The 115,343-nt window shown below is 38.9% G+C and carries 109 protein-coding genes, 2 tRNA genes, 10 pseudogenes, 1 riboswitch and 1 other annotated feature (1 of these 123 running past the window's edge); of the genes and pseudogenes, 30 read left to right on the top strand and 91 right to left on the bottom strand.

Annotation, left to right across the window (positions count from 1 at the left end):
- On the bottom strand, window positions 1–545 hold the 5' portion of the coding sequence (locus LFLEISCH_RS02035; RefSeq protein WP_007472565.1) for an NAD(P)/FAD-dependent oxidoreductase. 550 nt of this gene lie to the left of the window's left edge; the window shows 545 of its 1,095 coding nt (coding positions 1–545); the start codon lies at window positions 543–545; the stop codon falls past the left edge of the window.
- Window positions 542–1,234, bottom strand: coding sequence for a uracil-DNA glycosylase (locus LFLEISCH_RS02030; protein WP_174269986.1), 693 nt, complete (start codon window positions 1,232–1,234; stop codon window positions 542–544). Before LFLEISCH_RS02030 ends, LFLEISCH_RS02035 begins: the two co-directional genes overlap by 4 nt.
- Before the next feature lie 154 nt (window positions 1,235–1,388).
- On the opposite strand from LFLEISCH_RS02030, the pseudogene LFLEISCH_RS02025 reads away from it, so the two are divergent.
- The 7 genes and pseudogenes from LFLEISCH_RS02025 (at window position 1,389) to LFLEISCH_RS02000 (ending at window position 8,112) form a co-directional block, all read left to right on the top strand.
- Window positions 1,389–2,538: pseudogene (locus LFLEISCH_RS02025) on the top strand (GGDEF domain-containing protein).
- Between the two features lie 4 nt (window positions 2,539–2,542).
- Window positions 2,543–3,676 (top strand): GGDEF domain-containing protein, encoded by a 1,134-nt coding sequence (locus LFLEISCH_RS02020; RefSeq protein WP_007472561.1) that lies wholly within the window; start codon window positions 2,543–2,545, stop codon window positions 3,674–3,676.
- Between the two features lies 1 nt (window position 3,677).
- Window positions 3,678–3,980, top strand: a complete 303-nt coding sequence (locus LFLEISCH_RS15740) for a hypothetical protein (protein ID WP_007472560.1) — start codon at window positions 3,678–3,680, stop codon at window positions 3,978–3,980.
- 19 nt (window positions 3,981–3,999) lie between these two features.
- Window positions 4,000–4,665, top strand: a complete 666-nt coding sequence (locus tag LFLEISCH_RS02015) for a hypothetical protein (RefSeq protein ID WP_007472559.1) — start codon at window positions 4,000–4,002, stop codon at window positions 4,663–4,665.
- Between the two features lie 5 nt (window positions 4,666–4,670).
- Window positions 4,671–5,360, top strand: coding sequence for an EAL domain-containing protein (locus LFLEISCH_RS02010; RefSeq protein WP_007472558.1), 690 nt, complete (start codon window positions 4,671–4,673; stop codon window positions 5,358–5,360).
- 101 nt (window positions 5,361–5,461) lie between these two features.
- Window positions 5,462–7,092 (top strand): annotated as a pseudogene (locus LFLEISCH_RS02005) (NAD-dependent malic enzyme).
- Between the two features lie 6 nt (window positions 7,093–7,098).
- Window positions 7,099–8,112 (top strand): serine hydrolase domain-containing protein, encoded by a 1,014-nt coding sequence (locus LFLEISCH_RS02000; RefSeq protein ID WP_007472555.1) that lies wholly within the window; start codon window positions 7,099–7,101, stop codon window positions 8,110–8,112.
- Window positions 8,113–8,347: 235 nt separating this feature from the next.
- On the opposite strand, the gene LFLEISCH_RS01995 is transcribed toward LFLEISCH_RS02000, so the two are convergent.
- The 30 genes and pseudogenes from LFLEISCH_RS01995 to LFLEISCH_RS14495 form a co-directional block, all read right to left on the bottom strand.
- Window positions 8,348–9,655: a BaiN/RdsA family NAD(P)/FAD-dependent oxidoreductase gene (locus LFLEISCH_RS01995; protein ID WP_258404563.1), complete on the bottom strand. Its 1,308-nt coding sequence runs from the start codon at window positions 9,653–9,655 to the stop codon at window positions 8,348–8,350.
- A gap of 34 nt (window positions 9,656–9,689) precedes the next feature.
- The gene (locus LFLEISCH_RS01990) at window positions 9,690–10,373 is read right to left on the bottom strand and encodes a zinc metallopeptidase (protein WP_007472553.1); all 684 of its coding nucleotides are present in this window, start codon (window positions 10,371–10,373) and stop codon (window positions 9,690–9,692) included.
- Window positions 10,374–10,478: 105 nt separating this feature from the next.
- A complete protein-coding gene (gene lhaT / locus LFLEISCH_RS01985; RefSeq protein ID WP_174269985.1) occupies window positions 10,479–11,108 on the bottom strand; it encodes a lipoprotein heptaprenylglyceryl N-acetyltransferase LhaT in 630 nt (209 codons plus the stop codon).
- 56 nt (window positions 11,109–11,164) lie between these two features.
- Window positions 11,165–11,701, bottom strand: coding sequence for a ReoY family proteolytic degradation factor (locus tag LFLEISCH_RS01980; protein WP_007472550.1), 537 nt, complete (start codon window positions 11,699–11,701; stop codon window positions 11,165–11,167).
- A 27-nt stretch (window positions 11,702–11,728) separates the two neighbouring features.
- Window positions 11,729–12,985, bottom strand: a complete 1,257-nt coding sequence (locus LFLEISCH_RS01975) for a tetratricopeptide repeat protein (protein WP_007472548.1) — start codon at window positions 12,983–12,985, stop codon at window positions 11,729–11,731.
- Between the two features lie 366 nt (window positions 12,986–13,351).
- Window positions 13,352–14,623: a 3-phosphoshikimate 1-carboxyvinyltransferase gene (gene aroA, locus LFLEISCH_RS01970; RefSeq protein WP_007472546.1), complete on the bottom strand. Its 1,272-nt coding sequence runs from the start codon at window positions 14,621–14,623 to the stop codon at window positions 13,352–13,354.
- A 10-nt stretch (window positions 14,624–14,633) separates the two neighbouring features.
- Window positions 14,634–15,737, bottom strand: coding sequence for a prephenate dehydrogenase (locus tag LFLEISCH_RS01965; RefSeq protein ID WP_007472544.1), 1,104 nt, complete (start codon window positions 15,735–15,737; stop codon window positions 14,634–14,636).
- 12 nt (window positions 15,738–15,749) lie between these two features.
- The gene (hisC, locus tag LFLEISCH_RS01960) at window positions 15,750–16,835 is read right to left on the bottom strand and encodes a histidinol-phosphate transaminase (RefSeq protein WP_007472542.1); all 1,086 of its coding nucleotides are present in this window, start codon (window positions 16,833–16,835) and stop codon (window positions 15,750–15,752) included.
- Complete coding sequence (gene aroH / locus LFLEISCH_RS01955; RefSeq protein WP_007472540.1) at window positions 16,835–17,209, bottom strand: chorismate mutase; 375 nt, start codon at window positions 17,207–17,209, stop codon at window positions 16,835–16,837. Before aroH ends, hisC begins: the two co-directional genes overlap by 1 nt.
- 5 nt (window positions 17,210–17,214) lie before the next feature.
- On the bottom strand, window positions 17,215–18,300 hold the full coding sequence (gene aroB / locus LFLEISCH_RS01950) for a 3-dehydroquinate synthase (RefSeq protein ID WP_007472538.1): 1,086 nt from the start codon (window positions 18,298–18,300) through the stop codon (window positions 17,215–17,217).
- Window positions 18,301–19,467: a chorismate synthase gene (aroC, locus tag LFLEISCH_RS01945; protein ID WP_007472536.1), complete on the bottom strand. Its 1,167-nt coding sequence runs from the start codon at window positions 19,465–19,467 to the stop codon at window positions 18,301–18,303. It abuts the gene before it with no gap.
- 129 nt (window positions 19,468–19,596) lie between these two features.
- Entirely contained in the window at window positions 19,597–20,040 is a 444-nt protein-coding gene (gene ndk / locus LFLEISCH_RS01940) for a nucleoside-diphosphate kinase (RefSeq protein ID WP_007472533.1), read from the bottom strand.
- A gap of 12 nt (window positions 20,041–20,052) precedes the next feature.
- A pseudogene (gene hepT, locus LFLEISCH_RS01935) lies at window positions 20,053–21,022 on the bottom strand (heptaprenyl diphosphate synthase component II).
- On the bottom strand, window positions 21,012–21,734 hold the full coding sequence (locus LFLEISCH_RS01930) for a demethylmenaquinone methyltransferase (RefSeq protein ID WP_007472531.1): 723 nt from the start codon (window positions 21,732–21,734) through the stop codon (window positions 21,012–21,014). Before LFLEISCH_RS01930 ends, hepT begins: the two are co-directional and overlap by 11 nt.
- 19 nt (window positions 21,735–21,753) lie before the next feature.
- A complete protein-coding gene (locus LFLEISCH_RS01925) occupies window positions 21,754–22,521 on the bottom strand; it encodes a heptaprenyl diphosphate synthase component 1 (RefSeq protein WP_007472529.1) in 768 nt (255 codons plus the stop codon).
- 76 nt (window positions 22,522–22,597) lie between these two features.
- Window positions 22,598–23,167 (bottom strand): GTP cyclohydrolase I FolE, encoded by a 570-nt coding sequence (gene folE / locus LFLEISCH_RS01920; protein ID WP_007472527.1) that lies wholly within the window; start codon window positions 23,165–23,167, stop codon window positions 22,598–22,600.
- Between the two features lie 148 nt (window positions 23,168–23,315).
- Window positions 23,316–23,388: transfer RNA gene (locus tag LFLEISCH_RS01915), tRNA-Asp, on the bottom strand.
- A gap of 2 nt (window positions 23,389–23,390) precedes the next feature.
- Window positions 23,391–23,462: transfer RNA gene (locus tag LFLEISCH_RS01910), tRNA-Glu, on the bottom strand.
- 135 nt (window positions 23,463–23,597) lie between these two features.
- On the bottom strand, window positions 23,598–25,127 hold the full coding sequence (locus LFLEISCH_RS14505; RefSeq protein WP_051057277.1) for a hypothetical protein: 1,530 nt from the start codon (window positions 25,125–25,127) through the stop codon (window positions 23,598–23,600).
- A gap of 41 nt (window positions 25,128–25,168) precedes the next feature.
- Window positions 25,169–26,092, bottom strand: coding sequence for a pectate lyase-like adhesive domain-containing protein (locus LFLEISCH_RS14500; protein WP_051057276.1), 924 nt, complete (start codon window positions 26,090–26,092; stop codon window positions 25,169–25,171).
- Between the two features lie 14 nt (window positions 26,093–26,106).
- On the bottom strand, window positions 26,107–26,559 hold the full coding sequence (locus LFLEISCH_RS15735; RefSeq protein WP_007472525.1) for a DUF3324 domain-containing protein: 453 nt from the start codon (window positions 26,557–26,559) through the stop codon (window positions 26,107–26,109).
- Window positions 26,540–27,124 (bottom strand): DUF916 domain-containing protein, encoded by a 585-nt coding sequence (locus LFLEISCH_RS15730; RefSeq protein WP_007472523.1) that lies wholly within the window; start codon window positions 27,122–27,124, stop codon window positions 26,540–26,542. Before LFLEISCH_RS15730 ends, LFLEISCH_RS15735 begins: the two co-directional genes overlap by 20 nt.
- Before the next feature lie 63 nt (window positions 27,125–27,187).
- Entirely contained in the window at window positions 27,188–27,886 is a 699-nt protein-coding gene (locus LFLEISCH_RS01895) for a WxL domain-containing protein (protein WP_007472521.1), read from the bottom strand.
- A 298-nt stretch (window positions 27,887–28,184) separates the two neighbouring features.
- Complete coding sequence (gene rpsA, locus LFLEISCH_RS01890) at window positions 28,185–29,333, bottom strand: 30S ribosomal protein S1 (protein WP_007472519.1); 1,149 nt, start codon at window positions 29,331–29,333, stop codon at window positions 28,185–28,187.
- Between the two features lie 284 nt (window positions 29,334–29,617).
- On the bottom strand, window positions 29,618–30,292 hold the full coding sequence (cmk, locus tag LFLEISCH_RS01885; protein WP_007472516.1) for a (d)CMP kinase: 675 nt from the start codon (window positions 30,290–30,292) through the stop codon (window positions 29,618–29,620).
- A 1-nt stretch (window position 30,293) separates the two neighbouring features.
- Window positions 30,294–31,271, bottom strand: a complete 978-nt coding sequence (locus tag LFLEISCH_RS01880) for an asparaginase (protein WP_007472514.1) — start codon at window positions 31,269–31,271, stop codon at window positions 30,294–30,296.
- A gap of 77 nt (window positions 31,272–31,348) precedes the next feature.
- Window positions 31,349–32,103, bottom strand: a pseudogene (locus tag LFLEISCH_RS16575) (LysM peptidoglycan-binding domain-containing protein).
- Between the two features lie 109 nt (window positions 32,104–32,212).
- A complete protein-coding gene (locus LFLEISCH_RS01870; RefSeq protein WP_007472512.1) occupies window positions 32,213–33,625 on the bottom strand; it encodes a RecQ family ATP-dependent DNA helicase in 1,413 nt (470 codons plus the stop codon).
- Window positions 33,622–34,314 (bottom strand): helix-turn-helix domain-containing protein, encoded by a 693-nt coding sequence (locus tag LFLEISCH_RS01865; protein WP_149022033.1) that lies wholly within the window; start codon window positions 34,312–34,314, stop codon window positions 33,622–33,624. The genes LFLEISCH_RS01870 and LFLEISCH_RS01865 overlap by 4 nt, the downstream gene beginning before the upstream one ends.
- Window positions 34,315–34,387: 73 nt before the next feature.
- A complete protein-coding gene (locus tag LFLEISCH_RS14495; RefSeq protein ID WP_007472507.1) occupies window positions 34,388–34,618 on the bottom strand; it encodes a YpbB family protein in 231 nt (76 codons plus the stop codon).
- 71 nt (window positions 34,619–34,689) lie between these two features.
- Between LFLEISCH_RS14495 and LFLEISCH_RS01860 the strand changes: the two genes are divergently transcribed.
- On the top strand, window positions 34,690–34,980 hold the full coding sequence (locus LFLEISCH_RS01860) for a ferredoxin (RefSeq protein WP_373852519.1): 291 nt from the start codon (window positions 34,690–34,692) through the stop codon (window positions 34,978–34,980).
- On the opposite strand, the gene LFLEISCH_RS01855 is transcribed toward LFLEISCH_RS01860, so the two are convergent.
- The 12 genes and pseudogenes from LFLEISCH_RS01855 to fur all read right to left on the bottom strand — a co-directional run bounded on the left by LFLEISCH_RS01855 (window position 34,981) and on the right by fur (window position 46,518).
- Window positions 34,981–35,595: an ECF transporter S component gene (locus LFLEISCH_RS01855; RefSeq protein WP_007472503.1), complete on the bottom strand. Its 615-nt coding sequence runs from the start codon at window positions 35,593–35,595 to the stop codon at window positions 34,981–34,983.
- A gap of 176 nt (window positions 35,596–35,771) precedes the next feature.
- Window positions 35,772–35,892: riboswitch (FMN riboswitch) on the bottom strand.
- 79 nt (window positions 35,893–35,971) lie between these two features.
- On the bottom strand, window positions 35,972–36,496 hold the full coding sequence (locus tag LFLEISCH_RS01850; RefSeq protein ID WP_007472500.1) for an acyl-CoA thioesterase: 525 nt from the start codon (window positions 36,494–36,496) through the stop codon (window positions 35,972–35,974).
- 5 nt (window positions 36,497–36,501) lie between these two features.
- Window positions 36,502–38,303 (bottom strand): annotated as a pseudogene (locus tag LFLEISCH_RS01845) (ATP-binding protein).
- 90 nt (window positions 38,304–38,393) lie between these two features.
- Complete coding sequence (locus LFLEISCH_RS01840) at window positions 38,394–39,110, bottom strand: response regulator transcription factor (protein WP_007472493.1); 717 nt, start codon at window positions 39,108–39,110, stop codon at window positions 38,394–38,396.
- Window positions 39,111–39,318: 208 nt separating this feature from the next.
- Window positions 39,319–40,044, bottom strand: a complete 726-nt coding sequence (locus LFLEISCH_RS01835; protein WP_007472491.1) for a pseudouridine synthase — start codon at window positions 40,042–40,044, stop codon at window positions 39,319–39,321.
- A pseudogene (gene scpB / locus LFLEISCH_RS01830) lies at window positions 40,045–40,628 on the bottom strand (SMC-Scp complex subunit ScpB). It lies immediately after the preceding gene.
- Window positions 40,621–41,367, bottom strand: a complete 747-nt coding sequence (locus tag LFLEISCH_RS01825; protein ID WP_007472486.1) for a segregation/condensation protein A — start codon at window positions 41,365–41,367, stop codon at window positions 40,621–40,623. The pseudogene scpB and the gene LFLEISCH_RS01825 overlap by 8 nt, the downstream one beginning before the upstream one ends.
- Window positions 41,368–41,380: 13 nt before the next feature.
- Window positions 41,381–42,691, bottom strand: a complete 1,311-nt coding sequence (gene lysA / locus LFLEISCH_RS01820) for a diaminopimelate decarboxylase (protein WP_007472484.1) — start codon at window positions 42,689–42,691, stop codon at window positions 41,381–41,383.
- 307 nt (window positions 42,692–42,998) lie between these two features.
- Window positions 42,999–43,817 carry a purine-nucleoside phosphorylase gene (locus tag LFLEISCH_RS01815; RefSeq protein WP_007472482.1) on the bottom strand — a complete coding sequence of 273 codons (819 nt, stop codon included), beginning with the start codon at window positions 43,815–43,817 and terminating at the stop codon, window positions 42,999–43,001.
- A 22-nt stretch (window positions 43,818–43,839) separates the two neighbouring features.
- Window positions 43,840–45,024, bottom strand: coding sequence for a phosphopentomutase (gene deoB, locus LFLEISCH_RS01810; RefSeq protein WP_007472480.1), 1,185 nt, complete (start codon window positions 45,022–45,024; stop codon window positions 43,840–43,842).
- Window positions 45,025–45,046: 22 nt separating this feature from the next.
- Window positions 45,047–45,940 carry a site-specific tyrosine recombinase XerD gene (xerD, locus tag LFLEISCH_RS01805; RefSeq protein WP_007472478.1) on the bottom strand — a complete coding sequence of 298 codons (894 nt, stop codon included), beginning with the start codon at window positions 45,938–45,940 and terminating at the stop codon, window positions 45,047–45,049.
- A gap of 128 nt (window positions 45,941–46,068) precedes the next feature.
- Window positions 46,069–46,518 carry a ferric iron uptake transcriptional regulator gene (gene fur, locus LFLEISCH_RS01800; RefSeq protein ID WP_007472476.1) on the bottom strand — a complete coding sequence of 150 codons (450 nt, stop codon included), beginning with the start codon at window positions 46,516–46,518 and terminating at the stop codon, window positions 46,069–46,071.
- Window positions 46,519–46,838: 320 nt separating this feature from the next.
- On the opposite strand from fur, the gene LFLEISCH_RS01795 reads away from it, so the two are divergent.
- Both LFLEISCH_RS01795 and LFLEISCH_RS01790 read left to right on the top strand, forming a co-directional pair.
- On the top strand, window positions 46,839–47,681 hold the full coding sequence (locus LFLEISCH_RS01795; protein ID WP_007472474.1) for an ABC transporter ATP-binding protein: 843 nt from the start codon (window positions 46,839–46,841) through the stop codon (window positions 47,679–47,681).
- Complete coding sequence (locus LFLEISCH_RS01790) at window positions 47,662–48,657, top strand: NAD(P)/FAD-dependent oxidoreductase (protein WP_007472472.1); 996 nt, start codon at window positions 47,662–47,664, stop codon at window positions 48,655–48,657. Before LFLEISCH_RS01795 ends, LFLEISCH_RS01790 begins: the two co-directional genes overlap by 20 nt.
- 30 nt (window positions 48,658–48,687) lie before the next feature.
- Here LFLEISCH_RS01790 and LFLEISCH_RS01785 read toward each other — a convergent pair whose 3' ends face one another.
- Window positions 48,688–49,245 (bottom strand): NUDIX hydrolase, encoded by a 558-nt coding sequence (locus tag LFLEISCH_RS01785; RefSeq protein ID WP_007472470.1) that lies wholly within the window; start codon window positions 49,243–49,245, stop codon window positions 48,688–48,690.
- A gap of 221 nt (window positions 49,246–49,466) precedes the next feature.
- On the opposite strand from LFLEISCH_RS01785, the gene LFLEISCH_RS01780 reads away from it, so the two are divergent.
- Both LFLEISCH_RS01780 and LFLEISCH_RS01775 read left to right on the top strand, forming a co-directional pair.
- Window positions 49,467–50,114, top strand: coding sequence for a 5-bromo-4-chloroindolyl phosphate hydrolysis family protein (locus LFLEISCH_RS01780; RefSeq protein ID WP_007472468.1), 648 nt, complete (start codon window positions 49,467–49,469; stop codon window positions 50,112–50,114).
- Window positions 50,107–51,300: a toxic anion resistance protein gene (locus tag LFLEISCH_RS01775; protein ID WP_007472466.1), complete on the top strand. Its 1,194-nt coding sequence runs from the start codon at window positions 50,107–50,109 to the stop codon at window positions 51,298–51,300. The genes LFLEISCH_RS01780 and LFLEISCH_RS01775 overlap by 8 nt, the downstream gene beginning before the upstream one ends.
- Window positions 51,301–51,324: 24 nt before the next feature.
- Here the strand turns inward: LFLEISCH_RS01775 and LFLEISCH_RS01770 are convergent, their stop codons facing one another.
- From LFLEISCH_RS01770 to rnz, 4 genes are all read right to left on the bottom strand, one after another.
- Window positions 51,325–51,831, bottom strand: coding sequence for a GNAT family N-acetyltransferase (locus LFLEISCH_RS01770; protein WP_007472464.1), 507 nt, complete (start codon window positions 51,829–51,831; stop codon window positions 51,325–51,327).
- An 11-nt stretch (window positions 51,832–51,842) separates the two neighbouring features.
- Window positions 51,843–52,913, bottom strand: a complete 1,071-nt coding sequence (gene dinB, locus LFLEISCH_RS01765; protein WP_007472462.1) for a DNA polymerase IV — start codon at window positions 52,911–52,913, stop codon at window positions 51,843–51,845.
- A 92-nt stretch (window positions 52,914–53,005) separates the two neighbouring features.
- Complete coding sequence (locus LFLEISCH_RS01760; RefSeq protein WP_007472460.1) at window positions 53,006–53,797, bottom strand: SDR family NAD(P)-dependent oxidoreductase; 792 nt, start codon at window positions 53,795–53,797, stop codon at window positions 53,006–53,008.
- Window positions 53,798–53,806: 9 nt separating this feature from the next.
- Window positions 53,807–54,721: a ribonuclease Z gene (gene rnz, locus LFLEISCH_RS01755; RefSeq protein ID WP_007472458.1), complete on the bottom strand. Its 915-nt coding sequence runs from the start codon at window positions 54,719–54,721 to the stop codon at window positions 53,807–53,809.
- A 236-nt stretch (window positions 54,722–54,957) separates the two neighbouring features.
- Here rnz and zwf point away from each other — a divergent pair, with 236 nt between their 5' ends.
- The 3 genes from zwf to LFLEISCH_RS15450 all read left to right on the top strand — a co-directional run bounded on the left by zwf (window position 54,958) and on the right by LFLEISCH_RS15450 (window position 57,151).
- The gene (gene zwf, locus LFLEISCH_RS01750; protein ID WP_007472456.1) at window positions 54,958–56,445 is read left to right on the top strand and encodes a glucose-6-phosphate dehydrogenase; all 1,488 of its coding nucleotides are present in this window, start codon (window positions 54,958–54,960) and stop codon (window positions 56,443–56,445) included.
- A gap of 118 nt (window positions 56,446–56,563) precedes the next feature.
- Window positions 56,564–56,995, top strand: coding sequence for a YueI family protein (locus tag LFLEISCH_RS01745; protein WP_007472454.1), 432 nt, complete (start codon window positions 56,564–56,566; stop codon window positions 56,993–56,995).
- Window positions 56,996–57,013: 18 nt separating this feature from the next.
- Entirely contained in the window at window positions 57,014–57,151 is a 138-nt protein-coding gene (locus LFLEISCH_RS15450) for a hypothetical protein (protein ID WP_099048774.1), read from the top strand.
- Here the strand turns inward: LFLEISCH_RS15450 and LFLEISCH_RS01740 are convergent.
- Window positions 57,128–57,595 carry a DUF6884 domain-containing protein gene (locus LFLEISCH_RS01740; RefSeq protein ID WP_007472452.1) on the bottom strand — a complete coding sequence of 156 codons (468 nt, stop codon included), beginning with the start codon at window positions 57,593–57,595 and terminating at the stop codon, window positions 57,128–57,130. The two genes, LFLEISCH_RS15450 and LFLEISCH_RS01740, sit on opposite strands and share 24 nt — an antisense overlap.
- A complete protein-coding gene (locus LFLEISCH_RS01735; protein ID WP_007472450.1) occupies window positions 57,592–58,113 on the bottom strand; it encodes a GNAT family N-acetyltransferase in 522 nt (173 codons plus the stop codon). Before LFLEISCH_RS01735 ends, LFLEISCH_RS01740 begins: the two co-directional genes overlap by 4 nt.
- A gap of 638 nt (window positions 58,114–58,751) precedes the next feature.
- Between LFLEISCH_RS01735 and ilvD the strand changes: the two genes are divergently transcribed.
- Genes ilvD through ilvA form a run of 9 tightly spaced genes read left to right on the top strand, consistent with a single transcriptional unit; the run spans window position 58,752 to window position 69,563 of the window.
- Complete coding sequence (gene ilvD, locus LFLEISCH_RS01730; protein ID WP_007472447.1) at window positions 58,752–60,443, top strand: dihydroxy-acid dehydratase; 1,692 nt, start codon at window positions 58,752–58,754, stop codon at window positions 60,441–60,443.
- Between the two features lie 9 nt (window positions 60,444–60,452).
- Window positions 60,453–62,165, top strand: a complete 1,713-nt coding sequence (ilvB, locus tag LFLEISCH_RS01725; RefSeq protein ID WP_174269984.1) for a biosynthetic-type acetolactate synthase large subunit — start codon at window positions 60,453–60,455, stop codon at window positions 62,163–62,165.
- A gap of 1 nt (window position 62,166) precedes the next feature.
- Window positions 62,167–62,655 carry an acetolactate synthase small subunit gene (gene ilvN / locus LFLEISCH_RS01720; RefSeq protein ID WP_007472444.1) on the top strand — a complete coding sequence of 163 codons (489 nt, stop codon included), beginning with the start codon at window positions 62,167–62,169 and terminating at the stop codon, window positions 62,653–62,655.
- 42 nt (window positions 62,656–62,697) lie between these two features.
- The gene (ilvC, locus tag LFLEISCH_RS01715; RefSeq protein ID WP_007472442.1) at window positions 62,698–63,705 is read left to right on the top strand and encodes a ketol-acid reductoisomerase; all 1,008 of its coding nucleotides are present in this window, start codon (window positions 62,698–62,700) and stop codon (window positions 63,703–63,705) included.
- Between the two features lie 30 nt (window positions 63,706–63,735).
- On the top strand, window positions 63,736–65,268 hold the full coding sequence (locus LFLEISCH_RS01710) for a 2-isopropylmalate synthase (protein WP_007472441.1): 1,533 nt from the start codon (window positions 63,736–63,738) through the stop codon (window positions 65,266–65,268).
- Window positions 65,269–66,330 carry a 3-isopropylmalate dehydrogenase gene (leuB, locus tag LFLEISCH_RS01705; protein ID WP_007472439.1) on the top strand — a complete coding sequence of 354 codons (1,062 nt, stop codon included), beginning with the start codon at window positions 65,269–65,271 and terminating at the stop codon, window positions 66,328–66,330.
- Window positions 66,323–67,720, top strand: a complete 1,398-nt coding sequence (gene leuC / locus LFLEISCH_RS01700; RefSeq protein WP_007472437.1) for a 3-isopropylmalate dehydratase large subunit — start codon at window positions 66,323–66,325, stop codon at window positions 67,718–67,720. The genes leuB and leuC overlap by 8 nt, the downstream gene beginning before the upstream one ends.
- The gene (leuD, locus tag LFLEISCH_RS01695; protein WP_007472435.1) at window positions 67,698–68,279 is read left to right on the top strand and encodes a 3-isopropylmalate dehydratase small subunit; all 582 of its coding nucleotides are present in this window, start codon (window positions 67,698–67,700) and stop codon (window positions 68,277–68,279) included. The genes leuC and leuD overlap by 23 nt, the downstream gene beginning before the upstream one ends.
- 15 nt (window positions 68,280–68,294) lie before the next feature.
- Window positions 68,295–69,563, top strand: a complete 1,269-nt coding sequence (gene ilvA, locus LFLEISCH_RS01690; protein WP_007472433.1) for a threonine ammonia-lyase IlvA — start codon at window positions 68,295–68,297, stop codon at window positions 69,561–69,563.
- Window positions 69,564–69,603: 40 nt separating this feature from the next.
- Here the strand turns inward: ilvA and LFLEISCH_RS15215 are convergent.
- The 26 genes and pseudogenes from LFLEISCH_RS15215 to mraZ all read right to left on the bottom strand — a co-directional run.
- Window positions 69,604–69,804: pseudogene (locus tag LFLEISCH_RS15215) on the bottom strand (putative mucin/carbohydrate-binding domain-containing protein); the annotation flags it as partial.
- A 253-nt stretch (window positions 69,805–70,057) separates the two neighbouring features.
- Window positions 70,058–72,937: an immunoglobulin-like domain-containing protein gene (locus tag LFLEISCH_RS01685; RefSeq protein WP_149022032.1), complete on the bottom strand. Its 2,880-nt coding sequence runs from the start codon at window positions 72,935–72,937 to the stop codon at window positions 70,058–70,060.
- Between the two features lie 768 nt (window positions 72,938–73,705).
- A complete protein-coding gene (locus tag LFLEISCH_RS01680; protein ID WP_007472428.1) occupies window positions 73,706–75,007 on the bottom strand; it encodes a pyrimidine-nucleoside phosphorylase in 1,302 nt (433 codons plus the stop codon).
- A 105-nt stretch (window positions 75,008–75,112) separates the two neighbouring features.
- On the bottom strand, window positions 75,113–76,114 hold the full coding sequence (gene rbsR, locus LFLEISCH_RS01675) for a ribose utilization transcriptional repressor RbsR (protein ID WP_007472427.1): 1,002 nt from the start codon (window positions 76,112–76,114) through the stop codon (window positions 75,113–75,115).
- 149 nt (window positions 76,115–76,263) lie between these two features.
- A complete protein-coding gene (gene deoC, locus LFLEISCH_RS01670; protein ID WP_007472425.1) occupies window positions 76,264–76,926 on the bottom strand; it encodes a deoxyribose-phosphate aldolase in 663 nt (220 codons plus the stop codon).
- A gap of 144 nt (window positions 76,927–77,070) precedes the next feature.
- Window positions 77,071–77,271 carry a cold-shock protein CspD gene (cspD, locus tag LFLEISCH_RS01665; protein ID WP_007472424.1) on the bottom strand — a complete coding sequence of 67 codons (201 nt, stop codon included), beginning with the start codon at window positions 77,269–77,271 and terminating at the stop codon, window positions 77,071–77,073.
- A 358-nt stretch (window positions 77,272–77,629) separates the two neighbouring features.
- The gene (locus LFLEISCH_RS01660) at window positions 77,630–78,328 is read right to left on the bottom strand and encodes a phosphatase PAP2 family protein (protein WP_007472422.1); all 699 of its coding nucleotides are present in this window, start codon (window positions 78,326–78,328) and stop codon (window positions 77,630–77,632) included.
- 11 nt (window positions 78,329–78,339) lie between these two features.
- Window positions 78,340–79,341, bottom strand: coding sequence for a diaminopimelate epimerase (dapF, locus tag LFLEISCH_RS01655; RefSeq protein ID WP_223196450.1), 1,002 nt, complete (start codon window positions 79,339–79,341; stop codon window positions 78,340–78,342).
- A 56-nt stretch (window positions 79,342–79,397) separates the two neighbouring features.
- Window positions 79,398–82,157 carry an isoleucine--tRNA ligase gene (gene ileS, locus LFLEISCH_RS01650; RefSeq protein ID WP_007472419.1) on the bottom strand — a complete coding sequence of 920 codons (2,760 nt, stop codon included), beginning with the start codon at window positions 82,155–82,157 and terminating at the stop codon, window positions 79,398–79,400.
- 123 nt (window positions 82,158–82,280) lie between these two features.
- Window positions 82,281–82,496, bottom strand: a binding site (T-box leader).
- Window positions 82,495–83,028, bottom strand: coding sequence for a DivIVA domain-containing protein (locus LFLEISCH_RS01645; RefSeq protein ID WP_007472418.1), 534 nt, complete (start codon window positions 83,026–83,028; stop codon window positions 82,495–82,497). It overlaps the preceding feature by 2 nt.
- Before the next feature lie 133 nt (window positions 83,029–83,161).
- Window positions 83,162–83,686 (bottom strand): transcription repressor NadR, encoded by a 525-nt coding sequence (locus tag LFLEISCH_RS01640; protein ID WP_007472415.1) that lies wholly within the window; start codon window positions 83,684–83,686, stop codon window positions 83,162–83,164.
- Between the two features lie 18 nt (window positions 83,687–83,704).
- Window positions 83,705–84,481: a YlmH family RNA-binding protein gene (locus tag LFLEISCH_RS01635; RefSeq protein WP_007472414.1), complete on the bottom strand. Its 777-nt coding sequence runs from the start codon at window positions 84,479–84,481 to the stop codon at window positions 83,705–83,707.
- An 89-nt stretch (window positions 84,482–84,570) separates the two neighbouring features.
- Window positions 84,571–84,861: a YggT family protein gene (locus LFLEISCH_RS01630; protein WP_007472411.1), complete on the bottom strand. Its 291-nt coding sequence runs from the start codon at window positions 84,859–84,861 to the stop codon at window positions 84,571–84,573.
- Window positions 84,862–84,885: 24 nt separating this feature from the next.
- Entirely contained in the window at window positions 84,886–85,347 is a 462-nt protein-coding gene (locus LFLEISCH_RS01625) for a cell division protein SepF (RefSeq protein ID WP_007472410.1), read from the bottom strand.
- 18 nt (window positions 85,348–85,365) lie between these two features.
- A complete protein-coding gene (locus LFLEISCH_RS01620) occupies window positions 85,366–86,037 on the bottom strand; it encodes a YggS family pyridoxal phosphate-dependent enzyme (RefSeq protein WP_007472408.1) in 672 nt (223 codons plus the stop codon).
- Between the two features lie 54 nt (window positions 86,038–86,091).
- The gene (gene ftsZ, locus LFLEISCH_RS01615; protein WP_007472405.1) at window positions 86,092–87,240 is read right to left on the bottom strand and encodes a cell division protein FtsZ; all 1,149 of its coding nucleotides are present in this window, start codon (window positions 87,238–87,240) and stop codon (window positions 86,092–86,094) included.
- Window positions 87,241–87,282: 42 nt separating this feature from the next.
- Window positions 87,283–88,566: pseudogene (ftsA, locus tag LFLEISCH_RS01610) on the bottom strand (cell division protein FtsA).
- Between the two features lie 214 nt (window positions 88,567–88,780).
- Window positions 88,781–89,576 (bottom strand): annotated as a pseudogene (locus tag LFLEISCH_RS14490) (cell division protein FtsQ/DivIB).
- Between the two features lie 34 nt (window positions 89,577–89,610).
- Window positions 89,611–90,702, bottom strand: coding sequence for an undecaprenyldiphospho-muramoylpentapeptide beta-N-acetylglucosaminyltransferase (murG, locus tag LFLEISCH_RS01595; RefSeq protein ID WP_007472394.1), 1,092 nt, complete (start codon window positions 90,700–90,702; stop codon window positions 89,611–89,613).
- Complete coding sequence (murD, locus tag LFLEISCH_RS01590; RefSeq protein WP_007472391.1) at window positions 90,699–92,066, bottom strand: UDP-N-acetylmuramoyl-L-alanine--D-glutamate ligase; 1,368 nt, start codon at window positions 92,064–92,066, stop codon at window positions 90,699–90,701. Before murD ends, murG begins: the two co-directional genes overlap by 4 nt.
- Window positions 92,067–92,173: 107 nt before the next feature.
- Window positions 92,174–93,145: a phospho-N-acetylmuramoyl-pentapeptide-transferase gene (mraY, locus tag LFLEISCH_RS01585; RefSeq protein ID WP_007472389.1), complete on the bottom strand. Its 972-nt coding sequence runs from the start codon at window positions 93,143–93,145 to the stop codon at window positions 92,174–92,176.
- Window positions 93,057–94,664: a UDP-N-acetylmuramoyl-L-alanyl-D-glutamate--2,6-diaminopimelate ligase gene (locus LFLEISCH_RS01580; protein WP_007472387.1), complete on the bottom strand. Its 1,608-nt coding sequence runs from the start codon at window positions 94,662–94,664 to the stop codon at window positions 93,057–93,059. Before LFLEISCH_RS01580 ends, mraY begins: the two co-directional genes overlap by 89 nt.
- Window positions 94,665–94,818: 154 nt before the next feature.
- Window positions 94,819–97,081, bottom strand: a pseudogene (locus LFLEISCH_RS01575) (penicillin-binding protein).
- Entirely contained in the window at window positions 97,078–97,440 is a 363-nt protein-coding gene (ftsL, locus tag LFLEISCH_RS01570) for a cell division protein FtsL (RefSeq protein ID WP_007472381.1), read from the bottom strand. The pseudogene LFLEISCH_RS01575 and the gene ftsL overlap by 4 nt, the downstream one beginning before the upstream one ends.
- Window positions 97,441–97,456: 16 nt before the next feature.
- The gene (gene rsmH / locus LFLEISCH_RS01565) at window positions 97,457–98,389 is read right to left on the bottom strand and encodes a 16S rRNA (cytosine(1402)-N(4))-methyltransferase RsmH (RefSeq protein WP_007472380.1); all 933 of its coding nucleotides are present in this window, start codon (window positions 98,387–98,389) and stop codon (window positions 97,457–97,459) included.
- 13 nt (window positions 98,390–98,402) lie between these two features.
- Window positions 98,403–98,834: a division/cell wall cluster transcriptional repressor MraZ gene (mraZ, locus tag LFLEISCH_RS01560; protein WP_007472378.1), complete on the bottom strand. Its 432-nt coding sequence runs from the start codon at window positions 98,832–98,834 to the stop codon at window positions 98,403–98,405.
- A 190-nt stretch (window positions 98,835–99,024) separates the two neighbouring features.
- On the opposite strand from mraZ, the gene LFLEISCH_RS01555 reads away from it, so the two are divergent.
- The gene (locus LFLEISCH_RS01555) at window positions 99,025–99,486 is read left to right on the top strand and encodes a hypothetical protein (protein WP_007472376.1); all 462 of its coding nucleotides are present in this window, start codon (window positions 99,025–99,027) and stop codon (window positions 99,484–99,486) included.
- On the opposite strand, the gene LFLEISCH_RS14895 is transcribed toward LFLEISCH_RS01555, so the two are convergent.
- From LFLEISCH_RS14895 to LFLEISCH_RS01540, 4 genes are all read right to left on the bottom strand, one after another.
- On the bottom strand, window positions 99,445–99,834 hold the full coding sequence (locus tag LFLEISCH_RS14895; protein WP_007472373.1) for a DUF3397 domain-containing protein: 390 nt from the start codon (window positions 99,832–99,834) through the stop codon (window positions 99,445–99,447). The two genes, LFLEISCH_RS01555 and LFLEISCH_RS14895, sit on opposite strands and share 42 nt — an antisense overlap.
- The gene (locus tag LFLEISCH_RS01550; protein WP_007472371.1) at window positions 99,827–100,705 is read right to left on the bottom strand and encodes a 2-dehydropantoate 2-reductase; all 879 of its coding nucleotides are present in this window, start codon (window positions 100,703–100,705) and stop codon (window positions 99,827–99,829) included. Before LFLEISCH_RS01550 ends, LFLEISCH_RS14895 begins: the two co-directional genes overlap by 8 nt.
- A gap of 137 nt (window positions 100,706–100,842) precedes the next feature.
- The gene (gene rpmF, locus LFLEISCH_RS01545; protein ID WP_007472369.1) at window positions 100,843–101,016 is read right to left on the bottom strand and encodes a 50S ribosomal protein L32; all 174 of its coding nucleotides are present in this window, start codon (window positions 101,014–101,016) and stop codon (window positions 100,843–100,845) included.
- A gap of 71 nt (window positions 101,017–101,087) precedes the next feature.
- Window positions 101,088–101,624 carry a YceD family protein gene (locus LFLEISCH_RS01540; RefSeq protein ID WP_007472366.1) on the bottom strand — a complete coding sequence of 179 codons (537 nt, stop codon included), beginning with the start codon at window positions 101,622–101,624 and terminating at the stop codon, window positions 101,088–101,090.
- A gap of 137 nt (window positions 101,625–101,761) precedes the next feature.
- On the opposite strand from LFLEISCH_RS01540, the gene LFLEISCH_RS01535 reads away from it, so the two are divergent.
- Window positions 101,762–102,922 carry a nucleotidyltransferase gene (locus LFLEISCH_RS01535; protein ID WP_007472364.1) on the top strand — a complete coding sequence of 387 codons (1,161 nt, stop codon included), beginning with the start codon at window positions 101,762–101,764 and terminating at the stop codon, window positions 102,920–102,922.
- Here the strand turns inward: LFLEISCH_RS01535 and LFLEISCH_RS01530 are convergent.
- The 9 genes from LFLEISCH_RS01530 to cyoE all read right to left on the bottom strand — a co-directional run bounded on the left by LFLEISCH_RS01530 (window position 102,896) and on the right by cyoE (window position 111,074).
- Entirely contained in the window at window positions 102,896–104,299 is a 1,404-nt protein-coding gene (locus LFLEISCH_RS01530) for a glycosyl hydrolase family 28-related protein (RefSeq protein ID WP_007472363.1), read from the bottom strand. The two genes, LFLEISCH_RS01535 and LFLEISCH_RS01530, sit on opposite strands and share 27 nt — an antisense overlap.
- Window positions 104,300–104,410: 111 nt before the next feature.
- A complete protein-coding gene (locus LFLEISCH_RS01525; RefSeq protein WP_007472361.1) occupies window positions 104,411–105,460 on the bottom strand; it encodes a SepM family pheromone-processing serine protease in 1,050 nt (349 codons plus the stop codon).
- 14 nt (window positions 105,461–105,474) lie between these two features.
- Window positions 105,475–105,960: a pantetheine-phosphate adenylyltransferase gene (gene coaD, locus LFLEISCH_RS01520; RefSeq protein WP_007472358.1), complete on the bottom strand. Its 486-nt coding sequence runs from the start codon at window positions 105,958–105,960 to the stop codon at window positions 105,475–105,477.
- A 5-nt stretch (window positions 105,961–105,965) separates the two neighbouring features.
- A complete protein-coding gene (rsmD, locus tag LFLEISCH_RS01515; RefSeq protein ID WP_077907936.1) occupies window positions 105,966–106,553 on the bottom strand; it encodes a 16S rRNA (guanine(966)-N(2))-methyltransferase RsmD in 588 nt (195 codons plus the stop codon).
- A gap of 33 nt (window positions 106,554–106,586) precedes the next feature.
- Window positions 106,587–106,868, bottom strand: a complete 282-nt coding sequence (locus LFLEISCH_RS01510) for a YlbG family protein (RefSeq protein ID WP_007472355.1) — start codon at window positions 106,866–106,868, stop codon at window positions 106,587–106,589.
- Window positions 106,869–106,896: 28 nt separating this feature from the next.
- On the bottom strand, window positions 106,897–107,340 hold the full coding sequence (locus LFLEISCH_RS01505) for a YlbF/YmcA family competence regulator (RefSeq protein ID WP_007472353.1): 444 nt from the start codon (window positions 107,338–107,340) through the stop codon (window positions 106,897–106,899).
- Window positions 107,341–107,418: 78 nt separating this feature from the next.
- Window positions 107,419–108,474: a CAP domain-containing protein gene (locus tag LFLEISCH_RS01500; RefSeq protein WP_007472351.1), complete on the bottom strand. Its 1,056-nt coding sequence runs from the start codon at window positions 108,472–108,474 to the stop codon at window positions 107,419–107,421.
- 96 nt (window positions 108,475–108,570) lie between these two features.
- On the bottom strand, window positions 108,571–110,028 hold the full coding sequence (locus tag LFLEISCH_RS01495) for a tetratricopeptide repeat protein (RefSeq protein ID WP_007472348.1): 1,458 nt from the start codon (window positions 110,026–110,028) through the stop codon (window positions 108,571–108,573).
- Between the two features lie 134 nt (window positions 110,029–110,162).
- On the bottom strand, window positions 110,163–111,074 hold the full coding sequence (gene cyoE, locus LFLEISCH_RS01490) for a heme o synthase (RefSeq protein WP_007472346.1): 912 nt from the start codon (window positions 111,072–111,074) through the stop codon (window positions 110,163–110,165).
- Window positions 111,075–111,371: 297 nt separating this feature from the next.
- Between cyoE and LFLEISCH_RS01485 the strand changes: the two genes are divergently transcribed.
- From LFLEISCH_RS01485 to LFLEISCH_RS01470, 4 genes are all read left to right on the top strand, one after another.
- Entirely contained in the window at window positions 111,372–112,337 is a 966-nt protein-coding gene (locus LFLEISCH_RS01485) for a COX15/CtaA family protein (RefSeq protein ID WP_007472343.1), read from the top strand.
- A gap of 37 nt (window positions 112,338–112,374) precedes the next feature.
- Window positions 112,375–113,217: a Cof-type HAD-IIB family hydrolase gene (locus tag LFLEISCH_RS01480; RefSeq protein WP_007472341.1), complete on the top strand. Its 843-nt coding sequence runs from the start codon at window positions 112,375–112,377 to the stop codon at window positions 113,215–113,217.
- A 58-nt stretch (window positions 113,218–113,275) separates the two neighbouring features.
- The gene (locus LFLEISCH_RS01475) at window positions 113,276–113,950 is read left to right on the top strand and encodes a potassium channel family protein (protein ID WP_169330645.1); all 675 of its coding nucleotides are present in this window, start codon (window positions 113,276–113,278) and stop codon (window positions 113,948–113,950) included.
- A gap of 88 nt (window positions 113,951–114,038) precedes the next feature.
- Entirely contained in the window at window positions 114,039–114,764 is a 726-nt protein-coding gene (locus tag LFLEISCH_RS01470; protein WP_007472337.1) for a glucosamine-6-phosphate deaminase, read from the top strand.
- Window positions 114,765–114,833: 69 nt separating this feature from the next.
- Here LFLEISCH_RS01470 and LFLEISCH_RS01465 read toward each other — a convergent pair.
- Window positions 114,834–115,343: MOSC domain-containing protein (locus tag LFLEISCH_RS01465; RefSeq protein ID WP_007472334.1), on the bottom strand; the 510-nt coding region annotated here is incomplete at its 5' end.

Raw genomic sequence — 115,343 nt, 5'->3', positions numbered from 1 at the left:
AGCGCCCCTTCCGCAGTTAGCTTCGCCGTTTCAAATATTTGCGTTATGCCGTTTTGTGCGGCCCCTTGAAGTAACGCATCACGAATTTGTCCGCCGCGAACTCGCCCGCCGCCACTAACAAAGACAGCGCCAAAACCAGGCTTAACAAGCGGAAATCGTTCTTTTACTTCTTCTTCATTTAAAAGTTTAATTTCTCCCATCGTAGGAGCCGTTTTTCGTCTTTCGATTGCTAAATCAAATAAACTTATTAAGGCTTCTTCCCGCGCCCTTAGTGCCAGTGTCCCAACTTGTTTATAGCCAGATTCTATCTTTACCCCCGCCAGTTCTTCGGAGAGTTCGGGATAAAAGGCCACACTATTTTTAGCGAGTTCATACCATACCTTGTTGCGCCGTTTTGAAAGCCACGGGCAAATAATACCTGCCGCGTGCTCTGTTGCTTGTCCACGCTCTTGATTATCAATAACAGTGACCTCATGTCCCCATTTGGCTAGATGATAAGTAGCACTAGCTCCTATAATCCCAGACCCTATAACCGCGATTTTCATTTTGTGACCTCCTTCAACCAGCCAGAAAGATGATCAAAATCCGCCTCAATCAAAGGCAACAACTTGCGATTATAAAAAATACTCGCCGGATGGAATGTTGCCATCATCCGAAACTTCCTTTCCGTCTTTTGAAAAGTATTTAGAGAAAGCGAAGAAAGTTCTAACGCTTCTTCATAAAGACGCATGCCATGCACATCAGAAACAGATATTTTCCCCCCTAGCACACGTCTTAAAGCAATGTTCCCCATTAGTAGTAAGATTTTAGGTTGTACATGCCGCAATTCGTCATCTAAAATCGGGGCATGCGCTAAAATTTCCTTTTGATTCGGCGGTCGGTTATAACGCTTCAATACTTTCTCTCCCGATCTCGCATCCATCTTCCACTCTTCCCTGTAAGGCCTACTACGCACCGCACTAGTCATATAAACATCTTCACGCGTCAATCCTGCGCGTTTTAAAGATTTCATCAATTCCGCCCCTGCTCTTCCGCTAAAAGGGATTAACTGATGAATCTCTGTTTCGCCAGGAGCCTCGCCAATTAGCATGACTTCCGGCTTTACTGGCCCACTTCCTTTGACAAATCCTTCAAGGTGGAATGTTTCACTCCGTTTTTTGACAAGCTCAACAAGTGAATCAGGCGTTTCATAGTAGGTGAGTTCTTGAGACATCATTTCGCCGTCCTTTCTCATATTGACAACAATATCGTAATTTGCAATAATTATGGTTACATATGTTCGAATCATATTTTTGTCATCAGAATGACATCGTGAATCGCCTTCTGAATTAACCGTATCTTTTTATTTTACTGAATTCCCGTATGAATTACAAAAAGGGAGCTTTTTTATGTGGAATATTATTCAATCGTTATGGTCCAGCTTGGCGCTTTTTTTATCTGCCCTATTTTTTCACGGTATGATTTTACGTTCGATTCGCGAAAATAAACCAAATTGGTTCATAAATAATCATCAACACCATATTATCCGTTATTTTATCGGCATGTATTATGGTGTTTTAGGTTTGTATTTTATTTGGCGCGGCCTGCCAGGAGAAGATTTCGGTATCTACACGGACATGCTCATTAATATCATCTTAATGTTAAATGTATTTTCAGGCACCGGACCTGCCACAATCGCTACTAGTATAATTATTATCGGGAAATTACTACTTGGTTATAATCCGCATATGCAACTCATCTATGTATTCTTTCTTCTTTCCTACCACTTCATTTGTATTCAGGTGAATACTTTAAAAATTTCTTTGGTTAGAAAATTTATATTGAGCAAATTAAGTATCACACCTTTTATGTTATACTATTTACACTTTAAAATGGCGATTCCTCTGCAAGTATATGCCATCCCAAAATGGCTATTTATTTTTACAATCTCTTTTATTTGTAGTTTGATATTATATTTAGCCGCTCGCTTTATTGACACAAGTAACAAACAAATTTTTGAACTACGCCAGTCGAGCATACTCGATCCGCTGACAAACCTTGCGAATTACCGGCATTTTGATACTTGTTTACGTGATGAGTATAAAGAAAGCACATTAAAACAGACACCTCTAAGCGTTATTATTTTTGATTATTGATTTTTTTTAAAAATTAATTAATGATACTTATGGCCATCAAACGGGTAATATTATTTTATCACATTTAAGTATCGCTCTAAAAAAAGTATTGTTTCATGAAAATGCACTCATCGCAAGAATTGGCGGCGAGGAATTTGCTGTTTTATTACCTGACACCTCACGTGACGGCGCAACATTTTATGCAGAACAGCTTAGAAAACAAATTGAAAAAACAGACTTTCCATTTAAAGATGAAGAAATTCGACTTACTGTCTCTGTCGGAGCTGCCACAATGGATCATCTCCATCATTTCGAATCAGGTGAAGCACTTTTGAAAGCAGCTGATGCGGCCCTTTATACAGCTAAAGAAAATGGTCGAAACCGCGTGTATACAGCCAATTTAATTGTGCCACTAAAGGAGTAATTGTATGTCCAACCAATTTGATGCGTATATTGATAGTATTTCAACCTTTTTAGCCATTCTTTTTATTCAAGGTATTGTATTTCGAAAATTACGAGAGGTAAAACCTAATTGGTTTTTAAATCACCGAACTGTCCTTCTTTTAAATATTCTCCTCGGAATTTATTATGGACTAATAGGCATTTACTTCATTTGGCGTGGGGAACTCGATTCTGCAACCGTCATTTATACGAATATGCGCATGAACATTTTACTTATTACAGCGATTTTTGGCGGAAGAGTACCTGTTTCCATCGCTTACTCCATCATGGTACTAGGACGGCTTTTACTAGGCGACTCTTCCCCTCACGATATAAAGTTTATTTTACTTCTAACAGGCTTCTTCCTCATTTGCTTTATTGTGACAAACTTTAAACTAAATCTGTTAAAAAAATACGTCATTGTTTTTTCGTGTGCGATTCCTGTTCTCGCCTACTATTATTTTACTGATTTTGGTAGCCGTACCATTTTAAGTTACGGAGAGGCGATTATTTATTACTTTCTTTTTATGGTAACAAGTGCGCTTTTATTTGCCGCCTCCAATTATATTGATAAGAGTAATAAAACCATGTTTCAGCTTCGCAATTCCGCGATGACTGATATGCTGACCAATTTGCCGAATATCCGTTATTTTTTAAACACCTTTGAGAAATATTTCTTGACCTCTTCTAAAAAAAGGCGCCCTCTTAGTTTAATCATCATTGATATTGATCATTTTAAACAAATTAATGATTTACATGGGCATCAGGCGGGTAATACTGTTTTGTCTCAGTTCAGCGCTATCTTAAAAAATCATTTTCTACCAAAACAGGCTCTTATTTCTCGTATTGGTGGCGAAGAATTTTCTATTTTACTTCCTAATATTACACTCTCTGAGAGCACACAAATTGCCGAAATTATTCGGAGTGAAATCGAACGCGCCGTGTTTCCCTATAATCCAAAAAGTGGAAATGTGACTATTTCGCTCGGCGTTTCATGCCATAATGATTTAAATGTTTTTTATAAGACTAAAGAAAACTTATTTGAAGCAGCTGATCAAGCACTTTATAGCGCGAAGCAAGGCGGGCGAAACCAAGTTCAAGCATCCAAAAAGGAGGCCTAACATGTATAAAAAGCTTATCCCTATTCTTGCTGTTTTGCTACTTGTAAGTTGCGGGCAAAGTTCAGGCGGCTTGCCAGCAAAGACAAATCCCAAAAGCCAAACCGTGGAAACACATGTAACTGAAAATTACCTCGCTCAAAACGGCTTAATTGCTGATTATAAAAATTCAAAAGAACCTCAATATTTGTCTGAAAGCATAGGTCTCTATATGAATTATTTAGTGCTAAATCATGATAGCGAAACCTTTCACACCCTTTATAAAGCGACAAAAGAAGAACTCGCTTTTAAAAAAAAATTTTATTAAGTGGAAATGGGGAGATAAAGTGACAACTAATGCCTTTATCGATGACATGCGCTTATATAGTGCACTTCGCTTGGCAAGTAAACAGTTTCATTTTCCCGATTATGACAAATTCGCAAGTCAAATCGCCTCTAATTGGAAAAAATATGGTGTAACGGACGGAGTACCTGTTGATTTTTTTGATTTCAAAACAAAAGAGAAGGCGAAAACTCTCCATTTAAGCTATTATAATAGTAGCGCCATGCGAGAGATTGGCTTTAGCGAAGCCGCCTATGAACCTTTAAAAAAGGTTCAAGCAACCCCTTTCTTTGATGAAATTTTTCAAGACGGGACCTATCAAACAACAGGAAATGAAGTCAATATGATTGACCAAATGCTTATCGCTATAGAGTATAAACGTGTGACACATAAAAAAGAACCCCATTTCGATGCTTTCTTACAAGGGGAGTGGGCAAAAAATAATCGCATCTATGCACGCTATAATCGGGATACGAAAACTGCTACAAACAATGTGGAATCCACAGCCGTTTATGCTCTGCTTGCTCTATATTACGAAGAAACCGGTCAAAAAAAGAACTATCAAAAAGCCATCGATAAGCTACAAATGATGGATACGTCAAATGCTTTGACCACTCATTTCTTTGACTATATGCATAAAGAGCTAGTCTTAATAAAAAAAGGAAGTTAGAATAGATGAATAAAAAACAAATTTTGAAGATGATTGAAACAAATGCTTTTCAAACGATTTACCAGCCTATTGTCAATATCCAAGAAAATCAAATTTATGGCTATGAATCCTTAACACGAATTTCAAGCGAACCTATCAGTGAATTTATTCAGTCCTGCGAAGAAAATCGTTTAACCTCTCAATTTGAGTTGCGCACAATAAAAAACGGGATGAATCATTTTAGTTGGCGTGAAAGTACTCGCCTTTTTCTAAATATTTCATATGGCACCTTTCTGAAATATTACGACGAAATTGAAGAGTGGCTTAAAGATAGTGGCAAAATTACATTTGAATTTTTAGAAACCTCTTATGTAGAAGAAAATCAGCGCTTTGACTTATATGCCAAAATGGCTGCTTTGACCCGACAATTTGACACACAATTTGCGATTGACGATTACGGCAGTGGCTATGCAGACATCGCACGCGTTCTAAGGCAGCCCACCGATTTTGTTAAAACAGATGCGCAGTTAATAAAAGATTTTAAACAGCATCAAGGGAAAAAATTAGTGCTAACCAACTTACACCGTTTTTTAGAAAAAAATCAAAAGAAAATGGTGGTAGAAGGCGTGGAAAATAAAGAACAATTAGAATTCCTTCAACATCTTGGCGTAACCTATGCCCAGGGGTTTTATTTTACGAAAGGAATGAAAAATTAGCGTTTGAAACAAGGGGAAATGACTTTTTGTCAGGAGAACCTTGTTTTTTCTTTAGAAGTCGAGGTAAAATAGAAAAAAGATTGAAAAGGAGCTACCCTATCGTGAAAAATAAGATTTTACAAAATCCGTATTTAAATAAAGGTACAGCCTTCACATATGCTGAACGCCAAAAATATGAACTAGATGGTCTTCTTCCATCAGAAGTTGAGTCTATCGACACTCAAATTTTAAGAGTCAAAGAAATCCTTGATAATATCCCCGAAGCGTTAGAAAAAAATTATTATTTAACCTCGATTTATCGTACAAATCGCACCCTCTATTTTGCTACCATCCAAAAATATCTTACAGAACTTCTGCCCATCATTTATACGCCCACAATTGGAGATGTGGTAATGAATGCGCATAAACATTTTGAACCATCTACCGATGCCGTTTACATTAACGCTTTTCGTCCAGAAACTATGAAACGAAAACTTCAAAATGCGTGTGAAAACCCTGAAAAAAATAAAAAATGCTCGTCATTACAGACGGTGAAGGTATTTTAGGAATTGGTGACTGGGGAGTAAACGGGATTCAAATCGCAATCGGAAAACTAGCGGTTTATACATTAGCAGCCGGTCTAGACCCTGAAACTTGTTTACCCATTGCCCTTGATTGCGGTACAAACAATAAAGAATTGCGAGAACATCCGCTTTATCTTGGCGAACGGAAAGAGCGCTTAACGGGCGTGGAATATGATGCGAGTATAGAATCCTTTATTCAATCCGCAAAAGAAGTTTTCCCAGAAGCAGTATTTCATTTTGAAGATTTTGGACGCGAAAACGCGAGTCGCATTTTAGAGACTTACCGTGACCAAGTTTGTAGTTTTAATGATGATATAGAAGGCACAGGCGCTATGGTAGTGGCTGCAGCACTTGCCACAACACGTGTATCTAAAATCCCACTTGATAAGCAGCGCATTATTATTTTCGGAGCTGGGACAGCAGGTATTGGGATTGCTAATCAAATTAGTCATGAAATGATGCATATCACTCAACAACCATTTGAAACTGCCAAACAAGCCTTTTATTTAGTAGATAAAAATGGCTTAATTACAAATGACATGACTGATTTAACGGACGGGCAACAAAAATACGCTCGAAATGAAGAGGACTTTACCCAACTAGATACCACCTCACTTTTAGAACTCGTTAAAGCCATTAAGCCTACTATGCTAATTGGAGCTAGTGGTGTAGCTGGCGCATTTACAGAAGATGTTGTTCGTGAAATGGCGAATAATACAATTCGTCCCGCCATTTTACCTCTTTCAAACCCAACAAAACTTGCGGAAGCTAAAGCAAGCGATTTAATTACATGGACAAAGGGGAAAGCTTTAATTGTTACTGGAAGCCCTACCTCTCCTGTCGAATATGAAGGACAAACCTATGAAATCGGGCAAGCAAACAATGCGCTTCTTTATCCGGGACTTGGACTTGGCACAGTCGTTTCGCGTGCACAAAAAATCACTAGTCAAATGTTACGCGAAGCCGCACACGCCGTTTCAAATCAAGTCAATCTAACACATAAAGGCGCCGCTCTGCTTCCACCCGTTTCGACACTACTTGAAACAAGCACACAGGTAGCTTATGCAGTTTGCCAAGCCGCCATCAAAGAAGGTGTTGCCAAAACGGAAAACATCACACAAGAGGATGTGCAAGCCGCCATTTGGACGCCTGTTTATAAAGAGGTGTAGACATATATGTTTCCAAAGACAAAAAAACAAATTGACGAGCTTGTCGGTAACGCAGTCGTTAAAGGAGCGAGCTACCAGTTTTTAACAAAAGACGCCACACAGTCCTACACTCTCGGTTTCAAACAAACAGAGCCTTTTACTGCCCCACTTCTTTCTTCTGAAAAAAACATATACGATATTGCGTCACTCACAAAAGTTGTAGCCACGACTACGCGCTTATTGCAACTTGTAGAAGAAGGAAAACTGGCCCTAGAAGATCCCGTTTCGAAATTTTTGCCGGATTACCATACGCCCGATTTAACACTACTCGACCTTGCAACGCACCGCTCTGGACTGCCCAAAAACATTCCAGGCTTTAAAATTGAAACGCCAGAAGATATTCAGGCCTATATCACTGCGGCGCGTCCAGTCGCCTTAAACCGAACCATTGTAGACTATTCCGATTTAAACTTCATCCTTCTCGGCCAAATTATCGAAGTAGCAGGACAAAAGCCGTTTAAATCCCAAATAACAGACGCCATCTTAAAGCCGCTTCAAATGGAAGACACCACTTTCTACCAAGCAGATAAAGCGCATTCCGTCCCCACGGAAGTAACTGAAAAACGCGGCGTCATTACGGGTGTCGTCCATGACCATAAAGCCTATATCACGGGTGAAAATATCGGTCATGCTGGCCTATTTTCAACCTTGGAGGATCTAAGCCGTTTCGCATCGGCCCTTTTATTCCAAGAAGGCGCCCCGATTTTAACGGCCGAGAGCCTCAAACTCATAGCGCAAAACTACACACCTCAATTAAATCGCGACCGAGGAATCGGCTATGACTTAAAACGAAACAACGACCATTACGCCCTTTATCACACAGGTTTTACAGGTACCTTCATGGTTCTTGACATCCCCCAACAAAAAGGGCTCATCGTACTTACCAATCGTATTCATCCAACACGAAACAATCCCGTATTTTTGGAAGAACGTGAAAAAATCGTCGATACTTTCTTAAAAGAACTAACCCCCACTCCATAGAGTGAGGGTTCAGACTGCTGACAAACGTCCATCTTCGTTGTTAGTGCCTCCGTTCCGGTGCTCACGTACCCGAGTACGCTCCGCTCCAGTACTCGGCACTGCCTAGAATCTCACCATTTATCAGCAGTCTGATTTTGGTGAGAATCGTTTTGTTTTGCGTAAACTTTAAGTTTTTCTACAAGCTGAACCCCCACTCCGTAGAGTGAGGGTTAGTTTTCAGTTCCTTTTAAAGTATTCACCCTTGTTGCCGCCTAAGGCTTGCAAAACGCGCCGCATGTTCACCCGCTGTATGCCCCGTAACAAGCGCACATGTAATATTATATCCGCCCGTATATCCGTTAATATCTAGTACCTCACCACAGAAAAACAAGCCGGGCATCAGCTTAGATTGCATTTCCTTAGGCATAATTTCTTTCGTTTTAACGCCACCACCCGTAACAAATGCTTTTTCAAAATCAAGCGTGCCATTCACAGTAAAAATAAAGCTTTTTAAAAGGGCAGCAAACGCCTCCCATTTTTTAGGACTCTCCTGCTTATAATGGTTTTCCGGATTGATTTCCGCTTTTTCTAATAAAAATAATAATAACTTTTCTTGGAGTAAAGGGGAAAGGGCATTTTTAATCGCCTTTTTCGGATTTTCCTCTAATAACTGAACCACATTTTTTTGGACTTCACTTGCCGAATCATCCGGAAATAAATCTAACTCCATCCAAACCAACTCCTGCTTCCTAAGCGCCTGATTCACAAACATACTACAACGGAGTGCCGCAGGACCAGAAATACCAAAATGGGTAAAAATCATATCCATCCGGTGCGTCACCACCACTTTATTTTTCTTTCCAAGAACCGAAAGTGATACGTCGCGCAGTGAAATCCCTTGAAGAATTCGTTTCGTAATAAAGGGTTCAAGAGAAGTTATCGGCACTTCCGTCGGATAAAGTTCTGTAATTGTATGCCCAGCATCCATGGCAAATTTATACCCATCCCCAGTAGAACCCGTACGCGGAACAGATTTCCCGCCTACCGCCACAATGACACTATATGCTTGTTTTATTTGACCATCCACAAGCTCAATTCCTCTTACCTGCCCATTTTCATATAACACACGTTTAACCGGCGTTTTCATATACACCGTAACACCCAATTTTTCCATCCGCGCTACCATCGCATCAGCCACCGACCTCGCACTGTTTGAAACCGGAAACATCCGACCATGATCTTCTTCTTTTAAAGCTACGCCCAGTTTTTCAAAGAACAAAATAATATCTTCATTATCAAATTGATGAAACGCGCTATACAAAAAACGGCCATTTCCTGGCACATGGCGTATGATTTCTTCTACAGGTAAACGATTCGTGACATTGCACCGACCGCCTCCAGATAAAATCAGTTTGCGCCCAAGCTTAGGCCCCTTTTCAACAAGCAATACCTTTTTATTTTTCTCTGCCGCCTGAATGGCCGCCATCAAACCAGATGGTCCCCCGCCAATAACAATAACATCAAAATCCATATTTTTTCCCTCATTTGTAAAATATTTTCTCAAAATAAAACCTGAGAACAACTCTCAGGTTTTATCATTAGTTACGATTCATATTGGTGAAAATTAACAGTAAGCGAAGTAACTCAAGTACCGCTACAGCCATTGCTGCCACGTAAGTCATAGCCGCTGCACTAAGCACTTTTTTCGCTTGGGGTTGTTCCGTTGACGCGAGGAAACCGCCGTCTTCAAGTTGAACGAGTGCCCGTTTACTTGCATCAAACTCAACAGGGAGTGTAATCACTTGGAATAGTACACCCACTGCCATTAAAACAATTCCGATAAGCATTAAACTTGGAATGGTAGCAAGCATTCCGATAATGAGGAATACCCAAGAAATGTTTGAACTGAACATCGTTACAGGAACAAGAGCAGAACGGAAACGCATAAAAGCATAATCCTCTTTATCTTGAATCGCATGCCCCACTTCATGTGCCGCAACTGCTGCGGCCGCAATGGAAGCTTCGTGATAGTTTGCTTCTGAAAGAAAGACGGCTTTTTTACTTGGATCATAATGATCGCTTAAAACGCCTTTTGTAGCGTGCACTGGAACATTAGATAGACCGTTTCGATCTAAAATCATTCTCGCCACCTCAGCACCTGTCTGTCCGCTTCTAACGCGTACTTTAGAATACTGGGCGTAGGTGCTTTTAACACGAAACTGTGCCCAAAGCGGAATTGCTGCTACGATTAAAAAATAGATAATATATGATCCGAATGACATTTAAATCAACTTCCTCCTAAAATTAGTTTCACTAACCTTGATTAGTTTTAATTATAAAGTATCTTTATACGCTTCTCAATAACTTTTCCTTACTATGAGAAAATTCTAATCTTGAAATAATTCCAATTTAAAGTGATTTTCTTTTAAAGATTTTTGATACACATAGGTAAGCACAAAAATAGTAAGCCAAAATGTCGCATAACCGATATAGGGTAAAAAGCGTTCTAGTCCCATATAAATAGGCATTTGTCCAAATAAGTAATCAATCACATCATTATGTAATACCCAAACAGCCGCAATCATAAAATGCCCTATCCGAAAGCGGTAAAACGGAGCGTACACCATGGCCTGGATAGCCATAAATCCGTGGCTAATCATCAACATGACACCTGTCCAAATAAGAGTTTGTGTATCAATCATTAGAAAAATATTCATGCCGACTGCCCATAAACCGTATTTCATCAAACTGACAAACGCAAGTGCCTCCATAAGTGGCCAGTGTTTTTTTGCCAAAAAAGCGGCAATGACAAAAAAGAAAAATAAAACAGCGGTTGGACTATCTGGAACAAAGAGCCAAAAAACTGGTTTTGTTATTTCAAGTTGCGGGATATACCAAATATAACCATAAATTGCCCCTAAAAAATTAATAATTAAAAGTAGCCGTAAAAATGTACGGTTTTGCAGCCATGCATACACATGATTTCCCCCATTCCTCCAAAAAACAAAACTGGGCATTTTTTTAAGTCATTGGGCGCTAAACGCTCGAACTTAAAACTTACCCAGCTTTTTATTTACTCATTCATTTCTTTTAAAAAAGCAGAAAGTTCTAGAAAACGTTTCTTATCCCCCGCATCAAGTGCGCGGTCAATTTCCTGCTTAATAGACTCTTCCGTAAAATCACTCAATGTTCGCTCTAAAAAGTCACTTGCAAGTTGTTGTTCTTCTTCCCCAATAACTAAGGCTCTATGCGGATTATCTTCACGCACAAGGGCATATTCAGGTGACAAAAGAGCATCACTAAAATGAAGGACAATATATAGTTCCTCATCCCAATTTAAGCGAATGTCATGAAACGCTTTTTCCGGATCACTTGTCGTAATCTTTCCTTTAAAAAAACGGAATGGTTCATGATCAACGCCTTGCGCAGAAAGAACAAGTCCGCGGCGACAACCTTCTAAATCATCAACAAAATGAACATATTGCATGATTTGATCGTGACCCGCAATATAGTTTAATACCCACATTGCCTCCCGCATTTTCATTTGATGTGTATTTAATAGCCAACGAATAAAATCTTTTTTCTCGTCTATAGAAATGGATGCCTTCATCACACTCACTCCTTCCGAATTTTTCATTTAAAAATCAAGTAAATTTCGAATTTCCGAATCCTCAGGTATAAATTCTAAATAACGCGTAAATACAGCATTCGCATTTTGAATATCTCCTTCTTCACGTAAAAACAAACCATATTCACGCAAGAAAGTCGGATTGTTTTCAAAATGAGGATAAGCTTTTTCAAAATTTTCTTTTGCTTTATTATATTGTTCTGTGCCACTGTATGCAACACTTAAGTCCCAAAAAATTTGCGAATCCGTCACCAGTTCATCTGGAAGTGCCTCTACTACTTCAAGCAAACCTTCAAAATCTTCTTTGGCTAAAAGGAGCTTGTTTAGTTCTAAAATCGCCATCACATATTCCTCATCAAGCACTATCGCTTGTCTATAAAACTCCTCAGCCTCCTCTAATTTCCCTAAACGGTCCGCCACTTTCCCGCCTTCAAAAAAGAGTTCTTTGTTAAACTCATCATATTTTAAACCTTCCTTAAGCGCCTCAAGCGCCTTTTCTGGTTCGCCATTTTCTTGGTAGCTTTTTGAAAGATACGGATATAAAGTCGTATAAGCCGGATCGTGCTCTTTTAAATGCGTAAAAGCATGAATCGCTTGTACGTATTCCTTCGCCTGAAACGCCGTCAGACCTAAGCCAAATAAAGTATCAACAGATTCATGTTCTTGCAGTGCTTTTTCATAAAAAGGTAACGCTTCTTCAAACGCGCCACTCGCACTATACGCTTCTGCGATTCGTTCGTAAATGGAAATGGTTCCTTGGGCAAGTTCCGAGACACCAGTATCTAAAACTGTTTGATAATACTGAACCGCTAAAAGAAATCTACCTTGCGATAAATAATACTCCCCTAAAGCAAAATCAATTATCGCTTCATTTGGCACTAATTTTTTAGCCTCAAGCAGTTTTTGCTCGGTTACTTCAAATAATCCTTGCATTTGATATAAATCTGCTAACACGAGTAAGCTCTCAACATAGGCCTCATCTTGTTTATTTACCGATTCTAAGTAATCTTGTGCTGTATCGATATCATCTTTTTCAAGAGCTACTTCGGCCGCCCGGACAAGAAGTGCACCTTCATCTTTATAATTTGCGAGCAGAAGTTCATATAAATCCTCCGCTTCGTCTAAAAAACCTAAACTAAATAACTGTTCCGCTAAAAAAAATTGTTCCTCATCTGATCCATTTTGAATCGCTAAATCAAAATACTTTTTAGCAGCAGCCATATCTTCGTGCTCTAATGCATGTAACATATTTTCTGCATTTTCCATGACGCACCCCCATGTCCTTTAAAATCGTGGATACTATTATATCAATAAATCCCTTAGTAAACTACCCTTTTGCTTAAAAAGACATTTTTAAAATAATAGAAAGCCCTCTTCCTTCTTCGTTTTGAACTAAATGAAAAGAAGCTAAATAGCTTCTTTTCAGCTTGTAGAAAAACTCAAAGTTTACATAAAACAAAACGCTTCACACCAAAATCAGACTGCTGACAAATGGTGAGATTCTAGGCAGGGCCGAGTACCGGAGCGGAGCGTACTCGAGTACGTGAGCACCGGAACGGAGGCCCGAGCGACGAAGATTGCCGTTTGAGAGCAGTCTGAAAGAAGCTAAATAGCTTCTTTTCATTAAATCTACTATATAAAAAGTCCTTCCAAATCCTCAAAAAATTGTGGATAGGAGATAGAAACAGCCTCTGCTTTTTGAAGATCAACTTCCCCGTCTTCCACTAAAAGCGCTGCAATTTGAAGCATCATACCAATACGATGATCGCCGTAACTTGTCACATTTGCACCGTGCAACTTGGTCTTTCCGCGGATAATTAAACCATCTGCTGTAGGCGTAATATCCGCGCCCATTTTTGTAAGTTCCGTTGCCACCGCATCAATTCGGTTCGTTTCTTTCACTTTAAGCTCTTCCGCATCACGGATAATCGTTTCACCTTCTGCTTGAGTAGCTAAAAGCGCAATAATAGGTAATTCGTCGATTAGACGCGGAATTAGTTCACCTGAAATTGTAGTGCCTTTTAGTTGGGAGGCGCGAACAGTGATTTCACCCGCTAGGCCATTTTCTTCTACTGAAATGTCTCCGCCCATCGCGCTTACAACATCAATAATTCCTGTCCGTGTAGGGTTTAATCCCACATTCTTTAAAACAATCTCGCTCTTTTTCGCAATCAAACCCGCTACAATGAAAAAAGCAGCAGAAGAAATATCACCCGGAACCGTTATCGATTGTCCCATAAGCGCCTGATTTCCAGAGACGCGAATCGCTAAACCGTCCACGTCAATATGTCCGCCAAAAGCGGTAATCATTTCTTCTGTATGGTCACGTGTTTTTTCTTTCTCATAAATAACCGTTTCACCTTCTGCCTGAAGGGCCGCAAAAATAATGGCACTTTTTACTTGCGCACTAGCCACTGGCATATGGTAGGTGATTCCGTGTAAGCTTTTTGTGGGCTTAATTTGAATCGGCGCAAATTCGCTTCCATTGTTTCCTGAAATTTGTGCGCCCATTTCTTGAAGTGGTAGCATAACTCTATTCATTGGTCGTTTTTGAATGGAGGCATCCCCAATAAGCGTTGTCGCAAACGGTGCAGAAGCAAGGATTCCCATCATGATGCGAATTGTTGTGCCTGAATTCCCAACATCAAGTGGCTTATTTGCTTGTTTTAATCCATCAAAACCGACACCTTGCACGATAATTTCATCAGGCGTTTCTTCAATTTGCACGCCTAAATCACGGAATGCTTGGATAGTGCTTAAACAGTCATCCGCTCTTAAAAAATGACGAATTCGTGTTTCGCCATTCGCCAGGGCGCCAAACATGATGCTTCGATGCGAAATCGATTTGTCTCCCGGTACTATTAAAGTTCCTACTAACTCTTTTTTTCCTGTCTGTAACTTCATTAGGTCCTCCTCACTCTTCTACATAGCAGGTGTATGCAGCCTTTAATTCAATACTTTTTTTAGCGCGCAAACGATCGGCTTCATTTTGAAATGTAATTTGTAAAATCCCGTTTATATCTTCACGTGTTTCTAAAATTTTCAAATTCGTTAAACTAATTTTTTCTTGTGCTAAAATAGCAGTCACTTCTGAAATCACACCCGGATAGTCTGGAACATCGACAAATAAATCGTAAAAGGCCGGAATAGCCCCTCTGTGAATTGGTAAAGAATCACGAAATTCCTTGGCTCTATCAAAAAAATCAAAAATCGCATCATCATCTGACTGGTCAATCAGTTGAATAGCTTCACTCATTCGGTCGCGCCAAGAGGTGAGTTGCTCTTTTAAAATGTCACGGTTACTAATGGAAATATCCGTCCACATCCTCGGATCACTTGAAGCAACCCTTGTAATATCACGAAAGCCTCCAGCCGCCAAACTAAACGCATCAGGATGTTGCGCCGTAAATCTTTCCGTTTCTTGGACTAGGGCTGCAGCCACAATATGTGGAAGGTGACTAAGCATACCTGTAATTTGGTCGTGTTCTCTAGGCGTTAAAATTAAAAACTTCGCATTTGTCCCGCTAAGCCATTCTTTTAACTCAGGCAGCCTTTTACTTGCGTCATCTGTACCTGCCGTTAATAAATAATAGGCATTTTCAAATAGCAAGCGCTTAGCAGCTGTTACGCCGCTTTTATGCGAGCCTGCCATTGGATGCCCGCCGATAAATGTAATGGATTTTTCCGCCAAACTTTCTGCTGCTCTCATAACGGTTTGCTTTGTACTTCCTGTATCCGTTATGATAACCTGTTTTTTTAAGTTTAATCCTGGTAAATGTTTGACAAGCTCTTCGGTTTCTTTCACTGGGCAGCAAAAAATAAGTAAATCTGCTTTTGGTGCATCAACCACGATACTTTCGCCAATTTCATCAATGATGCCAAGAGCGAGTCCTTTTTCAAGCGTACTGAGCGACACGTCGATTCCAATAATGTGCGCCTCTTTATGTTTCGCTTTAATAGAAAGCGCAATCGAACCGCCAATTAGCCCGAGGCCAACAATCACGACTGTTCCCTTCATATCGGTCGCCTCCTAATCCAAAAACTCTTTTAAAAGCGCAATCACTTGAGCAACATCTTCTTCTGTCCCAACCGTAATACGCACAGCTGTTTTAAAACCGAGAGCAGCCCCTGATCTTGTAATAAAGCCATTTTTCTCTAGAAAAGAAAAAATTTCCGCTGCATCTCTGCCAAGATCGAGCAGTACAAAATTGCCTTGCGACGGGTAGAGCTTAACATTTGGATAAGCTTCGCTAAAGCTTTTAAAAGCCGCAATACCTGCGTGATTTAATGCCCGACACTCCGCAACAAACGCTTGGTCTAATAGCGCTTCTTTCGCTAACATTTGACCAGCCGTCGTAGTATTAAACGGTGGTCTTACAATATTTAAATAATAAACAATTTCCTTAGAGCAAATTCCGTAGCCCACACGCGAACTAGCGAGCCCGTAAATTTTACTAAAAGTTCTTGTAATAATCAAATTAGGAAATTCACGAATCCATTTTTCATGTGCAAGAGGTTGCGGCTCCACATATTCAATATAGGCCTCATCTAAAACGACTAAACAATCCTCTGGAACTTTTTGAATAAAGGCGCGAATATCTTCAAGGGGTAGAAAATTACCGGTTGGATTATTAGGATTGCAAATCCATACAATGGCCGTTTTATCGTCAATCGCTTCAAGCATCTTCTCAAAATCATGATGCCCGTCAGGTTTTAACGCAATTTCTCTCACTTCTGCCCCTTCAATAAGTGCATTTTGTCGGTATTGTACAAACGTTGGTGTAGCCATTACTGTATTTGTTGTGGCATCTAACAAGACGCGTGTCAAAAGCTCAATTAATTCATCTACACCTGCTGTAAAAATTAGTTCCTCTTCCGAAATATCATAGAAATCTGCGACCGTTTTTCTTAAATCACTCGCATGACCATCTGGATAGATTTCAGTTTGAAAAGATAATTCACGCGCAAGTTTCTGTACTTTTTTTGAAGCACCAAGCGGATTTTCATTGGAAGAAAGTTTTGTAATTTTAGTTAAACCCAACTCTTCCATCACCGCTTCTTCCCTTTTTCCCGGCTTATAAGAATGAAGTCCTGCCAAAGACGTTTTCCATTTCATCATGAATCCTTCCTTTCAACAAGGTCTGGTCGCAGGCGAACCGCATCCTTTAAATAAATATGTTCAATCTCGGCAAGTGGTTTATCAATATTCGCTTGTACCATCATCCGAATACAGCGAACTGGTGCGCCTTTTACTGGAATTTCTTGCATTCCCATAACAGGCACAAGTTCAAAACCAGGCGTAACGCGAACAGCACGCGCCGGAAATGCCGCATTAATATCTTCAGTTACCGTAATAATGACCGAAATAAGAGCTTCCGCATCCGCAATTTGATTTTGTTTTAAAATTTCTTGAAAAAGCTCGCTCGTCGCCTCGTAAATTTCACTAGCCGTATTTTGTTCTATAGTCGTTGCACCGCGAATCGCTCTCACATTCATCATTCTCCTTTTTTCATTTGGTTAAAAGTTTGTAAAATCAGTGCCCGGTCACAAGGAACCAGTTTCATCTCACCAATTTGACTTAACAACACCATTTTAATTTCTTCAAATGTCGTTTTCTTGTCATGTAACATATTTTCAAAAATCGCCTCAAATGGCACATCGCTAGGAAGCGCCGTTTCGTATCCTAAACCATCCAACCACGAAATCAATTCATCTAGGTCAAATGCCAAATTTTGCGTCGCCTCACTCATCAAAATAGCGTATAACATCCCATAAATAATAGCTTCGCCGTGAAGAAAACGCGAAAATTGACCGTACGCTTCAAGCGCGTGCCCAAACGTATGTCCGAAATTTAAATACGCCCGCACACCTTGTTCCGTCTCATCTTGCGCCACAATGCCCGCCTTCACCAAAATCCCTTTTTCTAAAAAAGGTGTTAAATCTTTGGAATAAAAGTCATCTGCCGTTTTAAAAGTAGCCATAAGCTCATCTAATAACGCCTGGTCACTGATTAAAGCATGTTTAATGAGCTCCGCAAATCCAGAGCGCATTTCACGTACTGGAAGGGTCTTAAGAAGCGAGGTATCATAAATAACTGCCTCAGGTTGATAAAATTGACCCACTAAATTTTTCCCTAGCGGATGATTAATCGCCACTTTCCCACCAACCGCGCTATCATGAGCTAAAACCGTAGTTGGAATTTGATAAAACGGAATCCCGCGCATATACGTTGAGGCCACAAATCCACCTAAATCGCCAATCACACCGCCGCCAAAAGCCAGTAAAACCGACTTCCGGTCAAGCCCCGTTTCAATAATTTTCGTCATCACATCTTCATAAACTTGAAATGTTTTCGCTTCCTCACCATTTGGCGTTACATAATAAGTCACCTGATCTAAGTCTTGCAGTAGCGTATCAAGCTTTCCTTTATGAAGCGAAAAAACATGCTTATCCGTCAAAACAAAAACTTTTGAAAATCCTTTTAGCTCGTTTAAAAACTCATCACGGAAAATGTGTAACATGTCATGGCCAATTCTCACACTGTACGTCTTACTAGCCGTTTGAACTGTAATCGTAGACATTTAAAAATCCCTCGTTAGTTCGCGATGCTCTTCTACATGTTTCTTTAAAACATCAAAACGATCGCTATCAAATTTATCAAGCACAGCACAAGCCACTTCCCATGCCACAACATTTTCAGCCACAACACTGGCCGCTGGAACAGCAGAACTGTCTGAACGCTCAACGCTAGCCGTGAAAGGCTCTTTCGTATCAATATCCACACTTTGAAGTGGTTTATATAAAGTTGGAATAGGCTTCATCACACCACGTACGACAATTGGCATCCCATTTGTCATTCCGCCTTCAAAGCCACCCAAATTATTGCTTGTACGTGTATAGCCGGAATCTTTGGACCAGACAATTTCATCCATCACTTCGCTACCGTATTTTCTGGCTGCTTCGAAACCGACACCAAATTCTGCTCCTTTAAAAGCATTAATACTAACGATTGCACGTGCAATTTTGGCATCTAATTTTTTATCCCACTGTACGTAGCTACCTAAACCAGCTGGAACACCGCCGACAACAACTTCAACAATTCCGCCGATTGTGTCTCCTTTTTTCTTTGTATCGTCGATTTTATCCATCATCGCCTGTTCTATTTCTTTATCAAGTGTTCGGACAGGGGATTCATTCGCAATGTCAGCAATTTCTGAAACCGTGTAATCACGCGTTAAATTAGCCCGCACACCGCCAATTTCTAACACATGCGCTGCCACTATAATTCCCAGTTCTCGTAAAAGTTGTTTCGCGACAGCCCCCGCTGCTACTCGAACTGTAGTTTCTCTTGCGCTTGAACGCTCTAATACATTACGCATGTCGCGGTGACCATATTTCATGCCCCCCACTAAATCCGCATGTCCAGGGCGAGGTCTCGAAACTTTTCGTGACGCTTCATGTTTCTCATCCACGGGATCGATACTCATAACAGTTTCCCAGTGTTTCCAATCTTTATTTTCCACAAAAATTGCAACAGGTGCCCCAAGCGTTTTCCCGTGGCGAATCCCAGCTGTAATTTGCGCACGGTCTTTTTCAATTTTCATCCGAGCACCTCGACCATGCCCACCTTGTCTTCTTTTTAATTCAACATTAATATCTTCAGATAAAAGCGGCATCCCCGCAGGAAGCCCCTCAATAATTGTCGTTAAACCAGGTCCATGTGATTCTCCAGCCGTTAAGTATCTCATTCGTCATTCTCCTTTACCTTCGATATTTTAGCGCTTTAAAGTGTATGTGTTAAATAATAGCATAACATCCACTAGAAAACAACCGATTATTTTGAAAAAACTGCCTCTATAAGTAAGAGACAGTCTCATTTAAAGCCAAGAATCCGTAGCTTTTTCATAATCAAGCAATTCTTCTTTTTTAAAAAAGAGCCCGATTTCTCGTTCGGCAGATGCCGCGCTATCTGATCCGTGGATAATATTCCGATTGGTGTGCAGGCCGAAATCAAAACGAATCGTCCCAGGAAGAGCTTCGAGGGGGTTTGTTTTGCCCATCATTTGGCGTGCCGTAGTAATTGCTTCATCGCCTTCTAAAACCATAGCAAAAACAGGGCCGGAAGTAATAAAATGAATTAAATCAGGGAAAAAAGGTTTGCCGTCATGTTCCGCATAATGCGTTTTAGCCAAAGAGTCAGAAATCTGCATGAGCTTAGCTGCTTTAATACGCAAGCCTTTTTGCTCAAAACGGGAGATGAGCTGACCAATTAAGCCGCGCTGTACGCCGTCCGGCTTTACCATTACAAAAGTTTTTTCCATATCACATTCCTCCTAATATTCACGTTTATCAAGCATTTTGACAATTTGTTTTAAAGGCTTAATTTCTTTTGATGAAGGAAAAGTATCTAGAATCGCCATTGCTTTTTTTAAATATGCTGTTGCCACTTGTTCAGATTCTTCTATAGCACCGCTCGCTTTAATTGCATCAACTAAATGTGTAATCTCCTCATCCGTAGAATCTTCCGTTACACGGCTAATACGCTTTTTAAGCAAAAGGGTCACGCATCGCAAAAAAAACAGGGAGCGTAATATTGCCTTGACGTAAATCCTCACCAGCAGGCTTTCCAAGTACTCGTTCAGTGGCCATAAAATCCAAAATATCATCCGTAATTTGAAAAGCCATTCCAACATAGTACCCAAATAAATACAACTGGTCATCCATTTTATCTGGAAGGTCAGCTAAAATTCCGCCAAGCCCCGAACTAGCCGCAATTAAAAGAGCCGTCTTCCTTTTAATACGACGCAAATAAGAACGCACACTTTGATTAAAATTAAATTTATCCTTAATCTGCTCAATCTCACCTACCGCAAGCTCAACCGTTACAGCAGACAACATTTGATGCGCCTTAATATTATCAATTTTGGTCATATATTCAAGCGATTTTGCAAATAAAAAATCACCTGTATACATCGCAATATGATTCCCCCAAATCGCCTTAATCGTTTGACGTCCGCGCCTAAGCTCCGCATCATCCACCACATCATCATGTACAATGGACGCCATATGAATCAGTTCAATGGCAACAGCCGCATCGCGCACAAGGGAAAAATCTTTCGGTTCCCCGAGCCTAGCCGTTAGACAAACAAACATCGGACGAATTCGCTTCCCTCCTGCTTCTAGTAAATGAAGCGCAGAAGCCGAAGTCGTCTCAGCATCCGCATTGCTGACAGCCTGTTTTAACTCTACTTCAATCGCTTCAATATCTTTTTGAACAACAGGGTATAAAAAATTAAATTTCATCGATCGTCACCTTTTTATAGCCAAAATGTGTTGCACTTGCCCCACCACTGTGGGAAATGTATCTCACATAGCGGAAGCCCGCCTCATAAAATAAATCAGATAGCGCTCCCATATCCGGAAAAGTCCGTGTTGATTCCTGCAACCAACTATACTCTTCATAACTTTTAGCAAATAATTTACCAAAAAGTGGCATAACATGTCGAAAATATGTATTAAAAAAAGGACGCCAAAGTGGAACGTTTGGCTGACTCGTATCTAAGCAAACCGCTTGACCGCCTGGTTTTAAAACCCGATTCATTTCTTTTAAAACTTGCAAGTAATCAGGGACATTCCGTAAGCCAAAGCCAATCGTAACAAAGTCAAAACTATTATCCTCAAACGGTAATTCCATTGCGTTCCCGTGGATTAACGTGACATTTTGAAGCCCGCTCTCACTTACTTTCTCTTGACCAATTTGGAGCATATTTTCGCTAAAGTCAAGGCCCACAACAGAACCATCCGCACCCACATGTTTAGCGGATAGAATTGTCCAATCAGCCGTACCACAACAAACATCTAGAACTTTTGCACCTTTTTTAACCCGCATCAATTCCATCGTTTGCTTACGCCAAAATAAATGGAGTTTAAAACTAATCAAACTATTCATTCTGTCATAGTCTGGTGATATTTTTTCAAATACTTTATGCACTTTTTCTTCTTTCGTTTCTACCATTTAAAAAGCCCCTTTACTATTAACGCTGCAGCATCTCGTTTAAACGTCCCATTAATGGTTCCGATAAAGGTTCCGAAACTTTAAGTAAAGCATGTATTGCCGCTTTTACGTCTTGCATAATTTGGAGTAGCCATTCTTCAAAAGTTGCCACCGCATCCTTTACGAAAAAGCCATGGTCGTAAGCGCGTTTTAAAGTGGAAATACCGTATTGTTCATAAAAATAAAGTTCTCGTTCTAAACGTTTGAATAAGATAGCTTGGGAAGCTAGTTCAATAAACACTTCATCTTTTTGAAAATATGTCGCAAATTCACTAAAGATGGCAGAAGAAGATGCTCGTAATTCTCGCATATAATCGTCGTCAGTTACCACGTGAAGTTGGTAAATATTCGTTTTAGCGGTATTCGTTTTTTGAACGCCTTTTTGCAGAGCCGCTAAAAGCTGCGTCATACCAAGTTCAGCCATCGTCCGGTAATAAAGGGCGCTATAATAATCCCCCGCAAGAACAGTAAGTTCCCGACCTTTCCTACTCACATTTCGTCCGTCTTTATCTTCATCAATCATTTCATGCGTATCATGCGCTAATATGACATAGAGCGTAGCTGTTATGATGCGATATTTATCCGTTTCAGCAAGTTCTGAGCCACGAATCGATTCATTTAGCCAAAACATTTGATCTTTATCCGTTTCAGGTCCATAAAAGTTATCTTTCAAAAATTCATAGGCTGATTTTTCATGAACCAATCTTTCAACTTCTTTCAATTGGGCCAGACTCCCTTGATAGGTCATTTAAATTTCCCCTTTAAATCGTAATTACATGAAGTATATTATACCATAAAATAATTTATAAACGTAATGGTTCACTTTACGAATGATTTATCAAAGACATGACTTCACTACGCAATTTATCATCCGAGCGGAAAGCCCCTCTTACAGCACTCGTAATCGTTTTCGCACCCGGCTTATTCACACCACGAATCGTCATACACATATGTTCTGCTTCTAAAACGACCATAACGCCTAGTGGATTTAATTTATCCATCATAGTCTCAGCTACAGTTGTTGTAATCCGCTCTTGAAGTTGCGGTCTTTTACTCACATCATCTACAACGCGAGCAAGTTTACTTAAGCCTGCCACACGCCCATTTTGGGGCAAATAAGCTACATGAGCAACACCAAAAAAAGGAACCAAATGATGTTCACACATTGAAGAAAATCGAATGTCACGTACAAGAACTAGCTCCTCATGCTGCTCTTCAAAAACTGTATTAAAATGAATAGAAGGATCTTTTTTTAGTCCTGAAAAAACTTCTTCATACATACGTGCAACACGCATTGGCGTGTCTAATAATCCTTCTCTATCTGGATTTTCACCAACTGCTTCTAAAATTTCTCGAACTGCATTTGCAATCTTTTTTTTATTAATTTCCTCCATGTCAATACCCCTTTTTGATTTATTCTTTTTCATCTTACCATATCAAACTCTTTACGGTAAATGAAACACATTGCAAACTTGCCACATAACTACCTATAAGCTATTTTTTCACAAAATAAAAAAGCTTATCATTTTGATAAGCTTCAAACGGTCCCGACGGGATTTGAACCCGCGATCTCCTGCGTGACAGGCAGGCATGTTAACCCCTACACCACGGAACCAATGACCCGTACGGGATTCGAACCCGTGTTACCGCCGTGAAAGGGCGGTGTCTTAACCGCTTGACCAACGGGCCATGATGTATAATTATACTACTGTATTAATAAAACTGAATCTGTCAGCTTTTTTATTATATCACATTCTTTCTTACTGTCAAATTTTTTAGTAGAATGATAAAAACCGTTTAAATTTCTTCAAACGGCTTTTTGTATTAAGGCGCATCTTGTAAAGTCCATGCAATTTTGCCTTGATAATCTTCATCTGCATATACACTCGCTGTGTTTGCTTCTACAAGGATACCCCTATTTTCTTCCCAATCAACTGGAACTGGTTCTGCGTTTATGGTTTCGTGTTGGAAAACGGGATACGGGGTTTCATCTAAAATGACTTTTTCACCTTTTTCATTTATAAAAATAAAGGCATTTTTTAAAATATGATTTTGATTTTGGATGGATGTGAGTGGCTTTGTAACAGCTGCACTAACGACCCAATTCGCCCCTTTTTCGCGTGTGTCGACTACAGTAATTTTCCACGTTTTTTCGTCTCGTTTTAAAATTTCTTTTTCACCTGTTATTTGAGCTGTCTTAAAATCCATATTCGGGCTCACTTCATCAAATTTCACGCTACGCGAAAACACTTCAATGGTAATCGTTTTTGTGACGCCTCTAAGCTCAAGGGTTGCTGTATATTCGCCTGGTACTTCCTTTAAATCAAAGCTTTCTACTTCGATTTCATCTGAAATATCCGCACCAGCAAAAATATCATAACCGACTGCCCCTGACTTTTCTTTAATCAGTTGTTCCAGTTCTAAGTTAGATTTCCCGTTCACTTCTGTTTCGTTTACGATAAATGAATTGGCTCTAAGCGCTATATTTTTTTGAACCACTGTATCGCTATCTTTTACAAAAACGGGTACTTCTACTTGCGTTTCGTTAAGCGCTAAATCATGCAATGTGACAAAAGCCTTTTTTAATCCAAAAGTGTCCGTATTCGGTATTTGTATAAGTGTCGCCGTCACGCCCTCGCCAAGTGTCCCATCCGATTTGTCTTTAATATCTTGAACATAATCATATGGATCGGTAGATAAAGTATCCCCGATATCTACAACTTGCGGTATGGCGGTTCCAGCTGGCGGACTCACGTCTTCTACGCCGATGATAGTCATTTTAGAAATATAATAATCCGTTGTTGCTGTAATCACAACTTTTGTATATGGTTTAATAAATCCTTTTGGAATTTTAATTTCAAAATTCCCATTGTCATCTGCTGTACCAGACAATTGTATTTCTTCCTCATTCTCTACATAGTTCACTTGAACACTAGCCCCTCTTGCTGTTTGGCCAGTTAAAACATTCTGATTATCATTCATGGAATCTGCCTCTAAAAAAAGATTTCCAATTGATAGCACTTTTAATTGGGACACATTAAATTCTTCCTTTGAAACAGGCACATTTGAGCTGTCAATTGTTGTAGTCGTTCCGTTAGTCGTTAATCCAATCGCTACATTTGTCTCATCATCTCTACTATAGGAATGGGTCGGATTTCCGATTGTATCAGCTTGTCCCGCTTTATTCCAATAATTAATAACCCCTCCTACTAAATTAAATGTCCCAGATCCACTCGAATAGCTAATCGTTTTGGAGGCTGTATCATTATATAAAAGAAAATACGCCGGATCATCCACAACTAAGTTTCCGCCACTTCCAAATTGAATAAGCTGACCACTTCCTCCCTTTTTCATTGCACTAAAACTAGCATCCCGGCTCACTTTTAATGTGCCATTCAGCTGAAGCAGATGGTTTGTGGAATTCGTCTGCGAAAGCGATACATCTGCCCCTCATCAACGAAAAAATCATTTCCCGGATTATTACGATAAATATAGTTCTTCGTTTCTAAATGAAATGTTGCTTTTTTCCCAATCGTTACATTTATAGGATTGGAACCACTTCGATAAAAAACACCGTTCCCATTTGCAGTAATAGAAACCTTCGCCCCGTCCTGAACTGTAAAGAAATTGCGTGTAGACGAATCTTCCCCGTACCAAACGACACTATTTGATGAAGCTGACGTATGATTGATTTGAATATTTCCGCCAAAAGAAATTCCACCCACTTCACCTAGTTCCTCCGCTGAGGCCGAGCCACTTACAAATTGCCCAATTTCAATGGATGTATTCCCAGTGAGTTCAAGCGTTCCCGCTGTATTCCAAATAAGCTGAGGCCCATGATAATTGACATTGTTATACGTGACATTAACACCCTTTGCTACACTACTCACGTACACAGTCCCATAATAATTTTTCCCAACAATACTCATGTCTTCCATAGTAATTTGTTTAGTTGACGAATTATTGGTTAAATAAATGGTCCCAGATGTACTTGTAGACGAGCCCGTCTCAGTTAAAGTGTGGATTTCATTCGTTTCAAGATCCTTACCTGAAACTGTAAAAGGAACCCGACCAGTTGGAATTTGAATCCCACTAGATAAATTTATATCCGCACCAAAGTATATTTTTGTAATACTATTATTTTGAATGGCAGCTTTTAACTCATTATAATCCTTTACAATCGCTTCATTTTGCTCTAAAACAACTGCGGATGCCTTTAGACCTTTCATTTTATCAGTTAGATGATCCGTCGCCCCAGAAAATAGCACAGCCACTAAACTAGTCAAAGTGAAGAAGAAAATGAATATCCATTTCCTCATAAACTCTCACTCCTTTAATCCTCATTATCCTTCTTCTTACGGCGTAAAATAATCCATAGGATAAGGAACAACAGAATAGCTGCTATAGCTCCACCAATTATCCACCACCATAAATAACTTTTTTCAACATCCACCGCTTTTTTGTTTAAATCTTTTGCATTATCACCGATTTTAAATTCTTTTGTAAAATTCCAATCCTGTTCGCCATTACTTGCGTTTAGTTTTAACACATAATCGCCTGGTTCTAAAGGTTGGTTTTCCCAATCAATCGCATAAGGAAAATTAGAATTTGGCGCCATTTTCATCTTACTTTTTGTTGTTTCATGTAAAACTTCTTTTTCGCCTTTCTTATAAACTTTTGCATCCACTGATAAATTATCTAAAATAACGGGTTGAGTATTTTGTAAAACGGCACTTACTGAAGTACGGTAGTTATCTAATCCGGCCTTAACATTTAAAAGTTTCATATTGGGCTCTTATTTTTTTCGTCGTCTCTGAAAGTTGAATGCCGACAATATAGGAATATTCATTTTCGATACTTAATCCCGATTCTTTTTTCTCTTTTGCATCATCAGTCACCTGAGTAAATTCAACAGCACCCAGAATAATCCCGTCAAAACTATCGTTTGGCATTTCTATATCTACCCAAACATCACTTGCACTGCTAGCTGGAATTGTTACAGTATCATCCGAAACTTTTGCAATAGTTGGAAGTGGTACCTTTAAGCTTTTATCTGCCTGACTAAGCGGTTTATTGGAATAATCAATCATACCGCTTCTATTTGTTGACGCATATGTTACGTTTTGTTTAACCGTAATTTCATGATTGGAACTATTAAAAACTTTAATTTGTATGCGCTGTTTCATAAGTGGTTTCATTTTCAAATCAAAATACCCTTGTTTTTTATCAATTTGATTATCCGGAATAATCGCTTGGACCGAATAATCTACATCTTCTGCTAGTGCATTTGTAGTTGGAATAATTAAAAGAGCTAATAATACCGTCGCTATACCCACCAAATATTTTTTCATTTTTCTCCCCCTATAAAAATAATAAGGGCTGCTGCTTATAATAGCAGCAGCCCTTAAAAACAATTAAACTCCGGGTGCGTCTGTTAATTTCCATGTGATTTTCGCTTGATGATCGCCTACAGTCGCAGATCCACCTGGCACTTCAATCGAGACTTTCTCGTTTGTGTCTCCTGTTGCCATCCACCGATTAATCCAAGTTCCCATACCTTGATTACTCGTTGCTTTCATAACAGCTGCACTAGTTGACCCATCAGTTGGAAGTTCTACTTTTTGTTGACTTACTGGCGCAGCGGATGTAGAACTCCCCGTCACAGCTTCACCATTTTCAAAGGTGATTTTCGCTCCACGAAGAGAATCATTCGTACCATCTGTAAATTTACTTGCTGTTGCAGAAACTGACCAACCGGCTCCTGTTCCACGTCTATCTGAAACTTGAATAAATGGTTTTTTAGATGTTGATGAATATACTTCCGATTGACTTGAAACTTCATGTGATCCAAAATCAATAGAAGAAACATAATCAAGTGTTAGTGCACCTGTATCACCTGTAGGTAAATCCGTTGGGTTATCTTTGTCTTCTGTATCTAAAGGATTCGTTGGATTTAATGGATCTACTGGTGCAACCGGGCCTGTCCCGGCAATGAAACTAATATTGGCATTTGAGTCTGATGTTTTTTCTGCCGCAAATGAAGTTATTGGTAGTAATGAAGTTACTAAAAATGTTGTTCCAAGTCCTGCTAATAATGCTGTTGTTTTTTTCATGTGTTGGCTCCTTTGTAGTTGATAACAACATTATAGAACGCTATTTCCGGCCTGACAACAGCGTTTTTGAGCCTAGTCCTCACTTCACACTAAAATTTCATCACCCTGTCATTTTAAAAGAATGATTAACTACATTTTAACGCCATTTCGATAATTTTGAACAAATTGTGTCATGACTTAATTCTAATCTTCTTATGTAATTTTAATATTAATACTCTATACCCCTCTTTAAAGCAATTACAAACATATTAGCACAAAAAAAGCCCCTCTATTACATTAATAGAAGGGGCTTTTTAAATTATTCATTGTCACGATTTTGGATGTCTTTTAGCTTATCGCCAATTAAATCGCCCATTTGAAATCCTGTATTTTCTTCTGGGAGCTCGTAATCTTGTTCTTCTACAGGTTCTTCTTGAAGAGCTTTAATGCTTAAAGATAAACGTTTTTCATCTTCATTCACATCTAAAACTTTTACTTCAACTTCTTCTCCCTCAGAGAGAACTTCATTTGGTGTGCCGATATGTTTATGCGCAATTTGCGAAATATGCACAAGACCTTCCACACCAGGGAAGAGCTCAACAAAGGCACCAAAAGATACTAAGCGCATGACCTTACCTTTAAGAACTGAACCAACTGGAGCTTTTTCAGCAATTTGGTCCCATGGTCCTGGCTCAGTTTCTTTAATAGAAAGAGAAATACGTTCATTGTCTGGGTCAACGCCAATTACTTTTACTTGTACACTTTGTCCTTCAGAAAGAACTTCTCCAGGTGTTGAAATATGTTGATATGAAATTTGTGAAATATGCACTAAACCATCTACTCCACCTAAATCCACAAAAGCACCAAAGTTTGCAAGACGTTCTACTGTACCAGTTAAGACGTCGCCTTCTTTAATACTAGCTAAAATTTCTTTTTTCTTACCTTCTTTTTCCTCTTCTACAATCGCACGGTGACTTAAAATCACACGATTGTTTTCGGGTTCAAATTCCACAACCTTAAAGGAAATTGTTTTTCCTTTGTAGTCAGAAAAATCTTCAACAAAGTGATCTTCTACTAAAGAAGCAGGTACAAATGCACGGACGCCAAGATCAACTACTAAGCCGCCTTTTACAACATCACTAACCACTGCATCAAAAACTTCTCCAGATTCAAATTTAGCTTGAATATCATCGACTGCTTTTAAAGCATCTACTTTTCGTTTAGATAGGACAAGTACATCTTCTTCTACTTTAGTTACAATTAAATCTAGTGTGTCCCCAACTTGAACTACATCAGAAGCTGATTCCACATGTACATTTGAAAGTTCACTGATTGGAACAACACCATCCAGTTTACTGTCAGGAATACCCACGTAGACTTGTTTTTCTTCTACGCTTGTAACTGTACCGGTGACTTTGTCTCCTTCTTCAAAATTTCTAACTTCCACATTGTTTAATTCATCAGACATGTGTAGCCCTCCTCAATTCGTTTGTCGAATTAGGACTTTCTGTATGTGCAAAAGAAGTGAAAATCTTCAAAATCTCCTCATGACATCATTACACGGTAAAAATCGTAAATGACACACGTATCAATCGTTATTTGTAACACTTGATTTTTTGCAAGAAAATCCTAAAAGATTTTTAGAATTTAAAAAATCTCTCTTCTAACATCCTACAATTAAAACAATTTGTCAAGTTTTTTTGTTAATAAAAAAAAGGCACGATTAAAACGGCCTTTTTTTTTAAAAGTTCACTATTTATCTGTCACTTGTTTTTCAAGCATTAAAATTTTCGTTGCCACTTCATTGATGTCCATGCTAGTTGTATCAACGGTTATCGCATCATCCGCTTTTTTCAAAGGAGAATGTTCGCGTGTAGAATCAAGATGGTCACGTTCCTCGATTTCTCGTCTCAACTGTTCCATGTTCACATCAAAACCTTTTTCTTTATTTTCTTTAAAGCGTCTTTCAGCACGTTCTTCTACACTTGCAAGTAAAAAGATTTTAAGTTCGGCATTTGGCAAAACTGCTGTTCCGATATCGCGACCATCCATTACAACCCCGCCTTCTTCAGCTAGCAGTTGTTGGCGTTTTTGGAGCTCTACTCGTATCGAGGGAAGAGCTGCAACAATGGAAACATGGTTGGTGACATCACTTGAACGAATAATTTCAGTCACATTTAAATCATCAATAAATACTTGTTGCACTTCCCCAGGTTCAAACCGAATCACGGTCTTCTTAAGAAGGTCATAAATTTCAACTTCATTTGTATATTCTATATTATTTTTAAATGCAAGATATGTAACGGCTCGGTACATGGCACCTGTATCAATATAAATAAAGCCTAATTTTTTTGCTACTATTTTCGCTACTGTGCTTTTCCCTGCCGCTGCAGGGCCGTCAATTGCAATACAAATCTTTTTCGTCATTTTAAAATCCTTTCAACTCACTAAAATTAATTTGGTTAATCTCTTTTTCTGCTGCTAAAAGAACCATTAGCCGCATGCGCGCTTTTTTACTATCATAATCTCCACCTAAAATAACACCGTGTGTAAAGAGGTCATAAGTACTGCCTAGATAATCATATGTGGTATAGACATTGCCTTCCTCAGCACTTGTTGTAATAATAACTGGGATATTTTTTTCAATCGCACGTTTGATGGCTGGCATCATTTTAGGGGCAACTTGCCCTCTACCAACACCCTCTAATACGATTCCAGCTACCCCGTTTTGAAGAGCTGCATCAATTAAAAACGCATCTGCATCTAAGTAACACTTAATAATCACAACATCCGCTAATGGCTTTTGAAGAGAATAACATTCATGCTCCACAGGTTTTTGATAAATAAAAACTTTATCATTATCAATAATACCTAAATAACCAAACCCAAAAGCACTAAATCCTTGGATGTTAGACGCATGAACTTTTTTGACATAGCGAGCAGCAAAAATGCGTTCGTTAAATACCACAACCGTTCCAGCATTTTGAAGTAATGGCTCACTTGCTGCATAAATCGCATGTCTGATATTAATATAGGAATCTGTTCCCATCTCTTCTGGGCCACGCTGGGAACCTGTTACAACAACTGGTCGATCATCTGTTATTGTTAAATCTAAAAAATAGGAAGTTTCTTCAAGTGAGTCTGTGCCATGCGTTACGACAACGCCATCATAGCTATCATCTTCAAAAATGTTCATGATTAATTGGGATAATTCCACTAAATTTTCTTTTGTAATATGCATGGACGGTAATTGAAAAGTAGAATAAATATCAACTTCAATTTCATGTGGCAATTCACAAAGCATAACAAGCTCTTCGCCAGTTAGCTCTCCAGATGCAAGCTTTCCAGATGCTGCTTTTTTACTTGCAATTGTGCCACCAGTTGTAATTAAAGCAATTTTCGCCATACATAAACCTCCATTTTCTCCATAAAAAGAACGAGCGTCTGTTGGAAAAATTCCGTATCCTGCTCATTCTTTTTTCTTTATTGTGGAATTTTAAGCACTGTCCCAACCGGAACATTGTTACTTGATAATCCATTTGCCTGTTTAATTTTCTCTACACCACTTGCAGCTCCCGCTGAACCATAAGCATTTACAGCAATTCGATAAAGCGTTTCTCCGCTTTGGACGGTATGACTACTTTTAGCTGCTTGTTCTTGTTGTTTCTTCGCTTCTTCGGCCGCTTTCGCATCTGCTGCTGCTTTTTCTTCTGCTGCTTTTCGGTTAGCTTCTTCTTGTGCGGCTTGTTGCTTCGCCTCTTCAGCTTTTCTAGCTTCCTCGGCCTGCTTTTGCTTCTTCAGCCGCTTTCGCATCTGCTATTTTTTTAGCTTCGGCATCTTTTTTTTGCCTTTTCCTCAGCCGCTTTTTTCTCTTCAGCTTCTTTTTTAGCTGCTTCTTTCTTCTCTTTTTCCGCTTTTTCCTTTTCAGCTGCATCTTCTTTTGCTTTTTTATTACTATCTACAGTTACATTATTTTCTTCTTTTACTTGATTATCAGGCGCACCTGCATTTTGAACCGCTAAAAAAACAATGATTGATACAATGGGAATAAGTAGAAAGAATACAATTAAAATATTTAATAGCGGGTATTTGAAAAATCCTTTTTTCTGTTTTTTTCTACTATCCGAACGTGATAACATCGGTGGTTCATTATTAAACTCATCCTCTGTTTGCAAAAAATCATTATTATAATCGTCGGACGGCGTATAATCACGTTTATCGCGCTTTTTTCTAGCCATCTACGTTCCTCCTTCATTCAAAACTTACAAGGGAATTGAAACATCCCTGCAACAATTATACCTATAAACGTAACATTCAACAAGCTTTAGCGTTAATTTCTTTCAAAAATCATTCGATTAATAATTTTTGAAGCGTCTCCACCCAATCGAATACCTCCTGACTCCCCTCTTCTTTTTCTTTTTTATAAAAGGGGAGAAAGTCTAAACCATCTAAATCGCAACACGCATCCTTTATTTTTCGAACCGAATCTGTTTCAGAAAAATAACGCATAATGGCCGTCCTTCGGCAATTTGTATCCTCTATATAACATAAAAATTGATTTAAGTTATCTCGTTTCCATGCCCTTCTGTAATTTAAGCGTTTTATTATCTCATCTTTAGTCAACTTTTGCCTTAAAAAATGATCAAGTACTCTTTTTTCAGTTTCCGGAAGGGTTTGTTGTAATTTTTCAGGCAGTTCTAATAGTGAAACATCCGGTATATCTTTATCTGCCAGTTGTCTTTGCAACATTTCATCTCCGCTCGCATAAAGTAAAATCGCAATACTTGGTTGCCCGTCTCGACCTGCTCGACCCATTTCCTGCACATATGCTTCTAAATCAGCTGGCATGTGAAAATGAATCACGTATCGAATATCCGCCTTATCAATCCCCATACCAAATGCACTTGTGGCACAAATTAAATCTAGTTGCCCATAAACAAATTGTTGTTGAATGACAATTCGGTCAGCCGCTTCCATATCTCCGTGATAATGAGCTACTCGGTAATCGCGCTCACTACGAAGTCTAAAGGCGACTTCTTCCGCCATTCGTTTACTTGAAAAATAAATGATACCGGGTCCAGCAAGTTTCTCCGTCAAGTCCATTAAGGCATCCATTTTTTGCTGCCTGTTAGGGAATTTCTGGACAGAAAGCGCAATGTTAGGTCGGTTCACAGAATAAATAAACGATGTTATTTCTTCCATATGTAATTGTTTTAAAATATCTTTTCGAACAATTTCTGTCGCGGTAGCCGTTAAAACCATTGTGACCGGATTTCCGGAAAGCTTTCTAAACTCGCCTAAATACAAATAATCAGGGCGAAAATCGTGTCCCCACTGGGAAATACAATGAGCTTCATCAATAACAAAAAGAGCTATTTCTTGCTTTAAAATAACCGCACGTATTTCTTCACTCGCAAGCATTTCTGGTGAAAGAAAAAGGAATTTATAAGCATCAATCTGATTTAAAATCATATTTTTTTCACGCATAGACAAAAAACTATTTAAAGCTGTAACACGTTTTTCACCACCAGCACGCATTCTTTCTACCTGATCTTGCATCAAACTAAGAAGTGGCGAAACCACAATCACAAGCCCATCCATCAAGTGCCCAGCTAGTTGATAACAAAGCGTTTTCCCAGTACCAGTTGGCAACATCGCAAACACATCTTGCCCGGAAATAGCCGCTTCAATTATTTCTCTTTGCCCGCTACGAAAAGTCTCAAAACCTAAATATCGTTTTAATTCCTGCTCTAAATTCATAGTTCCACCCCAGAAACCGCCGCTAGCCTAAGTTCAAAATAGCTTAAATCCGGCATAAATTCTTTCATTTCTTTTAGCGATAAAAAGGATTTTTCCTTTAGCTTTAAAAGCACCTCTTCATTCGGGCGAAAAGGAACCGCTAATTCCTGAAACGTCGCCTGAATTTCCACAAAATGATCTTCAATCGTACTTTTCTTTAATTGACGAATCTTTACAATTTGCTCAAATGAATGCCCTTTTTGAAATAAATCATACGTCGCAAAACCTGATTTCGTAAGCAGCGCTACCTTTGAAATCATCAATTCTTGTAAAAGAGGGAATTCATTCGACTTTAGGTGTAACACATGTAAACCTCTTAGCCATTCAAAATACCCATCCCAAATGGAAATCTGAAGCCGCTCACAAATTTGAAGGGCCGTTTCTCCCACTCTATCTCCACCCGAAAACCGTGCCACATATACATCTTTGTACAAAACGGAGGATGAGTCTAACCACTTAGTTAATTCTAAGAATAATTTTTCAGCTAAATGGGAATCATTTTGCCATTTGGAAAACCAACGTTTAACCCATAGTTGAGCTTCTTTATTTCGCACAATGGGTAAATACTGACTCTTTTTATGATGTTTATTACTCACAACCTGAACAGCTAAAAGTAAATGATTAAAAAAATGATGCGGTAAATCTTGCATCGAAAAACCCTTCCAGTCGGGCGATTTAAAATAGGAGGTTTCACTTTGCTCTTTTAATAAAAGAACACCAGATTCATCTATCCGAATATAACCTTTTTTCTTCCAAATCAAGTAATCGCTTTTCAAAAATCTCTTCTTTTAAAAACGGCACTAAGCCAAACTGATTTTCCACTTGGTGAAGATGACTATCAGTGACAGCTTGCCCCGTCCTTTTTCCCGTTAAAATAGCGAATAAGAAATTCTTTTTACGTGGTCTTTTAAAAGTTTGTATAATGAAAAGGAGATATAAATCAAGTTTATCCAACGCTTAGCCCTCCGTTCTCTCGTAATCATACCATAGAAACGTTTGTTCGACATCTATTTTCTTGAAAAATTATGTTATACTTAAGCTATCATTTGGCAGAAAGGGATGGTCAAGTGGCAAAATATACAATTGTTGACCAAGATACGTGTATTGCTTGTGGGGCTTGCGCGCTTCATGCGCCACATCTTTTTGATTATAACACGGAAGGACTAGCCTTTAATCTACAAGATCAAAATACGGGTACAAAACCGGTTGAAGAAAAATATAGGGTAGAAGCAGAAGAAGCAGAGTTTCATTGCCCGTCTTTATCCATTAAAATAGCGGATCACCCGTTTAATGGCAATCCGCATCTATTTGATTAATTAAGCGTTGTGAATCTCACGGCGCTTTTTTTCATATTTCATTCGCTCTTTCGGCGTTTGATTTTTAATAATGAAATTTTTCATAGATCCGTAAAGAAGCAAGAACCCAGCACCCACAATCCCACCTTTTAATAAATTAAATGGAACAATTGTTGTTACAACAAGTCCAAAAACATCAGTAGAGGCTGGAAGACCGCCAAGTTTTATATAAAATGGCAATAGTACAAAGTAATTGAAAATGGATATTACTACTGTCAAACAAATTGTTCCAACAGCTGTTGCAAAAATAAGCCCCTTCGTTTCACGGAAATGACGGAATAAATAATAAATCGGCAAAGTAAAACAAATACCAGATAAGAAATTGGTGATTTCACCAATAGGTACGCCAACTGGGCTTCCCGAAACAATAAATTCCAGAACATTTTTAATTAGTTCGATTAAAATAATCGCCAGTGGTCCAAACATCAAACCGCCGATGAGGGCTGGAATATCACTAAAATCCAGCTTTAAAAATGGTGCACTTGGTAAGATTGGAAATTGCAAAAGCATAATGACAAATGCAAGCGTACCAAGCACTGCAATACTAACAAAAGTTTTCATCGAGTAGTTTCTCATGAGTAACTCTCCTCTTTTGTTCATCCAAAGAAAATACGGTGCCCGCTTTAGCCATCTAACAAAAAAACCTCTCTAATCTTTAACATTAGAGAGGTTTGTGAATATCTAAACAAGCTAGACGTAATAACGTCGAACTTCTAAAAATGTTCATTTGCAGACAAGCCAAAAAAGGCCGCCAACATCCTCTCCCATCCAGACTATACTGTCGGTCCTGGAATTGCACCAGAGTCACCTGTTAAAAACAGATCGTGGACTATTACCACCGGTCGGGAATTACACCCTGCCCCGAAGATGAACGATATTTTATTTTGATTATCATAAAGATGAATCAATTAATATTTTACCATGAAAGTAAAATTTGGCAACCATTTTTTTCTTAAAAAAGCCATGGCACTTCTGTTTTTAAAGAGCTAGCTAATAAGCGACTTGCTTTTAAACGCTCTTTCCTTGCTATTTCACGTGCTTCTCGTCCTTCATGAATCATTTTTTCTTCTTCACTTTCTGGAATAACTTCTGGTACCTCTACTGTTTTACCAGCATCATCAATAGCAACAAAAGTTAAAAAAGAAGTTGCTGCTAAATAGCGTTCCCCTGTTTTTAAGTTTTCGGAAATGACTTTTACAAAAATTTCCATTGAAGAACGTCCAACAGAAGCTACATATGATTCAAGACAAACCGAATGATCATTTTTAATTGGTTGGAGAAAGTCAACAGAATCCGTCGACGCAGTAACAATCCCTACACGACAGTGCCTTGACGCACTAATTGATGCTGTATCATCAATATACGTCATTAATTTTCCTCCAAAAAGTGTATTATGGTTGTTTGTATCTTGCGGGAAAACCCGGCTTGTTTTAATGACAAGTGATTCTTTACAAAATTTTTGTTTACGATTGGACAATGTGATTAACTCCTTTTTTCTTTTAATGGTAGGCTAATGATGAAGGATGAACCTACGCCTACTGTACTTTCTACAGTAATATTCCCATGATGTGCTTCAATGATATTTTTAACAATGGCTAACCCAATACCAGTACCTGCTTTTCCGCGTGTTCTAGCCTTATCAGCTTTATAAAAACGTTCAAATAGATAAGGAATATCCGCTTCTGGGATACCGCTACCGTTATCACTCACAATAATTAATAATTGTCCATTAACATAATCAGCATGCTCTTTCACCGTCACAACACCATGATAACCTTCACGACCAGTATGACGAATCGCATTCATGATTAAGTTAATCAGAACTTGTTCAAGACGATCCACATCAAAGGTGTACATCAAATTATTATCATCAATTTCAAGATTAAGTTCAACAAAATTTTCTTTTGCTAAAACTTCAAAATTTGATACTACTTTTGAAATAAACGGTGCTAATTTCATTTCTTGTTTATCTAATTGAGTAAAACCAGCCTCCATACGAGCCAAATCAAGCATATCATTGACCAGGCGACCAATTCGCAAGGACTCTTCATAAATAATTTGTGCAAATTCACGAACCTCTTCATCCGTTTGGGCAACACCATCAATAATGGCTTCACTATATCCTTGCAACATTGAAATAGGTGTACGAAGTTCGTGCGAAATATTGCTAACAAAATCGCTCTTCATTTTCTCAAGTCGTTTTTCTTCCGTCATATCACGAATAACAGCAACAATACTTCTCACATTTTCTCCGTTATAAAGTAAAGTTAAAATGGCGACATACGTTTGATCACCAAACGTAATTTCTCCAACTTGTTCGTCCCGCGTTTTGAGTATTTCATCTAGCATATCCTCAAGTTTAGAAGGAATTAGTACCTTTTCACTATTTTCATTGGAAAAGAACCAGTTATGTAAAAATTCTTCTGCCGGAGGATTACTTAAAATAATCGTTTTATCAATATTAAATTTAATAACACCATCTGCCATACCAACTAAAATATTCGATAATTGTTCTTTTTCTTGTCGGAGCGCACTAATATTATATTTTAATTGCTGGGCCATATTATTAAAGGCAATACCAAGGTCCCCAATTTCGTCATGTGTATAACTCGGCACCCGATTATCAAAATTCCCTCGTGAGACGGCCACCGCAATTTTTTTCATCTCCCGAAGCGGGAAAGCCATTCGCGAAGAAAAGACAAATGAGAGCAGTGAAGTAATAAGGATAGCGCCTAAGCCAGCAAAAACAAGGGTTCTGGTTGCTTGCTTTGTAACACTTAGAATATCTCGGAATGATTTATAGATATAAAGAACACCCTTTTCACCACTATCTAGCTCAAATTTTTTCACATAAAGCTGAACGGGTGAGTTTGTATCATTTTCTTTAAAATCATATTTCATTTCTAAAGGGGCATTTTTTTCAGCGAGTGCTTCATTTTATTTTTTTTATTTTTCGTTAATTTTTCAACGGATGACTGGGAAACTTTATCTGTTGATTGTCTTACATAAACACTTTCATCATCTTTTGCAATGATGACCCCAATTGTATCATCAAGGAGAGTGAGCGATTCGCTTCCTTCTCCATTTTCAGAAATAAAAGCATCGTTTTTATGCATCACACCAATAATTTTTGAAGCATCTTGGTCAAGTTCAGCTTTAATTTCATTAAAATTATTTTTTTCATAGATTACGGCTACTAAAAAACCGCAAATAACGAGTACACCTATTAGTAATAAAATAATGGTACTCCAGATTTTCCCCACAATGCTGTTCCATAATTTCATTCATCTATGCCTCCCCTTAACCTAAAAATGAACAGGTTACAAAAGGTTGCTCATCACACAACCGATTCAACCTGTCCATTTTCACACAATTTATTCTTCTGGGACTTCGAATTTATAGCCAAGACCCCATACTGTTACAATCATTTTCGCTGCATCTTCTGAAACGTCTAATAATTTCTCCCTTAAACGTTTGACATGCGTATCAATAGTACGCAAATCACCGAAGAATTCATACCGCCAAACTTCTTTTAGAAGGGATTCACGGTCAAAAACTTTATCTGGAGATTTAGCTAGATAGTATAATAAATCATACTCTTTTGGTGTTAAGTTAATTTCCGTCCCATCTACAATCACACGATGTGCTTCATTATCAATACTAAGATGCGGAAAATTAATCATATCTCCTGTTGCAGTTGAAAACAGATTTTTATCTTGTTGTTTAGCTCGACGAAGTACGGCTTTTACGCGAAGTACAACTTCTCTTGGGCTAAAGGGCTTTACAATATAGTCATCAGCACCAACTTCAAATCCCTGCACGCGGTTTGCTTCCTCACCTTTTGCAGTTAACATAACGACTGGTGTTGATTTATATTCTCTTAATTCCCGACAAACTTCAATCCCATCTTTTCCGGGCATCATTAAGTCAAGCAAAATCACTTCGTAGTTATTATTTAAAGCCATGTGAAGCGCTTCGTCTCCATCACTTGCTTCCTCAATACGAAAGTTTTCCCTTTCCAAGTACATTTTTAAAAGCCGACGAATACGATCTTCATCGTCAACAACAAGCACTTTTACTTGATCACTCATAAGTACTCATCCCCCAAATCCTCATTTACATTAAGCTACTCTTTCATTTAAAGAGAATTGTTATGTTACTTGACTCTAAAAAAGCACCCACATACTTTTTAGTCATTAAATCCTTGTAAAATACTTGCCTACTAAATTATACATGTTTTTTATAAAACAAGCTATTAGAAACTATATATCTACAAAAAACGAGCTATCCATTGGATGGTTATTGCCCAAATTTCGCAAGCGCTTTTAGTTGCTTCACTTCATGATGACTTAGTTCCCGTCTTTCTCCAGCATTCATTCCTCTTAAATCTAAGAAGGCATAACCTTCACGTGAAAGTTTTTGAACAGGGTAGCCAATCGCTTCAAACATTTTTCTGACCTGACGATTTCGTCCTTCGTGAATGATGACTTCCACAATCGCTTTATTTTTCCCTTTATCAAATGAACGCATTTTCACTTTTGCCGGCGCTGTCTTTTTACCATCAATAACAACACCACGTTCTAACTGACGAAGGCGAACCTTTTCTGGAATTCCTTTTAAACGGGCGATATACCTTTTTTCCACCTTGAATTTCGGGTGCATTAATAGATTAGCAAATTCTCCGTCATTTGTCATTAGAAGTAACCCTGATGTCTCATAATCTAGCCGTCCAACTGGATAGAGTCGCTCCTCGATATCAGTAAAATAATCAGAAACTACTTTTCTTCCCTTATCATCCGTTACAGCTGAAACAACTGCGCGCGGTTTATAAAAAAGAAAATAACGATGAATCTCCTTTGTGATTTCGATTCCCTCTACTTCAATCCGGTCTGTTTGAGCTACCTTCACTCCAAGCTCCCTAACAACCTTACCGTTCACTTTTACTTTCCCCTCTTGAATCAGTGTTTCCGCCTTTCTACGCGACGTAACACCAGCATTTGCAATTACTTTTTGTAGTCTCTCCACTTATTCTTCCTCCGTCCGATTAAATTTATCAAAAACAGATCCATTTCATCCTGCTCTGGCTCTGTCGAAGGATCACTTAGTTTTGGTAACTCTTCAATAGAACTTAAGCCAAACGCATCTAAAAATTCGCTTGTAGTCACATATAGCTTAGCACGTCCAGCTCCCTCTGCCCGGCCCTTATCTGTAATCAGTCCCTTTGCAACTAGTGTACGAATGGGCCCATCTGTTTTCACACCACGAATTTCATCCACATCGATACGCGTAATCGGTTGGTTATAAGCAATAATCGCAAGTGTTTCTAAAGAGGCTTGCGATAATGAAGTCGTTTGGGGCGTATTCACTAGCTTACGAAGATAGGAGGCGTTTTCTTTTTTTGTTGCAAGCTGAAAAGAACCCGCTAGTTCTAGTAGAATGAGACCTCGAGAAGCATCTTTTTCATACTGCTCTCCTAAGCTCTCTAACAAGTTTAAAGCTTCAATATAAGTAATCTCCATCGTTTCTGTTAATTGCTTTGTAGAAAGCCCTTCATCACCTGCAGCAAATAGCAAGCTCTCTAAAATACCAATTTGTTGCTCTTTATTCACTTAGCTCTCCTCTACCTTCCACATACAAATCTTCAAAACTTCCGCTCTGTTCAACAGAAATTAGTTTGCGTTTCATTAATTCGAGTATGGCTAAAAACGTCACCACAAGCTGTTCCTTCGTTTGCTCCTCAAATAAATCATCAAACTTCATTTTCCCTTTAACAGCACTCACTTTGTTTAAAACTTCCGTCATACGTTCATCAATTGATATTTCTTGTGTTGTAATTCGAGTGTGTAGCGGTTTATTTAATTTCTGCCTTCTAAGCAATTTATTGAATGCACCTAGCATGTCGTTTAGCGTCGCATCAACATCGGTAGACACTTCTCCGTCTCCAAATTCGCCTAGATCCATTGGCGCCTTACTAAAATAAAAACTACGCTCATTTTCTTTATCTTTCAAATCCTTTGCAGCTTCCTTATAGCGCTTATACTCCATTAAACGTTCAATTAATTCGTCACGAGGATCTAATTCTGGATTAAAATCTTCAAAGTCCTCTTCAATTTCTTGTTTTGGCAGAAGCATTTTACTTTTTATAGCTAATAAAGTCGCAGCCATCACTAGATATTCACTGGCCACATCCAATTCTAAAAATTGCATAGTATGAATATATTCCATATACTGTTCGGTAATTTCTGCAACTGGAATATCATAAATATCAACCTCTAGTTTACCAATAAGATGTAAAAGTAAATCGAGGGGGCCTTCAAACGCATCTACCTTAAATTTCATTTCCATCATTTATCCACCTAATTTAGAGATGCAGATCATTCTGCACTAAATTTTCGTATGTTTCGCGTTGCACAACTAATTTTGACTTTCCATTTTCAACAAAAACAACAGGCGGTCTTGGAATTCGATTATAATTACTCGCCATCGAATAGCCGTAAGCACCCGTACAAAATACAGCTAGTACATCGCCTGCATTTGATTTTGGAAGCGGCAAGTCCCAAATGAGCATATCGCCGGATTCACAGCACTTTCCAGCAATCGCTACAGTTTCCTCTGCCTTATCAAGCGGTGAACTAGCAAGAACAGCTTCATAATGGGCCTCATAAAGCGCGGGGCGAATATTATCACTCATTCCCCCATCAACCGCAACGTAATCTCTCACACCTGGAACTTCTTTTCTTGAACCAATTTTATAAAGCGTTGTTCCTGCTTCCCCAACTAAAGAACGACCTGGTTCAATCCAAATTTCTGGTACAGATAATTGATTATCTTTTGCCATTTTTTTCACTTCATGAATAATTTCTTTTACATATTCCGCTGGTTCAAGCGGTTTATCCTCTGCAGTGTAGCGAACGCCGAAGCCTCCACCTAAATTTAATACTTTTGAATCAAACGCTAAAGTTTTGTGCCACTCCACTAATTTTTCCATAATCCGGTGTGCAGCCATAATAAACCCTGTTGTTTCAAAAATTTGAGATCCAATGTGACAATGAAGCCCGATTAAATCGAATTCATCTGAGGCCGCCAGAATACGTCTTATCGCTTCTTCTGCTTGGCCGTTTGTTAAACCAAAGCCAAATTTCGAATCATCTTGACCGGTTAATATATAATCATGCGTATGAGCCTCAATACCAGGCGTTACGCGGACTAAAACGGACATTTTAGCCTTTTTCTTTTTAAGAATTTTTTGTAACAATTCAATTTCATAATAATTATCAACAACCATACAGCCAATGCCATAATCAATCGCCATTTCAATTTCTTCTACTGTTTTATTATTTCCATGAAAATGAATACGTTCTTTTGGGAAATTCGCTTTTATCGCCGTGTAAAGTTCTCCGCCTGAAACAACATCAAGAGATAAGCCCTCTTCATGCATAAGTTCGTAAATCGCAACTGAAGAAAAAGCTTTACTTGCATAGGCAACTTGGGCTACAACGCCTAATTCTTCAAATGTTTTTTTAAACCCTCTAGCACGTTCACGAATTAATGCGACATCATAGACATATAAAGGTGTCCCGTATTCTTCGACCAAACGTAGTGCGTCTACTCCTCCAATTTCTAAATGTCCCGCTTTATTCACATCCATTGTTCCAAAACGCTCAAATGCCACGCGTATTCCCACCTTTATTTGCGAAATTTTAAAATTCTCTTATGTTCTTTTCTATAGTAGCACAAAGAACTTGTACGAGACAATAACAATCGCATAAGTATACTAAAATCCCCTTACAAACGCAAGGGGATTCATCATTTTTCTATATAATACTACATACTGCTCTCAAACGGCAATCTTCGCCTTCCGCTCTGGAGCGGAGGCTCTGCCTAGAAACTCACCGTTTGAGAGCAATCAGATTTTGGTGAGAATCGTTTTGTTTGGCGTAAGCTTTGCGTTTTTCTACAAGCTGCTATTTTTGTTGCGTTTAATGAAGTTCCTTTACAATGGCTTTCACATAAGTTAGAAACGTACTTCTTACTTGGTCAGTCGTTTCGATAACTTCCTCGTGAGATAACGGTTGGTCTAAAATCCCAGCTGCCATATTTGTAATACAAGAAATACCTAAAACACGCATACCCGCATGATTTGCAATAATCACTTCTGGTACAGTCGACATACCAACTGCATCCGCACCAAGTGTACGCATCATACGAATTTCAGCAGGTGTTTCATAAGTAGGGCCACTAAATCCTGCATAGACCCCTTCTTGAATTGGTATATTTAACTGGCTAGCAATTTTTCTAGCCGTTTCACGTAAGGAAAGTTGGTACGCATCTGACATATCTGGAAAACGCGGGCCAAAATGATTGTCATTTTTTCCAATTAAAGGACTAGTCCCAGTGAAATTAATATGATCCGAAATCAGCATTAAATCCCCAGCTTTATAAAGTTCATTCACGCCACCAGCTGCATTTGTTACGACTAGAATTTCTACACCAAGTTCTTTCATAACGCGCACAGGAAATGTCACGTCTTGCATGGAATATCCTTCGTAAAAATGAAAACGGCCTTGCATCGCTACAGCTTGTTTATTTTGAAGTTCCCCAAAAACAAATTGCCCTGCATGGCCTTCTACTGTTGAAACAGGAAAATGGGGCACTTTATCATAAGATAATTTCACAGGGTTTACAATTTCATCCGCTAAAACGCCTAACCCTGAACCGAGAATTAAACCAATTGTTGGCTGTTCCTTGTAACTTTCTCTAATCTTAGCTACAGCTTCATTTACTTTTTCAATACTCATACGTTTGCTCCTTTTTCCCTCATTATTTTAAGTCACTTAAAAAGCTTTTTCCATACTCAGGCATTTTTACATCAAAATTCTCAGCAACGGTAGCACCTAAATCCGCAAATGTTTCTCTAAGCGGAAGCTTCTGACCATCATTTTCGAATTTTTTAGAGTAGACAAGAAGTGGAACAAATTCACGCGTATGGTCGGTTCCCCGGTAAGTTGGATCATTTCCGTGGTCGGCTGTGATAATAAGTAAATCATCCTCTTGCATTTTTTCAAAAACCTCAGGAAGTCTTGCATCGAATTCTTCAAGCGCAGCCCCGTAGCCTTCCGGATCGCGGCGATGACCAAAAAGGGCATCAAAATCTACTAAGTTTAAAAAGCTCATTCCTTCAAACGGTTTGTCTAAAACTTGAATAAGTTTGTCCATTCCATCCATATTTGAAGTAGTTCGAATCGATTCTGTTACACCTTCACCGTCAAAAATATCAGAAATTTTTCCAATTGCAATAACGTCTTTTCCGCCATCTTTTAGCGCATTCATCACAGTAGGCTTAAATGGTTTTAATGCATAATCATGTCGGTTAGCTGTGCGTTTAAATGCTCCCGGCTCCCCTATATACGGGCGTGCGATAATACGGCCCAACATATATGGATCATCGAGTGTGATTTCTCTACAAAACTCACAAATTTCATATAATTCCTCGAGTGGAATTATATCTTCATGGGCTGCAATCTGAAGAACAGAATCAGCAGACGTATATACAATCAGCGCCCCAGTTTTCATTTGCTCTTCACCAAGTTCATCTAAAATTTCAGTTCCACTCGCAGGTTTATTTCCGATTACTTTGCGGCCCGTTTTTTTCTCAATTTGTTCTATGAGCTCATCTGGAAAACCGTTAGGGAAAACTCGAAATGGCGTATCAATGTATAGCCCCATAATTTCCCAGTGACCCGTCATGGTATCTTTACCACGCGAAGCTTCTTGCATTTTGGTATAGTAAGCAAGAGGTTTTTCCGCTTTTTCTACACCTAAAACGGGTTCAATGTTGGATAAACCCAATTTCCCCATTTCAGGCATATGAAGTCCGTTCATTTTTTCAGCTATATGACCAAATGTATCTACTCCAAAATCATCAAATTCAGCTGCATCTGGAGCTTCACCAATCCCAACTGAATCCATTACGATTACATGAATACGTTTAAATTTCATAACCATCTTCTCATCACCCTTCTAAAATTTAAGCACGCGGATGAAATTCTTTATAAACATCTTTCAAACGCGCTTTTGTAACATGTGTATAAATTTGTGTTGTTGAAATATCTGAATGACCAAGTAATTCTTGCACTGAGCGCAAATCAGCACCATTTTCAAGTAAATGAGTGGCGAAAGAATGACGTAACGTATGTGGCGTGATTTGTTTTTCTATGCCCGTTTTTGTAGCAAGTTGTTTTAAAATTTTCCAAAATCCTTGGCGTGTTAAGCCTCTTCCGTGATGATTCAAAAAAACAAAATCATTTCGGTCTGTAGGCTTTCTTAATTTCGGTCTACCATTTCGCAAGTACTCTTCTAAAACGCTTGTCGCTATTTTCCCAAGTGGAATGATGCGTTCCTTATTCCCTTTTCCTATTGTTTGAATAAAGCCCATATGTAAATGAAGGTCGTCCATTTTAAGTTGAACAAGTTCCGTAACCCGAAGACCTGTTGCATAAAGCACTTCTAGCATAGCCTGATCACGCAAACCTAGCGGCGTATTGGCATCAGGTGCATCAAGTAATTTTTCAACTTCATCTAGACTAAGTACTTTTGGTAAACTTTTAGCTTGTTTCGGTGTCTCAATTTGAATCATCGGATCACCCTTTATTTGCCCATCATGAAGTAAAAAATGGAAAAAAGAACGGAGTGAGGCAATGTAGCGTGCGATTGTTCGTGGGGATTTTCCTTCACTTCTTGCTTCATTAATGAATGTTACAATATCCTCGCGCTTTACGTTTTCAAAATGTGCATCATCGGTTGTTTTTTTATAGGAATTAGCAAAATAAAGCAAATCACGTTTGTAAGCTGCTAATGTATTTAACGACAAGCCACGTTCAACGGATAAAAAGTGTAGAAAATCTTCAATTAAGTCGTTCATTTCCTCGCCTCCTGCCCATTCATTTTAACACGAAACCTTTTTCTGGTGAACTTTTATCCCTCTAGATAGAAATAGTTCTTTTTTTCATACAATTAAAAAGAACAACTGTAAAATCCAGCTGTTCCAACTTATTTTTTAGTTTTTTTCTTGCAATCTGCGCATATACCTTGGAAAGTAAGCCGGTGGTCCTTAATCATAAAATGCCACCGATCTTCAATAATTTTTTCTACATCTTCCAGTAAATCTTCTTGAATTTCTTCTACTGAACCGCACTCTAGGCAAACGAGATGGTGATGGAAGTGTTTCGCTCCTTCTTTACGTAGGTCATAGCGAGAAACCCCGTCTCCAAAATTAATTTTATCTACAACTCGAAGTTCCGTAAGCAGTTCTAACGTCCGATAAACGGTTGCAAGTCCAGTATCAGGCGCAAGATTTTTCACACGTAAAAAAACTTCTTCAGCACTTAAATGGTCTTTTTCATTTTCTAGCAAAACACGAACGGTTGCTTCACGCTGTGGCGTCAATTTGTAGCTAGCATCATGTAACTGAGCCTTAATTCGTTTAATGCGAGCTTCCATAACTCTGCCTCCCTTATTAAAATGGCTATTCTCAATCAATAATCACAGTTTATAATTATTATTATTTAGAAATGACTATCTCAAATGATTTTTTTGTAATAAAAACCTATTTTTTCGTTCTGATTACTATGTTTATAAAGATAACACAAATCACAAAAGCTGTCTATAGTGATTATCAATTACATAATAATTTTACTTAATTTAAAATTATTATTATATGTAAAAAGAGTGTAGAACAACTTTATCTTGAAAGTTATGTCTAAAGCCGCTATACTAGTATCATTGAGAATCATTATCACTATAATAGATGGAGTGATGTTATGCAAAACTTATACACAGAAGATTTACAAATTGCTTACGATAAACGAATTATTGTTGATTCATTAAATATATCCATACCGCAAGGAAAAATAACAGCCCTTGTTGGTGCAAACGGTTCTGGAAAATCTACCATTTTAAAAACGATGTCCCGTCTTTTAAAACCAAGCAAAGGACATGTTATTTTAGATGGAAAAAAAATCCATCAAGTTTCTACTAAACAAATCGCCAAAGAATTAGCAATTTTACCACAAAATCCAACAGCTCCAGGTGGCTTAACGGTTATGGAATTAATTGCTTATGGACGTAGCCCACATCAATCCGGCTTTAAAGTAGGAAATAAAGAAGATCAAGATATGATTAATTGGGCTCTTAAAATGACTAATTTAGAAGAGTTTAAAAATCGTCCGATTGAAAATCTGTCGGGTGGACAAAGACAACGCGCCTGGATTGCCATGGCTCTCGCGCAAGATACTTCTATTTTATTTTTAGATGAACCTACTACATTTTTAGATATGACACACCAACTTGATGTTATGAATATTTTAAAACAATTAAATGAAACAGAAAATCGCACCATTGTGATGGTCGTCCATGACTTAAACCATGCATCTCGTTATGCGGAACATATGATTGCAATCAAAAACGGTCAAGTTCGAGCAAGTGGTGCCCCTAAAGACGTTATGACCTGTGAGATTTTAGAAGATGTATTTAACATTAAAGCAGATATTTTAATCGATCCACGAAGCGGTGTGCCACTTTGCTTGCCATATGAAACATGTAATGGCTGTGAAATTAAAGATGTAGTAAGGGAGCTTGATCATATTGAAGCCATCTCTATTTGATGTTACGATTATCGGCGGCGGTCCAGTTGGACTATACGCCGCGTTTTATAGCGGTTTACGTGCGATGAAAACAAAAATTATTGACGCAGAACCAGATGTTGGAGGTAAAATTCGCTACTTCTATCCAGAAAAACTAATCCATGACATTGGTGGTATCCCTGAAATTCTAGGCGCCGATTTGGTGGCTGATTTTAAAAAACAGGCGGAAACCTTCGACCCAACTTTTGTCTTAAACACTCGCGTAACGTCTGTCGTAAAACAAAATGATGGCACCTTTTATATCGAGACGGAAAATGGGGAAGTTCATTTAAGCAAAACTATTGTAATTGCAGTTGGTAGTGGCACTTATAAAATGAATCCACTAAAGGCGCGTTTTGCAGAGGACTATACGAGTGCGCTTCATTACCATTTACGTGATTTAAAGAAGTTAAGAAATAAGAAAGTCGTCATTTCTGGTGGCGGGGATGCGGCGCTTGATGCAGCACTCATGCTTTTACCTATCGCGAAAAATGTGGAACTTATTTACCGTGGGGATGATTTTAAAGGATATGAGGAGCGTGCTAAAACTGTACTAGATTCAGGAATTTCTACCCATCTCCATCACGAAATTACAAGTTTATACGGCGATAAAACCTTAAAAGAAATTGAATTCACTTGCACTCATTCTGGGGAAAATAAAAGAATCGCTTGCGATGCTATTTTTGTGAATCACGGTGTTGAAGTGGATATTGGCAACATGCGCGATTGGGGTTTTGAAACCGAAGAATGGGGCATTTCTGTGAACCATGAAATGGAAACGACAATGCCTGGAATTTATGCGTGTGGTGATGTCGCTTGCTATCCAAGAAAAATCCGTATTATTCAAGCAGGCCTTCACGAGGGACCTATTGCGATTAATAGCGCAAAAAAATACTTAGATCCAAAAGCGGCTCCAGAAGCTATGGTCAGTACGCATCATGAACATTTTATGAATTAAAAAGGTTGAGGAGATCTCCTCAACCTTTTTTTAATTACTTTCTTCCTTTAAGTGCTGTAATTCTAAATATTGAATAGCATACATCGTTTTGGCATCACAAATGGATTCTTCCTCAATTAATTGCTTCGCTTCTTCAAGTGTCACTTCAATCACATTGATAAATTCATCCTCATCTAAGGCAAGAGAATTTTTTTGTTGACGTAGCCCTTTTGCCACAAAAATATGTAAAATTTCATCCGCAAAACCTGGCGCTGTATAAAATGAGGTGAGTAAATCTAATCCGCTTGCTTTATATCCGGTCTCTTCTTCTAGTTCACGAAGCGCTGTCTTTTCTCTTTGTTCCCCTTGCTCCATTTTACCTGCAGGGATTTCCACAACTGTTTTTTCTAAAGGCTTACGATACTGCTCTACCATCACAATTTTACCATCATGTGTTAGTGGGATAATCGCTACCGCTCCGGGATGTCTTACAAGTTCTCTTTTTCCGGTTTCGCCATTTGGAAGGCGTACATCTGCTACCGCAAGACTGACTACACGCCCTTTAAAGATAGTTTCTTCACGTATTGTTTTTTCTTCCAAATTCTTCACTTAGAGCACCTTCTTTCTATTATTCTAGTTTAACATAAAATTTGGTCCGAGATGAATTTACATCGCACGACGGATAACAACGTTTCTTTAACTATGGTATGATGTAATCAAATCAAACATCCTTTCTAAAAAGAAAAAATCGGGTATAATGAAACTAGGTAATCCCTTGTGGTTACATAAATTTATTTTTTAGAATAGGTATCTGAAGGAGAAGATAAACAATGACTACATTTAAAAAGATTATGGCGTTTACAGGTTCTATTTTTATCGTCATCGTGTTATTCGGAATTCTTTCAGCCATCTTAAAAAGCAGCTGGCTTCTCATCGGTTTAATTACCATCGCCGTAGCTTCTATTCTGTTTTTCTTTTCTGCAAAAGCAGGCGATCAGGCTCTAACCGAAAAGACAGGCTTAACAAAAAAAGAATTCAAATATATTCGTACAAACTTAGAGGAAGCACGACTTAAAATTATGCGTCTTCAAAAAATTATGGCCACAAACAAAGGTTTATACTCTTTTCAAGAACGCAATAAAACACTTCAACTGGCAAAAAGAATTTACGGCATTGTAAAAGATGAACCGAAGCGTTTTTATGAAGCAGAAGATTTCTTCTTTTCTCATCTTGATTCACTTGTGGAACTTACAGAGAAATACGCTTTTCTTGAAAGCCAACCTGTTAAAGATAAAAAAATCTATCAAACGTTATCTGATACACGCTCACTCTTAAATGATTTGAGTCGTGTCATTGAAAAGGATTTGTTTACACTCCTTAACCAAGATGTTAACAGTCTTGATTTTGAGCTTGAAGTTGCTAAAAATTCAATTTCAAAGCAAAAACAAAAGTTCGAAAGGAGCTCGAAACATGAGTGAGAACAATGAGAAAAAAGAGTTAAATCAAACCGATTTACTTGAAAAAGAAATGAACCATACATTAGACGATTTACTTAGCAATCCATTTGGAATGGATGACTCCAAAAATACAAATATTGTAAACAGTGAAAGCGATGCGGCACCCCGCCTTGTAGATATGCTTCCTGAAAGTAACAAACGCCAAGCTGTTGAATTAAGTAAGCAAATTGATGCGGGAAACCAGGCGGCTATTCTTGGCTACGGCGCACCTGCTCAAGCAAAACTTCATGATTTTTCCCACTCTATGCTCGCTCATGTTCAAAAACAAGATGTTGGTCCAATTGGGGATATCATTAGCGACTTAATGTATCGCCTGCAAGAAGCAGACCCAGACGAGCTTGCTGCGCGTAATAAAAATATTTTCACGAAAATGTTTCACCGCGTCAAACAGTCAATTAACGAGATTACATCAAAATATCAAAAAATCGGTACACAAATCGACCGTATTGCTTTAAAATTAGAGCATTCGAAAAAAAGATTAATGGAAGATAATACTTTCCTTGAACAACTTTATGATAAAAATAAAGATTATTTTCAAGCTTTAAATATTTATATCGCTGCTGGCGAATTGAAGCTTGAGGAAATTAATGATAAATTGTTACCGGAACTTCGTAAAAAAGCGGAACAAACCGGTGATCAAATGGATTTCCAAGAGGTAAATGACTTGACGCAATTTGCGGATCGTCTTGAAAAACGGGTCCATGATTTAAAACTAAGCCGTCAAATTACCATTCAACAAGCACCGCAAATTCGCCTTATCCAAAATACAAACCAAGCTTTAGCTGAAAAAATTCAGTCGTCCATTATGACGGCTATCCCCCTTTGGAAAAATCAAGTTGCCATTGCCCTTACCTTGTTAAGGCAACAACAAGCGGTTGAAGCCCAACGCCAAGTTTCCGAAACGACAAATGAATTACTTAAACGAAATGCGGACATGCTTAAAACCAACGCGATTGAAACAGCACGCGAAAATGAAAGAGGGATTGTAGATATCGAAACGTTAAAACATACACAGTCAAGCTTAATTGAGACTTTACAAGAGACGCTTAAAATTCAACAAGAAGGCCGCGCAAAACGGGCTGCAGCCGAGAAAGAACTTGTCACAATGGAACAAGAATTAAAAGATCGTTTAATTGAATTACGTTAAAAAACTAGGCTTTGGGGACAAAGCCTAGTTTTTTAATATGCGGTACATAAATGTTACGGCGAATAATTTATCTTGGACGCGAAAATAGTCGGGGTATTCTCCTGCCACGACAAACCCCATTTTTTTATACAGATGAAAAGCAGCTTGGTTTTCACTGACGACTTCTAGTGTTAGCATATGCAAACCTGATTTTTTGGCGGAAAGAATGAGTTTTTCAAGCATCTTAGAACCGATTCCTTGTCCCCAAAAATCCTTTTTGACAGAAATGGCAATGTTCCCACGGTGCGCCATTCGTTCCTTTGCTGGCACAATGACTTGACCGACGCTGACCAGTTCATCTTCTTCAAAAGCGAGATACATACATGCTTTTTCATGATTTAAAAATTGTTGGATGATAACTTCTTCATCTGAACGAGAAACTAGAAACTCATTTTCCCCAAATGTTAAAAAGGCCGTTTCTCCCCCTACTTTATTTAAATAGCGAATAACATCTTCCGCATCCTTCATTTCTGCTTCACGAATTGTAAGCATAATATCCCCCTTTATAAGCCTTCTAAACGCATATTTTCAAAATGAATTGGTTTTAGATTCGTCACAGTTAATCCAATAAGACGAATGGCTTCTGAACCATTATACACTTCACTTAATAAGGCTACACCCGCTCCGTAAATCATTTGCCGGTCATGCACATAATTAGTAAGTGTCATGCGCTTCGTAATCGTTGTAAAATCACTATAACGTAATTTTAAAACTACCGTTTTACCGTGCTTTTGAATTTTTAAAAGTCTCGTTTCAATTTTTTCAGCAAAACGCATTAAACTTTTTTCAAGTACAAGCTCATCTACAACATTTCGTTCAAATGTAGTCTCTTTACCAACTGATTTTCGGTCCCGGTGAGGGTTTACGATATTATTAGAGCGTCCTCTGACATGACGATATAAATAGTAACCGTGCTTATGGAATTCACGAATGAGATCCCATTCACTCCAAGCTTTTAAATCCTTTCCCGTTTTGATTCCAAGCCGGTGCATTTTTTCAGAAGTTACTTTGCCGACACCATAAAATTTATCAATGGGAATGCTTTCAAGGAAAGATTCTGCTTTTTCAGGTGGGATAACCGTTAAACCAGCTGGCTTTTTATAATCAGAGGCAATTTTAGCAATAAACTTATTATAGGATACGCCAGCTGAAGAAGTAAGACCTAGCTCGTGATATATGGCGTATTGAATTTCGCGTGCAATAAGTGTGGCCGAAGCCATTCCCTTTTTATTTTCTGTTACATCCAAATAAGCTTCATCAAGTGAAAGCGGCTCTACGATATCTGTATAACGCTTAAAAATTTCACGGATTTGTGTTGAAACTGTTACATAGTGCTCCATATTCCCATGAATAAAAATCCCTTCTGGACAAAGTTTGGCAGCTTGTTTAGTGGGCATGGCAGAATGGACGCCAAATTGACGTGCTTCATAGGAACAAGTAGATACCACTCCGCGTTTATTAGGATCTCCTCCAATAATGAGTGGCTTTCCGCGATATTCTGGATGGTCTCGTTGCTCAACTGAAGCAAAAAACGCATCCATATCAATATGAATTATTTTTCGACTCACATCCACACAAAACGCCTCCCTCTAAAAAACGAACACTAGTTCTATTTCATTATACCTGAAACTCCTTTTTTTTCAAGAAAAAAACGCCTAAATTGGCGTTATTTTTTCATAAATGCGCTTCGTCCAAAAAACTCCACAACGCTAGGAATGACTTGATAGATTCTCGTACCAATATTCATTAAAAACGGAAGGTTCACTTCTCGACGATTTTTCCCGATAATTCGGATGGTTTTTTCTGCGACCTTTTCTGGTTTTAAAACAAGGAACCCTACACTTTTTAAATACTCGCCAGATTCATCGGCGATATCAAAAAAATGAGTTGCAATGGGGCCTGGGTTAACCGTCGTCACCTTAATATTATCCCCTTTTAATTCCATTCGAAGTGCATTTGAATACCCTAAAACAGCAAATTTTGTCGCTGCATACGCACTTGATTTTGGTGTCGCAATCTTAGCTGCTTGGGAGGCAATTTGAATAATATGACCACTCTTTTTTTGCTTAAAGTACGGAATAAAAAGTTGCGTAAAACGTATTAGTCCTAAAACATTGGTATCAAACATCGCTTCCACTGTCTCAAATGGGGTATTTTCTGCCGTTTCAAATAAACCGAAGCCCGCACAGTTGATCAAAGCGTCTATTTCATGGCGCACTAAAATAGTGTTAGCTACTTGCTCCAGCTCTTTAAAATCGGTTATGTCCAGATGGTAATAATCGGCTTTAACTTGAAAGCTTTTTTTAATTTGCTCACTAATTTGAGCGAGTTTCGCTTCATTTCTAGCGAGTAAAATGACATTTGCGTCTGATTGCGCTGCATAAAAAGCAAGTTTTTCCCCAAGTCCACTCGAAGCGCCTGTAATTAATACCGTTTTCCCTTTCAAATAAGCATTCATTGGAACCTCCTAAATGTCAAAAACAGAAAAATCTTCTGCAATATCTGTATTCGGAAAAATTTGACGTGCCTCATCCCGTAAGGCTAAGCTTGCTTCTTTATCATAGCGCGAACTAATATGCGTTAAAATAAGATGTTTGGCATTCGCTTCTTTTGCAAGACCTGCCGCCTCCGTAGTCGTTGAATGCATATACTCTTTTGCCATCTCCACTTTAGATGCTTCAAAGGTGGCTTCATGGACAATAATATCCGCATTTCTAGCAAGCGGAAGTTCATTTTTATGTTGCCTTGTGTCCCCAAAAATAGCAATGATTCGCCCCTTCTGTTCTGGCCCAATAAACGCCTGCCCATCAATCATTCGACCGTCAGGAAGTATAACGGTTTTTCCTTCCTTTAATTCCTGATAAAGAGGTCCAGCCGGCACACCTTCTGCTTTTAACTTGGCTGCGTCGAGTGAGCCAGGTTTCGCACTTTCCATCAGGCGGTAGCCAAAGCTTTGAATGCCGTGATCAAGTTCATCGCAAACGATTTTCCACTGTTTGTCAGAAAAAATTTCGCCTGGTTCAACTTCTACGATTTGAAGCGGATAGGTCAAATGAGAGCCACTAAGTTCGAGTGAGTCCTTTATATAAAGCGCAATACCCGGAGGTCCGTAAATGGTAAGTTCTGTTTCTCCGCCTTGAAAAGAACGGCTACTTAAAAGACCTGGTAAACCAAAAATATGGTCTCCATGTAAATGGGTTATAAAAATTTTTTCGAGTTTACTTAATCGAATGGGACTACGTAAAATTTGATGCTGTGTACCTTCTCCGCAATCAAATAGCCAAATCGCGTTTCGCTCATTTAACATGGAGATGGCAATTGAAGTTACATTTCGATTTTTTGAGGGTACTCCTGCACCCGTTCCAAGAAAAATCAGTTCCACTTTACTCCCAACTTTCTAAATCAATATGTTTCATTTTATCATACTCAAAAAAAAATGGAATGGATACTTGCAATAAAACGCTTTCAAATAAACTTTGATTTCTTTTCTGGTTCAAACAGTTGCACAATCATATTTTAATGGATAAAATAGTATGGAGCTATAGAGCTTTTTGTGCTCGAGTTACTTATAAAAGGTAATCCTTGTGAAAGCAGAAACGAGAAAGAGGGTAAGTACGTATGACAGACAATTTAGAACAAAAAGCTTTGATTACAATTTTTGGCGGTACGGGAGATTTAGCAAATCGAAAACTTTACCCTTCGCTATATCATTTATTTAGCAAAGGCTATCTCAAGAAAAATTTCGCTGTTATTGGTACCGCGCGCCGAGAATGGAGTAATGATTTTTTCCGCGATAAAGTGAAAGAATCTATTCAAGATATTGCAACTTCCAGTGCTGAAGCCGATGAATTTGCAAGCCATTTTTACTATCAATCACATGATGTCACTAATAAAGAATCTTACGTTTCGCTTAAAACGTTGTCCGATAGTCTTGATCAAAAGTATGATTTAGCTGGTAACCGTATTTTTTATCTCGCGATGGCGCCAAATTTCTTTGGTATTATCGCAAGTCGCATTAAATCTGAAGGTTTTGTAGATACGAAAGGTTTCCACCGTCTTATTATTGAAAAACCATTCGGCCATGATTTAGAGAGCGCTAAAGAATTAAATGATTCGCTTCGTGAAGCTTTTCATGAAGATGAAATTTATCGTATCGACCATTATCTAGGTAAAGAAATGATTCAAAATATTTCCGTTATCCGCTTCGCTAATTCTATCATTGAATCGCTTTGGAATAATCGTTATATTGATAATATTCAAGTAACACTAAGTGAAACTTTAGGTGTTGAAGACCGCGGGCGCTATTATGATGAGAGCGGCGCACTTCGTGATATGGTTCAAAATCATATATTACAAATCGTTTCTTTACTTGCTATGGAACCCCCTATTAAACTTTCGACAAAAGAAATTCGCCACGAAAAAGTACGTGCACTCCGCTCGCTTCGTGTTTATGAAGGCGAAGAAGTGTTAAAAAACTTTATTCGTGGGCAATACAGTGCAGGTCACGCTTTTGGTAAAGAGTTAAAAGGGTACCGCGAGGAAGATAATGTCAACCCTGAATCTAACACAGAAACCTTTGTAGCAGCTAAACTCCTTATTGATAATTTCCGCTGGACGGGTGTACCTTTTTATATTCGAACAGGTAAACGCCTTGCTGGTAAAGCGACACAAATCGCTATTCGTTTTAAAGATGTACCGATGAATTTATTTTCTGGTGATATGGCGGCACTAGGCGGCAATGTGCTTGTTATTCATATTCAGCCTAATGAAGGGATTACCTTACATTTAAACGTTAAAAAACCTGGCCAAGGAATGGAAACGATGCCGGTTAATTTAAACTACGCACACTCGTCTCCGGACGGAATGAATACACCAGAAGCATACGAAAAACTCATTTTAGACTGCTTACGCGGGGATGCAACGTACTTCTCCCACTGGGATGAAGTGAGCTTATCGTGGAATTTCATTGATCATGTAGCTGATGTTTGGAAAGGCACCGATACCCATTTTCCAAACTACAAGCCTGGCACTATGGGACCAGACGAAGCTGACGAATTACTTACTAAAGACGGATTTAGTTGGTTTAAGGTACACGAAGAAGAATAAAATAAAGCCCCAAAGCGTTTGCTTTCGGGGCTTTTTAGATGTTGATTTTGAGAAAACTTGAAATAATAACACCACATGCTAAAATGGAAGAGAATAATCTTAAAGGAGTTTTCTTAAAATGGCTGATAATGTGCAAGATTACATCGAAAATGGAATGTATGGTCCTAAAGAATTGAATCCAGCAGAAAAAAAGAAATATTTAGGTACTTACCGAGAACGCGTCATTGTGGCTTTAGATAAAAGCGAAGTGCTTGCAAAAAAAATGTTACCCGAGCTTGAGCAAAAAATCATCGCTTACAAAGATTCGAAACTACTTTTAAATGGCGCACTTGGCTATAGTATGCTCCGTCCTTACATCCAAATTGCCGAGCGAACCAAACATGAATTTTCTATCGTATCGCGTGGTGAAGATGACACCGATATTTACCTTGTCTTAGCGGACACTAAAGAAGTGAATATTCCAGATATTCACTTACATGAGGAGCAAAAAGAGGTTGAAAAAAAAGAGAAACGCTCCCTTTTAGACAAAATCAAAGAAATTTTGAATTAATAACAGGAGGTTCCATTCATGTTACACACAATCGCTATCGCCCTTTGTATACTCATGCTTCTTCAATCACTTTACTTTTTTATTCGCAAAAATATAAATATGGGCGTACTCTTTTTACTTATTACTGCTGCATTATTTATGCTCACGCGCATCTAGTTCTTTATTTGTTAAAATGGCTTGTTTCAAATGAGCCTGCATCACGCCAATCCCCGAATAGCCAATGAGTGGCTGCGTGAAAGATTGCTTTCCCCCACTAATTTCTTCCAAGAGCGGACCGTATTTTTTGCCACCTAAAAGGATAACCTCTTCCTGATTTTTAAGTTGAAGCATTTGCCACTGGGCTCTTAAAGCGTCTAGTTGAATGGTATCTTTTGTGACACCTTTTTGATTAAAGCGTACGTCGTAGGTGGCTCCTAGGATATCATTTGGGTGCAGAAAACCGTATTTGGGGGATAAAATAACATATTCATCCGCGAATTGTTCTGCATAACGCTGGCAAAGCTTATGAAAGGTTCCGGTATATGCTTTTCTTGCCTCACAAGAACCCAATTTCGGATTTTTATCCCATATCTTAGGTTTTCCAGAAGGAATAATCATCATTTGTTTTCTAGCTCCCAAAGTGTAATTTTCCCGCCAAGTTGCATCTCATCATGCCCTTCTTGATAAATAAAGCCTGTTCCTTTTAAAACTTGTATGGAAGCTGTATTTTGTTCAAATGAGCGAGCAAAAATGCGTTTTATCTTTTTTTGTTTTAAAAGCCACTCAATCATGCCTGATAAAGCTTCTTTCATGTATCCGTGACCTTGATAGTCTGTTACAATACTATATCCAAGTTCAATTTCACCTGTTTCATCAGGATTTCCTTGGCCGCCAATTTCTCCAATTACAATCCCTTCTTCTTTTAAAACAACAAGCCTTGTCCACTTTGTCATTTCAGGTTTATTTTTAACATTTTCAAGCACATAAGGTAAATAGAAAAAGAAATCAATCCCTGGCCAATCTTCTGAAACATCATAACCAGTAACCTTTTCAAGTTCAGAAATACCTTTTATGGTTGCTTCAATCATTTCAAACGTATACTCAATTAAAAGTAAGCGCTTGGTTTCTAATGGTTTCATTCCCTTCCCTTACTTTCCTCATCAAATTTGCTACTTTAAATTTATCAAAAAAAAACTATAATTGTACAATTATGGTGTTTATCCTCATAAAAATAAAACAATCCTGATTAAAAAAATAAAAATTTTCTGTCTTTTCTATTCGCGAACTCGAATGAATCCGCTTTCTTTATTGTTATTAGCCGATTGTTATACCTGGTACTAATTAATCATTTTAATCTTTTGTAATCATTGAATTGTCTAAACTGACGGAAAATTTACAAATAACTGTTGACTTCCGCCTGGAACACGTTTATATTTAATAATAACATTACATCACTTGCTAGATTTAAAGCTTTGGTGTAGTAAATTATGAATGATTCTATCCCATTTTATTAAAAGGAGTTAATGACCATGAAACAAGTAAATTTTAATGCCGTCATTACAATTTTATTACTCTAGCAGGACTTTGAATTCGCGTTTTAACGGCGGTTTCGAGTCCTGTTTAGGTTACTTAAATGGGATTCTTTCAAAGCATCCCATTTTGTTTGGAACAAAATTGGGGTGCTTTTTCTATTGCTAGGATTTTACGTATTTCCTTATAATTAGTAAATTCATAAAATTCTGCTTAGATTATTAATGAAGTGAAAAGGGGTAGGAATATGCGAAGTGATAAAATAAAAAAAGGTGTGGAACAAGCACCTGCAAGAAGTTTACTACATGCAACAGGCCAACTCAAAAGTCCCGGTGATATGAACAAACCATTTATCGCCATTTGTAACTCTTATATTGATATCGTTCCCGGCCATGTTCACCTTCGCGAACTTGCGGATGTGGCGAAAGAAGCTATTCGAGAAGCTGGCGGAATTCCGTTTGAGTTTAATACAATCGGAGTTGATGATGGTATCGCAATGGGTCACATCGGAATGCGCTATTCTCTTCCTAGCCGCGAAATTATTGCGGATGCAGCTGAAACGGTTATTAATGCTCACTGGTTCGATGGCGTGTTTTATATTCCGAATTGCGACAAAATTACACCTGGCATGTTGCTTGCCTCAGTTCGGACAAACGTTCCAGCTATCTTCTGCTCGGGCGGGCCAATGAAAGCCGGTCTCTCTGCTGAAGGAAAGGCGCTCACACTCTCATCTGTTTTTGAAGCTGTAGGAGCTTTTAAAGAGGGCTCTATGTCTAAAGAGGAGTTTTTAGATATGGAAGCAAACGCGTGTCCAACTTGCGGCTCTTGCGCAGGGATGTTCACTGCCAACTCAATGAATTGTCTGATGGAAATTCTAGGTCTTGCTCTTCCGGGAAACGGGACGACATTAGCTGTATCAGATGACCGGCGCGAACTTATTCGTAAATCTGCATTTCACTTAATGGATTTAGTTAAAAAAGATATTCGCCCGAAAGACATTGTAACGAAAGACGCGATTGATGATGCCTTTGCGCTTGATATGGCGATGGGGGGCTCAACCAATACGGTTCTTCACACGCTTGCGCTTGCTAGTGAAGCGGGCATTGATTATGAGCTTGAGCGAATTAACGATATTGCTGCTCGTGTTCCCTACCTTTCTAAAATCGCCCCTTCTTCTGCCTATTCGATGCACGATGTTCATGAGGCGGGTGGCGTTTCAGCTATCATCAAAGAACTTGTGGAACTTGAAAATGCCATTCACCCCGATAGAATCACGGTAACAGGAAAAACGCTTCGTGAAAATGTGGCGGATGCAGCAATCCATAATGAAAAAGTCATTCATCCGAAAGAAGATCCTTATAGCCCTGTTGGTGGCTTATCGATATTATTTGGCAATATTGCACCAAAAGGAGCCGCAATTAAAGTGGGCGGTGTCGATCCTTCTGTTCAAGTGTTTAAAGGAGAAGCCATTTGCTTTAGCTCTCACGATGAAGCGGTTAGCGCGATTGATGACCATACTGTAAAAGAAGGTCATGTCGTTGTGATTCGCTATGAGGGACCAAAAGGCGGACCAGGAATGCCAGAAATGCTTGCACCAACCTCTTCTATCGTTGGTCGTGGTCTTGGTAAAGATGTTGCCCTTATTACAGATGGCCGATTCTCCGGGGCAACGCGAGGCATCGCGGTTGGTCATATTTCACCCGAAGCGGCAGCTGGTGGACCGATTGCACTCGTTCGTGACGGGGATCAAATTATTATTGATTTACCAAATCGTACGCTAAATGTTGATGTGTCTGATGAAGAACTAGAAGCGCGTAAACAAGAACTCGCTCCTTTTAAAGCCAAAGTAAAAACCGGGTATTTGGCGCGTTACACAGCGCTTGTTACGTCTGCACATACGGGCGGCGTTATGAAAATCCCTGAAGACTTATTAGATTAAAACGAGGTGATGGCAATGCTAAAAAATGAAACGAGCAGTACAGCACTAAAAACAGGATCCGAACTCCTCATTGATGCCCTAAATAACCAACAAGTGGAAATGATTTTCGGCTACCCTGGCGGTGCAGTTTTACCCTTATATGATGCGTTTTATGACTCGCCAATTCCACATATTTTGGCGAGACATGAACAAGGAGCCATTCATGCCGCTGAAGGTTATGCAAAAGTAACTGGTAAACCTGGCGTTGTCGTTGTCACGAGCGGACCTGGTGCAACAAATGTCTTGACCGGCATTGCAGATGCGATGAGTGATTCTATTCCACTTGTTGTATTTACAGGGCAAGTTCACACACCAGGAATTGGTAAAGATGCGTTTCAGGAAGCCGACATGATTGGCCTTACCATTCCAATTACAAAATACAATTATCAAGTTCGCGATGTGTGTGATTTACCAAGAATTGTGAATGAAGCGTTTCATATTGCAAACACCGGTAGAAAAGGACCTGTTGTGATTGACATTCCAAAAGATATTGGGATTAGTCAAACGGATACGGTTCATCCTGACACCATTGATTTACCTGGCTACCAGCCTACTTATTTGCCGAATCCGCTTCAAATTGATAAGTTAATGCGCGCTCTTGAAAAAGCGAATAAACCTCTTATTTTAGCGGGCGCTGGGGTCAATCATTCGCGAGCAACAGCAGAACTTTTAGAATTTGCAGAACGTTATGAAATACCTGTTGTAAATACATTACTTGGTCTTGGAAGCTTTCCCACATCGCATGAACTTTTCCTTGGAATGGGAGGCATGCATGGTTCCTATGCGGCGAATATGGCGCTCACGGACTGTGATTTGTTAATCAACTTCGGATCAAGATTTGATGACCGATTAGCAAGCGCACCAAAAGAATTCGCTAAACATGCGGTGATTGCACATATTGATATTGATCCTGCTGAAATTGGAAAAATCATTCCTACACAAATTCCAATCGTAGCAGATATTAATGAAACCTTACAACACATTTTAAAAATCACTTTGCCTGAAAAAGAGGATATCTCACACTGGCATAAATTGAATATGACGCGAAAATCACGTCATCCCTATTCCTATGACCGCGAACAAAACGCTGAAATTAAACCCCAAAAAGTCATTGAATTAATTGGTGAACTTACAAATGGCGAGGCGCTTGTCGCAACGGATGTTGGGCAACATCAAATGTGGGTAGCACAATTTTATCCTTTCCAGTTCGACCATCAAATTATTACAAGTGGCGGACTTGGCACGATGGGATTTGGTATTCCTGCTGGAATTGGGGCCAAGCTTGCTTTTCCAAATAAAACGGTCGTCGCCTTTGTTGGCGATGGTGGATTTCAAATGACTTCACAGGAACTGGCGATTTTAAATGATTATGGTATCGCGCTTAAAACGGTTATTTTAAACAATGGTTCTCTTGGGATGGTCAGACAGTGGCAAGAAAAATTCCATAACGAGCGTTTTTCACACTCCATTTTCCAAAGTCAGCCTGATTTTGTGAAACTTGGTGAGGCATATGGTGTAAAGAGTGTACGTATCACAGAACCTGATGCGCTTTATGAAAAATTACACGAAGCTTTTTCATACGATGGTCCTGTTGTTATTGATGTGCATATTGCAAAGGATGAGCTTGTGCTACCTATGGTGCCAAGTGGAAAACCGAATCACCAGATGGAGGGAGTCGAGTGAGATGCGTAGAATTATTACGGCAACGGTGAATAATGCCTCTGGTGTTTTAAACCGGATAACAGGTGTTATTTCAAGGCGACAATACAATATTGATAGCATTTCTGTCGGCTGGACGGAGACACCGAATGTTTCACGAATTACAATTGTTGTTCATGTGGACTCACTTTATGAGATTGAACAAGTGACTAAGCAATTAAATAAACAAATTGATGTATTAAAGGTCAGTGATATTACAGATGACCCACATATTGAGCGGGAATTAGCTTTAGTGAAAATTAACGCCCCCGCCCCTGTTCGAGCTGAACTTACGGCTGTTATTGAACCTTTTCGTGCAACGGTCATAGATGTAGGTACGAAAAATGTTGTCATTCAAGTAACGGGGACGAGTGAAAAAGTGGATGCATTTGTTGATATTGTCAGGCCATATGGCATCAAGCAAATGGCGCGTACTGGTGTAACTGGGTTTACACGTAGCCCAAAAAAACTTTAGGTAAGTGAATTACCATATAGAAAAAATTTGGAGGTTAGGAAAATGACAAAAGTTTATTATGAAGATGCTGTAAAAGAAAATGCTTTAGAAGGAAAAACAGTGGCGGTAATCGGTTATGGTTCACAAGGCCACGCCCATTCACAAAATTTACGTGACAACGGGAATAGCGTTATTATCGGGATTCGCGAAGGAAAATCAGCTGAATCAGCAAGAAACGATGGTTTTGATGTTTATTCTGTTGAAGAGGCAGCTAAAAAAGCGGATGTTGTCATGATTCTTCTTCCAGATGAAACGCAAGGTGAAGCCTATGAAAATGAAATCAAGCCTGGTTTAGAAGCCGGAAATGCTCTTGTTTTTGCACACGGTTTTAACATCCATTTTGATGTAATTCAACCACCAAGTGATGTAGATGTCTTTTTAGTAGCCCCTAAAGGTCCAGGGCATCTTGTTCGCCGTACGTTTGTCGAAGGTGGCGCAGTCCCGGCACTATTTGCCGTTTATCAAGACGCAACAGGCGCTGCGCGTGACGTGGCCTTATCTTATGCTAAAGGAATCGGCGCAACTCGTGCAGGTGTGATTGAAACGAGCTTTAAAGAAGAAACCGAAACCGATTTATTCGGAGAACAAGCTGTACTTTGTGGCGGGGCTACCCACTTAATCCAAGCTGGTTTTGAAACACTCGTTGAAGCTGGATACCAACCGGAACTAGCTTATTTTGAAGTTCTGCATGAAATGAAACTTATTGTAGATTTAATGTATGAAGGTGGTATGGAAAAAATGCGTCACTCCATCTCCAATACTGCGGAATACGGGGATTATGTTTCTGGTCCGCGCGTTGTTACTGCTGATACGAAAAAAGCGATGAAAGAAGTTTTAACGGATATTCAAAACGGAAATTTTGCCAAAGCCTTTATTGATGATAATAAAAATGGCTTCAAAGAGTTCCACCGTTTACGCAAAGAACAAAAAGGGCATCAAATTGAGCAAGTAGGTGCGGAACTACGCCAAATGATGCCATTTGTAAATCCAAAGCAAGTTGAACAAGTTTAATTCTAAAAAAATCTAATGAGGTGAAATCGAATGAAAAAAATCCAGTTTTTTGATACTACACTTCGCGACGGCGAACAGACCCCTGGAGTAAATTTTGATGTAAAGGAGAAAGTCAGAATCGCCTTACAACTGGAGAAACTTGGTGTGGATGTCATCGAAGCCGGTTTTCCGATTTCATCTTCAGGCGATTTTGAATGTGTAAAAGCGATTAGTGAGGCCATGACAACTACTAGTGTGACTGGCCTCGCACGTTGCCGCGAACAAGATATTCTCCGGGCACATGAAGCGCTAAAACATGCGAAACATCCGCAACTGCATATTTTCCTGGCAACAAGCGACGTTCATATGCAGTACAAACTCAAAATGACCAAAGACGAAGTTTTAGCTTCTATTAAACATCACGTTACTTTTGCTAGAAAATTATTTGACATTGTTCAATTTTCACCAGAAGATGCGACACGTACAGATCGTGCTTTTCTAATTGAGGCCGTTCAAACTGCCATTCTTGCTGGCGCTAAAGTGATTAATATTCCGGATACCGTTGGCTACACAAACCCAAGCGAATTTGGTCAACTTTTCCGCGATTTAAAAGCCAATATCCCGCAATTTGATGAGGTTATTTTTTCGTCTCATTGTCATGATGATCTTGGTATGGCGGTTGCCAATTCACTTGCAGCGATTGAAAACGGTGCAAGACGCGTTGAAGGTGCCATTAATGGTATTGGAGAACGGGCAGGTAATACAGCGCTTGAAGAAGTGGCTGTTGCCCTTCATATTCGAAAAGATTTCTACCAAACCGAAACAAATATCACATTAAATCAAATTAAAGCAACAAGCGACCTAGTGAGTCGCCTTTCTGGAATGCCTGTTCCCAGAAACAAAGCGGTTATTGGTGGCAACGCCTATGCACATGAATCGGGCATCCATCAAGACGGGGTTCTTAAAAATCCGGATACGTATGAAATTATTACGCCTGCTCTTGTTGGGGTTCAAAAAAATTCACTTCCTCTTGGAAAACTTTCTGGACGTCATGCGTTTAACACGCGTATGGAAGAACTAGGCTACTCGCTTTCAGAAGAAGAGCAAAACGAGGCTTTTAAACGTTTTAAAAATCTGGCAGATGTGAAAAAGGAAATTTCAGAAGCGGATTTGCATGCGTTAGTTGTGGGCCAAGCTTCTGAAACGGCTGAAGATGAAACACTCGCCCACTTGCAGGTGCAATATGTGACGGGTGGTGTTCAGGCGGCAGTGGTTCGAACGGAAGGCAAACAAGGCGTGCGTGAGGATGCTGCAACGGGTGCCGGTAGTATTGAAGCCATTTATAATACAATCAACCGTTTACTTAACCAAAATGTGACGCTTGTCAATTATCATATTCAGGCCATCACACCAGGCCAAGATGCTCAAGCAGAAGTTCATGTTGTGATTCAAAACGAGGCGCATGAAGAGATACACGGAATTGGCATTGATCATGACGTTCTAGCGGCCAGTGCCAAGGCCTATTTAAATGCTAGTACGAAGCAAATACCTGCAGGCAAACAGTCATTTGAGGAGGCACATTAAATGAAATACACGATTACTGCTCTTCCTGGTGACGGGATTGGTCCAGAAATTATGGATGCAGGCCTTTCTGCACTAAAGGAAATTGAAAAACAATTTGGGCATGATTTTCAAATTACAACTTGTGCGTTTGGTGGTGCTGCCATCGATTTAACTGGCCAGCCGCTTCCAGAAGAGACACTTATCAGTTGCCAAAAATCAGATGCCATTTTACTTGCGGCTATTGGCGGTCCAAAGTGGGATGATGCAAAAATCCGGCCGGAACAAGGTTTACTTGCTCTACGGAAATCACTCGGTTTGTTTGCAAATATTCGTCCTGTACAGGTGCCTGAAAGTATTAGCCACCTCTCCCCTTTAAAACAAGAGATTGTGAGTGGTTCTGATTTTGTTATCGTTCGGGAGCTGACGGGCGGGCTCTATTTTGGGGAGCCGAAACATTTTGATGATAGTGGTGCGGTGGATACGCTCGTTTATTCGGCGGAAGAAATTAGACGGATTATCGTTCAAGCGTTTGAAATTGCTGAAAAACGAAGAAAAAGAGTCACTTCTGTCGATAAAGCAAACGTTCTTGCGTCGAGTAAATTATGGCGTCAAATAGCAAATGATGTGGCAAAAGAGTATCCGGATGTGACGCTTAATCACCAATACGTGGATGCTTGTGCCATGCATTTAATTCAAAATCCGACCCAGTTTGATGTTTTGGTTACGGAAAATATGTTTGGTGACATTTTAAGTGATGAGGCTTCCGTTTTATCTGGCTCGCTTGGAATGCTACCATCGGCGAGTTTTGCCAAAGATGGCCCATCCCTTTACGAACCCATCCACGGTTCTGCACCTGATATTGCAGGGGAAAATGTGGCGAATCCGATTTCCATGATTTTATCGGTGGTGATGATGCTCCGCGAGTCTTTCCACTTGGAAGCTGAGGCGCGCGCACTTGAAACAGCGGTTAGTGAGACACTATCAGCCGGGTTTTTTACAAAAGATTTAAAAGGTCAGGCGACAACGACTGATTTTACAAAAGAAGTTCAAAAACGGATTAAAGGAGGCGTTACAAATGGGTAAAACACTTTTTGATAAACTTTGGGACCGTCATGTGATATACGGAGAAGTAGGTGAACCTCAGTTATTATATGTGGATTTGCATCTTATTCATGAAGTGACCTCTCCTCAAGCGTTTGAAGGACTCAGGATGGAAGGTCGGCAAGTTCGCAGGCCAGATAAGACGTTTGCAACTATGGATCATAATGTGCCAACAGAAGATATTTTTAACATTCAAGATCTCGTTTCGAAAAAGCAAATTGAAGCTTTGCAAAAAAATTGCCGCGATTTTGGTGTCACGCTTGCAGATGTAGGCTCAGAGCGGCAAGGTATTGTTCACATGGTTGGTCCAGAAACTGGCCTCACCCAACCCGGTAAAGTGATTGTGTGTGGTGATTCGCATACTGCCACTCATGGCGCGTTTGGTGCGATTGGCTTTGGAATTGGATCCAGTGAAGTGGAACATGTATTTGCCACTCAAACGATTTGGCAACAAAAGCCAAAATCAATGGGTATTGAAATTAATGGCAAACTACAACCTGGCGTTTATGCAAAAGATATTATTTTGCATCTAATTGCGACTTACGGCGTTAGTTTTGGTACTGGGTACGCCATCGAATATTTTGGGGATACTATAGCAAACCTCACCATGGAAGAACGGATGACCATTTGTAATATGGCGATTGAAGGTGGTGCAAAAATGGGCATGATGGCGCCAGATCAAACGACATTTGATTATGTCCGTGGGCGCGAATATGCTCCGCAAGACATGGAGGCCGCAATTTCAGACTGGCAAACTTTGAAGACCGATCAAGATGCGACTTATGACTTGCATATTCAAGTCGACGTTTCAACACTTGAACCGTATGTTACTTGGGGCACGAATCCTGAAATGGGCGTTCCTATCTCACAGCCCTTTCCCCCTACACAAAATTTAAATGATGAACGTGCCTACTCTTATATGGGACTAAATCCCGGCGAACGTGCCGAGGACATCGAACTTGGATATGTTTTTATTGGTTCTTGCACAAATGCCCGTCTTTCAGATCTTGAAGAAGCTGCTAAAATCATTGCGGGAAAAAAAGTGAGGCCGGGTATTCGCGCACTAGTCGTCCCAGGTTCGCGCAAAGTCCGTTTTGAAGCCGAAAAAAGAGGGCTGGACCAAATATTTAAAGAAGCTGGTTTTGAATGGCGTGAGCCCGGTTGCTCGATGTGTCTTGGTATGAATCCAGACCAAGTGCCAGACGGGGTGCACTGTGCCTCTACGTCAAATCGAAATTTTGAAGGCCGGCAAGGTAAAGGTGCAAGAACACATCTTGTCTCCCCTGCCATGGCCGCTGTTGCTGCGATTCACGGAAGATTTGTTGACGTTAGAAAGGAGGCGGTGATTAGTGGAAGCCATTCAAATTCATAAAGGGCAAACCGTTGCACTAATGAACGACAATATAGATACGGATCAAATTATTCCAAAAACATTTTTAAAACGTATTGAAAAAACAGGATTTGGCGAATTTTTATTTGATGAGTGGCGCTACTTGCCTAATCGTAAACCTAATCCGGACTTTCCTCTCAATGCCCCTAGTCGTAAAAATGCGACCATTTTAGTCACAGGTGAGAATTTTGGTTGTGGCTCATCGCGTGAACATGCTGCTTGGGCACTACTTGATTACGGTTTTCGCGTTATTATTGCAGGTGGCTATAGCGACATTTTTTATATGAATTGCACCAAAAACGGGGTCCTCCCGATTGTTTTACCGAAAGAAGCGCGCACAAAGCTCGCCGAAATTTCAGCCGATGAACAAATTGTCATTGATTTACCCCATCAATATGTTGAAAGTTCAGTGGGACGTTTCGAGTTTTCAATTGACCCGACTTGGAAAGAAAAATTTCTAAATGGGCTCGATGATATTGCGATTACACTGGAACATTTAGATGCCATAATGGCGTATGAAACAAAAATCGAATCAAAATAGAAAGGTTGTGAAAAAATGGAACTGGCTGATGTACTCGTCTCAAAATCCGATGTTTTAAAAGCGCATGAGGTGTTGAAATCGATTGTCAAACACACGCCGCTCGAATTGGATCCATACCTCTCGCACAAATATGACTGTCAAGTTTTCTTAAAGCGCGAAGATTTACAATGGGTCCGCTCCTTTAAACTCCGCGGCGCCTATTACGCTATCCACTGCCTAACAGAAGACGAACGCGCACAAGGCGTCACGTGTGCAAGCGCTGGCAACCACGCACAAGGCGTTGCTTATACATGTCAAAAATTGGGGGTAAAAGCAGCCATTTTCATGCCCACAACAACGCCAAATCAAAAGGTATCGCAAGTGAAATTTTTCGGTGGCGAGTTCGTCGATGTCATTTTAACTGGCGACACATTCGATGCTTCTGCTGATTCTGCTAAAATTTACTCAAAAGAAAATGGCACAACCTTCATCGCGCCATTTGATGATTTAAATATTATCGCGGGCCAAGGAACAGTTGCTGCTGAAGTACAAGAAGACCTTCTGGCCGCCAATTTAAACGCTGATTTTATGTTTGCAGCCATTGGCGGAGGCGGTTTGATTAGCGGTATCGCAAGTTTTATGAAGGAAGCGAGCCCAAACACGCAACTTATTGGCGTCGAGCCAAGCGGTGCTCCCTCGATGGCAGCGGCCCTTAGTGCCGGTCAAACGGTAAACCTACCTAAAATCGACAAGTTTGTAGATGGGGCTGCTGTGAAGCAGGTCGGCGAACTCACCTTTAAACATGCAGAGAAGTTTATGGATGATTGTATTTCGGTTCCTGAGGGCGAGGTGTGTCAGACTATTCTTGAGATGTATTCCAAACAAGCGATTGTGGCGGAACCTGCTGGTGCTTTGTCTGTTGCGGCATTAGAGCATTATAAGGATAAAATTAAAGGGAAAACTGTGGTTTGCGTTGTGAGTGGTGGAAATAATGATATTAATCGTATGCAAGAAATTGAAGAGCGTTCTCTTCTTTTCCAAGGCTTAAAGCATTATTTTATTGTTAATTTCCCGCAACGCCCTGGCGCACTGAAAGAATTTGTGGGTGAAGTGCTTGGACCTCGTGATGATATTACTAAATTCGAGTATACGAAAAAAGTCAATCGTGGCAATGGCCCAGTTATTATTGGTGTACTTTTAAGCGATAAGGATGACTACAATTCACTTTTAGAGCGGCTTGAAGTTTTTGATCCAAGTTTTATTCCTATTAATGATAACCAGACGCTGTATACACTATTAGTTTAAAAAATCGCGAGCAACTATTATGTTGCTCGCGATTTTAAATTTAGCGCTGCTTGGATACATCAAAAAAAGAATATATATCTACTTTAGAGAATTCCATCTTCATTTTCATTGCTTCTGTATGATAAATAACCAAAGTATTTGTATGTTCACCTTCTAAACCAACTGTAGCATGCGTTCCCTCAATACTTTTATCAACTTGTTTAACCCCATTATTGTCGTAAATAGTTACTCTTGCATATTCTTTTCCAGTAAACTAACTATGCGGTGTTTCCCTTTAAAGCTTCAAAAACTCCCACCTATTCTATCTCTATGTTTCCAAATGAAAGTGAAATTAGTCATATTCAACAACTATTGAAATAAACTTTTTACACATTTAAAGTAAAGGAGATAAATCATTACATTACACATCACTTTATAAAAAAAGACGCTCTTTCTCATTTGAAAGAGCGTCTTTCCTTGACTTAATTTTAGATATCCAATCTATGATTTGCGATTTAGTTAGTCACTGTAACAGATTTTGTATCCATCACAAGTCCGTTTTTATCAAGTAATTCGATTTTCACGTCATCTGATGTGGCTTTAACTTTATTTTTTAATCCAACATAGTAACTAAAGTTTCCGCCTGATACACTTCCACCTGCTGGTAGAACTGTCCCATTTACGTTTAAACGAACGGATTTTGCTTCCCCTGTATAAGATCCTGTTACAGAACTCGTTTTCAGAGAGAAAGTAGCTGGTGTAACTGTACCTACAGCAGGTGTAGCGGCAACCAATTGAACAGCTTTCGAATCTAATTCACGACCAGTTCGGTCGAGTGCCGCAATTGTCACTGTATCCGAAGCTGATTTAATTTTATCACCAATCCAGAAGTTGAAACGACCTTCCGAAATCATACCACCTGTATAAACTGTACCATTAATGGTCACTTTAAAGGATTTGACATCCTCCGTATAGTTCCCTGTCATAAATTTATCTTCTCCAACTGTAAATACATCAGCTGTTACATTTCCTTTTGTAAGAGGTGCACTTGCTTTTGTTACACGGATAGATGTTGTGCTAATACGGTTACCATTTTTATCAAGTCCATACATCACAACCGGATCAGTTGTATTTTTGATTTTATCCCATGCATAGAAAGAAAATGTTCCATCTGAATTCAGTGTGCCACCGCGATATTCCACGCCTCCGACTGTTACACTAAAGGACTTCACATCGCCTGTATATTGTCCAGTAATAGTCTTATCCCGGTCAATAACAAAAGGATTTGCCGCAACGGTTCCTGTACCTATATCATGTGCATCACGCAAAGTCAGTGTGGAAGTTGCAATACGGTTGCCAAAACGGTCATATCCGTACATAACGGCAGATTTCGTTTTATCTGTGATTGTATTTAAAGCATAAAAGGAGTAAGTCCCGTTACTATTCAATGTCCCACCGCGATATTCCTTTCCATCATATACTAAACCAAGGGATTTGACATCACCCGTTACTGTTCCTGTAACTGTTATATCACGGTGAATCGTAAAGGCATTTGCTGCAACGGTTCCTGTTCCAGGTGTGCTAACAATCGTCCCTGTTTTGGTATTTAATACTTTCCCGCTGGCATCTAAACCTTCAATCGTGAATGTGCCTGTTTTAGAAATTTTATCTAACGCATAGAAAGCATAGGTTTTGTTAGATGCATTAATAGTTCCTCCTCGATAGGTTGTTCCATCAATCGTCACGCGGAAGGATTTCACATCCCCTGTGTATGTTCCTTCAATATTTCTATCTTTTCCGAGTGTGAAGTCTTTTGTTGTAATCGTTCCGGCTGTTACAACTGCTGTTACATTAACGGTAGAAGCTGGACTCGCTTTGCCATTTGCACCAGTTTGAGTCGCAGTAAAGCTATCCCCTGCTTTTGCTGGATTAATTGTAAAGCTTGCTTTTCCTGTCGCATCTGCCGTTCTCGTTATGCTCTCTCCACTAGGAGTTGTTAAACTCACAGTAGCACCTGGTTCCCCTGTCACCATAACCGTTGTATCGCCTGCTTTAATGGAAGCAATACTAGGTTCAGCTAAAGTCGTATCGCGCACAGATACTTCCGTAGGAGTACTTCTATTCTGATTGTTTGAGTTGACTTCGACTACACTAATAGTAGTACCACCTGGTATTTTAGGAACAACAATTGAGAAATTACCTGCTGCATCAATGGTGCCTGTATATGTTTGACCGCCAATTGTAATTTGAATTCTATCACCAGGGGTTCCTGTGCCCGAAATGCTTGTATCATGATCGGTTACTGGATTTAGCGAAGGCTTACTTGGTGTTGTGGTATCTTGTACCTTTGCACTTGCTGTTGAAGTTTGCCCTTCGAAAGTGGCTGTTACTGTAATAGTATCATCAAATTCTTGTCGTGCAATAGGGAAACTATATGCCCCGCTAGCATTTGCTTGCCCAGACGCAATCAGCGTACCTTCACTGTTTCTTACCTCCACATTGGCATTTGGCTCTGCTTTCCCACTAATAACAGTGCTTGTCGCTTCTAGATGATCGATAGTGGTTTGACTGATCCCTTGTGCCACTGTTGTTGTCTTTGATAGCTTGCTTGTGTCATCTTTCGCTGTGATGACTGTATCTTTAGCTTGCTGAGGGATAGAAATGGTATACTCACCTGCTTCGTTTGTTGTACCAGATCCAATTTTTTCTTCACCTGCAAAAACATCTATTTTCGCATTTGGCGTAGCCGAACCAGTTACGGCTGTACTCTTAGTATTGATAGCACCAATCGAGATATCTGTCGCATCTAAGTCCACTATTGATACATTACTAAAGTTAACAGTCCCTTCTACTCCAATCGCATCATTAAAGCCAATTACCTTGAGTTCTACTCTCAACGAATTAGATGACGCAGTAACCGTCGATGTATACGTTTTAGCAACCGGATTATCAGCTGAAAGCCAACTACTGTCCGAAAGTGCAGCATTAGTTCTCCTATCAATTGTACGGAATTGAACCTTTTCCAATGCTGCTCCTGAAACATACTTGTAATCGATAGACAAAGCATATCGATGTCCAGGAATGACATTTATATTTTGTCTAAGATAAGCGATATGACCATTATCTGTAACTCGTTTATGGGTAAGATCCAGACTTTGATCACTTTGAGGAGTCACATAATTCTCTAAATACTGACCAGACATATCATAGAATTTATAATCCTTCAAATAAGCAGTTTGTCGTTCATCTGCAGTCCAACTAACATTCCAACCAGGAAGAGTACCTTCACTTCCAACAAAACCATGGTTGTTAAACAAATTACCAGAAGTTACTCCTTCTGATGAAGTATTAACACTTTCTTCTACCGCCTTTGCTGTTAAAACATTAAATGGCATACTTGTTGTAATGGCTGAAGCAATAATAGTGGCAGTTAAAACACCGCTCGCAATTTTTTTTAAATTTTTTATTTGACACTTGAATTTCTCCTTTTAATTAAATTTGAGTTTTTTCGTTCCCTATTTCAAAATCTAGAGCCTTCTTTTTATAAAATTTCTAAATGATTTTCTTGAATTAACTTGTCTAACTCCTCTCATTTTATAGCTAAGTGATATGACTATTTGGCTTTAGCATCATACAACATTTCTCCACTAACTTTCGGGAGTTCAAACAGTTGGTTAAATAAGCATTTCAATGGTTATATTAATCCAAAATACACCAACTGATTTTTCGAAATCTTTAGATTAATCAGATTTAAGGTTGCCTTTTTATTCTCTCAAGAGATATGAAATTACCCTTAAAGCAACTATTCTTAAAATTTCAAGTATCTTCAGTTTTGATTGTTTTGTCTCAATAACCAAAACTTATTTTAGAGCATCTCGGTATTATTTTAAATAGCGATAACGAAATGTTTATCTAAAAATCCACCTTTTTTATGAACTTTTTGTTACTTTTTTTTAATTTTTTATATATAGTTTAGTATAATTGAATACAAATTTCACCGTATATTCCTATTTTTAAATGTTTCAACTAGAAATTGGCAACCTTATTTTTGTTCAAAATAGACAGAATTTTTTCTACTAAATAACGTTGATGATAAGTATGACAAGCCAAAAAACGTACTTTTCCACGTAGAAAGGTACGTTTTTATTTATTTTTAAGGCTAATTATTCCGTTATAATTTTATGCACCAGTGTTGGTGTTTTTGCTTCGTCTGATATACGGATATTTTCATAAATTTTTGTTTTGACAGCTTCTACATCTTCCCGATTACTAAAAATAGTAACAAGTGGCTCTCCAATTTTTACAGCATCGCCCACTTTTTTGCGCAACATAAGTCCAACGGCTAAATCAATTTCATCTTCTTTTGTAGCTCGTCCAGCACCGAGAATCATTGCGGCAATGCCAATTTCATCTGCAACAATTTCGCTTACGAAACCCTCATCTTTAGCAGGGACTTCAATTTGATACTTTGCTTGCGGTAATTTTTCTGGTGCGTCTACAATGCTTCCATCGCCACCTTGATTTTCTAAAAACTGCTTGAATTTTTGAAGGGCCTTGCCGTTTTTCATGACAGCGATTAATTTTTCACGTGCCTCTTCAAGATTTTCTGCTTGATTGGCTAAAACTACCATCTGACTTCCTAGAACTAATACGAGCTCTGTTAAATCTTCTGGACCTTCTCCTTTTAACGTGTCAATGGCTTCTTTTACTTCTAGTGCATTGCCGATTGCATATCCGAGTGGTTGTGACATATCCGATATAACGGCCATCGTTTTTCTGCCCACATTATGGCCGATTCGAACCATTGCTTTTGCTAAATTTTCGGCCTCTTCATCCGTTTTCATAAATGCACCTGCACCAGTTTTTACATCTAAACAGATGGCATCAGCGCCTGCAGCGATTTTTTTACTCATAATCGAGCTTGCAATGAGTGGTATGGAATCAACAGTTCCGGTCACGTCACGAAGGGCATAAAGTTTTTTATCAGCAGGTGTTAAATTGCCAGACTGACCGATTACAGCCACTTTATCACGATTGACAAGTTCTACAAAATCATCTTTTGTTAGTTCAACATGGAAGCCTTTTACAGCTTCTAGTTTATCAATCGTCCCCCCTGTGTGGCCTAACCCTCGTCCAGACATTTTGGCGACGGGAACATCAAGGGCAGCAACGAGTGGTGCTAATACAAGTGTTGTTGTATCACCCACGCCCCCTGTAGAATGTTTATCTACTTTTATCCCATGAATAGCAGATAAATCGATGGTTTCGCCTGAATTTACCATAGCCATTGTCATAGCCGCCCGTTCTTGATCTGTCATGTCTTCAAAATAAATCGCCATTAGTAGCGCACTCACTTGGTAATCGGGAATGTTCCCTACTGTATATTCTTTGATAAAAAAATTAATTTCCTCGGTAGTAAGTTCGTGTCCGTCTCTTTTTTTTGAAATAATATCGACCATTCTCACACTGACCACTCCTTTATTGATATCGGTTACATTTTTAGTAAACCGTTTTACTTTTGATTAAAATCAATTCGATATTTTCACTATACTGGAAGCCTCCGATGTCTGTCAAATCTTTGTTGTACTTCCGCGTTCAATTAATGTAAGATCGAGCAAGCGATTATTCATTTTTTCTTCGGGGTATGCAATTTTACGGAGTAGAAATTCGGCGGCAACGGCACCAATTTCATAGATTGGCTGACGAACTGTTGTTAGTGGTGGTACCATAAATTCCGAAAGTTCGATATCATCAAAACCTATGACAGATAAATCTTCTGGAATTTTTACCCCTTTATCAAAAAGAAAACGATATAGTCCTACTGCCATTAAATCATTGGTCGCAAAAACGGCCGTGACGCCACTTTCAAGCAACTTTTCTCCCGCCAGAAAGCCACCTTGCATGGTTTGATTCCCACTCACAATCCAATCTTTCGAGACCGTTATCCCCGCTTCTTTCATACAAGCTAAATAACCTTCATAGCGCTCAAAAACATTGTAAAAAGAGTTATCTGAAATAATAATACCAATTTTCGTATGTCCTAATTTATGTAAATGTTTGGTCGCCATATAGCCACCTTCAAAGTCATCTACTGCTATTCTACCTTCTTTTTGCTCATTTCGCTGTCTATCCAGTAAAATATATGGCTTCTTTTTCTCTTGCAATCGCTCAAAAACTTCTGACGCTAATATGTTAGGACTCGCGATAATAAGTCCGTCTACTGCCCGGTGTAAAAGTTCTTCTACATACCTGTCTTCGCGCTCTTTATCGTTGGATGAATTACAGAGCATGATCATGTAGTCATGCCGATTTAAATAGTCTTCTGCCCCTTTTACCATTTGTGAGAAAAAAGCATCTGTCACTTCTGGTACTACCATACCAATTGTATTGGTATGATTGGTAATCATATTTTTGGCAAAAAAATTAGGTTTATATGCCATATCTTTTGCTGCTTTTAAGACACGATTTTTTGTTGTTTCGCTGAATCTTTCCCCTTTTCCATTTAAAATTTGCGAAATAGCTGTAATGGAAACACCTGTTTTTTCCGCAATTTCTCGAATCGTTACACTCATACTTTCCCCCACTTTACAAAAACCCTCATTTTATCATACACTAAAGCCTAAAGCCTTGCAATGCCTATGATGTAAACGCATACCATTTCAGTTCCAAAAAAGATACTCACCTAGGCAAGTATCTTCTGTTACGAACAAAAATGTCATTTTTAATAATCAGAGGTGCTTTCTCCGCCAGAAACAATAGCGACTCCAGCACTTGCACCAATTCGAGTTGCACCAGCTTCTATCATTTTGAGCACATCTTCTTTTGTACGAACACCGCCAGATGCTTTCACGCCAATATTTGGTCCAACCGTTTTACGCATTAAAGCTATGTCTGTAGCTGTTGCGCCCCCAGTTGAAAATCCAGTTGAGGTTTTAACAAAATCTGCTCCCGCCTCTACAGCTAATTGACAAGCACGAACTTTTTCATCATCTGTTAATAAACAAGTCTCAATAATAACTTTTACAAGTGTCCCTTTTGCGGCTTCTACGACAGCTTTAATATCAGAAAGTACCACATCATCATTTTTATCTTTTAATTCTCCGATATTGATGACCATATCTACTTCCGTTGCACCGTTTTGAATGGCATCACTCGTTTCAAAAGCCTTTACCGCTGTAGTATTCGCACCTAGCGGAAAGCCAATCACTGTACAAACATCCACTCCTGTACCAGCTAGCTCTGTACTAGCAAGTTTTACCCATGTTGGGTTGACACAAACAGAAGCAAAGCGATACTCTTTCGCTTCAGCCGTTAACTTTAAAATATCTCCCTTAGTAGTTTCTGGTTTTAAAGCGGTATGATCAATCATTTTCGCAATATCCATTATTCAAAACTCCTTCGACACGTGATAGTTGTATCTTAACCTAGTTTTCTTTTAAATTCAAACTTATCCTTTTTTTGCATAAAAAAATCTAGCAAATGTTAATTTGCTAGATAATTTTACGTGGTACGTTTGGTCAAACTGAAATTATAATTTAGTTACGTTTTCAGCTTGTGGGCCACGTTGGCCTTCAACAACTTCGAATTCTACTTCTTGACCTTCGTCTAAAGTTTTGAATCCGTCGCCTTGGATAGCGCTGAAGTGTACGAATACGTCGTCTCCGCCTTCAACTTCGATAAATCCAAAACCTTTTTCACTGTTGAACCATTTTACTTTACCTGTTTGCATATTTCACAAACCTCCAAAAATTTACTAATATGGCCTTTCTCAAAAAAAACAAACTGGTTCGAGCTAAACAACAAACAACCGAGTGCTTTTTTAAAAAAAATTCACATATTATAAAAAGTATTCATATGATAAGGTGAATACCCTTTATAACATGTGAATAGTTCTCTTTTACTTCAAAAAATCTACATACTTATTTTCTTATCAATATACTTATATTACATCGTTCTTGCATAAAAAGCAAGTAAAAAAGTTGGGCGTTTACATGTTTGAAAATTCTCACCTTTTTCATTTTACTTTAAAAAGAAAGTGAAGATTTTAGCTTAAAAAGAAGCCAATCTTCACTTTCGTATTGTCATTCCTACTCGGTAATACTTTTATCGTTAATACGCCACTTTTTAAGTAAATCATGCAATGGTTTACGTACTAAGAAATACACACCTGTTGAAAGGAAAATGGAGGCCATTCCAAATAGGAAACCACCGAATACATCCGTTGGGAAATGCACGCCTAGATAAACGCGTGAATACATGATGTAACAAATAATAAATAAACCGACTACCCCTACAACAATTTTAAGCCACATTTGTCGTACAGTAAAAATTAAAAATAGTGCAGCTAAACCATAAAATACGCTTGTCGCTGTAGCATGACCACTTGGGTAGCTGTAGCCTGTTTCTGAAATTAACCAATTAGCAGCATTTGGACGTGCGCGTTCCACCGTATGTTTAAATACTAAATTGAGGACAACCCCGCAAAGCAAGACTGTTCCGCCGAACCAAAGTCCCACTACAAATTTACGTAAAATGAATAGAACAAGAACCACGATAATTGTCATCACAATGATATATTCGGCAGAGCCAAAGTGAGTTAAAAATTCAACCATTCGAGTTGTACTAGGTGTGATATGACCATCCCGAATGCGTTCAATCCACATTAAATCAAATTTTGCGACCCATCTTTGTTCAGAAGCCACACTAATTAGTTCGATTAAAAAAAGTAATAAGGCAAATCCACCAATAACTAACAGTGGCAAAGCTTTTTTTCGATTTGTATTCATAAATTCTCTCCTTATTTCGTTTCCTCTAGAAATTGTTCCACTTCACGGACCATCTTCAAATAGTTTTTTTGTTCCTCTGTTTCAGAAAAGTCAACTACATGAAAACCATCTTCATGAAGCTCAAAAGTTCCAAATGCAGTAAAAGTAGCATTCCCTATTAGCTGAATAGACGTTTCATCAGCGGTTACACGAACGCGTCCGCCGTCATTATAAACATCTAGCACCTCATCCAGTTTATCATGGTCAATACGCTTTTTAATCAGACTAGAGGCCGACATTGCAGTCCCGCAAGCATTTGTAAATCCAACGCCACGTTCATAAGTTCGAACAAAAATTTGCGCGGGACCTAATTTACGAACAAAACTAACATTTACACCATCTGAAAAATAAGGATTCGGACCGTTTAAATAATGCGCCAGCTTCTCCTGTTTGTCTGAATCTAAAACATCCTGACTCGTAAACGTAATTAAGTGCGGATTAGGCACAGCTAGCGCAGAAAACGTAAGCGTATCATCAAATTCAGGTATTTTTTCATCCAAAAGCTCTTTTTTATCGTAATGAAAAGGGAGGCTCTCTAGTTCATACAAAACGGGTGAAATTTCGACTTGATACGTTGGAATGTTGTAGCCGAGCGATTCACTTTTTTGAACATGCAAATCTGCCTTCATCGTCTCAATTTTAGCTTCATCCAGTTGATTTTTCTCAAGCAAATAACGCGCGACGGTTCGTAGTCCATTTCCGCACATAGAAGCCTCAGATCCATCCGCATTAAAAACCCGCATTTTTCCAACCGTATCAGCGTGTCCTTGGCTAACAAATAAAATCCCGTCAGCTCCGCCAAGACTTTCGTCTCGCGAACAAATCAAGCATGTAAGCTCACTCCGCATCTCATCTGTCCAGTTTGCCATATTATGGTCCCGTTCATCGATAATAAAAAAATCGTTTTGGGAGCCATGTACTTTTATAAAGTTTATTTTCACAGGAACGAACACTCCTTGCACAATTTTTTTCATTGTACCATATTTGGAAGAAAAAGGGAGCGAAGTAATCCTTCTCCCCCGTTTTCCTCTTAATAATTTTCAGTTACAATTGTCGCACAACGTTTACAAAGGGTTGGATGATTCGGATCCGTACCGACGTCTTTTTTCACGACACGGCAACGCTCGCATGTTTCCCCTTCGGCAACCGTTACTTCGACCGCCACATGTTCCCCTTTTACTGCATTTTCGTTTGCTTTTTCTAAACCTGGAATCAGTTCGAAGTCAGAAACAATGAATAGTTGGGCAAAATCACCTTGCAAGGAATTAAATAATTTTTCACCTTCAGCGTCAACATAAAGCGTGACTTTTGCAAGCATTGATTTCCCAATTAATTTTTCATTTCTTGCTTCTTCAAGCGCTTTTTGTACGTCATCGCGTACATCTAGGAAAGCGTCCCACGTCTGAACTAAATCAGCCATATCATCATAATTTTCCACTTCAGGAAGATCTTCTAAGTGAATGCTCGTTGCCTCGTCTCCTTTTAAATTTAGCCATACCTCATCTACTGTATGTGGAAGAATAGGTGCTAATAATTTAGAAAGAGAAGTTGCCGCCGCATAAAAGACGGTTTGCATCGCACGGCGATCTTTACTATTTGCTGCTTCAATATAAACAACGTCTTTCGCAAAATCCATATAAAACTGGCTGAGCATCACGGTACAGAAATTATTGATTTGGTGATAAATCGTTGAAAACTCAAATTTTTCATAGCTATTACGCACATTTTGAACAAGTTCATTTAATTTCACAAGCATAAATTGATCTACTTCACGAAGTTCACCAAAAGCTACTCTATCTGTTTCAGGATTAAAGTCACTCACATTTCCAAGTAAGAAACGCATCGTATTACGGATTTTACGATACACTTCAGATACTTGTTTTAAAATGTCATCACTAATGCGTACATCAGCTTGATAATCAACGGAAGAAACCCATAAGCGAACTATATCCGCACCCAATTGATTGATTACTTTACCTGGTAAAATCGTATTTCCTAGGGATTTACTCATTTTCCGACCTTCACCATCAAGCGCAAATCCGTGGCTAAGCACGTTGCGATACGGTGCTTCACCAGTCATCGCCACCGCCGTTGTTAATGAAGAGTTAAACCAACCACGATATTGGTCCGAACCTTCCATATATAGGTCAGCTGGACGCGACAGCTCTTTCCGACTCGCTAAAACAGCCTGATGACTTGAACCAGAATCAAACCATACATCCATAATATCCGTTTCTTTCGTAAATTCGCCATTTGGACTAGACGGATGCGTAAAGCCTTCTGGCAACAAATCTTTAGCTTCCCGCTCAAACCAAACATTAGAACCATGCTCACGGAATAAATCTGAGATATGCGCAATCGTTTCATCTGTAATAATGGGTTCCCCGTTTTCACCATAGAAAATTGGTAGCGGAACGCCCCATGCACGTTGACGCGAAATAACCCAGTCTCCGCGGTCACGAACCATATTATAAAGGCGCGTTTCCCCCCAAGAAGGTGTCCATGTCACATTTTGAACAGCCTCTAGTAGTTCACCTCGGAATTTATTAATCGAAGCAAACCACTGCGGTGTAGCACGGAAAATAACAGGCTTTTTCGTACGCCAATCATGCGGATAACTATGTGTAATGAAATCCATTTTTAAAAGAGCGCCCACTTCTTTTAGTTTTTCAGTCACTAATTTGTTGGCATCGTCATAAAATAATCCTTCAAATCCGGGTGCCTCATCTGTAAACACCCCGCGCGAATCAAGTGGAGCTAACACCTCAAGCTCATATTTTTGACCAACAATAAAGTCATCTTCCCCGTGGCCTGGCGCTGTATGAACAGCTCCGGTACCAGCATCAGCTGTTGCATGTTCTCCGTTAATTACGAGTGAGTCGCGGTCATAGAATGGGTGTTTTGCGACAACGCGGTCCAGTTCTTTCCCGCGAACCGTTTTGATAACCTCAGCATCTGCCCATTCAAGGATTTCTTTTAAAGAATCTACAAGAGCACTTGCGACAACATATTGTTGACCATTTGTTTTGACGATAGCATAATCTAACTCTGGGTTCACCGTAATGGCCATATTTGCAGGAATCGTCCAAGGTGTAGTCGTCCAGATGACGATTTTTGTGCCATTTTCTAAAACGCCTTTCCCGTCCGTCACATCAAAAGCAACATAGATAGAAGCGGATGTTTTATCTTGATATTCAATTTCTGCTTCTGCTAATGCGGATTCACTTGAAGGAGACCAATAAACAGGTTTTTTTCCTTTATAAATATAGCCTTTTTTAGCCATTTCGCCAAAAACTTTAATTTGCTCTGCTTCGTATTCCGGTTTTAGTGTAATATAAGGATTATCAAAATCACCGCTAATACCAAGACGTTTAAAGCCCGTGCGCTGGATATCCACCTGCTTATATGCATATTCCTCACAAAGTTTACGGAACTCAGCAACCGTCATTTCTTTACGCTTAACACCTTTTTTGGTTAAAGCTTGTTCAATCGGCAAGCCATGTGTATCCCAACCAGGTACGTATGGTGAGCGGTAGCCAGCCATAGATTTGTAGCGCACAATGATATCCTTAATTGTTTTATTCATTGCGTGACCCATATGAAGTTCCCCGTTCGCATACGGCGGCCCATCATGCAAAATATAAGTTGGACGTCCAGCGTTTTTTTCCTGAATTTTATGGTACAAATCCATACTCTCCCATTTTGCTTGCCACTCAGGTTCCTTATTAGGTAAGTTTCCTCGCATTGGAAAAGCTGTTTTTGGCATTAATAATGTATCTTTATACTCCATGTTATTTAGCTCCTTTTACTTTTTAATGTATATAAAATTGCGTTTATTCCTCTAATTTCATGCACGTCTCTTGTCAACAAACTAATGCACCAAAAAATGCTAACAAAAAATCCCCTCCCTAGAAAAAGGGACGAGATTATCGCGTTACCACCCTTGTTGACAGAAAATAAAATTCTTGTCCACTCGTTCCAATAACGCTTGGCGGCGCCAATTCTTACTTTATTCAGAACTGGAGACTCCAGAGTGATTTCCATTTTCCGTCCAATTTCAGTCTCACACCATCACTGAATCGCTTTTATTGGATTAGAAAAATATACTTGTCTCTTTCCACATCTATTTAATCAATATTTTCTTCTGATTCTGCATCTTGAACTTCTTTAATGGATGTTAATTCAGTGGCATCCACGTCATACTCCATCATTTGTTGCCAATCGTCACTTTGAATTAAATCCATTTGGGCTTCTACTAGTAAACGTAATCGTTCACGGAATACTTTAGATTGACGTTTTAAATCTTCAATTTCAATCGCAATTTTACGTGCTTTTGATAGAGAGTCAGCTAAAATTCGATCCGCGTTTTTTTCAGCTTCGCGAACAATCAGTTTCGCTTCTTTTTCAGCTGATTGTTTCACTTCTTCGGCCGCTGTTTGAGCAACAATAAGCGATTTATTTAAAGTTTCTTCAATATTGGTAAAATGCCCTAGTCGCTCCTCATTATTGTTAAGCGAATCCTCAAGACGTTTCTTTTCTTTAATGACTTGTTCATAATCTTTGATGATTTGGTCAAGGAAATCATTGACCTCATCTTCATCATAACCTCTAAAACCACGGGTAAATTCTTTATTATGTATGTCCAGTGGTGATAATGGCATAGCTAACACCTCCATGCAAATTATAGAAAACAACATTGCGTTTTCCGCTTCAAGATGGCTTTTCTATCAAAATAGCCTAATATAAATTACATTTTACCATAAAGACTACGGTTTTCATAGTTTTGTGTAAAATTTATTGCACAAGTATGCCAAGACGGTTGAGTGCTTCTATCGCATTATCAAGTTGTTCTTCTGTGTCCGCCTCAATTGTATGCAGATGAATACCATTTGTAAGCCCGGATAACATCATCGCATTTGTCGCTCCAAGCCTTCTTATAAACTTCTCCACATCAAAGCGGTTATTTAAATGAAGCGAGCCTGTTATTTCACCATAAATAGGATGTTCTACAATTACATCCAGTACTGAAACACCATAATCTACAAGTGTATTAAGTTCTTTTTCTGCATCGCGTTTTGTATGTTGACAAGCAATCACACGTCTAGGTCGCCCCGCCGTATTTTCAGGGACATATAAATAACCTTGCGGCGTTGAAATAATAGGTGCATTTGTTGCGCGAAGCAGTGATACATCTTGGACAATGACTTGACGGCTAACATTGGTACGTTTAGCTAGTTCACTTCCAGAAATGGGCTCCTCTGATGCCTTTAAAAAGCTTAAAATCGATTTGCGACGTTCATCGCCTAACATTTTTTTCATTCGCACACCTCTTTTTATTTATTTTAAAAAGCCAATATCCATTCTTATTTTATCTTTTTTCGTGCGCCCGTGAATTTGCATAAGCTTCATTCGGCCATACCCGCGCACAGAAAGGATATCTTCTTCTTCGCATTCAAAATCGGGATTTTCTATTACTTTCCAATTTACTTTAACCAGTTTGGCTTGAATCATTTGTTTTACTTTTTGGCGCGACAAATGTAGTGCATTTGCGATGATGCTATCTAAACGGAGGCTAGATGCGGTAATCATTTCGCCTGTCCAAACTTGTTCCACTTGTAGCGCCTCATCAAGCGGCCATTTTTCTAGCATAATATTGACTTTTCCAATTTTGTCTAGCTGATTTAAAATATAGTTTTCCATTTCAGCATCTGCAAAAAACTGCCACTCGTCTCCTAAATTCACAATATCACCGAAAATATCCCTTTTTATCCCGAGTGACATAAGTGTTCCTAAGATTTTTTGATGTGAGAGGGTAGTAAATTTTACGGGGTAGCGTATGTGAAAGAGGGTAAGGTTAAAATCTTCATCCTCTGGTGTATAGTAGTCGGGGTAAATGAGTGCTCGCTTTCTTTCTGTAAAAGGCGTTCCCCCTGAAAATGCCACTTCAATATTATCGTATCCTCCAATTATGGTCTGAACGATAAAGCGTTGCCGTGGATCTAAAAAATCGGTTAATTTGGGTGTATATTCATCGGTGACTTGCATTGTAATTTCGAGTATTTGGTCGATAAAAGGATATTCTTCCTCTCGAAAATGCTGGTAAATCCCTTCCATTTTTGTTCTCTCCTCTTTTTGAAGCTGTATATGTTTTTATTATACCATGGAATGAAATGGAACAAAAAAAGCCATGCCTAGGCATAGCTTCAAAATAATAGTGGTAATACATACGTATAAATTAAATTCGTTAGTACCGACATTGCAAATTGGAAAGCAATAAATGCAATTAGTGATGAGATATCAAAAATACCAATTGGTGGTATTATCCTTCTGAAGGGCTCTAAAATAGGTTCAAAAATCTTACCTAATAAACGGCCAATTTTTGATTCACGCGCCCCGGGGAACCAACTCATCAAGAAGTAAACAAACATTAAAGTTGGCAAATAGCGGATAATGAATAAAAGCACTTGCACAACTTGATATAAAAACATTTCCAAAAAAGGATCCACCTCTCTAGTTCGTTACATAAAATCTTGTTCTTCTAGCATTTCTGAAATAGAGCCATCTACATCCACATTTTCAGGTGTGCATAGGAAAATGTTGTTTCCGATGCGCTGGATATCTCCACCAAGAGCATAGACAGTTCCACTAAGAAAATCAACAATACGAATCGCTTGGTCATGACTAATACGTTGCAAGTTGACAACAAGCGTTTTATATTCTTTTAAGTAATCCGCAAGCTCTTGTGCCTCAGCATAAACACGCGGTTCTGCTAATACCACTTGGCTAGAAAATTGTGCTCCTTGCATACTTACCACCTTATTATTCTCTGTTTCTTCTACTGCCCGAAATTTATTTTTTGCTGCCTTTTTTTGCACCATTGGTTCAGGCTCCTGTACTTTTTTTGTTGTTGGTTCTTCGTAGTATTCTTCCCCTTCTTCATCTAAGAAGAAAAAGGATTTGAATTTGTTTGAAAGTCCCATGATTTTGCACCTCCGTTATTATTCGTTCACCAAAGCTCTACCTACTCGAATATGTGTAGCACCTTCTTCTATCGCTATCATGTAGTCATTAGTCATTCCCATCGATAGTTCCTTGCACGGTACACGGTTTAAACCGAGCTTTTGAATGTCTAGCTGCAACTGCTTTAATTCGTGAAATACTTGATGTAACTCACCCACATTTTCTGTAAGTGGTGCCATAGTCATTAAACCAATCATTTCAATATTCTTAAAATCCGCTTCTTTTAAAAAACGAATAGCTGATTCTTTCGTAAAGCCATGTTTCGATTCTTCGCCTGAAATATTAATTTGTAAAAAACACGGGGTCAACTTTGTAGCGCGTTTTTCAATTTCTTTTGCTAAACTAGGGCGATCTACGGAATGAATGGCGTCCACTTTATCCACAATATCACGAACTTTCCGTGTTTGCAGTGACCCGATAAAATGCCAGACAATATCAGACAAACCTTTTAGAGCTTCATATTTTTCTAAAAAAACATCCGCCCGGTTTTCACCAAAATTCCGTAAACCTAAATCGTATAATTCGCGAATGCCATCTGCATCAATCGTCTTTGTGACGGCAATGAGGTGAACATCGTTGTTACGACCGGCTTTTTCACATGCATTAGCTATATTATTTTCAATTTGAATAAGATTATCTTTTTTCGTCATAATTCCCTACACCTTTATAAGTGAGTTCCCGCTTTGTGCGGATATAAAACAGAATTAGCTTCTACGGTTTCTATTACGAATGAATGCAGGAACGTCCACATCGCCATTATTTGTTTCAGCATGTTGTTGTGGCTCCGCGTGTTGCGGTTCTTGTTTTGGTTCTTGCGTTTCATTTGCTGCGTAGTTTGGACGATTCACTTGGATTTGTTGATTTGTTGGACGTCTGTTTGCTTTTAGTTCCGCTTGTTTCGATTCGTCAAAACCAGTTGCAATGACTGTTACAATTAATTCATCTTTTAATTCATCGTTAATCACTGAACCGAAAATCATATTGACTTCTGGATCAGAAGCACTGGAAACAATTTCTGCAGCTTCTTGAACTTCATATAAACTTAAATTAGAACCACCTGTGATATTCATCAATACACCTTTTGCTCCGTCGATCGATGTTTCAAGTAGTGGCGATGAAATGGCTTTTTTAGCCGCATCTGCTGCACGGTTTTCACCTGTCGCAATACCAATTCCCATTAATGCAGAACCGCGGTTGGTCATAATTGTTTTAACATCTGCAAAGTCCAAATTGATTAATCCAGGGACCGCAATTAAATCCGAAATACCTTGAACCCCTTGTCGTAAAACATTATCAGCTTCACGGAAAGCTTCAAGCATTGGTGTATTTTTATCCACAATTTGTAGCAAGCGATCATTTGGGATGACGATAAGTGTGTCTACCGCCTCTTTCATTGCTTCTGTTCCAGCCACAGCTTGTTTAGAACGTTTTGGTCCTTCAAAACCAAACGGTCGAGTCACAACACCAACTGTAAGAGCGCCCATTTCTTTTGCAATTTGTGCAATGACGGGTGCCGCCCCAGTTCCTGTTCCGCCTCCCATTCCGGCAGTTACAAATACCATATCTGAGCCTTTTAGTGCTTCTTCGATCATTTCGCGACTTTCTTCTGCCGCTTTTTTACCGATATCTGGAACAGCTCCTGCTCCTAGGCCACGCGTTAATTTTGTACCAATTTGTAATTTAATTTCTGATTTTGCTAAATTAAGTGCTTGAGCATCTGTGTTAACGGCAATAAATTCAACGCCTTGAACACCGTGTTCAATCATGCGATTTACAGCATTATTACCGCCACCGCCAACACCAATCACTTTAATTGTTGCTAAGCTCTCAGAATTTGTATCAAACTCTAACATATTTTTGCCTCCTAGTTTCACGATTTTCCATATCTTATATTCTTACTCAAAAAATGCTCCAAAAAAAGTTTTTTCATTTTTGTCGTTACTTTTTCATTTTCTGATTTTTTAGGTTTAGATTGCTTAACAGTTCTAGTTTGTGACACACTCTCGTCACCCTGAGGTTCTAAATCATTGCTTAAATCTCTTTCATCGAACTCTGCAAGATTATATGCATACTGGATTAAACCGACAGAAGTCGCATAAGCAGGATCACGTACCCCGATATAGTCCGGCATAGCAAGTCGAACATGTCCACCAAGCGTTTTAGCAGCAAGTTCCAATGCACCAGGAATCCCACTAGCTCCACCTGTTAAAATAAAACCGCCTGGTAACTGATTAAATCCAGCTTGTTTTAAGCCATCTAAAGCTAGAAGAAAAATTTCTTCCATTCGAGCTTCAATCATATCGGCAATTTCAACTTGTGTGAAATGCTGTGGTTGATCCGAACCAATCACATCAATCGCAAAAATTTCATCAGCAGACGCTTCATCATAAAACGCATACCCATGCTCTAATTTTACTTTTTCCGCATTTGCTGTAGAAGTGTTCAGTCCTAATGAAAGATCTTTCGTGACGTTATCGCCGCCAACAGGAAGGGTGAAAGTATAAATTAATTTCCCTTGTTCAAACACACTCACAGTGGTTGTCCCTGCACCGATATTAATTAATGTTGTACCAAATTCTTTGTCATCATCCGTTAAGGAAATAGCAGCTTCAGCTAGCGGTTGCAAGACAATTTCTGTGATTTCAAGGCCTGCGCGTTCTACACATCGCAAGGTATTATGTAAGATTGTTTTGGAACCAGTAACTAGAGTTCCTTCCATTTCAAGACGAATGCCACTCATACCACGTGGGTCAGTTATGCCATCAAAACCGTCTACTACAAATTGATTAGGTATTAAACTAATAATTTCACGTTCCGCACTTAACGGGACAACTTGTGCTGCATCCATTACATTCCAGACATCTTCCGCTGTTATTTCAGGCTTATCACTATTAACAGCTACGATGCCTCTTGTTTCTAAAAGTGAGACTTGATTAGCGACAACACCAACAATCACTTGTGAAATTTCAACACCAACCATTCGCTCTGCCTGACTAATTGCTTTTTTAATTGGATTCTACTGCCTTGTCAATATCAATAATAATTCCTTTTTTGATTCCCTGAGCAGGGACATCGCCCACACCGATAATGTTGAGACGATTATTAGCCATTTCAGCTATAATAACTTTGATTTTGGATGAACCAATGTCAAGGCTCACATAAATTTCATTTTCTCCCACTTATCGGCACCTCCTTTTAATGATGCATATATTTTTTCCCTTATGGGGTTGTTTTCTCTATCTTGCATATATATCTGGTTTTGCTTTCACTTATTTACAGTCTACACTAACAAAAGGCTGAATTAAAGCACAAAGGATATTTTTTAACCTTTTTTTTGATTTTATATTAAAAAAAACAATAAACACGAACAAACGCTCGTAAACAAACCTACATTTATTGCTTTTTCTTCTCTTCTGCGGCTTTTACATCTTCATTTTGTTTATAATAACTTTCGAAATACGAACCTACTTCCAAATTGATAACACCTTTTTGTCCCTCTTGAAGTTGAGCAACTAAAGATGGATAAAAACTCATTTTTTCAGCAAAAGTAGGAATCGTTGCCGAAACTTGATTTCCGTCATTCATATAAAGAGTTACATGTTCTGCATCACTTTTTTTAGGCTCCAAATGAATTTCTGAGATAGCTCTGGCCACTTCTTCTGGTAGTTGATTAATTTGTTCGACCATATCATGAAGCGTTTCATCATTTTTAAATCCAACATAAAGAGCGCGATTTCCAATTGGGAACTTTTGCGCATTATCGTTTAAAATCTTACCACTCTCTAAAACATCATAATACATGCCTTTTTTTTCAACATAACCAACTGTTTGATATTCAGCAATCTTAATTTTTAAGTTTTGAAGTCCTTTTTTTTTCAACGGTTGCTTTTTTAATGAGTTCTTGCTTTTCTAGCTTTTTCTTAATTTTTTGATTGTTCACCGCTACTATAAAATCTGTGTTGTCTAGTCCTGTTGCCTGTCTAACTTCATTTTCTGTTAACTGCCTATTTCCAGAAACATAGATTTCATTCACTTTACTAAAAGGGGATAAGAAATAAAGTGTTACTAGAATTAAAACTGCAAAAAATCCAACTAAAATGGTAAGGTGGCGAATAAGTTTTTTCTTGCGATAACGTTTCAGCTCTGGGATTTTGTCTTCGATTGAAACAATTTTTTTGTTTTCTGCCATATCCGCCTCTCCTTTCGAAACTTTCTATTCCTGTCTAGCGAATAAGTTGTTCAACTAGTTTTACAAATCGATCCGCTGCATCTTTAACGCCTAATTCTTTTGCCGCATAAGCCATTTTATTTAATTTTGCTTCATCAGACATAATCGCATCAATTTTAGCCATCAAGTCTACTTCCACTAATTCTGTTTGGGTAATCACAACACTCGCGCCATTTCTTTCTAAAGAACGAGCATTGTTTTCCTGATGATTGGCTGTAACATAAGGACTTGGAATTAAAATACTTGGTAATCCAAGTGCTGTGATTTCAGCTAGCGTCGTGGCACCTGCTCTTGAAATGACCAAATTGACATGATTTAAAACAGCGGGCATATCATAAATAAAAGGCTGAATACTAATATTTTCAGTTAAATTCATGTCTTTAAGCTGATCTTTTATTTTATCGTAGTGTACTTCGCCTGTTACATATAGAAGCTGATAGTCTTTGTTACACCACTCGGGTAAAATTTTCCAAACAGCCTCATTAATTGCTTTTGCCCCACGGCTGCCACCAAAGGCAAGAACCGTTTTTTTAGCGGGATCTAAATTATATTCTTTTAAAACATCTGGTTGATCTGTACGAATAACTTCTGAGGCGCGAGGATTTCCTGTAAATACAATTTTTTCAGAGGCAAAGGAATCACTCACCTCTTCAAAACAAATCGCGACTTTATCCGCATAACGACTTAAAAATTTATTAGTTAGGCCTGCAATACTATTTTGTTCATGAATTATAGTTGGAATATCTAGCTTTGCTGCGGCATAAACAACGGGGCCACATACATAACCACCAGTGCCAATGACACAATCTGGCTGATAGTCACGCAGTATCTCTTTTGATCGCTTAACGCCTTTTAAAAAGCGGGTAATAGTCTTCACATTTTCAAAAGAGAGTGAACGTTTAAAACCAGTTATCTCAATGGCTTCAAACGGGATACCTGCATGCTTAACAATATCGGATTCTAAACCTTTTTCGGTTCCAATATATAAAAACTCAGCATCTGGATGTTGTCTTTTACATTCTCTTAAAAAGGCAAGTGCGGGATAGACATGTCCACCCGTTCCGCCTCCACTTAATACGATTTTCATTGTTCCACCTCATCTGTCAACTCTTGAATGGCGTTCATATAAGCATTTCCGCGGACTTCAAATGTTCGGTATTGATCCCAGCTCGCACATGCAGGAGAAAGTAAAATAATATCACCCGGTTTAGAAACTTTAAACGCGACTGGCACAGCTCTTTCAACATCTTGAACATAATGCACCTCTACCTCAACTTCTTTCGCAACACGAGCAATTTTTTCCGCTGTTTCCCCAAAGACCACAACTGCTTTAACGTTTCTAAAAAATGGTTTTAGCTCGTCAAATTCATTTCCGCGATCGAGCCCTCCAGCAAGTAAAACTACCGGCTGCTTAAATCCTTTCAGTGCACTTTGGGTCGCCAAAATATTCGTCGCTTTAGAATCGTTATAAAACTTCCGTCCAAGTAGCTCCCCTACAAATTGCGTCCGATGCTCTACACCTTTGAACGTTTCTAAAACATGCATAATGGCTTCGTTTGAAACACCCAGCGTTTTCGAGACAGCAATAGAAGCAAGAATATTTTCTAAGTTATGTTCTCCTGGAAGCAAAATATCCTCTACAGAGCCAATTTCTTCGTCGTTAAACATTAATTTGCCGTTTTGGACGTAAGCCCCTTTCATAAGCCTTTGTGTGGTTGAAAAAGGAATGACCTTAGCCGCCGTTTTTTCCGCCAGATGAATGAGTTCTTCCTGGTCCCAATTGATGACCAAAAAATCATCCGCCGTTTGGTTCTTTTGAATTTGCCATTTGGCTGCTACATATTCCTCGCGCGTTTTATGATAGTCAAGATGCGCTTCATAGATATTCGTTATAACCGAAATTTGCGGACGAAACGTCTTAACCCCCATCAATTGGAAGGAAGAAAGTTCCATTGTAATGTACTGCTCACTCGTCGCCTTTTCAGCAACTTCTGAAGCGGGGAAGCCAATATTTCCGGCCAGTAAAGATGTATTTTTTTTCATTTCATTTAACATGTTATGAATAATGGTCGTAGTCGTGGTTTTTCCATTTGTTCCGGTAATGCCAATAATTGGCGCTTCCGAAATTTGATATGCTAATTCTACTTCTGTAATAATGGGTAGTTTTAAACGTTCTGCTTTCGCTATCATTGGATTGTTATACGGAATCCCTGGATTTTTTACAACAAGTTCGAAGCCTTCATCGAGTAATTCAGTTGGATGGCTTCCACAAATCACTTTAATGCCTTGTTCAAGCAAACCTTGTGCTTCTGGATTTTCACTAAAAGGAAGTTTATCGTTAACCGTAACAAAAGCCCCTAATTTATGTAGCATGCTTGCTGCACTCACACCACTTCGGGCTAATCCAAGTACAAGAACTTTCTTATGATAGTACATATTAATATTTTTCATGATAATCCCCCACTTTTTAAAAATGCATAAAACGACTGAAAGCGTCAACTAAAACAAGTTTTTCAACTGTTTAGAGACGCCTAACGCCGCAAATTGCGGCCAATTATTTAAATTACTAACAAAACGGCTACTAATCCAGCAAGTAAACCTACTGCCCAAAAAGTTAAAACCACTCGCCATTCCTTCCATCCACCAAGTTCAAAATGGTGATGAATCGGTGTCATGCGAAAAATTCGTTTCCCTCCTGTAGCTTTAAAATAAGCGACTTGTAACATGACCGATGCGGTTTCAATAACAAAAACAATCCCAATTAATAGGAGTAACCATTCGTGTTTCAGGAGAATCGATACGGCTGCAAGTGCCCCACCTAGCGCAAGGGAACCTGTATCCCCCATAAAGATTTTCGCTGGGTTTTTATTAAAAATAAGAAAACCTAACATGCCTCCAACGACGGCGAAACAAAAAAGGGCAACTTCCGTCTGATTTTCATAAATCGCAATGACACCAAAAGCAAGGAATGCGATGCTTGAAAGTCCTGATACGAGTCCGTCTAGCCCGTCTGTTAAGTTGACGGCGTTTGAGAACCCTACTAGCCAGAATAAAACAAATATAAGGAAAAACCAGCCAATATTCACTTCTGTACTCGTAAACGGAATGGTTAATGTGTCAGGATAGCCGCTAAAATGATAAACCAGATAGAACAAAATCGAAATCGCGATTTGCCCAAAAAACTTTTGCTTAGATGTAAGTCCTAAATTACGTTTTTGCACAACTTTAATGTAATCATCAAGAAAACCTAGTGCCCCAAACAATAGTGTAGCAATTAAAATAAGCCATGTTGCTGAAGTAAAATCGTCACTAATAAGAGACATTAGCACGAAGCTAATAATAATCGCTGACAAAAAGACAACGGCTCCCATAGTTGGTGTTCCCGATTTTTTCGCGTGAAGCTTCGGTCCTTCTTCGCGAATACTTTGACCGAATTTCAACTTAACTAAAAACGGGATAAATACTGGAACGAAGGCTACGGTTATGATAAAAGCCACCGCTAATGTTGTAATTAAAAAATATAAAGACACAATTTTTTCTCTCCAATCTTTTTTCCACTAAACTGTTATTTATTGTATTAAAGTTTTTTGTTTTTTTTTCAATAGCTTCATGCGCAACTAGACGGTCATCAAAATCATATTTTTCAGTACCGATAATTTGATAATCTTCATGCCCTTTTCCGGCAATTAAAATGACATCGCCTTTTTCCGCAGAATTTACAGCAAGCTCAATCGCTTCTTTTCGGTTGACGCGTACTTCATAGGACTTCCCTTGGACCCCTTCTAACATATCATTAATAATCGCAGCCGGTTCTTCTGTCCGCGGATTATCTGATGTGAAAATTGGATTTGTAGCATATTCTGCCGCAATTTTAGCCATTTTAGGACGTTTCCCTTTGTCTCTATCGCCCCCGCAACCAACCACGACAAAAATACGTTTTTCGGCAAATTCGGAAATCGTTTCTAGAACGTTAAGTAATCCGTCAGGCGTATGCGCATAATCGACAATAACAGGAAAATCCTGTCCCGCGTGCACTAATTCAAAACGTCCACTAACTCCTTTTATCCCGCTCAAGGTTTTCATTGTCTCCTCAAGCGGAACCCCACAAACATAACAAGTTGCAATTGCGGCTAAAACATTATAGACGCTAAACTTGCCAATCATTTGAATATGAACCGTTTCAGTTCCTTCTGGTGAAACCAGTTCAAACGTTGTCCCTTTACTTGTAATTTCCATTTTTTGTGCTCTAAAATCCGCTTTTCGATCAATTCCATATGTAATAATGTGGGCGGCTGTTGCTCTTTTCATCGTTTTAGAAGCTTTATCATCTACATTTAAAATCGCCATTTTTGGATGATTTTTAGAATATCGATTTCCAAGTTGAGCAAATAATAAGCTTTTCGCATATGCGTATTCTTCCATCGTTTTATGATAATCAAGATGATCTTGCGATAAATTTGTAAATACAGCAACATCATAATCTGTTCCGTAAACACGGCCCTGAACAAGCGCATGGCTCGATACTTCCATCACGGCAGTTGTCACTTCTTTTTCATTCATTTTGGAAAAAACCCGCTGTAAAGTTAGGCTATCCGGCGTTGTATTTTTCGTCTCTATCGTTTCATCTGCAATGCGCATATACATCGTGCCAACCAAACCCGTAGTTTCGCCTTGATTTCTCAGTACTTGTTCAATTAAATGACTTACTGTTGTTTTTCCATTTGTGCCCGTAATTCCAATCATGCGCATTTTTTGACTTGGAGAGGAATAAAAATGATCGGCAAGAATCGCCATCCCCCGTTTAGTATCGCGAATTAAAATGACGGGTATCGAAACATCCACAGGTCTTTCAGCAAGAATCACTGAAGCCCCGTTTTCCTCCGCCACCTGAGCAAATTTATGTCCATCCACGATTTCCCCGTCAATACAAATGAAAAGCGTGCCCGCTGTGACCTCACGACTGTCTTGAGCAATTTTTTTAATATCCATATCTAAATCCGCATTCGTATGACAAAGCGGCAATACGCGTAATAACTCTTTTAATTTCAAAATGTGCATCTCCTTTAGTAACATTTCCACGCACTTTGCTAAGATAAAAAATATCCTTCTCTATCTTAGCAAAAAGCAAGGTGCATTTCCATAGGGATAAATGAACACGTGTCTATCGAATGAGATTTCGTTCCATAGACACGGTTCAATATCATTATTGTGTTAATAAATCGCCTACTCCTGCGTTCTCTTCTATATTTGTATCTTGTCTGATTTTATCTTGGTTTGTCTGGTCCTTGTTTTGATTAAAAGCACTGATTTCATTCGGTTTTTTCATTGTCAGCACAACATTTGAATCTTCATTTAAAATTGTTCCAGCCGAAACACTTTGATTCGTAACGTAACCCGTTCCTTTAAAGCTAAATGAAATTCCTGTGATTTCTGAGACTTTTTGCGCATCATCCCGCGACCAATTTGTCATATCTGGTATTGTCATATCGCCATCAGTCATGATGATGACTCGCTCTCCTTCCATGAGCTTGTTCGCTTGTTGAGGAATTTGTTGCACGACTTTTTTGCCATTTCCCACCACAACAGGAATTAGTTTACTTTCTGAAATTGCTTTTTTTTGCATCTTGAACAGATTTTCCTGAATAATTAGGAACAGCTACTTTAGCCATTTTCTCTTCTTCAGCAGGTTTAATGTTCATATATTGCAAACTATTTTTCATAACAGGATTAAACACTTCCGAAACTGCTGCCCCGCCAGTTTCACTACCTTCAAGTTGCGGTTGTTGCATAGTCACATACATGATTAGCTCCGGATCATCTGCTGGAGCCATTCCCATGAAGGAAAAGATATAATTATTACTACCCGTCATATATTTTCCTGTTTTAGGATCGGCAATTTGCGATGTCCCCGTTTTACCTGCCACTGTATAACCTGGGATAGCATATAGTTTCCCTGTCCCATGTTCCCCGCTCACAACTTCTTTTAATTCATTACGCGTTTTCTTCGCTGTTTCTGCACTGATTGGGGCACCTGTTATTTTCGTTTCTGTTTTGACTTCTTTATTCGTGTTTGGATCTGTTGTTTTTGAAACCACATAAGGTAGTTTCATTTTACCATCACTCGCGATAGCTGAAGCGCCTTGAAGCATTTGCATCATGGATACCGTTGTTCCTTGTCCAAATACTGTGGTTACTTTTTCAACTGGATAATGGTATAAAATTTTTCCGCTGGCTTCATTTGGTAGCTGAATACCTGTTTTTTGGCCAAAGCCGAATTTTGTTAAATATTTTTCGAACGTATCCGTCCCCATTTTATCCAAAAGAGTGGCAAAAGCGACATTACTGGAACGCTCAACGCCTTCGCGGTAAGTGATTGTCCCCCAGCCCGCTCCGCCATTATGGTCATGGATTGGGATATCTCCCACGCGGTAAATCCCTGATTGGTAGTAGCCGTTTGGATTATATACTCCAGTATCAATAGCAGAGGCTAGTGAGAAAATTTTCATAACAGAACCTGGTTCATACGCATACTCAACAGGTAAATCTTGCCAAACACCTGCGTTTTCTGAGCTTAAACCTGCTCGTGTTGTCGGATTAAAAGAGGGTCTTTGGCTCATGGCTAAAATTTCGCCTGTTTTTGGATTCATAACAACCGCCATCATATTTGTCGGCTTATATTTAGCGTTTACGGTCGTCAGTGTATCTTCTAAAAACGTTTGAATTTTCTTATCTAAGGTTAAGGTAATATCATTTCCGTCTTTTGCTTCTGTTACATTTTTTTTCGCATTTGGTAAAATATAACCTAGTTTATCTGTACTATAATTAATTTCACCATCTTTTCCCGTTAAAATGGAGTTATAACTTTTTTCAAGACCCATCTTACCAGTTAAAGAAGATTCTCCGCTCTCACCTTCCGTTTGCTGTGCAAAACCAATGAGTTGCGAGGCAAAAGTTCCGTTAGGGTAAAAGCGAGAGGCTTGACGTGTGAAATTAATACCTGGCAGTTTTTCTTTTTCAATTTTATTTTTCAGTTCAACGGATAAATTTTTACCCGCTTTTCCAAATTCGACTTGATAAACCTCTTTTTTATCTAAACGGTCTAAAATGTCTGCTTTTGAAATTGAAATGTATTTCGCAAGCACTTCAGCAGTTTTATCTTTATCTACAACGTAATTCGGTTCTTTTGATGTTTTTGAAAACTTATCTGAAACGACAGCAAAAAGTGTATAGGTTGAACTGTCTTCTGCAATGACTTCACCTTTTTGGTCTAATATTGATCCACGTTTTGCTTCAATTTTCTCCGTTTTCAGATGCTGTTTCGCCGCTTCGGCTGCTAGCGGTTCTCCGTTTGCCTCACCGGTAATTTGCAAATAAAGAAAACGGCCAGTAAGAATAAGGAAGAGCGTCGCGAAAAAGACAAAAAGTACCAGTGCGCCCCTCCTCATATTCCCTCTGCGCCGTTTCATTTACCATCCACTACCTTTACGTTATCTCCGTTTAAACTTAAGCCTTTTTCTTTTGCCAATTTCAAGATACGTTCATAGCGTCCTAAATCATTCACTTGAACTTTCAAATCATCGTTCGTTTTTTGCTGACTAAGTAGCTTTTCCTCGCTCGCTTCAATACTTTTATTGACACTGTAGATAGATGTCTGAATACTAATGATAGAAAATGCGAAAATAGCAATCGCTACAACAGCAATTAGTGCAATTAGCTTTTCTCCAAGCGTTATTCGACCACGCTTTAAAATTTCTTTTTTCGGTTGTTCAACTTCTCTATGTACGCGCTTTGGTTCCAAATTGGATTTGTAGGCAACATTACTCACATTTTTCAACTCCCACTCACTTCTTAATTTTTTCAATGACACGCAGTTTAGCTGATCGTGCCCGATTATTCGTTTCTACTTCTTCTTCACTAGGTAAAATTGGTTTTCGTGACACTAATTTAAAGTCAGGCTCATATTCTTTCGGAATAACAGGTAAGCCTTTCGGTATTTCGGGTCCCTTTGCCGCCTCTTGGAAAATATGTTTTGTGATACGATCCTCTAAAGAGTGAAAGGTAATGACACTAATTCGACCGCCAGTATTTAACAGTGTTAATGCGTCGTTTAATGAATCTTCAACAGCACCAAGTTCATCATTTACCGCAATTCGAATCGCCTGAAAAATTCGTTTCCCAGGGTGTCCCCCCTTGCGTCTTGCCGGCGCAGGAATAACATCTTTAATAATGTCAACAAGTTCCTGTGTCGTCTCAATTTTCTTCACTTTCCTCTTGCGCTCAATCTCACGCGCTATTTGTTTAGAGAATTTTTCTTCCCCGTATCTGAAAAATATTCGAATTAAATCTTCATATGGCCACTCATTTACAACAATTTGAGCTGTCAGTTCTTGTGATTGATCCATACGCATATCTAAAGGGGCATCTTGATGATAGCTAAAACCTCTTTCACGAACATCAAGTTGTGGTGACGAAACGCCTAAGTCATATAAAATGCCATCCACTTTAGTAATCCCATTTTCTAACAATGCTGTTTTAATCAATCTGAAATTCGATTTTATAAAGGTCACTCGTGCATCCTGTAACTTCTCTTTCGCGTTATCTATCGCTGTTACATCTTGGTCAAATGCAATCAAACGCCCTTTTCCCCCTAGTTGACTGAGCAAATAAGTGGAATGTCCCGCACCACCTAATGTGCAATCAACATAAATACCATCTTTTTTTATATTTAACATGTCCACAGTTTCATGTAGTAAGACCGTTTCGTGTTTAAACATTGTAGCCCTCCTTTTAAATATCGAATCCAATCATATTTTCTGCAATTTCGGAGAAGGATTCTTCTGATTCCTCGAAAACAGCATCCCATTCCGGTTTGCTCCAAATTTCAATACGATTTGAAACGCCGATAATAACCGTTTCTTTTTCAAGTCCCGCATAACCAACTAAGTTTTGCGGAATATTAATTCTCCCTTGTTTATCAAGTTCACATTCAGAAGCGCCTGAAAAGAAGAAACGTGTAAAAGAACGAGCATCTTTTTTAGTTAATGGAAGTGTTTGAAGTTTTTCCTCGAGTTTTGACCATTCCGTCCTAGGATAGGCAAATAAGCATTTATCCAGTCCACGGGTAATGACAAAATCGTCCCCAAGTAGTTCACGGAACTTAGCTGGCACGATTAAACGGCCCTTTATATCAATGTTGTGTTGATATTCTCCCATGAACATTAGACTTCCCCCACTTTCATACATACAACTTTACCACATCTCCCCACTTTGTACCACCCAAAACCTAAAAAAAGACAAAAAAATCATCTCTTTTAAAAACAAGAGATGATTAAACCTTGATATTAAGCCATTTCCTCTTTGAAATTCGAAGTGGTGCCAAAGTGGGGGATAAAACCACTAGTCCCCACTTTTGATTAAATTAGCTTCATTTTTTCCTAATAAAGCTTGTTTTTTAGAAAGTAATTCAAAAAAATGCGTTGTAAAAAAACAATCACCAATAATAATCCCTGTCATTTGGCTTGATGAAGAACCAGGCGCTGACCTTGAACTTGGCTATTTTGAATTCTTCACTAACCCTAATTTAATCCCAAGAAGGTTTTTAAGTGAAGCTATACTTCTTACTGTCGCTGATTTTATGGAAGAAATCCGTTTTGGCGAAACTCATTTTGACCGCGAAAAAAGCCGCATGTCGCTTGACACGTGGCTTACGGAAAACTTTTTTCTGTTTTATGTGGCCTATAGCTATAAAATGCACCATATTGACCCTCAAATTCGCGGCCTTGAGGATATGATGTATGGTTATTATAATCTACGTAAAATTTGGGTTCCTCTATCCGAGCATTTGAGCAATCCCCATAATAAGACCAATTAAAAAAAGGATGATATAAAGTAAACTAAAAACAAAGAAGCAAATTCGCCAGTAAACGCGTATCGTTCTTTTTATATGTATCTCGCCATCTCGTTTCGCGAACATAAAAATAATCGCAATGCCAATTATAAATAAGAAAAGCAAGATGTATAACAAAAAGGATTTTCCAAATAGCAATTTCATGAAAAAATGTACGGCTATGATAAGAAAAATCGTTGAGAAGTCGCAAGCTATTTTAAAAGCGTATCGCGGTCTTTTGAATACGTAAGTCATAAAACAGGCGACTACTGTGAAGACAGCTATAGGTAGTACGATGAAAATGGATGTTATGTCCGTTAACCAATTAAACATTTTGCTGCTCCTTTCCTTTTATAATGTCATAAAGAAGTCGCAACTTTGACGCGCTTTGGTTGCATGCTTCTAGCCGTTCAATGACAGGTAAAACGATGCTATCAATTTCCGTTTGGCGTCCCATTTTTATATCCATAGCCATCGATGATATATTTTCATTTGTAGCCTTTAGCACACTTTCCACTTTTGAAACGGCCTCTTCTACATTAAGCACCTGATTAGCTTCGTGAATAATTTGAATAAGCGCATTGTGCCAGTGTTCATTTTGAAGAATTTGTCCGTTTGCTACACCTAGAGCGGCAGTCAGTGGATTAACAGCTACGTTAATCAATAATTTTTCATATAGCGCTTTTTCGATATCTGTAGAAAATTGGAACGAAAAATCAGGTAGTTGTTGTAAGAAATTCAGTTGCGCAGAAGTGACCTCCCCTTTTGCAACTCCAAAAACAGTTTTTCCAGCTCCTTTTTGCTCTACAGTAAAATCATTTAGGCGCATCGCCCCGTAGGTTGTTGTCGCTAGCCAAATATGGTTTGCCGTCAGTTTTTCTAAAATAGATAAATGACTTAGACCATTTTGGATAAATAAAAGCGGGATATCGCTTGGAATTTGATTTAACATACTCACTAAATGTTCGAGCTCATAACTTTTCACAGCAATTAAAATCAAATCTTGTTCCCTAACGTGTTCCAGTGAGCTACTTAAAAAAGACTTAACTAAAAAAACCTGCTTGTCGTCTATTAGTCCGTTTTTATGTAAATCCTCCATCTGGGCTCTTCTTCTTACATACAGCGTGACATTCGCTTCTTCAGCAAAACGAGCCGCATAAAGTAAACCAATTGAGCCGCCACCGATGATTCCAATATTTCGCATCTACCTTCACCTACACTTTTTTCAAGTTACATGCTTTATTTTACACTATTTCTTCTTTTATGTATGCAAAAAAACGACAAGATCCATGGCATCTTGTCGTTTTTTTAGTAAACAAGTGTACGTCTCACTTGCTATGATTAGTTGTTCACTACTTCTTTACCATCGTAATGACCACATTCAGGGCATACACGGTGAGAAAGTTTCATTTCACCACAGTTTGAACATTCGTTCATACCAGGCACTTGTAATTTGAAATGAGTGCGACGTTTGCGTTTTTTGGTTTTAGAAGTTCTTCTAAAAGGTACTGCCATTTCCATACACCTCCTTAGAGATTAAAACTAGTCTTAAGGTTTCCCTTAGATATATTCCAGCTTTACCAAAACTAATCTTCTTTTTTTTCATTAAAAAAATCGGCTAGTCCAGCAAGACGAGGATCCGTTTTTGGTTCGTTTTTTGCTTTTTCACGAGCAAATGTTTCTTCTGTTTGAAGTTCCCAGTCATTTCCTTTAGGAAGAGCACTTTCCTCATCTGTTTCTTCACTAAACACTTGCATAGGAATTTCAACAAGCAAAAGCTCACAAAGCACAGGAACTAAATCCACTGTATCTTGATCCATTAAATGCCAAGATTCATCTTGAACTTGATCCTTATTTTTCACAAAAGTTTCTATCGTTTTAATTTCATACGGATAGATAACGTCTTTAAGCGTCCTTGCACACGGCAACGTCCACTCGCCTGTAATTGTTAAATGAGCAATTACTTCGTCGCGCTTTATTTCGAATGTTCCGGTAACGTGAACAGGTGAAGCTTCTCTGACGTCATGATTATTTTCTTTTAAAAACTCGGTTAAGTCGATTGTTTCATCGATTTCAAACTCGCCATCACGATATTTTTTTAACTGACTTAAAGACCATTTCATCATTCATCACCTCGGGCGCAACAAAAATCATTATAGCTTTTCTATGCGCGTTTGTCAATCCTTTTTAAGAAAAGGAAACCCCACCAAACCTTACATTTTTATGCTAAAATAAAAAGAAAAAAGGAAAAGGTGATTTCATGCGCGCTACCGGAATTGTGGTAGAATATAATCCGTTTCATAACGGACATCTTTATCATTTAAATGAAGCTAGAAAACAAACAAATGCGGACTGTATTATCGCCATTATGAGCGGCTCCTTTGTACAACGCGGCGAGCCCGCCATACTAGATAAATGGATGCGAACAAAAATGGCATTACTTGGCGGAGCCGATTTAGTATTTGAGCTTCCTGTTCGATTTGTCATGCAACAAGCCGATATTTTTGCAACAGAAGCAGTTCGCATGCTCGCAGATTTAAAAGCTGAAACCATCTTTTTTGGAAGTGAAGACGGGAGTAAAGAAGCCTTTATAGAGGCCGCTAAACTAGCTAATCAAGACGATTTTGAGCTTCTTATTAAAGAAAAACTTGAGAATAAAACCTTAAGTTACGGGGCAGCACTAACCGAAGCCTTACATGAAAAAATTGGGGATCGTTTAGATATTACACTTCCTAACAATATTCTTGGTTTTCATTATACACTCGCAAACGAGAAAATGAATGCCCCTCTTCAAATCGAAACATTAAAACGTACCACACAGTACGCGGAAACAATCCCTAAAAAACCGGCTGTTACAAGTGCAACGGCGATTCGTAAAATGCTTTTACAGGGACATATTACGCAGGCAAAAAAATATATGCCTTCTTTTGCTTATAAGGAAATCATTAATAGTTCTGCAAATTTAATGACGTTTGCTGAAATCTATCCGTTTTTACGTTACCGATTACTTACAGATAGCCCGGGAACTATTTCAAAAATTAACAGCGTAACAGAAGGAATTGAAAATCGTTTCGTGAAAGCAGCGAGACATGAGGAGGTTGAAGATTTTTTAAATGAAATTGTGACAAAACGCTATAGTCGCGCTCGTGTTCAGCGGACAGCCATGCAAATCTTACTTCATTTTGAAAAACAAGACGCTGTGTCGCCATATCTCCGCCTCCTAGGCATGAACCAAACTGGGCAGGCTTATTTATCCAAAGTAAAAAAAGACCTTGAACTTCCGCTTGTCACGACGATTTCAAAAGCTAAAGAGGAACTTATCGCATATGATGTTCGCGCGACAAAGCTATATAGCCTAATGGAAGGCAGTAGAGTTCAGCCAGACAGTGATTACTTAAAGCGACCACTCATTTACTGGTGAAACATGTTCAAGATGCACGCCTTGGCCCGTTTTAATTTCCGGAGCTATACCTCGGTAACAAATGTGGGCAAGATCCACATAACGAGCCCGATACTGAATCGCAATAACTGGCGTTTCACTTTGACTTACCGTACAAAAATGGTGAATGGCCACCTTTTGATAGGCCGACACAACAAGCGCGCGCGGCACACTCTCCTCATAAAGAGGCGTATTTTGCGGCTCCTCAGCAACTAAAAAAGTGGCGCGAATACCAATGGCAGTTAAGGTATTCGTGTCATTTTCTTTGTGATGTCCGATGTGGCGAAAATTATAAGCGCGATTATCACGCTTGGAATAATGCCCAATAATTTGTGTATCATAAGCCGCTGAGCTCGTTTCATGCGCTTTAATTTCCACCCCGCCAAAACAATTTTCTGTATAATTATTATGCAAAACAACATGCCGCGAACCATCATCCACCTCGATGCCATTTGAATTTGAAAAGCCTGTTTGATGCGCCCGTCCACTCGGATCATGCAAAAAAGAGTGTGTGATATAAACGTAATCGCTATGATGCGTTGTAATTCCGTCATCGCCAAAACCATATGCCTCCACATCATCAATCCACACATAGCGGCTCCTAAAACGTGAAGTCGTTCCGTCACCCGCATAACTATAATAAGCCGAAGTCACATCAACACCGTGGAGTCCCGCATTTCGCACACAAATATTGCGCACAAGACCAAACTTGACGTTGCAAAGCGTAATCCCACTCGAACGAATACCTCGAACCGAACTTTTTTCTTTTTCAGGAAAACGCTCCGCGCGCCAATCGAGCGTAAAGCCTTCTAATCGAATGCTCCTGTTCCCCAAGTAGCGATTCCGATTTCGAATCCCCTGGCGCGATTTAGGCGCAAAATCATGCATGCGTAAAAACGTTTTAGTTGTCCCTGCACCAATTAATTCCGTATTGGACGGGATTTTAAGACCAGAAATAATAAATTCCCCTTCCGGAATACTCACGCTCCGACCGCCTTGCCCCATCGCTCTAAGAAAAGCTTTCGTGCTATCCGTTTTCCCGTCTGCGACCGCGCCAAAATCCATCACCGAAACTTGAAGCGCCTCACTTCTCAATCGACCTAGTTCAGCAAAAAGAAGCGGCTGCCAGTCCACCTCAAGAAGCGGCCTTTTTTTAATCAGCGCCGGACGCATAAACGTATTATCTAATTTTCCAGTCGTATGCCATTTATACGTCTTCACCCGATTGATTTGCCGCTTATAGGAAAGAGCTGAAAAAGCGTTTTCCGTCTCCAAAATCCCCGCATCAAGCCCTTCCGCATCAATATAATTCGGAAAATAACGTCCAATTTTATTTTTCGTACTGTTTTTAAATTTCATATCCCTCACCTATTTCTACTCTTACCTATATGTTCCCGTTTCTCAAACAAAAAAACAGTAGGGCGATAGACGACACAACTAGTCATTTATCTCCCTACTTATTTTTCACTTTTATTTTTTAGGCTGCAATTTTTCCAAATAAGAAACGGCATCTTGGAAAGTTTTAACAGGAATAATTTTCATGTCCGTATCAATGTCTTTGGCCGTTTCGACCGCTTCTTTGTAATTCGATTTTATGGTTGGATCTGCCTTTTTCATCTCATCTGTCACTTTATCATCAGGAGCAAAGAAGAATTTAGCACCGCTCTTATCTGCCGCAACAACCTTTTGATTAATACCACCAATGCGGCCTACGTTGCCTTTTGGATCAATCGTTCCAGTTCCAGCAATAGGATAACCTTTTGTTAAGTCGTCCTTTTGGAAGCGACTATAGATTTCCAAGCTAAACATAAGACCTGCAGATGGCCCACCTATTTGTTCGGAGTCAATTTTAATTTTCGGATCTGTTGTCACTTTTTCATCATCTACAAGCGTAATGCCAATACCAACCGTTCCTTTTTTATCAATCGTTGTTAGCTCAATTTGAGCCGTTTCTGCTTTTTTGTCATGAACATAGTCAATCGTCACCACATCATGCACCTTTTTGCTCTTCACATATTGAATGAATTCCGCACTTGATTCAAAGGCATGACCATCAATTTTTGTGATTAAATCCCCTGCGTGTAAATACTTTGCAGCTGGTACATTATCGAGTACGCTCAGAACATATATCCCGTCATACTTCACCGTCACCTTTTGATTAGCCGCTTTATAGGCCACTTGAATCGCATTATTTTTAGACTCATTCATCATATACATTTGACGGACATTGTATTCTTCATTCGACTCATTTTCATAGCGCACATCACTTTCTTTTTCAATTTCTTGGTAAGGAAGTAGTTTGGCTAATCCGTATGTATAAATATTAGCATTCGCCATCGCAATGGTCACAAGACTTAACGAGCCTTTTAATTCACTTTTATGCCCCTCAATTTCAACAAGCGGTTCTAATTTTTCCGTAGAACCAGGTTTTGTGATGTAATAAGGCATTGGGATAAAGAAACCCGCTATCACAACTAATAAAACAATTATCGCAACTATTTTTTTCCACTGCGTTCGCATGAATGTCTACACCTCTATTTTTTATATTTAGCTAGCAATGCCTCGTTCACATTTTTTGGTACTAAATTCGCCACGTCTCCATTGTAACTGGCCACTTCACGTATCATACTGGAACTTAAAAACGAATATTTCGGATTGGTCATCACAAAGAAAGTTTCAAGTTCCGCATCAAGTGTTCGGTTCATCGCCGCAATTTGAAGTTCATATTCAAAGTCCGTAACAGCACGCAAACCTCGAATGACAACCGTTGCCCGTTTTTTCTTTGCATAATCAACAAGAAGGCCTTCTGAGCTCTCTACACGTACATTTGGTAAATGTTTTGTTGCCTCTTCGATTAATTGTATTCGCTCGGACAAACTAAATAGCGGCTTTTTACTCGCATTTTTTAAAACCGATACAAAAATGACATCAAATGTTTTGGCCGCACGCTCAATAATATCCAAATGGCCATTTGTAATAGGGTCAAAAGTTCCCGGACAAACTGCAATTTTTTCTTTCACTTTACTCACCCCTCGAATTCAAAAATAGACAAAACCGTTATTCCGTAATGGGCTTCTTTTATTTTTTTAAACCGACCACAAACATCCGGTAAAAAGTCTCCCTTTTCATATTCGCATACCACACGCGCACCGTCAGCCACTAAGCCTGCGCCGTCTAAAAACAATAAAATTTTCTCAAGCTGTTGCTTTTTATACGGCGGATCTAAAAAGATCAAATCAAAAATAGCTTCATTTTTTTGTAAAATTTTGAGTGCCCGCATCGCATCGTTCCGATAAACGGACGCCTGATCTTCTAGATGGCAAGCCGCCAAATTATCCTTAATCGTCTTAATCGCAACACTCGCCTGATCAATAAACACCGCTTCGCCTGCTCCTCGACTTAGCGACTCAATACCAAGACCGCCGCTTCCTGCAAATAAATCGAGTACTTTTTCCCCATCAAAAAAAGGGCCGATAATCGAGAAGAGCGATTCTTTAATTTTATCTGTTGTCGGTCGCGTGCTTTTTCCTGGAACAGCCTTTAAAGCATGTCCTTTTTTACTTCCCGCAATCACTCTCATCTTAAACATCCTTTTCGTTTCTATTTGACACATAAGGCAGTGCCCGTCTTGAGCACTGCCTCACCATTAAATACTAATTTGAACATCCTCATTTTTCCGTTCATACATCATGTCTTTCTTCGACTCATATTCCGTTTTTAAAAACGGTCTAAAAGAAGGTTCAACACGTTTCACATAATTAAAACGCGCAATTTTAGTGGAAATCGCTTCTAATTCATTCATATCACAATATAAAACCGCATATTTCAATTTCCGCGATACATAATGCACATTTCCAAAGCGTTTTAATGAACGTACTTGCTTCAAATGATTCATCCAAACGATGACAGCTTGTCTATCATTTTCCATCTATATAGCTCCTTTAGCATGTCACACGTTAAGCTGAGCAGCCGCATCCACCGCCACTACCACAACCTGAACTGCATGCAGATTTTTGTTCGAAAAATGGATTCCCTGTTGGAACCTTTATATGACTCGATACGGCACTTGCTAGCATGAAACTAATTTCATCAAGCAAAGACTGAAAATCCATTTCTGCTTGGCGAAAGGCTGCAATTGATGCATCCATATCTAATTCGCGTTTTAAATGACGCGTTTTACGAGTCACTTCTTTATAATCAGGATGATACCTGCCAAAACGTTCGACTTCTTCAAACTGTTCTTTTATTTTTGCAAAAGCTTTAATTTTGCTTTGTGTTTCTATGTTTTGTAACGCTTGTTTTTTAGCGATATAATTGTGTCTTTCCTCTGATTCTAAAATCATGGCAGATAGTTCATCTGACAAATCAAGGAGCGCTAAACTTTCCATTGTGGCAAACAAACTGATTCCCCCTTACTTCAAGCATCGATTTGATTTAACAATGATTTTATTATAACACGTAAAAGTTCGTTACGTCTTTTATTTTGTTATGAAATTTTGTGTATAGTATTTCTGGAAAGTCCCCTCGCCCATATACGTATAACTTTTATCCAATAAATTTTTGCGGTGCCCAGGCGAATTTAGCCAACCTTCAACAGCGGCCGCCGCATCCAAATAATTATACGCAATATTTTCGCCCGCTTTTACATATTGAACAGAAGCGTTTTTCATCCGATCCGAAAGCGTTCCCTCAGTCGGCGAATCATGGTCAAAATAATTATTATTCGCCATATCAACACTATGACCATAGGCCACTTTAGCCACTTCATTATCATACGCAACCGGCTCAGCCCCGTATCTTTCACGGAACACATTGGTGATTTCTAGCACTTGCTTATCACTCGCCGCATCAATTTCTTTCCACAAGTTCGCCGAAACGTCTTCCTCATAAATGTCTCCTTGATAATTGAGTTCATAAGGATGCATTTTTATGAATGAAAGTTTGTTCAAATACCGAACGCTTATCAGCTTCCCATCTATCTTATCGAAATTCAGTTGCGCATACACACCACTTCCTAAATTAGCAATAGGGCGCACATTTAAATCATTTTCCGATAGTTCAAAACGATAAAAGTTATTTTGATAATTAAATGAAATTTCCGATTGTAACTTCGCATTTGTAAATACTTTTTCCACAGACATACCGATTTTATACGGGGCTAAATTTAAATCTTGCCCGAGCGCATAAATCGTCTGTACTTTATTGTCACGAACACCAACAAGCATGTAGCTTGAATTAGGTTGGTTATATACATAATTATCAAAGCCATAAGGCGTTTTATCAATACGAATAGGATTGCCGAATTTTTCTTTTATTTTACTCACATCTTGGTCCACAAAACTTGCCATACTATCATTATCGGCCAGTTTTTCCGTTGATTCACTCGCTTTTTTGCTTTCAGGAAAAATAGTCCCTTGTCTTACCTTTTCAGAAGCCTCATTTTTCTCAGCAGGTGGTTGAAAAAACAAGTCTGTATTATAAAAAATAAAGAGGCCGATTACAAGAAGAACTACTACTCTTAAAATAAATTTCACGCTTTAGCCTCCTGCCATTCTTTTCTCTATTGTAGCGGTTTTCCGGATTAAATACTAGCCTAAAAACGAAAAAGAAGAATGCTTTTTGCACCTTCTTTACTGATTCAACTCGGTATATTTTCCGTCCGCAACAATGTGCGGCATCATGCCTTCCATAGCGAGTTTTTCTTTCGTATCAGTCGTCCATGTATTTCCGTAAATGTGACTAATTTTGCCCGCTTTAAATAAGATAATTAAATCAAACTGATTATTTTCCTGCGTTAAATAAGCTTTCTCACTCGAATCTAAGTTTAACATTTGATAAAATCTAGCATTCATCAACTTGTCGTAGTTACTGGCATCTTTTATTTTTTGTTTAAAAGTAGGTAAATATGAACTTGCTACATATTTTTCAAGCACAGCATCATTTTGTTCCCCTGCTCGAACGAGAGCGCGAAGATTAACTAACTTGTTATAATCCGCGTTAAAATGGTGATTTTCTACCGTAGTCGCTACCCGAGTTGGTGTTTTATCATGTTGCACATGGTAAACTTCATTTGGTTCGCTCACTTGTTTTTGGACCGTGATTTGTTCCTTTAACGTATCCGAGGCAAGACTTACCACTTGTATACCAGCTGGAATAAAAAGAGCCAGTAAGGTGATAATGGCAATGGGTAGGCGAACATAACGATTTTGTTTTGCCTGAACCGTCTTCGCTTCCCCTGCTCCTGCCTGAACTAAAAATGCTACAATTAAAATGCTAAGCGGGATAATCCACATGACAATGGCCAAATAGCCAACTGTTACAAGCCCCCAAATAAAGAACAGGGTATACGCGAGCAAAATGGTGATGGTGGTCCAAGCAGGAAAGTAATGTGTGTATAAACGGGCTTTTTCATAGGTGCCGAAAAAAGGATTTTGGACCAGTTTCATCTCTTGATAGAACTCTTGGTAGCGGATTTCATTTGGCGCAAGGCACACTGCACGTTCCGCTAGCTGAAAGGCTTTTTCAAAATCACAACGGGCATAACTCATTTTGGCAAAGCGAAATAAATTGGGAATGTCGTCTGGTTTAGTGGCGAATGCTAAATTTTGGAGTTCAAGCGCTCGTTTGTCACGCGGGTTTTGTTTAAAAAGAAGCTCACTCAAAATGCCCATATAGGAAACTTGGTTCGGGCTATAAAGTAGGGCCTTCTCGTATAAGGCAATCTTTTCGGCTAAATTAAAGTTCCCATTTTTAGCCAAAGCTTCGTAAAATTTGGCTTGTGTATAATCTAATGTCAGGCCAAATCTTGCTAGTTCGAGTATGCGTTTTGTTTTATGTAATTGTTCGTATATGGAAATCGCGACTAAGTAGTTTTCAACAATAGTTTGATTGTAAAGTAAAGCCTGCTCGATATAACTGGCGGCTAAATCAAGTTTTCGCCTTGTTTTAGAATAAACGTAAGCTAAACATAAATAACCGGCATAGTGCGAAGGATTTTCATCAATCATATTTTGACTTTCTTTTTCTGCTTCAAGCTCTTTTCCACTTGCAATAAGCTGTGTCATTCGTTCAAAACTTGCTATCTTCATAACACTCACTCCGATTTCTTCATTCTACTTTTGACTATACCACCCAAAATGGAGAAAACGATGAGGAGAATTCAAAGATTTTTTAAAGAAAAAAGCCCGTAAAAATACGGGCTAAAAATACGTGATTTATTTTATTATAAGAAAATGGAAATGACAATCATAGAAACAAATAAAATCGTCATATAGTTTAATGAATATACAAACATCAGGCGAGACCATTTTAAGCTGTCTTTCATTTTAAATCCGTAGAAACTTAAAACAAGCCAGCCGATATTAAGTGCCGTTGCCAAAATGACATACACCATACCAAGCTCCGTCATGAAAAATGGTAGGACACTTAGTAAAACAACCCAAAATACCATACTGATTTTTGTACGTTCAATTCCTTTTACAACCGGTAACATTGGAATTCCTGCTGCACGGTACTCCTCTTTCCGCTTAATGGCAATTGCATAAAAATGCGGCGGTTGCCAGCAAAACATCACAAGAAATAACATCACTGGGATTAAACTAAACGAAGGATCTACCGCAAACCACCCAATCAGTGGCGGTACAGCGCCTGAAAAACTACCAATAACCGTATTGCTTACTAGTTTTCGTTTCGCGTACATGGAATAAACCACAACATATAAAAATACGCCTAAAATCCCAAGAACTCCAGCCTGCCAAGTTGTCATAAAGAGCATACCAACACCTATTATGAGCAGCAAAGAAGCTAAAATAAGGGCCTTTTTCCCCGAAATTTTTCCTGTCATGGTTGGCCGATTTTTTGTCCGTTCCATTTTTCCGTCGATGTCGCGGTCAATCACATTATTAAAGGCGCCCGATGCTGCAACGATGAGCGCTGATCCTACTATTGTAAAAAACATGATATCTAGGTTTTGAATAAACGAAATCCCATTTAGTTGAAATGCGAGCCACATTCCAGTAAATGCTGTAATCGTATTAGAATTCACTATGCCTACTTTAATGAGTTCGGTGAAATCACGAACCGTAAACTTACTGGTTACATCTGCTAATTCGCCAGTATTTTCTATTCTGCCCAAAATGTCTCCCCCCTTAGACGTGCTACTTCGCGCGTAAATAATCTACTCCTCTATTATGTGAAATAATGGCATACTTTGTCAATCAATCGGCTTCACACATTTAAAAAAACATTAGATAAATAAAACATTTTTATAGATATTTCCATGTGAATTAATTATCAAAGATTCCAGAAAAGTTTGTGAAACAGCGCCAAATCACGAATTCTTTACTTCTGATTTAAAATTCGCTACAATAAAATTAATGTGTAAAAGCTCGCATTTTTGATAGATTCATCTAAAAGGAGAGAATAAGAAATCATGAATAAATTTCTTAAAATTTGGTCCGTCTTAACAATTATTTTCATGACTTTTGTTGTTTTTGGTGGCGCCTTAGTAACTAAAACGGGGTCAGCAGATGGTTGTGGAAATTCGTGGCCACTATGTAACGGGCAACTTGTTCGCCTGACGGACATCACACCAGAGAAACTCATTGAAGTCGCCCATAGAATGACAACAGGTCTTGCTTCTATTTTCGTTATCATCCTAGCTATTTTAGCTTGGCGCACCATTAAAGATCGTCGTGAAACGAAGCCACTTGCCATTATCGCTGTTTTATTTTTAATCTTACAAGCTTTCATGGGCGCTGCAGCTGTTATGTGGGGACAAAATCCTTATATTATGGCATTACATTTTGGTATTTCCATTATTTGTTACGCGGCAATCATCTTACTAGCGCTACTTATTTTCGAATTTGACCGTAAATTCGATGCCAGAAATCTCGTGATGGGCGCTAAACTTCGCTTTAATCTTTATTTTTTAACCATTTATACATACTTTGCAGTTTATACAGGGGCACTCGTTCGACATGAACGTGCTAGTTTAGCTGTTCCTGTTTGGCCGTTTCAAGATGGGCGTTTTATTTGGCCTGACTCGATTCAAGATTATGTTCAGTACGGGCACCGACTCGCGGCCTTTATACTGGTCGTTTGGATACTTTATGTTACTTGGCTTGTATTCCGTGATTACAGGCATTACCGCGTTCTTACATATGGAATGGTTTTAGCGCTTATTCTTGTGGCTCTTCAGGCGCTGACGGGTATTTTATCGGTTTACACTGGCGTAAACTTGTATGTTGCTCTTTTCCATAGCTTGATTATTACGATTTTATTCGCGCTTTTCTGCTACCTCTGCATGCTTGGTGCAAGGAGCAAAAAAAATCGTTTACGCAATTCGTTAAAACGAACCTTTTCGGGTTCGTTTTTTTTTTACCAAAATATGCTATGATAAAAAAGACGAGAGCAAACGAGTAAAGGAGAGCGACATGGACAAACAAATTATTTTTATTGATGTGGACGGGACACTTTGCAATGACTACGGACAAGTTCCGGAATCGGCAGGAATCGCGATTCATAAGGCGCGGCAAAATGGCCACAAAGTGTATCTTTGTACAGGAAGGTCAAAAGCTGAACTAACAGATGATATTAAGAAAATAGAATTTGATGGTTTCATCGGGGCTGGCGGGGGCTATATTGAAGAACAGGGCAAGCTTCTTTTGCATAAAAAATTCGACATGATAGACCTTTCAAGCATCGTTCACTTTTTTAAAAAAGAAGGCATCGGCTACTATTTGGAATCAAATGATGGTCTATTTGCAAGTGATACTTGTATCCCTGAAATTCGCAAACAAATTTTTAAAGGTCTCACTAAAACGGATGACGAATATCAAAAACGCGACCGCGAGTTACAATTCTTTTTTGACTTACTTTTACCTGAAAAGCCTATTTCAGAACTCACATCGGTCAATAAAATTTCATTTATGAGCGAATATGTGCCTTTTGAAAAAGTAAAAAAAGCCTACGAAGATAAATTTACGATTTTACATACAACTGTCCCGCTTTTCGGGGAAAATAGTGGCGAAATTGTTTTGCGTGGCATTAATAAAGAAACGGCGATTCGCTTTTTACTCGAGCATCTTCAAATGGATAAGACGCATACCATCGCAATTGGAGATGGAATGAATGACTATGAAATGTTACAATTTGTTCATTACGGAGTGGCTATGCGAAATGCTAAGCCTGAACTAAAAGAAGTAGCGGATTACATAACAGGCAGTCCTGATGAAGACGGCCTTTTACACTTTTTTACCCAACATGGTTTAACTTAATTTAGAAAGGATGATCATTGTGAAAATCCCAAGAAAAGCACTCATCTACGAATTATTTATGCTCGTACTCATTTTATTATCATTTGCCTTAATTCCCTATCATAATTTTTGGACGATCCTATTAAATTGGGTCATTTGGGCGATTTTCACGTTAGATTATGTGGCTCGCCTAGTTCGGGCAGAGGATAAGAAAAAATATATTAAAACTCATCCATTCCAACTAATCGCGATTATTCCAGCATATGGCCTTTTCAGGGCTGCGCGTATCGTTAGTTTATTTCACCTATTACGTCTAACTGCAATGGGAAATCGTTATTTAACACCCCTTTATAATTTTCTCAAAACGAACGGATTAAATCGCTTTATTTTGATCTTCTTGTTACTTGTGATTTTTATCCCCGTTCCGATGGTGCTTATTGAACCTGAAATACATGATTATCCCGATGCCCTTTGGTGGGCGATTGTGACAGCGACAACGGTGGGTTATGGCGATATTATACCCGTCACGCCGATTGGACGTATTTTAGCAAGCATTATGATGTTAGTGGGGATTGGTTTTATTGGTATGATTACGAGTACAATTATGAGCTACGCAAGTGGTAAGAAGAAACGTTTTTCAAGTTCTGATAAAATCGCTCATATTACAAAAGCAATTGATCAAATCGAAGAACTGGATGAAAAAGAAATCGCTGTTTTAGAAAGTTATCTAGCCATGAAGAAAAAAGACGAATGAAAAATTTTTCATTCGTCTTTTTTTGCTTGCTCTGAAATGCATTACAGAATGTATACTGTATGTGTATAAAAAAGGAGGCATTTTAGTAATGAAATTAATTGTCGAACAAGATTATGCGGCGATGAGCCGTGTAGCAGCAAATGTATTACTTGGTAAAATGTATCAACAAAACCGGGTGAATTTAGCGATTACGGCTGGAAACACGCCCATCAAAATGTATGAGTATTTAGTGCAAGAGGTAAAAAACAAGCCCTATTTAGACCACGTTCATTATTATAATTTTGATGAAATTCCTTATGCGGGTGAGGAGGGTTTTGGTGTAACGATGACGCATTTAAATCAACTCTTCTTCCATCCTGCTGCTATTTCCGAAAAACAAATTCATGTATTGGATGAGAAAAATTATACGGAGCAAGATGCGCGGATTCTAGCGGATGGCGGTCTTGATTTAATTTTACTTGGCATTGGAGAAGATGGCCATTTTTGCGGAAACCTTCCGGGTACTACAGAGTTTACGGACATGACTACGCGTGTCTCGGCGGACGCGCTGCCTGGCATGTGTGAGGTACTTATTCAGGAAGTGGGCGGTGCTTCCTCAAAATGCCCTGATTTTTATGTAACAATGGGACCTAAAAGCGTGATGGCGGCGAAATCAATTGTTCTTATTGCAAATGGCAGGAAGAAGGCCGCAATTATAAAAAAAGCCTTTTTTGGGCCAGTAGATAGCCACGTTCCCGCATCGATTCTTCAGCTTCATCCGCAACTAACGGTGATTTTAGATGCCGAAGCCGCAAGTGAATTAGACATTTTGTAGAAAAACTCAAAGTTTACGCAAAACAAAACGTCGCACGCCAAAATCAGACTGCTCTCAAGAAGATTGCCGTTAGAGAGATGACAAAATAGACATTGTCATCTCTCTTAATTTTTTTTGCAGGGCCGCGTAGTAGCGTTCAGATAAAGCTTTGACTGCCATAATTTTCTCAAAATCAGCTTTTTCCCCTTTTCTGTGTAAAACCATATCGTGACAATAAGAAACCGTCACATGGCGCGAGTCCGCTTCAAGCAACGTGACTTCATCCCATTTTTTTATGGTCCCTTCCTGAATCGTGCGACATAAATAGCCTGTAAAACCTGTTCGCTGCACTTCTTTATAAAGTTCGGGCATATGATTATATTTAGCAATGGTCGAGCACGGGTTACGTGCTTCGGTCACTTGAATGACAGCCTCCCCAATTTGAAAAATATCGCCAATCGAAACATCTTTTTCTAGCATACCTGAAACCATTAAATTTTCCCCAAAAGCGCTTTTTGGTAATGTTTTTTGAAATTTTTCTTCAAAATACGCATAATGTTCAATAGGGAAAATGCMAACGGTTCGGTCTGGCCCTCCGTG

Origin of the sequence: Listeria fleischmannii subsp. fleischmannii LU2006-1 (assembly GCF_000344175.1) — a bacterium.
GTDB lineage: Bacteria > Bacillota > Bacilli > Lactobacillales > Listeriaceae > Listeria > Listeria fleischmannii.
This window is presented reverse-complemented; position numbering and strand designations above follow the sequence as displayed.

Coding starts and splice junctions, on each gene's coding strand:
- LFLEISCH_RS02030 (WP_174269986.1), bottom strand. CDS start 1,234: ATGAGAAAGGACGGCGAAATGATGTCTCAAGAACTCACCTACTATGAA.
- LFLEISCH_RS02020 (WP_007472561.1), top strand. CDS start 2,543: ATGTCCAACCAATTTGATGCGTATATTGATAGTATTTCAACCTTTTTA.
- LFLEISCH_RS15740 (WP_007472560.1), top strand. CDS start 3,678: ATGTATAAAAAGCTTATCCCTATTCTTGCTGTTTTGCTACTTGTAAGT.
- LFLEISCH_RS02010 (WP_007472558.1), top strand. CDS start 4,671: ATGAATAAAAAACAAATTTTGAAGATGATTGAAACAAATGCTTTTCAA.
- LFLEISCH_RS02000 (WP_007472555.1), top strand. CDS start 7,099: ATGTTTCCAAAGACAAAAAAACAAATTGACGAGCTTGTCGGTAACGCA.
- LFLEISCH_RS01990 (WP_007472553.1), bottom strand. CDS start 10,373: ATGTCATTCGGATCATATATTATCTATTTTTTAATCGTAGCAGCAATT.
- lhaT (WP_174269985.1), bottom strand. CDS start 11,108: ATGCCCAGTTTTGTTTTTTGGAGGAATGGGGGAAATCATGTGTATGCA.
- LFLEISCH_RS01980 (WP_007472550.1), bottom strand. CDS start 11,701: ATGAAGGCATCCATTTCTATAGACGAGAAAAAAGATTTTATTCGTTGG.
- LFLEISCH_RS01975 (WP_007472548.1), bottom strand. CDS start 12,985: ATGGAAAATGCAGAAAATATGTTACATGCATTAGAGCACGAAGATATG.
- aroA (WP_007472546.1), bottom strand. CDS start 14,623: ATGAAGTTACAGACAGGAAAAAAAGAGTTAGTAGGAACTTTAATAGTA.
- LFLEISCH_RS01965 (WP_007472544.1), bottom strand. CDS start 15,737: ATGAAGGGAACAGTCGTGATTGTTGGCCTCGGGCTAATTGGCGGTTCG.
- hisC (WP_007472542.1), bottom strand. CDS start 16,835: ATGAAATGGAAAACGTCTTTGGCAGGACTTCATTCTTATAAGCCGGGA.
- aroB (WP_007472538.1), bottom strand. CDS start 18,300: ATGTCTACGATTACAGTTCAAACGGCTAGTAAGACGTACAGTGTGAGA.
- aroC (WP_007472536.1), bottom strand. CDS start 19,467: ATGAGATACTTAACGGCTGGAGAATCACATGGACCTGGTTTAACGACA.
- ndk (WP_007472533.1), bottom strand. CDS start 20,040: ATGGAAAAAACTTTTGTAATGGTAAAGCCGGACGGCGTACAGCGCGGC.
- LFLEISCH_RS01930 (WP_007472531.1), bottom strand. CDS start 21,734: ATGGTAGAAACGAAAGAAGAAAAAGTGCATAAAGTATTTGAAAAAATA.
- LFLEISCH_RS01925 (WP_007472529.1), bottom strand. CDS start 22,521: ATGACCTATCAAGGGAGTCTGGCCCAATTGAAAGAAGTTGAAAGATTG.
- folE (WP_007472527.1), bottom strand. CDS start 23,167: ATGGAGGAAATTAATAAAAAAAAGATTGCAAATGCAGTTCGAGAAATT.
- LFLEISCH_RS14505 (WP_051057277.1), bottom strand. CDS start 25,127: ATGAAAAAGGGAGGAAGTGGTCAGCTTATTCAATTTGGAAGTGGCGGA.
- LFLEISCH_RS14500 (WP_051057276.1), bottom strand. CDS start 26,092: ATGAGGAAATGGATATTCATTTTCTTCTTCACTTTGACTAGTTTAGTG.
- LFLEISCH_RS15735 (WP_007472525.1), bottom strand. CDS start 26,559: ATGAAACTTTTAAATGTTAAGGCCGGATTAGATAACTACCGTACTTCA.
- LFLEISCH_RS15730 (WP_007472523.1), bottom strand. CDS start 27,124: ATGAAAAAATATTTGGTGGGTATAGCGACGGTATTATTAGCTCTTTTA.
- LFLEISCH_RS01895 (WP_007472521.1), bottom strand. CDS start 27,886: ATGAAAAAAACAACAGCATTATTAGCAGGACTTGGAACAACATTTTTA.
- rpsA (WP_007472519.1), bottom strand. CDS start 29,333: ATGTCTGATGAATTAAACAATGTGGAAGTTAGAAATTTTGAAGAAGGA.
- cmk (WP_007472516.1), bottom strand. CDS start 30,292: ATGACGAAAAAGATTTGTATTGCAATTGACGGCCCTGCAGCGGCAGGG.
- LFLEISCH_RS01880 (WP_007472514.1), bottom strand. CDS start 31,271: ATGGCGAAAATTGCTTTAATTACAACTGGTGGCACAATTGCAAGTAAA.
- LFLEISCH_RS01870 (WP_007472512.1), bottom strand. CDS start 33,625: ATGAATTTAGAGCAGGAATTAAAACGATATTTAGGTTTTGAGACTTTT.
- LFLEISCH_RS01865 (WP_149022033.1), bottom strand. CDS start 34,314: ATGCAAGATTTACCGCATCATTTTTTTAATCATTTACTTTTAGCTGTT.
- LFLEISCH_RS01860 (WP_373852519.1), top strand. CDS start 34,690: ATGTTATACTTAAGCTATCATTTGGCAGAAAGGGATGGTCAAGTGGCA.
- LFLEISCH_RS01855 (WP_007472503.1), bottom strand. CDS start 35,595: ATGAGAAACTACTCGATGAAAACTTTTGTTAGTATTGCAGTGCTTGGT.
- LFLEISCH_RS01840 (WP_007472493.1), bottom strand. CDS start 39,110: ATGAGTGATCAAGTAAAAGTGCTTGTTGTTGACGATGAAGATCGTATT.
- LFLEISCH_RS01825 (WP_007472486.1), bottom strand. CDS start 41,367: ATGATGGAAATGAAATTTAAGGTAGATGCGTTTGAAGGCCCCCTCGAT.
- LFLEISCH_RS01815 (WP_007472482.1), bottom strand. CDS start 43,817: ATGAGTATTGAAAAAGTAAATGAAGCTGTAGCTAAGATTAGAGAAAGT.
- deoB (WP_007472480.1), bottom strand. CDS start 45,024: ATGGTTATGAAATTTAAACGTATTCATGTAATCGTAATGGATTCAGTT.
- xerD (WP_007472478.1), bottom strand. CDS start 45,940: ATGAACGACTTAATTGAAGATTTTCTACACTTTTTATCCGTTGAACGT.
- fur (WP_007472476.1), bottom strand. CDS start 46,518: ATGGAAGCTCGCATTAAACGAATTAAGGCTCAGTTACATGATGCTAGC.
- LFLEISCH_RS01795 (WP_007472474.1), top strand. CDS start 46,839: ATGCAAAACTTATACACAGAAGATTTACAAATTGCTTACGATAAACGA.
- LFLEISCH_RS01780 (WP_007472468.1), top strand. CDS start 49,467: ATGACTACATTTAAAAAGATTATGGCGTTTACAGGTTCTATTTTTATC.
- LFLEISCH_RS01775 (WP_007472466.1), top strand. CDS start 50,107: ATGAGTGAGAACAATGAGAAAAAAGAGTTAAATCAAACCGATTTACTT.
- LFLEISCH_RS01770 (WP_007472464.1), bottom strand. CDS start 51,831: ATGCTTACAATTCGTGAAGCAGAAATGAAGGATGCGGAAGATGTTATT.
- LFLEISCH_RS01760 (WP_007472460.1), bottom strand. CDS start 53,797: ATGAATGCTTATTTGAAAGGGAAAACGGTATTAATTACAGGCGCTTCG.
- zwf (WP_007472456.1), top strand. CDS start 54,958: ATGACAGACAATTTAGAACAAAAAGCTTTGATTACAATTTTTGGCGGT.
- LFLEISCH_RS01745 (WP_007472454.1), top strand. CDS start 56,564: ATGGCTGATAATGTGCAAGATTACATCGAAAATGGAATGTATGGTCCT.
- LFLEISCH_RS15450 (WP_099048774.1), top strand. CDS start 57,014: ATGTTACACACAATCGCTATCGCCCTTTGTATACTCATGCTTCTTCAA.
- LFLEISCH_RS01740 (WP_007472452.1), bottom strand. CDS start 57,595: ATGATGATTATTCCTTCTGGAAAACCTAAGATATGGGATAAAAATCCG.
- LFLEISCH_RS01735 (WP_007472450.1), bottom strand. CDS start 58,113: ATGAAACCATTAGAAACCAAGCGCTTACTTTTAATTGAGTATACGTTT.
- ilvD (WP_007472447.1), top strand. CDS start 58,752: ATGCGAAGTGATAAAATAAAAAAAGGTGTGGAACAAGCACCTGCAAGA.
- ilvB (WP_174269984.1), top strand. CDS start 60,453: ATGGCAATGCTAAAAAATGAAACGAGCAGTACAGCACTAAAAACAGGA.
- ilvN (WP_007472444.1), top strand. CDS start 62,167: ATGCGTAGAATTATTACGGCAACGGTGAATAATGCCTCTGGTGTTTTA.
- ilvC (WP_007472442.1), top strand. CDS start 62,698: ATGACAAAAGTTTATTATGAAGATGCTGTAAAAGAAAATGCTTTAGAA.
- LFLEISCH_RS01710 (WP_007472441.1), top strand. CDS start 63,736: ATGAAAAAAATCCAGTTTTTTGATACTACACTTCGCGACGGCGAACAG.
- leuB (WP_007472439.1), top strand. CDS start 65,269: ATGAAATACACGATTACTGCTCTTCCTGGTGACGGGATTGGTCCAGAA.
- leuC (WP_007472437.1), top strand. CDS start 66,323: ATGGGTAAAACACTTTTTGATAAACTTTGGGACCGTCATGTGATATAC.
- ilvA (WP_007472433.1), top strand. CDS start 68,295: ATGGAACTGGCTGATGTACTCGTCTCAAAATCCGATGTTTTAAAAGCG.
- LFLEISCH_RS01685 (WP_149022032.1), bottom strand. CDS start 72,937: ATGCCATTTAATGTTTTAACAGCAAAGGCGGTAGAAGAAAGTGTTAAT.
- rbsR (WP_007472427.1), bottom strand. CDS start 76,114: ATGAGTGTAACGATTCGAGAAATTGCGGAAAAAACAGGTGTTTCCATT.
- deoC (WP_007472425.1), bottom strand. CDS start 76,926: ATGGATATTGCGAAAATGATTGATCATACCGCTTTAAAACCAGAAACT.
- cspD (WP_007472424.1), bottom strand. CDS start 77,271: ATGCAAACAGGTAAAGTAAAATGGTTCAACAGTGAAAAAGGTTTTGGA.
- LFLEISCH_RS01660 (WP_007472422.1), bottom strand. CDS start 78,328: ATGAATACAAATCGAAAAAAAGCTTTGCCACTGTTAGTTATTGGTGGA.
- dapF (WP_223196450.1), bottom strand. CDS start 79,341: ATGAAAAAAATTGTGCAAGGAGTGTTCGTTCCTGTGAAAATAAACTTT.
- ileS (WP_007472419.1), bottom strand. CDS start 82,157: ATGGAGTATAAAGATACATTATTAATGCCAAAAACAGCTTTTCCAATG.
- LFLEISCH_RS01645 (WP_007472418.1), bottom strand. CDS start 83,028: ATGCCATTATCACCACTGGACATACATAATAAAGAATTTACCCGTGGT.
- LFLEISCH_RS01640 (WP_007472415.1), bottom strand. CDS start 83,686: ATGAAAAAAATGTTAGGCGATGAACGTCGCAAATCGATTTTAAGCTTT.
- LFLEISCH_RS01635 (WP_007472414.1), bottom strand. CDS start 84,481: ATGGAAGGGATTTACCAGCATTTTCGAGAGGAAGAATATCCTTTTATC.
- LFLEISCH_RS01625 (WP_007472410.1), bottom strand. CDS start 85,347: ATGGGACTTTCAAACAAATTCAAATCCTTTTTCTTCTTAGATGAAGAA.
- LFLEISCH_RS01620 (WP_007472408.1), bottom strand. CDS start 86,037: ATGACGAAAAAAGATAATCTTATTCAAATTGAAAATAATATAGCTAAT.
- ftsZ (WP_007472405.1), bottom strand. CDS start 87,240: ATGTTAGAGTTTGATACAAATTCTGAGAGCTTAGCAACAATTAAAGTG.
- murG (WP_007472394.1), bottom strand. CDS start 90,702: ATGAAAATCGTATTAAGTGGAGGCGGAACGGGTGGACATGTCTATCCC.
- murD (WP_007472391.1), bottom strand. CDS start 92,066: ATGAAAAATATTAATATGTACTATCATAAGAAAGTTCTTGTACTTGGA.
- rsmH (WP_007472380.1), bottom strand. CDS start 98,389: ATGTTTAAACACGAAACGGTCTTACTACATGAAACTGTGGACATGTTA.
- mraZ (WP_007472378.1), bottom strand. CDS start 98,834: ATGTTCATGGGAGAATATCAACACAACATTGATATAAAGGGCCGTTTA.
- LFLEISCH_RS14895 (WP_007472373.1), bottom strand. CDS start 99,834: ATGTTTAATTGGTTAACGGACATAACATCCATTTTCATCGTACTACCT.
- LFLEISCH_RS01550 (WP_007472371.1), bottom strand. CDS start 100,705: ATGCGAAATATTGGAATCATCGGTGGCGGCTCAATTGGTTTACTTTAT.
- rpmF (WP_007472369.1), bottom strand. CDS start 101,016: ATGGCAGTACCTTTTAGAAGAACTTCTAAAACCAAAAAACGCAAACGT.
- LFLEISCH_RS01540 (WP_007472366.1), bottom strand. CDS start 101,624: ATGAAATGGTCTTTAAGTCAGTTAAAAAAATATCGTGATGGCGAGTTT.
- LFLEISCH_RS01535 (WP_007472364.1), top strand. CDS start 101,762: ATGCGCGCTACCGGAATTGTGGTAGAATATAATCCGTTTCATAACGGA.
- LFLEISCH_RS01530 (WP_007472363.1), bottom strand. CDS start 104,299: ATGAAATTTAAAAACAGTACGAAAAATAAAATTGGACGTTATTTTCCG.
- LFLEISCH_RS01525 (WP_007472361.1), bottom strand. CDS start 105,460: ATGCGAACGCAGTGGAAAAAAATAGTTGCGATAATTGTTTTATTAGTT.
- rsmD (WP_077907936.1), bottom strand. CDS start 106,553: ATGTGTCAAATAGAAACGAAAAGGATGTTTAAGATGAGAGTGATTGCG.
- LFLEISCH_RS01510 (WP_007472355.1), bottom strand. CDS start 106,868: ATGGAAAATGATAGACAAGCTGTCATCGTTTGGATGAATCATTTGAAG.
- LFLEISCH_RS01495 (WP_007472348.1), bottom strand. CDS start 110,028: ATGAAGATAGCAAGTTTTGAACGAATGACACAGCTTATTGCAAGTGGA.
- LFLEISCH_RS01485 (WP_007472343.1), top strand. CDS start 111,372: ATGAATAAATTTCTTAAAATTTGGTCCGTCTTAACAATTATTTTCATG.
- LFLEISCH_RS01480 (WP_007472341.1), top strand. CDS start 112,375: ATGGACAAACAAATTATTTTTATTGATGTGGACGGGACACTTTGCAAT.
- LFLEISCH_RS01475 (WP_169330645.1), top strand. CDS start 113,276: ATGCTCGTACTCATTTTATTATCATTTGCCTTAATTCCCTATCATAAT.
- LFLEISCH_RS01470 (WP_007472337.1), top strand. CDS start 114,039: ATGAAATTAATTGTCGAACAAGATTATGCGGCGATGAGCCGTGTAGCA.